Genomic DNA, 115,343 nt, shown 5'->3' on the forward strand with positions numbered 1-115,343 from the left:
CAACGTGATGGCCCGCCATCTTCAATGCTGCGATGATCTGGCGCGCCATCAGCCGGTCACCGGATGGGACCGGATGGGCAGGCGACTTCAAGGGAGCGTAAAAGGCGATTTTCATGATGTCGTCACACGGTTGACGATTAAGTGATGGCAGGAACCCGAATCGTGAAAGGATTGCCCGAATTCCGACCCGTTGCCTGACAATAAGATCCCTGCTTCAAAAAGCCGCATCCTCGACAGCATGCGGCGTTGCGGCTACTGCATAATTCCTTAAATCGGGATCGATTTGAGGATAAAATTATGCAGCAGGTTAAAAGTGCTACAGTGACCTTTGCGCGTCATATTTGACGCGCGGCGCTGTAGATCAATAGGCGATAACCGTTTTCGGATCAGTTGTGAACGGGCAATATACATTGGGTTTGATGACCATAGAGGCAAGAAAGCCAATCATAACCGATCGCCTTGTGCGAAAGCTGCGTCTCGGCTCGGGTCTGATCGTTTTTGCTTTCGTCATCATGCATTTGGCCAACCATTCCCTCGGCCTGATCTCGCTCGGCATGGCCGAACATGCGCAACATTGGTTCATGGTGGTTTGGCGCAATCCGGTCGGAACCGTGCTGCTCTATGGGGCGCTGATCCTGCATATCCTGCTCGTGTTGCGAATGCTCTACAAGCGCAGGACGCTCGTCATGCCCGCCGGCGAAGCTTTTCAGATCGTTACCGGTCTGCTGGTGCCCCTCCTGCTGATCGACCATATCGTTGCGACACGCATCGTTCATGAGGTCTACGGCTATCACGACACCTATAAGGCGGTCGTGCGCACCTTGTGGGTGACTTCGCCGTTCAATGGGATGCGCCAGTCGTTCGTTCTCCTGATCGTTTGGCTTCACGGATGCATCGGCGTTCATTTCTGGCTGCGTTACCGCCCCTGGTATATGGCGATCGCGCCCGTCATGCTGTCGCTTGCCATCGTCCTGCCGATTCTCGCTTTGCTCGGCTTTGCCGCAATGGGCAAGACGGTGGCGCATGAGGTCGCCCAAGAGGATGAGCGCGGCTATCCAGGCGGCTATTACAGCGATGTACGAAGCTTTGGCGAAACAGGCTCGGCGCCCGGCGGTAAGATGGCGGAAGACTTGTGGCCTTACCGCGCCGGATTCTATGGCGCCTTCAGTCTGTCGATCGCCGTTCTTTTTGCCTTCCGAGCGCATCGCAGACTGCGAGAACGGCAATATCAGGTCGCCATTCGTTATGCAGGCGGGGAAGTCGTGCACGCACCGCGCGGCTTTACCGTGCTTGAGGCAAGCCGTCTCGGCGGTATCCCCCATTATTCGGTCTGTGGAGGCAAGGGGCAATGCTCCACCTGCCGCGTGCAGATCATCGAGGGAGCCGAAAATCTGCCGTCGCCCGAGCCGCTGGAACAGAAAACCTTGAACCGTATCGGCGCCACGCCGGATGTCAGGCTTGCCTGCCAGCTGCGCCCGACCGGCAATGTCAGCGTGGTGCCATTGCTGACGCCGATGGCCGAGGCGACGATCCCGGTCTACACGCAGGCCGCAAGTCCCGGCCGCGAGCGCGAGATCGTTGTCTTCTTCTGCGATCTGCGCCATTTCACCTCGCTAACGGAATCGCGGCTACCCTTCGACATCGTTTTCCTGCTCAACCGCTATTTCGCCATCGTTGGCCGCATCATCGAAGAAAATGGTGGCCGGATGGATAAGTTCATCGGCGATGGCGCCATGGCGCTCTTCGGCCTTCGCGCAACCCCGAAGGAGGCCAATCGTCAGGCCCTGAAGGCGGCCGCCGCAATCATCCGGGAGATCGACAAGCTCAGTGCCGAGCTGGCTGATGACTTGGCTGCCCCGCTCGAAATCGCCATCGGCATCCACACCGGCCTCGCCGTCGTGGGATCGATGGGCTATGGCAGCGTCAAGAACGTGACGGCAATTGGCGATACCGTCAATGTTGCCAGCCGTCTGGAAAGCGTCGCCAAGGAATTCAACGCCGCGCTGGTCTTTTCGGAGCCGGTGGCGCAGCTTTCGGAAACCGATATCGCCGACACCGAAAGCCGCGAGATTGCCGTCAGAGGCCGGGGCGAGCCCTTGCGGGTCTATATCGTTTCGAAAGAGGCGAGCGCCCACTTTGCCTGATTTTCAGAGAGTGGCGGCGGCGTTGCCCTTGTCCGTTTGCAACGGAATGGCGCCGGTGTAGAGATGGCGCTCATGTTTGACGCCAAGATTCTCACAAGAAAATACTGGAAGCGAGCTTTTCGCCGCAAGCGGGACGCGATCGCCACGCGCCTGTTCGACACGAGGCTCGGCCGGGATATTCTTATCAGTGCCATAGGTCCCCGCGTGAAGACGATGAGGGTCGATTGCGGCGATCATGTCCTCAGTTTGTCGCCGGCCGACTACATCGGCCGCAAGGTTTTTCGCAAAGGGCATTTCGAGCGCGACCATGTCGATCGCCTGCTGAGCGTCCTGCGCGAGCACGGCCTGTTGCGCAAGGGATCGGCGCTCCTGGAACTCGGCGGCAATATCGGCACGCAGACCTGCTATTTTGCCCTCAGCGGTGCCTATCACCGCATTGTCAGCGTCGAGCCGGACCCGCGCAATTTTCGCCTGCTGGCAGTTAATATTGCTGATAATGGCCTGCAGGAAATGGTGAGTGCGGTCAATTGTGCCGCCGGCGATCGCGAGGGGCAGCTCGATTTCTATCTCAATCACAAGAACCATGGCAAAAGCAGCGTGCTGCGGCAAAGCGCGACCGACGAGAAGATCTCGGTGCCTGTCCGGCCGGTCGGCGATATTCTGCTGCAGGCAGGCGTCGATCCCGCCGATATCGGGCTGATCTGGATGGACATCGAGGGGTACGAGCCGGTTGCCTGCCGTTCGATGGGCGCATTGATGGCTCGAAAAGTGCCGCTCTACATGGAATTCACGCCGGCCTTCTACGGCAAGGATCAGACCAGAGACTTCGTTGCCGATCTTGCCCGGCACTATAGCGAATGTCTCGCCTTCTTCGAAAGCGGCGAGCGGATCATGAAGGTGGTCGAACTGCCGGTGGCGGGCGAACAGTTCGACGTCCTGTTTCTGCGCTGACCCTATCTGCGCCGATAGATGAAATAGCGCCCCCCCTTGACGCTCGAGGGCAGCGGCAGCGCCTCGAGATCCGGATGGTCGAGGGGAAGGCCGCTGACCGCAAGCCCCCCTTGGGCCAGCACGCCAGCCATGATTTCCGGCAGCCAGGTCAATGTTATCGCATCCTTGTCTTCATAGCCGGTGCCGATATCGGCATGGGCGAGCGAGGCGTTGGCGCCAATGAAAGTTCTCGCCGTGTCCTTGATCTCACCGAGAACAAGGTTTTCGGCCGACGGCATGGAAGGACCATAGGCATTGACCGTCCGGTCGAATGCGACGATGCGATGATCGGGGAAGAGTTCGCGCAGATGATCGAAGGTGCGGCCGTTGCCGAGGCCAAGTTCCAGCACCGGGCCGTCGAGCGTTTTCACCTCATCGGCAACGGCGTTGAGAATGTCGCGCTGCGCACTGAGGCGGCGAATGAAACTATCCAGGCGGCTCATCGTATTTGAAATATCCTTGACGTTCTATGCCTCTCCCGCCGTGGCCTAGCATGGCGGGCATCGCGGCGTCGACCACCTGCTGGCTTTTCGACGCATATGATGTAGGGATAGATTGTCGCGGCGCTCACAGAAGGGGGATATCATGGCCGAGCCGTCCAACGATGATTTCTTCCACAAGCTTTCGGGTTTCACCCGTTTCGAGGGAGTGACCGATAGCGCCAACTACCAGCCCCTGCCGGGTGACTGGTTGATTGCGATCGCCGACATCGTCAGCTCGACAAAGGCGATTGCCGCGGGTCATTACAAGTCGGTCAACATGGCCGGCGCCAGCGTGATTTCCGCCGTGCTGAACGCTTTGGATCGAGGTGATTATCCCTTCGCCTTCGGCGGGGATGGCGCATTGGTGGCAGTCCCGCCCTCCGGCGAGGAGCGGGCGCGGCAGGCGCTTTCAGCGGTGCGGGGCTGGGTGATGGAAGAGCTGCAGCTCGATCTCCGCACCGCCTTGGTGCCGATGACCGCCATCCGCGACGAGGGGTTCGACGTGCAGGTCGCGCGTTTCAACCCAAACGACCATGTTTCCTACGCCATGTTTTCGGGTGGTGGCACGAGCTGGGCAGAACGGCAGATGAAGGAAGGACGCTTCATCGTCGAAGCGCCGCCGGAAAAGGCGGTGCCCGATCTAACAGGGCTTTCCTGCCGCTGGAATCCGATAAAGGCGCAAAATGGCGAGATCATCTCCATCATCGCCATCCCCGGCGAGGCTGGAAACGGTCCGCAGTTTCAGCAATTGGTCGCCGATATCATCGCCATCTCTGCAGAGCAGAGCCGCGACAGCCATCCCGTACCGGTTGAAGGCCCGACGCCAGCATTGAGGTTCGATGGCGTCGATATCGAAGCCCGGGCTCTTGCCGCTCCGGCCAACCGCTGGTGGCGCAAGCTTCTTATCGACGCCCAGGTCATCCTGCTCTGGAGCCTCGACAAGTTCCGCGTGAGGGCGGCATTCTTCGATGCTAAGGCCTATCGGCGCGATCTCGCTGCGAATTCCGATTTTCGCAAGTTCGATGACGGTCTGAAAATGACCATCGATGTCGATGCCGAACATCTCGAACGTATCGAGGCACGCTTACGCCAGGCAGAGGCAGAAGGCGTGTGTCGCTTCGGTCTGCATCGGCAGGACAGTGCGCTGATGACCTGTTTCGTTCCGACGCCTCTCATGCGCGACCATATGCACTTCATCGATGGGGCGAGCGGGGGGTATGCTATGGCAGCCATGGCGTTGCGGGGAAAGCGGCCGCCCGTGCTGGCCGCAGGCGAATGATTTCATCCGCGGCGCGCAGGGCTGCGGTCGCAATTTTATCGATCCATTTGCTTTTTGCCCATTGTGTCAGCTGAATATGCGCCTTATCTCAATGAGAACAAAACGAGAGTCGTTGGTTGTGGCGGCTGTTCTTTTGCCGCATTTCATGTGCGGGGTGTGAGGAAATACAGTCGATATTTTGGGTGCCTGCACGATCCAAGGTGGCAATGGAACGTGTCGGTGCCGTCGCATGATGCTTCTTTCAGTCTTTGACGATGGGCTGGAAGTCCCGGATACGGATGCCGGCGAAATCGACGGTGCGCCATGGTCGGGGGAAGGCATCAAGCATTGCAGGATGGGCCGCGGGAATAATGTCAATCAATTCGGGTGTCTCTGATATTCTTATCGATAAAGTTGCGGAATGGCTGACGCAGGCCGCCCTAACGGGCGAGAACCTGGAAACCGTCGTTCGCGGTTTCTGCGAACGCATGGCGGCCACCGGGATGCCGCTCAAGCGCGTGCATCTGACCTTCTCCATGCTTCATCCGCTCTATGATGCGCTCGGCTTTACCTGGCGTCGGGGTGGCGGTCTGACGATCGAGGGCTACCGGCACGGGAACGAACAGCCGGAACGTTTCATGCGCAGCCCCTATTATTATCTTCTCTCCAACAATCTTCAGCACCTGCGTCGCCGGATCGACAGTGACGGCGCGGTCGAGTTTCCGATCTTCGAGGACCTGCGCAAGGAGAAGGTAACCGACTACATGGCCTTCGTGCAGACCTTCGGGGCCGGTTCGATGCAGGGCATGATGGGCTCCTGGTCCACCGACAACATCGGTGGTTTCAGCGAGGATATGATCGGCGCGTTGATGCGTATGCAGAACCATCTCGCCATGGCCGCCAAGATGGCGGTTCTCGGCAAGCTCGCCAACAATATGCTGACCACCTATCTCGGCGGCGATGCCGGGAAGCGCGTGCTGAACGGCCAAATCCGCCGTGGCGATGGAGAGACGATCCGAGCAGCGCTCGTCATGGGCGACATGCGGCAATCCACAGTTTTTGCCGAAAAGGAAGGGCGCCAAGCCTATATCGATACGCTGAACGAATTCTTCGATGCGATTGCTGCGCCTTTCAATCGCAATGGCGGCGAGATCTTGAGCTTTCTCGGCGACGGTTTTCTGGCGGTCTATCCGTGCGGCCGGCACAAGGACCCGTCCAAGGTCGCGTGCGAAGCCGCGCTGTCGGCTGTTTTCGAAGCGCAGCGTCGCGTTGCCGCGCTCAACAGCGATCGCCAGTCGCGTAATCTGAGCGAGGTGCGCTACGGGATCGGCCTGCATGTCGGCAACGTCATGTTCGGCAATGTCGGATTGAAGGACCGGCTGACCTTTTCGGCCTTTGGCGCAGCGGTCAATGAGGTCGAGAGGCTGCAGTCGCTGACCAAGAAATATTCGACGGAGGTCGTCGCGAGCCAGGCTTTCTCAAGTTACACCGATTGCGAATGGGGGACGCTGGGAGAAGAAAAGCTGCGCGGCGTGCGCCAGCGCTTCACAGTCGTCTCTCCGAAGGCCGCGGCAGCAGCCAGCAGCGCGCTGGAGATCTTTCAGGAGACGGCGGCCGACGGCCTCTCCGAGGCCGAACAGGTTATTCTCTTGCACAGGGATGCCAAGAAGTTCGAGGGCCGTCTTCAAGTCGAAAACCTCGCTCCGTGACGGCACATGCCTTACGCTTCAGCATAAGCCGATATATCACTGGAAAGGCGACAGTTTTTTTACAGTCTCCGCATTGCTTTGACCAGCTAGACACCCGTTATGGCCTACGTTAGTGTGCCGCATAAGGCCACAAAGGTCATGTGAGCGGGAAGTAATATGTATGGCGTCAGGGACTGATCTACTGCGTATCGAGAACCTCGACGTCTCGTTTTCCCTCTACGGGGATAGTCTGCGCGTCGTCAAAAATGCCGGTTTGAGGGTGCTTCCGGGCAAGGTTACGGCGCTCGTCGGCGAATCCGGCTCCGGCAAATCGATCATCAGCCAGTCGATCATGGGTATTCTTCCGGCGGCGGCGAAGGCGACCGGACGGATTCTCTTCACCGATCCGCTCGACGGCAAGACCACCGATATTCTCCAGCTGCCGCGTGACGGGGTCGCTATCCGCGCGCTGCGCGGCGCGCGCATGGCAAAGATCTTCCAGGAGCCGATGACCTCGCTGTCGCCGTTGCATACGGTCGGCAACCAGATCAGCGAAGCGCTGCGCATTCACAGCGCAGGTACCAGCAGAGCCGAGCAGCGTGAAAAGACGGAAGAGATGCTGCATCTCGTCGGCTTTCAGGACCCGGTTCGAACTTTCGACATGTATCCTTTCGAACTTTCCGGGGGCATGCGCCAGCGTGCAATGATCGCTATGGCGCTGATCTGCAACCCGGCGCTCCTGATTGCCGACGAGCCGACGACCGCGTTGGATGTCACCATTCAGGCGCAGATCCTCGGCCTGCTGCGCAATCTCCAGCAGACGTTCAACATGGCGATGCTGCTGATCACCCATGATCTCGGCGTTGTCGCGAATATGGCCGACGAAGTCGTGGTCATCTATCACGGCGAGATCATGGAAGCAGGCCCGGTCGAGACGATCTTTCGCCAGCCGCAGCATCGTTATCTGAAGGCGCTGATGTCGGCGGTGCCGCATTTCGATATGAAGCCGGGAGAGCGATTGAAGTCCCTGCGGGACGTTCCGGTCAATCTCGGCACCTTTTCCGGCAAGAAGAAGCTTATCGGCAGCGGTGTGCCGGCTGCGGGCGCCGCGCCCGATGTCCTGCTCAGCGTGCGCAATCTGACCAAGACCTATACGTCGAAGGCCGGCGGACTGTTTGGGCGGCGCGATGGCACGAAGTTCCGTGCGGTCGATGATGTCAGTTTCGACATTCGCCGCGGCGAATGTCTTGGCCTGGTCGGGGAAAGCGGCTGCGGCAAGACCACCGTCAGCAAGATACTGATGCGGGGTGTCAGTGCCGATAGCGGTTCCGTCAGCTTCGACGACGGCAGCGGCAAGATCGATGTGCTTGCCGTCAAGGGCGACGAGTTGATGGATCTGCGCACGAAGATTCAGATGGTTTTCCAGGATCCGGTCTCTTCGCTTTCTCCGCGCATGACCATCCGCAACATCCTCAGCGAACCCTTGGAAATCCATGGGCGTGGCGACAGCGACGAGCGCAAGGAGAAGGTCAAGGCGCTGATGCAGGCGATCGGGCTCGACAAGCACTATCTGAGCCGCTATCCGCACAGCTTTTCAGGTGGCCAGCGGCAGCGTATCGGAATTGCGCGCGCATTGGCGCTTGGACCAAAGCTTCTGATCCTCGATGAGCCCGTCTCGGCGCTCGATGTGTCGGTTCAGGCGCAGATCCTGAACCTTCTCAAGGATCTGCAGAAAGAGCTCGGTCTGACCTATCTGTTCATTTCGCATAATCTCGCAGTGGTGGATTACATGGCTGACCGCATAGCCGTCATGGCGCGAGGACGCATCGTCGAAATCGCTCCGCGGGAGGTCATTCTGCGCGCCCCCGTCCATCCGTATACGCGTTCTCTGCTCGCCGCCGTTCCGTTTCCCGATCTCGACCGACCGCTGGATTTTTCCGCCCTGAACAGCGAAGGCCCTGCAGCCCGGCAGAAATGGGGGCCGCAATTTTCGGACGGTGCCGACGGCGAGCTTACCTATGCGGATTTGGGCGGCGGACATTTCGTGCGCGTGCGTCGGGGTGTCGATGCCCAGGAGTTGCGCAAATGATCGGCCGGCGTACGTTCCTTGGCCTGATGGCTTCCGCAGTTTTGCCGCAGCCTCTTCTGGCGGCTGATGTCGACAATGAGCCGGAATACCTCGCCGATTGGCTGAGGGCCGGCCAGATGCCGCACCTCGCCAAACGCCTGCCGAAGTTCCCCCGTGTCATCAATGTCGCGGCCATGGGCCGCGTGGCGGGCCGTTACGGCGGCTCCGTGCGCACGCTCATCGGCAGCCAGAACGACATCCGCCTCATGACCATCTATGGCTATGCCCGCCTGGTTGGTTATGACAGCACGCTGACGCTTCAGCCGGATATTCTCGAATCCTTTTCCACCGTCAACGATATGGTGTTCACCTTCAAGCTGCGCGAGGGCCATAAATGGTCCGACGGAGAGCCGTTTACGGCCCATGACTTCCGCTATTGGTGGGAAGACGTTATCCTCAACAAGGAGCTAACGCCCGGCGGAGGTGCGTTGGAGCTGCGCCCGCATGGTAGCCTGCCGCGTTTCGAGTTGCTCGACGACCTGACGGTGCGCTATTCCTGGGATGATCCCAACCCGAATTTCTTGCCGATCCTGGCTGCCCCGCAGCCGCTCGTCATCGCCGGGCCGGCACATTATCTCAAGCAGTTCCATAAGAAATACCAGGACAACATTCGCCTTTCCTCGCTGATGAAGGAAAGCCGCGTGAAGAAATGGCAGGATCTGCATATCAAGATGGGCCGCTCCTACCGGCCTGAAAATCCCAAATTGCCAGTACTCGATCCATGGAAAAACACGACAGCGCCGCCGGCCGAGCAATTCGTATTCGAACGCAACCCCTATTTCCATCGCGTTGACGAGAACGGGCGGCAGCTGCCCTATATCGACCGCGTGATCCTGAACATCAGTTCTTCGGCGATCATCGCTGCCAAAACCGGCGCGGGGGAAAGCGATCTTCAAGCGACCGGCATAGACTTCAATGATTATACGTTCCTGAAGGAGGCGGAGAGGCGCGATCCGAGCAAGATCAAGGTCGATCTCTGGAAGGCGGCGCGCGGATCGCGCGTTGCCCTGTACCCCAATCTGAATAGCGCCGATGCAGTCTGGCGCGATCTCTTGCGCGATGTTCGGGTGCGCAGAGCGCTGTCGCTTGCGATCGATCGTCACGAGATCAACATGGCCGTGTTCTACGGTCTCGGCACGGCAAGCGCCAACACGGTGTTGCCCGACAGCCCGCTTTTCAAGCCTGAATATGCCTCCGCCTGGATCGAGCATGATCCGGATCAGGCCAACGCTCTATTGGATGCTGTCGGCCTGGACAAGCGGGATGAAGACGGTGTCCGTTTGCTGTCGGATGGTCGGCGAATGGAGATTACAGTTGAGACCCCTGGCGAAAGTACGCTCGATTCCGACGTGCTCGAGTTGGTGACCGATCACTGGCGCAAGATTGGCATCGCGCTTTTCATCCGCGTATCCCAACGTGATGTTTTCCGCAGTCGCGCCATGGGTGGCCGCATTTTGATGTCGTTATGGTACGGCCTCGATAATGGCGTGGCGACGGCCGACATGAATCCGGGCGAATTGGCGCCGACGACCAGCGACCAGATGCAATGGCCGCTTTGGGGCATGTATTATCTGTCGCGCCAGACGCAAGGGGTGGCTCCCGATGTGCCGGAAGCCGTCGAGCTGATCAAGCTGCTGGGCGAATGGGAAGAGGCAGCCTCCTCCTTCGAGCGTGCCGAAATCTGGCACAAGATGCTGAAGGTCTATACGGATCAAGTCTTCTCCATCGGTCTGGTCAACGCGACTTTGCAGCCGATCGCGCATTCGGCCAGCATGCAGAATGTACCGGAAAAGGCGTTGTACGGCTTCGACCCGACCTGCCTGCTCGGCGTGTACATGCCGGACACCTTCTGGATGAAGGAGGATCGCCGGAATGCTTAAATATATCCTCTGGCGCACCGCCGTGATGATCCCGACCCTGGTCATCATCTCCATGCTGGTTTTCACCATCATCCAGCTGCCGCCGGGAGACTTCTTCGACAGCCAGATCGCCGAACTGCGCGCTCAGGGAGACACCGCCAATCTCCAGGATATGGAGAATCTTCGCCACGAATACGGGCTCGACCAACCATTGCCGCTTCAATACCTGCATTGGGCCGGCGGCATGCTGCACGGCGATTTCGGCTATTCCTTCGAATATCAGCTGCCGGTATCCGATGTCGTCGGCGACCGGCTCTGGCTGACAATCCTCGTGTCGATGACAACAATCCTTTTGACTTGGCTGATCGCTTTTCCGATCGGCATCTATTCGGCAACCCATCAATATAGCTGGGGCGATTACGGCCTGACTTTCCTCGGTCTGCTCGGTATTGCCATTCCGAATTTCATGCTGGCACTGATCCTGATGTATTTCGCCAATGTCTGGTTCGGCGTGTCGATCGGGCATCTGATGGATCAAAAGTATCTTTCGCAACCGATGAGCTGGGAAAAGGCGCGTTCGATCCTGTCGCACCTTTGGATCCCGGTCATCATCGTCGGCACGGCCGGAACGGCCGGCATGATCCGCCGCCTCCGCGCCAATCTGCTCGACGAGATGCAGAAGCAATATGTCGTCACTGCGCGGGCTAAGGGGCTGCATCCCCTGAAGGCGCTGGTGAAATATCCGCTGCGCATGGCGCTGAACTTTTTCGTTGCCGATATCGGCTCCATCCTGCCGTCGATCATTTCGGGCGCCGAGATCACGGCAATCGTACTGTCGCTGGAGACGACCGGCCCGATGTTGATCCGCGCACTGCAGAGCCAGGACATGTATCTCGCCGGCTCGTTCTTGATGTTCCTCGCCTTCCTCAACGTTATCGGCGTGCTGATCTCGGACATCGCTCTTGGCTTTCTCGACCCCCGCATCCGCTTGCAAGGCAGGAGCACAAAGTGAGCGTATCCCTGCCAAAACCCGGCGCCCCCCTGGAGCATTATGTCTCGAGCGCGGATTTCGATCCGGATCAGTTCGAGGCCATGTCGGCCGGCCAGCAGCGCTATTACATGGCTTCGCAAAAGAAGCTGATGTGGTGGAAGTTCAAGAAGCACAAGCTTGCGCTTGCATCAGGCATTTTCCTGCTGCTGGCCTACGGCATGATCGTCATTGCCGAGTTCCTCGCCCCCTACGGGCTGCATACCCGCAACGTCGATTACATCCATTCGCCGCCGCAGGCGGTGCACTTCTTCAACAACGGGGAGTTTGTCGGACCGTTCGTGTACGGCCGCAAGATGACGCTCGATATTGATACGCTCCGCCGGGTCTATACCGATAATCCCTCGGATGTACAGCCGATCCGCTTCTTCTGTCGGGGCGACGCCTATCGCTTCTGGGGCCTGGTGGATTCGAACATCCATCTGGTCTGTCCTGCGGTCGGCGGACAAATGTACCTGCTTGGGACGGACCGTTTGGGCCGCGACGTGCTGTCGCGCATCATCTATGGCGCACGCATATCCCTGACCATCGGGCTGATCGGCATTGCGGTCAGCTTCGTGCTCGGCATCGTCATCGGCGGTCTGGCGGGCTATCACGGCGGCCTCTTCGATCTCCTCGTCCAGCGCGTGATCGAGGTGCTGCAATCGCTGCCGAGCCTGCCGTTGTGGATGGCGCTGGCGGCGATCATGCCCGTGAGCTGGAGCCCGATCATTGTCTATTTCGGCATCACCATCATTCTCGGCATTCTCGACTGGACCGGTCTTGCCCGCGCCGTGCGCTCGAAGCTTTTGTCCTTGCGCGAGGAGGATTATGTTCTCGCTGCGCAATTGATGGGTGCCAGCACACCTCGTATCATCGGCCGGCATCTCGTTCCTGGCTTCATGTCGCATCTCATTGCTTCGGCAACGATCTCCGTTCCGAGCATGATTCTCGGCGAAACCGCACTTAGCTTCCTTGGATTGGGGCTTCGCCCGCCAATCACGAGCTGGGGTATTTTGCTGACCGAGGCAAGGAGCGTCAGCGTCATCGCCTTCTATCCATGGCTCCTTTTTCCTATGATCCCGGTGATTTTGATCATTCTGGCGTTCAACTTTTTAGGAGACGGCTTGCGCGATGCCGCCGATCCCTACAAATAGCAGGGTGAACGGCGAAGACAGGATTGCAATTCGAGAAGCGGCCCGCGGATGTCCTTTGTCGACATACCGCGTATAACTTTCACCCCCAGAGGTTTTGCCTATGAAGCGGCGCTTAGAAGATGCTCGAATCCTCATGTATAGCCATGACACGTTCGGTCTCGGCCATCTGAGGCGGTGCAGAACGATTGCCCATGCGCTTGTTGAGGACTATCGCGGCCTGAACGTGCTGATCATATCCGGCGCAACGATCGCCGGGGCATTCGATTATCGCGCCCGTGTCGATTTCGTCAAAGTGCCGAGCGTCATCAAGCTGCGCGACGGTGAATACACGTCTATGGCGAGCCATGTCGCGCTGCAGGAAACGCTGAAGATGCGGCAATCGATCATTCGCCATACGGCCGAAACCTTCCAGCCCGACGTTTTCATTGTCGACAAGGAGCCGTTGGGGCTGAAAGGCGAGGTCGAGGAGACGCTTACCTATCTGAAGGCGCGGGGCACCACGCTTGTTCTCGGCATGCGCGATGTGATGGATGCGCCACACCTGCTGGAAGCCGAATGGAAGAAGAACAACGTCCTGCAGAAGATCGATCAATTCTACGATCGCGTCTGGGTCTATGGCCCACCGGATTTTCACGATCCGCTCGTCGGCCTCGATGTTCCCTCCGGCGTGCGCCGGAAGATGGAATTCGTCGGCTTCCTGCAGCGCAGCGTTTCCACGCTGGGCACGAAGTCGGAACATGTGCCTGACGAGGATTATATCCTGGTGACAACAGGCGGCGGCGGCGACGGCGCCGATCTCGTGAGCGACGTCATCGCCGCTTTCGAGGAGGACAGCTCTCTCACGCAGAAGACGTTGATCGTGCTTGGCCCCTATATGCCGGCTAAGGAGCGCAGCCAGCTTTTGGAGCGCGCCAGCAAGATCAACTGTCTGCAGGTCATCGAGTTCGACAACAAGATGGAAGAGCTGATTGCCGGTGCCAAGGCGGTCGTGGCTATGGGTGGTTACAATACCTATTGCGAAATTCTGTCCTTCGACAAGCCGGCGCTGATCATTCCGCGGACGCGGCCACGCGAGGAGCAGCTCATCCGCGCGCAGCGGGCAAGCGAGCTCGGCCTCGTCGACATGCTGCTGCCGGAAGAATCGGCCGACCCGAAGCAGCTTGCAGCTGCCTTGAAGCGCTTGCCGAACCGGGCGCCGCCCTCGGCGAGCAACAGCAATATGCGCCTCGAGGGGCTCGTGCACATCTCGCACACCATCGGCGAATGGTTCGATGACCGCGAGCGCTACACGCCGCTATCGATCGTTGCCGAGTAGATCACCGGAACCTGTCGATGCGGAAGAAAATACTGGTGGTCCTGAAAGGCTATCCCCGCCTGTCGGAAACCTTCATCGCGCAGGAGTTGCTCGGCCTGGAGAAGGCTGGCTTCGACCTGACGCTGATCTCGATGCGCAAACCCACTGATAAGAAGCGCCATCCTGTCCATGACGAGATCAAGGCGCGCGTCGTCTATCTGCCGGAATATCTGCACGACGAACCGCTGAGAGTGCTTCGCGCCTTCTTTGCCGGCATCGGCAAGCCTGGGTTCAAGCCGCTCCTGAAGCAGTTCTGGGCCGATCTCAAACGGGATATCACACCGAACCGAGTGCGGCGTTTTGGTCAGGCCTTGGTGCTGGCGCATGAATGGCCTGACGGCGGTGAATGGCTGCATGCGCACTTTATCCACACGCCGGCCTCGGTAACCTCCTATACCAGCATCATGACCGGTATCCCCTGGACGTGTTCGGCGCATGCCAAGGACATCTGGACGTCGCCCGACTGGGAGCTTTCGGAAAAACTCGGCCGCGCCCGCTGGACTGTGACCTGCACACGGACCGGTTTCGAGCATATGCGCGATCTGATCGGGGCGGGCGACAAGGTTTATCTGAGCTATCACGGTCTAGATCTCGATCGCTTTGATCCTTTCGCCGGCGAACATTCTGGCCGCGATGGCAGCGACGCTTCCGATCCCGCTTTCCTTCTCAGTGTCGGTCGGGCGGTCGAGAAGAAGGGATACGACGTGCTGCTGAAGGCGCTGGCGCTGCTTCCCGGCGACCTCAACTGGCGTTTCACTCATATCGGCGGCGGTGACGGTCTGACGAAATTGAAAGCCTTGGCCGATACGCTCGGGATTGCCGATCGCATCACCTGGAAGGGCGCGCTGGCACAGGAAGAGGTGCTCGCCCATTATCGTCAGGCCGATATCTTCGCGCTCGCCTGTCGAGTGGCCGCCGACGGCGATCGCGACGGGCTGCCGAACGTGCTCGTCGAGGCCTCGAGCCAGCGTCTTGTCTGCGTCTCCACTAATATTTCCGGCGTCCCCGAACTACTCGAAGATGGCACGAACGGTCTCGTTGTTCCCCCGGAGGACCCGCAGGCACTTGCCGTGGCGCTGGAATCCGCCATTCGCAACCCGGCGCAGCGCCACAGGCTGGGTGAGGCGGCCGAAAGGCGGGTGCGCGAGCATTTCGACTATCACGCCAGCATCCGGCAGCTGACCGGGCTGTTCGAGGCGCAATGGCAGAAAGAAGATCAATGGCGGAAATCCGCGTGACGGCCTCGCACAGCCAACCCTTGCGGGTCTTTTTCTACGTTCAGCATCTGCTCGGTATTGGCCATCTGGCGCGGGCCAGCCGCATCGCCAGCGCGCTGGCGAAAGACGGCTGCCAGGTGACGGTGGTCACTGGTGGCGTGCCGGTCAATGGATTTCCCGGCGCGGATGTCACCTCGGTGACGTTGCCGGCCGTGGTTGCCAGCAGTGCCGGTTTTTCCGGCCTCGCCGATCAGTCAGGCAACCCGGTCGGCGAAGAGTTTCTGTCCCGCCGGCGGGATTTTCTTCTCAAGGCCTTCCGGCAGGCTGCACCCGATGTTGTTGTTATCGAGGCTTTTCCCTTCGGCCGCAGGCAGATGCGTTTCGAGCTCCTGCCGCTGCTCGATGCCATTTCTGAAGCCGATCCGAAGCCGAGGCTCTACACCTCGGTGCGCGATATCTTGCAGCAGCAGAAGAAACCGGGGCGCGATGAAGAGACGGTCGGCCTCCTGCGCAATCATTTCGATGGCGTGCTCGTTCACGGCGATCCGCATTTCGTCCGGCTGGAGGAGACCTTTCCCTTGACCGAGGCAATCGCCGACAAGATCATCTATACAGGTCTTGTCGCACCCGCTTTGCCGCCGGAACCGGTCGAAACCTTCGACATCGTCGTTTCGGCCGGCGGTGGTGCTGTCGGGCGTGATCTCATCCGCGCCTCGTTGGAAGCGGCAAGCCGCGTGGCGAGAGATCGCCGCTGGCTCTTGATCGCCGGGCCGAACCTGCCGGAGCAGGATTACGCCGATCTCGCCATGGATGCGCCGGGCAATGTCGAGCTCGTTCGCTTCCGCAAGGATTTTCCCTCCCTTTTGCGTGGCGCCGAGCTTTCGATTTCGCAGGCCGGCTATAATACGGTCGGTGATCTTCTGGTGGCCGGCTGCCGCGCCATTCTGGTTCCTTTCACCGCCGGCGGCGAGACGGAGCAGTCCGTCAGGGCCGAACGGCTGGAGAGATTGGGGCTGGCCTTGGCTCTGCCGGAGGCAGGATTGACGACGGACATGCTGGTCGACGCCGTGAAGACGGCGCTATCGTGCCCCAAGCCAGGCAACCCGAATATAGATCTCGGCGGTGCCGCCAGAACATCTGCCATTCTGAGTGATAGCAGGTAGACACCTGCGCGGCTGATATTGGAGACATCCTGTCGTTTTATCTTCCTGGATTCCCGCAATCTTGTGATATAAATCGAAAAATCGATGAATCGGGAGGAGCGTGGACGAAGGACCGGGCGGCGTCCCTTTTCACATATGGGGCCACGTATCCGTAACGAAACCTTCCCGCATCTCTGCAACATTGGTGCCGGCATCACGCCGGTGCTGGGCGTTGAATTTGAAAGCCTGCAGTAAGCAATGGAAAAAAGCCTAGCACGCTACATTTGGTCGAACACCCGGCTGGAGCAGATCTGGATACTGCTCGTCGTCGCGGCCTCGATGATCCCGTACTTCCTGTCCTTCGACTTGCCGAAGCAGATCGTCAACGGGCCTATCCAGGGCAAGGGTTTCGAACATCCCGGCGACACGCAGACCTTCATGCACATCGCCTTCAATGTGCCGCTCATCGGCCATGTCGAAATTTTTCAGGGCGTGCAGCTGACGCGCATGTCGATGCTCGTTGCACTGAGCATGGTATTTCTGGCACTCGTCGTGCTCAACGGCCTCTTCAAGCTCTATATCAATACCTACAAGGGGCGGCTCGGCGAGCGCATGCTCCGTCGTATCCGATTCGAGCTGATCGACCGCGTGTTGCGGTTTCCTCCGTCCCATTTCAAGCGGGTCAAGCCCGCCGAAATCGCAACCATGATCAAGGATGAGGTGGAGCCGATGGGCGGCTTCACCGGCGATGCCTTCGTGCAGCCGGCGCTTCTCGGCGGCCAGGCGGTGACGGCGCTCGTCTTCATCATCATGCAGAATTTCTGGCTCGGCATGATCGCCGCGGCAATTGTCGCCGTACAGGCGATCGTCATTCCGCGCATGCGCAAGCGGCTTCTGGAACTCGGGCGCCAGCGGCAGCTGACGGCACGCGAGCTTTCCGGCCGTGTCGGCGAAATCGTCGATGGTATCGGCACCATCCATGCCAACGATACGACAAACCTGGAGCGCGCCGATATTGCGCACCGGCTCGGATTGATCTTCTCGATCCGCTACGATCTCTACCAGTGGAAGTTCCTGGTCAAATTCATCAATAACTTCCTCGCTCAGGTGACGCCGTTTCTGTTCTACCTGATCGGCGGTTTCTTGGCGTTACAGGGTCGCCTGGACATCGGTCAGCTCGTCGCCGTCATCAATGCCTATAAGGATCTGCCAGGGCCGCTGAAGGAGCTGATCGACTGGGATCAATCGCGTCAGGACGTTCAAGTAAAATACAATCAGGTGGTCGAACAGTTCAGCGTCGACCATCTGATCGATCCGAAAATCCAGGCGGTTTCGCCCGCACCCGCGGCCCGCATAACCCATTCTCTCGTCGCAACCAACGTCACCATCGTCGATGACAGCGGTGCGCGCGTGCTGGATCACGTTTCGGTTGAAATTCATCCCGGCGAAAGGGTGGCGATCGTTGGCGACAGCGGTGCGGGCGGCGAATATCTTGCAGAGGCATTCGGTCGCCTGACCTGGCCGGATAGCGGCCGCATCTCGATCGACGGCCACGATATTCTGGAACTACCGGAATCCCTCATCGGGCGACGCATCGCCTACGCCTCCTCCGAAACGTTCTTCTTTCACGGTACCTTGCGCAGCAATCTGCTCTATGGTCTCAAGCATGCGCCGCTCGCTGCCCCCGTCTACAGCGAGGATGAGGCGGCAAAGGTCAAATGGAGCATGGCCGAGGCACGTCGTGCGGCCAATCCGGAATTCGATCTCAATAGCGACTGGGTGGATTATGCCGCCGCCGGTGCAACGGGGCCGGATGATATCTATTCCGCAATCCGTCCGGTTCTCGATGCCGTCGCCATGTCGCAGGATATTTTCGACATGGCCTTGCGCTCGAATGTCGATGCGGCCACACACCAGGATCTGACGTCGCGCATCGTCGAACTGCGGCAGGCATTGCGGTCCCGGCTTGAGGAGGAAAAGCTCGAGGATCTCGTGGTTCCCTTCGAGTTCGATGCTTACAATCCGCAGGCGACGGTCGGTGAAAATCTGCTTTTCGGTACGTTGAAACGGCCGCAGATGACCAATCGCAAGCTGGCGGCTCATCCCTATTTCCGGCAGATATTCGCCGAAACCGGTCTGGTATCCGATTTGTACGATATGGGCCTGGAGATTGCCGAAAACGCGGTCGAACTCTTCACGGACCTGCCGCCGGACCATCCGTTCTTCCAGCAGCTGACCTTCATGACAGCGGAGGACATCCCGACCTATGAGGCGCTGCTGCAGAAGCTGAACGGCAAGGGCTATGAGGCGGCTACCGACGACGAGCGTGCGGCCATCATCCGCCTGAGCTTCTCCTATATCGAACCGCGTCACCGCTTCGGTCTCCTGACGCAGGTGCTCATGGAAAAGATCGTGCAGGCGCGCGCGAAGTTCTACGAGAATATTCCAGCCGATCTTGCCAAGGTCATCGAGCGCTACGATCCGGAGCGCTTCACTGCGTCGGCGACCCTGATGGACAACGTGCTGTTCGGTCGCATCGCGCATCAGCAGGCGAATGCGCCGGAGCGCATCCACCAGATCATGTATGATGTGTTCGGGCGTCTCGGCATGCATGACGGCGTTCTGTCGATCGGGCTGGATTTCGACGTCGGCTCGGGCGGCAAGCGCCTGACAAACGTGCAGCGCCAGAAACTCAATCTCGGTCGCGCCCTTTTGAAACGTGCCGATTACATCATCTGCAATCGCCCGCTGCCGGCGCTCGACCATCGTGTTCAGGATCAGATTGCCAGGGCCATTCTGGGCGAACTCCATAGCGGCGACTATGCGCCGGCGATCATCTGGGTTCTTTCCAATCCCAGTTTTGCCGAATTATTCGACCGTGTGCTGGTTTTCGATCACGGCAGTCTCGTTGAAAACGGCTCTACCACTGATCTTTTAGAGAAAAACGGTATGTTCAAAGAACTGTTATCGTAATATCCTATCTCGACAGTGGCGTCTGGGGCCGAACACTGGGGGTATTGAAGCTCATGCTTCTGAAGGATGAAGTTGAAATGCTGAAGCGGGTGCCGATTTTTTCGCGCATCGCACCCGCGAAATTGAAACTTTTGGCGTTCACGTCCGATCGTGTCAGCTACAATGCTGGCCAAACCCTGTTTCATCAGGGCGATCAAGGTGACGCGGCCTATGTTGTTCTTTCAGGGACTGCTGATATTCTAGTCGATAGCCCGGCCGGCGAGATCAAGGTTGCCGAAGTCGACGTCAATTCCATCGTTGGCGAGATTGCCATCCTCTGCGATGTCTCTCGTACAGCCACGGTGAAAGCGACTTCCAGGCTGGAGGCGCTGAAAATCAGCAAGGAACATTTCCTGAAGCTGCTCAGCGATTTCCCGGAAATGGCCGTCGAGATCATGCGCGTGCTGGCAGACCGCCTCAACCACACGACCTCGGAACTGACCGCCGTTCGCAGCCGCCTCGACCAGCCGCAGTCGATGTCCACCCATTGAGATTGAGGGGGCAGGTGAGCGGGCTTTTGAGAGCCGGGCGCCCCTTTGATATCGCTTATCCATTCGTACCGTAGAGTTGAACGCGAAACTGACTCCTTCAGTCTCGCGCTCGATAGCTGGCGTCTCAGATCAATCCACGTCGAGCAAGATTGCGCATCAGATGCGAGGCGCCGAACGTCCATGGCGCACATTCAGTCGACAGCAGCACGCGGTTGCGCAGCGCTCCGAGCTTGTCGTTCGAGATAGTAACGATGTCTCCGACCTTGTGGGTAAAGCCCTGACCGGGCGTGTCGCGATCCTCGACAGGGGCGAAAAGCGTTCCCATGAACAGCACGAAGCCATCGGGATACTGATGATGACGGCCGATGGTCTGGGAGACGAGATCTAGCGGATCACGGCTGATCTCCTTCATCGACGAGCGACCATGCAGCACATAGCCGTCCTCACCTTCGACCTTGAGGTCGAGATCGGCGTTGCGAACGTCATCGAGAGAGTAAGTCTCATCGAACAGGCGGATGAAAGGCCCGATCGAGCAGGAGGCGTTGTTGTCCTTGGCCTTGCCGAGAAGTAGGGCGGAACGGCCTTCGACATCGCGCAGGTTGACGTCGTTGCCGAGGGTGGCGCCCTTGACCCGGCCCTGGCTATCGACGGCAAGCACGATTTCCGGCTCGGGATTGTTCCATTTGGAGATCGGATGCAGGCCGACATCCGCACCTTGCCCGACGGAGGACATGACCTGCGACTTGGAAAAGACTTCCGCATCCGGCCCAATGCCGACTTCGAGATATTGCGACCAGACACCTTCCTCGATCAGCGCTGCCTTGACCTTGGCGGCCTCCGGCGAACCCGCCTTCAAGTTGCGCAGGCTGTCGCCGATTAGCGCCGTCACCTTGCCGCGGATCGCTTCGGCAAGGTCCGGATTGCCGGCTGCGCGCTCTTCGATGACGCGCTCCAGCATCGAGCGGGCAAAGGTCACGCCGCAGGCCTTGATCGCCTGCAGATCGATAGGGGCGAGAAGATGTACGGATGCGGCATCAGCCTTGGCAGTCAGCAAATCATCAAGCTTTGCGACGGCCTCGCCATTTTGCGCGCGCACGAAAGCGACCGGATCGTCCTTCTCCAGCAGGTCGCGCATGGTCGGCGCGTCCTTCGAGGTGATGTCATAGAGCGTACCATCGCGAAGGGTGACGAGGGCAGGACCTTCCACATCCGGGCGCCAGATGCGGCCCACAAAGGTTCCGGTGGTGAATGTATCTGAGCTCGCCATGTCGTTCGTCTCCTCCAAACTGCGTGTGTTTTCTAACCCAGGCGAATGTGCTTTGCCATCCGTTATCGGGGTAATATTCGCCTGCGTTTTGGATTTTCATTTTCTCCGGTGCGGTAAAAATGGAAGGCCCCGCGGCAGCACCGCGAGGCCTTTGAGCCGCAAGCCGGGAGAGTGGCTTCAGGCGGCCTGAACCTTGCGATCGCCGCGTGCCCATTCCGGCAGCCAGTCGCCATGGGCCGCCAGCAATTCGTCGACAAGGGACCATATCTGATCGAGATCGAGTTCTGCTGCCGTATGTGGGTCCATCATCGCGGCGTGATAGATGTGCTCGCGGTTCTCTGTCATCAGAGCCTTTACCGTCAGTTCCTGCACGTTGATGTTGGTGCGGATCAAGGCCGTCAGCTGTGGCGGCAGGTCGCCGACATAGGTCGGCTGGATGCCGGAGGCGTCGACCAGGCAGGCGACTTCGGCTGCGCAATTATAAGGCAGCGAGGTGATGCAGCCATTGTTGCGGACGTTGCCGTAGATGACAGAGGGTTCGCCGGTCCAGACCGAATTAATGATCGAAGAGGCATATTCCTTCGACTGCTTGACCTCGATCTTTTCCGCTGTGCGATATTCCTCGGCCTGGTTCTTCCAGCGCGCCACCTGCTCGATGCAGCGCTTCGGATATTCGTCGAGCGGAATACCGAATTTCTCGATCAGGTCCTCGCGGCCTTCCTTGATGAAGTAGGGCGTATACTCGGCGAAATGCTCGGAGCTTTCAGTGACGAAGTAGCCGAGCCGGGTCAACATCTCGTAGCGCACCTTGTTCGGGCAGCGCGGGTTCCAGCCGGGCTTCGGTGCGCGTCCTTCGCGATAGGCACGCACGAGATCCGGATAGAGATTGCGGTAGGAACCATCGGGCTGGCGGTGCTCGAATTCGAGATAGAAGGCCATGTGGTTGATGCCGGCGGAACGATAGCGGATCTCGTCATAGGGAATATCGAGATCGTGGGCCAGCTCCATCGCCGTGCCCTGCACGGAGTGGCAAAGGCCGACCTGCTTGATCGTTGGGTACTTCTCGCCGATCGCCCAGGTGTTGATCGCCATCGGGTTCACATATTGCAGCATGATCGCATTCGGGCAGACGGCGAGCATATCCTCGCAGATCTTCCACAGATGCGGAACCGTGCGCAGGCCGCGCATGATGCCGCCGACGCCGAGCGTGTCGGCGATCGTCTGGCGCAGGCCATATTTCTTCGGAACCTCGAAATCGGTGACCGTGCAGGGCTCGTAGCCGCCAATCTGGAAGGCGACGACGACGAAATGTGCGCCGTCAAGCGCCTTGCGCTGATCGGTAAAGGTCTCGACCGTGGCCGGAGCGCCAAGCGTCGAGGCGAGCTTGCGGGCAACGATGGCGCTTTCATCCAGCCGCTGCGGATTGATGTCCATCAGCGCGATCCTGGCTCCTGCCAGGGCCGGGCGCTGCAAGACGTCGCCGATGATATTCTTCATGAAGACGGTCGAACCGGCTCCGATAAATGTGATCTTGGGAGTGCCTGTCATGTCAAAATCTCCTGAATGCTATGAAGCCACCTCGAACGCCGCTCTGACAAGGCGTTCGGTGTAAGCCGTCTTGGGATGCGATAGGACTTCTTCGACCGGCCCTTCCTCCATGATCTTGCCGTGCTGCATGACAATCACACGATGGCAAAGGGCGCGGACGACCTTGAGGTCGTGGGAAATGAAGAGATAGCTCAGACCCCGTTCGTCCTGCAGCTTGCGCAGGAGGTCGATGATCTGGGCCTGGACGGAAAGGTCGAGGGCCGAAGTCGGCTCGTCGAGCAGAATGAATTCAGGCTCGAGCGCGATGGCGCGGGCAATCGCGATGCGCTGGCGCTGGCCGCCGGAAAACTCGTGCGGGAAGCGCGAGAGAATATTGGCCGGCATGCCGGCACTGACGAGCGCTTCCTTGACGCGGTCCAGCCGCTCAGCCTTGTTGGCGCCGAGATTGTTGACAATCAGCCCCTCGCAAATGATCTGGCCGATGGTCATGCGCGGATTGAGCGACGAGAAAGGATCCTGAAAGACGATCTGCATGCGCGAGCGCAAGGGGCGCATTTGAGCGCGCGACCGGCCGTGGATCGGCTGCCCGTCGAAGAAAATCTCGCCGCCATCGGTATCGATCAAGCGCAGCAGCGCCTGGCCGAAGGTGGTCTTGCCCGAGCCGGATTCACCGACAAGGCCGAGCGTTTCATGGCGGCGTAGCTCAAGATTCAGTCCGCCGACGGCGACGAGCTCGCGCATGTCGGGTTTGAAGAAGCTGCCGTGACGCAGCATGAAGGCTACCTTGACGGACTTGCCTTCGAGCACCGTGTCGCAATTCGGCGGCAGCGGCTTTGCATGCCCGCGCGGCTCCGACGTCAGGAGATGCCGCGTGTAGGGATGCTGCGGATTGGTAAAGAGTGCTTCGGTCGTATTGTGCTCGCGCATCTCGCCATGCTGCATCACATAGACATAGTCGGAGAACTGACGCACCACGGTCAGGTCGTGGGTGATCAGGATGACCGCCATGCCGAGCTGCTTTTGCAGGTCGCGTATCAGGTTCAGGATCTGCGCCTGCACGGTAACGTCGAGCGCCGTTGTCGGCTCGTCGGCGATCAGCACGTCTGGATCGTTCGCGAGCGCCATGGCGATCATCACGCGTTGCCGCTGTCCACCCGAGAGCTGGTGCGGATATTGTTTCAGCCGGGCTTCCGGCTCGGGGATCTGCACCTGCTTCAGAAGATCGAGCGCACGCTTTTCGGCATCGCGGCGGCTGACCTTGCGATGGACTCGTATCGCTTCGACGATCTGCATACCGATCGTGTAGATCGGATTGAGCGAGCTCATCGGCTCCTGGAAAATCATCGAGATGCGGTCGCCGCGCAGCTGCCGCCGTGCTTTCTCCGAAAATTTCAGCACGTTCTTTCCGTCGTAATGAACAGCGGCTTTGTCTGAAACCACCGCACGCTTGGTCAGGAGACCCATGACAGTGCGGGCCGTTACCGATTTTCCGGAGCCGGATTCGCCGACGATCGCGATGGTTTCTCCGCGATAAAGCTGGAAGGTGATGTCCTTGACGGCATCGACCATGCCGTCCTCGACCTTGAACTTGACGGCAATATTGCGGGCGTCGATGACGGGCGAGGTGGTCTTTTCGCCGGCATCGTGCCTGGTGTCGGGAGCATAGGGATTGACGAGTGCGGGAGCCATATCCGTTCTCCTCAATAGGGGTCGATTGCGTCGCGCAGGCCGTCGCCGAGCGCATTGAAGGCGAAGACGGTAACGAGAACGAAGGCGACGGGCGAGAGGATCCAGGGATAGGAGCCAATGACCGAATAGGTCGACGTATCCTGCAGCATCAGGCCCCATGAGATCAGCGGCGGCTTGACGGCAAAACCCAGGAAGCCGAGGAAGGATTCCAGCAGTACGACGCTCGGGATAGCAAGCGTCACCGCGACGATGACGTGGCTCATGACGTTCGGCAGGATGTGCTGCAGGATAATGCGCCAGTCGGTTGCTCCGACCGCCATCGCGGCGCGGACATACTCGATCCGCGCCAGCGCTAGCGTCTTGCCGCGAACCTCGCGGGACATCTGCGCCCAGCCGAGCGCCGACATCACGATAATGACGAAGGCGAGGAAGACGTTCGTAGGCGCAGTCACCGGGATCAGGGAGGTCAGCGCCAGATAGAGCGGCACTTGCGGGAAAGCCAGCACGACCTCGACGAAGCGCTGGATCCAGGCGTCCACCGTACCACCGAAATAACCGGAGATCATGCCGATCGTCGTGCCGACGATGGTGACGATGGAAACCACGGTCAAGGCGATCATCAGCGAGATGCGCGAGCCATAGATGGCGCGCGACAACACATCGCGTCCGAACTTGTCTGTGCCGAGGAAATGCACCGGACCGCCGTCGATCGCGCCGAAGAGATGGCGGTTGCCGGGGATCAGACCAAACAGATAGTAGGGATCACCCTTGACGAAGAAGCCAAGCAGGCGCGGGTGGTCATAGTCCGGCCCGACGATCGGCTGTAAGGTGACCGGGTCGAGATCCGTCGTCTCGGCAAGCGCATAGACGCGGGGCAGAAAGACGAAGTTGCCGTCCTTGTCATGGAAACTGATGACCTGCGGCGGCGCAAAGCCGGTATCGGTCGCCTTCGGATCGAGAGGCGCGACGAATTCGGCAAAGATCGCCATCAGTAGCAGCAGGATGACGAGAACGAGACCGCTCATGCCCGTCCAGGAGCGCTTCAGACGCCGCCAGACCAGTGCGATATAGCTTTCATTGCCGCTTTTGTGCTGGATCTTTTCTTCCGGCGATGGCGGGGAGTTGCTGAAGGCGAGCATCAGTGTATTCCTCCCTGTTGACGGACACGCGGATCGAGCAGCGCAAGCAGCATATCGGCGATGATATTGCCGATGATGAGGGTGGCCGAAAGCACCATCATGAAGGTTGCCGTCACATAGACGTCGCCGATCGCCATCGAGCCGACGATGGCCGGGCCGACGGTCGGCAACGTGAAGATGATGGCAGTCTCGATCTCGCCGGTCAGCATGTAAGGCAGGACAACCCCTTGATACATTACGAGTGGATGCAGCGCGTTCGGTACGGCATGACGCATGACGACGGCGGCTCCGGAAAGGCCTTTCGCCCGCGCGGTCTCCACATATTGAGCATTCAGCGTGTCGAGAAGATTGCCGCGCATGACGCGCATATTGTAGGCAAGGCCGCCGAAGGTCGCGATCGCAACGACAGGCCAGACATGCCTGACTAGATCGACGAACTTGGCCCAGGACCAGGGCGCGCCGCCATATTGCGGCGAGAAGAAGCTGCCGATCTCCGAGACGTTGAGCTGGAAGACGAGAAGGTAGACAATGATCAGCGCCATCAGGAAGCGCGGTACTGTCATGCCCAAAAAGGAAATGCCCGACAGGAGGCTGTCGATCCAGCTATATTGCCGTGTCGCTGCCCATATGCCGAAGCCGATGCCGAGAACGGATGCGAAGATGTGGCAGACCAGCGCAAGAGCCAGTGTCCGCGGCAGGCGCTCTCCAACGACATCGGCGACGGGCTTGTTGTAGAACATGCTGTAGCCGAAATCGCCCCTGGTGACGATACCGCCGATCCAGTTGACGTATTGAACGACCAGCGGCTTGTCGAGCCCATGTTCGCGGCGGTAAATTTGTGCTTGCTCATCGGCTTGCGCGAAGGATGCACCGCCCTGGTTCATCAATTGCGAGCGTATGTAATCAGCGTAGTCGCCGGGTGGTGCCTGAATGATCGCAAAGGTCACCACGCTCAGGATGAAGAGCACGGGAATGGCGGAAGCTATTCGCACGAGCAGGAATCGTAACATAGAACGGTTCGCTTCTCTTGATGCTGTCGGCGGTCTCGTCCCATCGGGATGATATACGCCAGCGGTTCAATTCTATCCCGGCGACAGCTGATCGCTGGATGTTTCAAGCCCCATGGCAACCGGCATCATACCGGCTGCCATGGGTATTTCATGCAACCTTACTTGATCGGACCGGCGCTGCCAGGAGCGCCCGGAAGCCCTTCTGGGAAGAGTTCGTACTTGCCCTGCTTGTCGGCTGCGACCCAAAGGCGCTCGCGGATGATCGAGTCCTCTGCCCAGTTGAACAGGAAGATCGGCGTACCCGCAGGAACGTTGGAGAAGCGCTTGTTGATGATCAGCGCACCAGGATACTCGGTCAGACCGATATTGTAGAGGTGTCCCGTCGAGATCTTCTGGAACTGCTTCATCAAAGCCACGCGTTCGTCGTTGTCCTTCGATGTCGTGAATTTGCTGACGACATCCACCATGTCCTTTTCGAAGGGCATGAGATCAACCGTACCATCCGCACCCGCACGATGGTTCCAGCTCGTGCGGGGACCGACAGGTGCGAGCTGCTCCGTATTCTGGACGACCGAGGCGAGCTCCGTAGTGTTACGCCGAACCATCCAATCGAAACGACCGCCATAATTGGCATCGTCACGCTTGGGTCCGTCGAGCGCATTGATGATGACGCGCAGCCCGAGCTTCTCCATCTGGCCAACGACGCCTTCGGCGAGGCTCTTGTCGGTGGTGTAGTCGTTGCTAACCAGCAGGGTGATCTCGACATCCTTGCCGCCGTTGACGCCCGCCGGGAAGTTTACGATGCCGTCGCCGTCGGTATCCTTCAGACCAGCCTTCGCAAGCTCGGCCTTAGCCGCAGCAAGATCGAACGGATAATAGACGGTGGAATTACGATCGTAGAAGCTGCTGCCGGAGGAAAGACCGCCCGGGTAGATCGCCGTGAACGGGCCCTTGACCAGTGACTCGCCGAGGGACTTGCGGTCCAGCGCCATCGTAACAGCCTTGCGGAAATCCTCATTGCGGTTCAGGTCGCGAACGGCCTGAGCACGGGGATCGGGACTGCCCCAGCCATTGGCGGAGAAATTCATCTGCAGGTTATAGCCGATGAGGCGAGGGCCGAAGGCAAGACGAGCCGGCGCATCGGGCTGTGCGGCGCGCTTCAGCGAAGCGACGAAATTTTCCGGTTGCTCCAGGTTTGAAATGTCACCAGAACCGGCAACAGCCTGGACGTCACGGTCCGCCCAGGTCGAGAGCTTGTAGTGCAGCTCATTGAGGTAGGGCAACTGATTACCCTTCTCGTCGACCTTCCAGTAGTAGGGATTGCGACGCAGGACGATGATATCATCCGGCCGGTATTCGACTGGAACCCAGGCACCCATGACCGGAATGTTCATATATTCCGGCGGGAAAGCATTCTTGAACTGATCGTAGGTGTTCTTGGAATATTTTGGGTGCTGCGGCTTCAGGATGTGCGACGGGCCTGGGCAGAAATTCGGATAGGCCATCGTATAGAGATATTGCTTCGGGAAGGCATCCTTGAACGTCCATTCGACGGTGTAATCGTCGATCTTCTTCAGCGTCGTTCCTTCGCCGAAAGCTTCCGGCGATGCGCCGCCGCCAAGCGGCGAGACGTTCGGGTCGATGACCTCGTCTTCCCAGTAGAACATGATGTCATCGGCATTGAAGGGCACGCCGTCGGACCATTTCGCGCCTTCGATCAGATGCATGGTGAGCTTATGGCCGTCGGACGACCATTCCCAGCCCTTGGCAAGGTTCGGTAGCGGTTCGGTATCCTTTGCTTCCACCTGGAACAGGGGAGCCGTGCGCGTCAGGCATTCCGAAAGGGCGATGTCGATGCCGCCCCAGCCTTGGGTTTGCCCGGCGCCGTAGTTCCAGCCTTCCGGCCTGCCGCCGATAACATGGCGCATGGTATCGCCGTAGACGCCGATGCCGTCGGGCATGTTGCCGGTCTTGAAGACGAGCGGCTCTTTCGGCAGGCGATCCTTGACGGGCGGCAGCTTGCCGGTCTTGACGAACTTGTCCGTGATCCAGGCGGGCTCGTGATATTCCGGCAGCGCCTTGAACTCCAGGATGGAGTTGCGCTCGACATATTTGATCTTGCCCTCAGCCGGGAAAACCGGCGGAACGGGCGGCACTGTCGGCTCGGCTGCATAGGCGCTGATGGCGATCGCGGATGTGGCAATCGTCAACGCGGCGAGAAGGCCGATCGGTCGAAAATGTCTCATCTTGTTCTCTCTCCCAATATCGCGAGCTTTCCGTTCGAGGCGTCGCGTTCCTCCCGTAAAACGGAAGACGGCCGGCTGCGGCGGGATATCACCCCTCTGCCGCCGCAGCCATTGTCTTCCGATCTGCTGTTCGTTAGCCGGCCTGCTTCAACGCGGCCTTTTCTGCCCGCAATTCCTCGATCGAGCGTACGTTGCGGCTTGCTGCACCCTTCCAGTCACGCGTCTTGACCTTCCCCTGCGACAGACGCTCCTTTGCGCCATCGACCGCATGGGCATATTGCGGCAGCCAGCGCGCTTCCGCGACGACCATTTCGTCGACCATCTGCCAAACCTCCTCCGGTGTGGCGACGGCACCGACCAGCGGATCATGCAGGACGGCAAGCTTCAAGAGGTCGATATCGCCGCTGATAGCCGCATGGACCGACATGCGCTGAACGTTGATCGAGGATATGCAGGTCGCTGCACATGCCTCCGGCAGAGTAATTCCCGCCACCATGTTGATGCCGAAGCGATCGACGAAGCCGGGTGACTCGATGATGGCATCGGCGGGCAGATTGGTGATGACGCCATTGTTCTTGACGTTGAAATGGCCACGATAGACGCGATTGGTTTCCAACGCCTCGAGAATATGGCTGGCATGCTCATTGGAGCGGCGTGCCGGGTCGATCGGTTGCGAGGCGCTATCGAGGATCTGCTGGAATTCCGTCTCGAACCAGTTGCGTGTCTCGGTGGAATGACGCAGATAGCCGCCGGTCTCGCCATGGATCCAGTCCGACATGTCGATCCACTTGTTGATCTCGTCGGGGCGCTTGCGATACCAGGGCAGGTATTCCGACAGGTGTCCGTTGCTCTCCGTCGAATAGACGCCGAAACGCTTGAGAACGTCGATACGCAGCTTTTCCTGCTTTGAATAGACCGGATGCGCCTCGAAGGCTGCGATCAGCTCATCCTTGCCGATCTTGCGACCGTTGAAGCGCAGATCGACGAACCAGGTCTGGTGGTTGATGCCCGAGCAGATATAATCGAGTTCGTTCTTGTCCTTCGCGCCGAGCACTTCGGCGATCTGTTCGGCTCCATGCTGGACGCCGTGGCAAAGGCCGATCGTGTCGACCTTGCCGTATTCGATCGCCGCCCAGGTGTTCATCGCCATCGGATTGGCATAGTTCAGGAACTTGGCGCCCGTCTCTGCGACTTCGCGGATATCCTTGCAGAAATCTAGAATGACCGGAATGTTGCGCTGGCCGTAGAGAATGCCGCCGGCGCAGATCGTATCGCCGACACATTGATCGATGCCGTATTTCAGCGGGATGCGGATATCTTCGGCATAGGCTTCGAGGCCGCCGACGCGCACGCAGCTGATGATATAGCGTGCGCCTGACAGTGCCGCGCGGCGATCCGTCGTGGCCGTGACACGTGTTGGCAGCTTGTTGGCTTCGACGATGCGATCGAGGATCGCCTTGATCATCGTCAGATTGTGCTCACTTACGTCGGTCAGCGCGAATTCGACGTCGCGGAATTCCGGCACGCAGAGAATGTCGGTGAATAGCTTTTTCGTGAAGCCTACGCTGCCGGCGCCGATAATAGCGATTTTGAAACTCATGATCCTCACCTTCAAGTCGATCGAATAAGCAGCGGCAGGGAAATCGACAGCATTTTGGTCCATGATCGCAGCGATTGCGACACTGGCCGAAATCGTGATTTTTCCTCCGATCGCCGTTCCTCGCCGGCGAGCATGCGCTGTTTTCTGGCGGGATTATGCCTATAATCACGGAGGCGAACAGAGAACTATTATGCTTTTGAGGGTAATTTTGTGCTGCAAGAATTGATCGATAACGGACAGGTCATGCGGACGGTTTCCCTGCCGCGTGGACGCCACCGATTGCACGCCATGCCGACCAGTGCGGGATATGAAATCCGCGACGACGAACCCTATGATTGGGATGGACGACGGCGCGGCCTCACACCGTTCACCGTCCTACAGCACACGATCAGCGGCACGGGTCGCCTGCGCTATGAAAGCCGTAATTATCGCGTCAATGCCGGTGATACGCTGCTCGTTCTCGTGCCGCATAATCATCGCTATTGGCTGGAGAAGGGGGAGCGCTGGGAATATTTCTGGATTTCCATGAACGGCGAGGAAGCGCTGCGCATCCATCGGCTGATCCTCACCGCAGCCGGTCCGGTGTTGAAGCTGCAGCAGGCGACCATCGATCATCTTGCCGATTGCAGCCTTCGGCTCGTCAAGGGCGCCACGACGCCGGCTTCGGCTTCGGCGATCGCCTATGAAGCGGCCATGGCGCTCTATGACGACGTCTTCGGCTCGCATGCCTTTGCTGCCGACCGCTCCGTCATGCAGATTGTCATCGACCACATCAATGCCAATCTCGACAAGCCGCTGCCGGTCGAAGAGCTTGCAAAGGTGGGCGGTCTCAGCCGCGCGCATTTTTCGCGCGTCTTCGCCGAGAGCGAAGGCGTGCCGCCGGCTGAATTCGTGCTGCAACAACGGATGCAGCGCGCGGCGAAGCTGCTGACGAAGGCTGCCTTCATTCCCGTCAAGGAAGTCGCGATCATGTCGGGCTTCGACGATGCCAATTATTTCTCCAAGGTATTTCGCCGCATCTACGGCATCAATCCGACGGAGTTTCGCACGACAGGCATGTATGCCGCCGTGCGCAGTCCGGTCGAGGAGACGAAGAACGCGCGGAGCCGATAGATCCATGATGGGTCGGCATCCTTGCTATCGCTTGTATGCCTTGAAAATCGAAATCCGCCAACTGGTCGCATTGCGCAACGGCGGCGGGCCTGTATAGATATCGCCCCGCGGCGTCCCGCCTGCCTCGCCGCGCGCCTGACTTCCCAGCAACATCTGTTCGTCATCCGATGCGACGGGCTTAATCGATAGGATTGAATATGCGTTCTGTTGTCGCCTTCAATGAATCCTGGACGTTTCATGAAGGGTTTTCGCCCGAGGATGCCGGTCGCCAGCAGGAAGGATGGAGTGTTACGCTGCCGCATACGGCCGTCGAACTGCCCTTCAATTATTTCGACGAGAAATCCTATCAACGCGCCTTCACCTATCAGAAGATCATCAACTGGGACGAGGCCTTCGCAGGCCGCGAGGTATCGCTGATCTTCGATGCGGCCATGGCCGATGCCGTCGTCTATCTGAACGGTGAGGAAATCGTCGCCCACAAGGATGGCTACACGCCGTTCGAGGCCCGGCTGACCGGCCGCCTGCGCAAGGGTGAGAATTTGATCACGGTCAAGATCGACGGCAGCGAGAATCCGCAGATCCCGCCTTTCGGCGGCCGGATCGATTATCTCACCTATGCCGGAATCTATCGCGATGTCTGGCTGAAGGTTGCCGTGCCCGTCTCCGTCGCCAATATCAAGGTCGAGACGACGGATGTCCTTTCCAACCGCAAATCCGCGACGGTGCGCTGCGACATCTCCAATCCGCAAAATCTTGCTTTTAAAGGTACGGTGACCGTTACTTTGCGATCTGCCGGCGGCGTAGCCATCGCTTCCGGCCAGGCTGACACCTCGGGTGAAAGCGTGATGCTCCGCTTCGCCGACCTTTCCGGCCTTTCGCTGTGGGAACTCGACAATCCCGTCCTCTATTCCGCCGACGTGGAGCTTGCGAGCGAGCACGGGATGGACCGTCTTGCCGCGACTTTCGGCTTCCGCACGGCGAACTTCACCGCGGAAGGTTTCCTGCTGAATGGCAAGAAGCTGAAGCTGCGCGGCCTCAACCGCCATCAGGCCTTCCCCTATGTGGGCTATGCCATGGGCCGTTCCGCCCAGGAGCGCGATGCCGAAATCATGAAGCGCACGCTGAAATGCAACATTGTGCGCACCTCGCATTATCCGCAGTCGAAATGGTTCCTCGATCACTGCGACCGCATCGGCCTGCTGGTTTTCGAGGAAATTCCCGGCTGGCAGCATATCGGCGATAAGGAATGGCAGCAGGAATCGATCCGCAATGTACGCCGGATGATTGAGCGCGACTGGAACCATCCGTCCATCGTCATCTGGGGCGTGCGTATCAACGAATCCCAGGATTCGCATGATTTCTACACAGAGACGAACCGGCTGGCGCGCGAGCTCGATCCGACGCGCCAGACCGGCGGCGTGCGTTACATCACCGAGAGCGAAATGCTCGAGGACGTCTATACGATGAATGATTTCATCCTCGGCAATGAGGAACTGCCCGGCGCCAACCGGCCGCGCACGCCGCTGAGGCCGCAGCAGGAAAATACCGGCCTTTCCAAGGATGTGCCCTATCTGATCACCGAATTCGGCGGCCATATGTATCCGACGAAAATCTATGATCAGGAGCAGCGCCAGGCCGAGCATGTGCGCCGGCATCTGGAAGTTCTGAATGCCGCCTATGGCGATCCATCGATCTCAGGCGCGATCGGCTGGTGCATGTTCGACTATAACACCCACAGCGATTTCGGCTCGGGCGATCGCATCTGCTATCACGGCGTCATGGACATGTTCCGCGAGCCTAAATTCGCCGCCTATGTCTATGCCAGCCAGTGCGAGCCCTCCGAAGAGGTCGTCATGAAGCCGGTCACGATCTGGGCACGCGGCGATCGCAATATCGGCGGCGCCCTGCCGTTGATCGTGCTCACCAATTGCGACGAGGTCGAGCTGCGCTACGGTTCTCTGACCAAGCGTCTCGGTCCGGACCGGGAAACGTTCCCGCATCTACCGCACCCGCCCGTCGTTTTCGATCACCGCTCCTTCACGCCGGACGAACTCGGCGTATGGGGCATGGAGTGGGAGGACGTGCATTTCACCGGCTATATCGGCGGCAAGCCGGCGGTGGAGCAACACATGGTCGCCAATCCGCTGCCAACCTCGCTGCAGGTAGAAGCCGATTCTGATACCCTGCGCGCAGGTGAGCGCGATACGGTGCGCGTTATCGTTCGCGCGCTCGATCAGGCTGGCTTGCGTCTTCCTTTCCTCAATGAAGCCATCAAGATCAAGGTTGAGGGTCCGGCGAAGGTCATCGGGCCGGAAACGGTGGCATTCCAGGGCGGGACCACGGGTTTCTGGCTGCAGGCAACCGGAGAAGCCGGTGCGATCAAGCTCGAAGTCTCATCTCCGCGCTTTGCCCGCCAAAGCGTGAGCTTTACCGCAAAATAACGCGCTGCCGGCTCTCTTCCGTCAGGCGGCAGAGCCGGCAATTTCGCCTGCGGCTTGCGGGATCGACTGCAACAGCGTCTGTCGCGCCGAGGCAAGGTGCAGGCGGCAGGCGGCATCGATCCTTTGCTGGTCGCGCGATTGCAGCGCTTCTATGTAGTCGAGATGCTCCGCCACGGCGCGGGCATTGCGCTCGCGGGCAAACGCCTTGTTCCACTGATAGTGATAGTGAAAAATGATGGCAATGACGTCGTAGAACTCGGTGATGAAGCGGTTCTTCGAGGCGCGATGGATGAGGAGATGGAATTTTTCGTCAAGGCGCGAGAAATCGCGGTAGTGCGCGTCGAAATCTTTAAGCAGTTCATGGTGTTCCTGCTCGATCGCCTTGAGATCCTCCCAGGCGTGATGATTGGCCGGCAGGCGGCCGAACTCGGCGGCGGAGTGCAGCTCGAACATTTCGCGCACGTCGGCAAGCTCGAGTGCGAATTCGCTGGTGAAGCCCTTGAGAATCCAGTGGCTGTTCGGCCGCTTCTCGATCAGGCCGAAGCGGCTGAAACGGATAAGGAATTCACGAACAACGGAGGTGCCCGTGCCGATTTCTCGCGCCAGTTCCAGCTCGTTAATCTGCATGCCCGGCTGGGCTTCGTCGGACATGATGCGCGTCATGAAGCTGCGCTCGATGATATTGTGCAGGGAATCGGTTTCTTCCTTGGGGAAGAAATCGGCCTGGGTCGGCAGGCGAAGCACTGTCTTCTGCCGCTTGTTCCACAGAATGATGCCAGCGTCGCTTAGACGCATGAGGATCGCTCGCGCCGTGCTGCGGCTGACGCCAAGTTCGGCTGCGATTTCAGGCTCGCTCGGCAGCTCGGTATCGAGCTTCAAGCGGGCCGCATAGCGATTATAGGCTTCCTTGAAGAGCGTGTTTTGCCTTGCCATTTCCCCCTCACGTCTCGTCGCCGCTCTTTGCCGGTGGCGCTGTCTGAACCATGTCCCGATGGCAGTCAATTGCAGGAGTTCTGTCGAAACCGCAGTTTCCGTCGTCTCCCGCGACGGTCCCCATGATTTCCTCGTTGACACCAAAATGTTTATTGTAGATAAAAAACAAAATCAATGGCGATGGATGTCGAGAGCCTCCGTTAACGCCACCGAAATTGAAATGGCGGCCATCACAAGGGAGAGGTGATGCAGACGAGAACAATCGGCAGGACGGGCCTTGAGGTCACAGAGATCAGCTTTGGCGCTGCGGCGCTGGGCGGCCTCTATCGCGCCTGCCCCCGCGACCAGGCGATGGCGACCCTGCAGGCAGCCTGGGACAGCGGTATCCGCTATTTCGACGTTGCGCCCTGGTATGGCTTCGGCCTCGGCGAGCGCCGCGTCGGCGATTTCCTGCGTGATCAACCAGAAGACAGCTATGTTTTGTCAACGAAAGTCGGCCGCCTCATGCGCCCGGTGCCGACCGACAGGGTGCCAAATTACGGCTATGTCGACCCCCTGCCTTTCGATGCCGATTATGACTATTCCTATGACGGGATCATGCGCTCGGTAGAGTTCAGCTATGCCCGTCTCGGCCTTAACCGCATCGATATTCTCTATGTCCACGATATCGGCGGCTATACCCACGGCAAAGCGCTCAACGAGCATTATCTCGGTCAGCTTCTAGGCTCCGGGCTGAAAGCTCTTGAGGAGCTGAAGTCGTCGGGCGCGATCAAGGCTTATGGTCTCGGGGTCAACGAGATACCGGTCTGCCTGGATGTAATGCATGCGGCCGATATCGATTGCATCCTGATTGCCGGCCGTTACACGCTGCTGGATCGTTCAGCCGTTGCCGAGCTGCTGCCGCTTTGTGAGAAGAAGGGAACATCGCTGGTCGTGGGCGGCGTCTTCAATTCCGGCATTCTGGCGACAGGCCCCGTGCCCGGCGCGCATTTCGACTACCTGCCGGCGACGCCGGATATTTTGGCCAAGGTCGGAGCGATGGAGGAGATTGCCCGCAAGCACGGTCTGCCGCTTGCCCAGCCGGCGCTTCAGTTCCCGCTGCGCAGTCCCAGCGTGGCCTCGGTTCTGATCGGTACGGCGAAGCCCGAAAGTCTTGTTCGCAATATGCAGCTGATGGAGCCAAGGCTTCCCGACCGCCTGTATGAGGAATTCGAAGGGTTGACTGTGGTCGCGCCTCCTTTGGGAGACGAGGCTGTGAGAGTCTAGTAAATTGAGAGCTATCGAGCCGGCCGGAGAGGCGGCTTCGTAGAGGAGGAAAGCCTGTTTTGGCGTCAGTGGCAGTTCCACCGAGCCAAGCGTGATGCCTCAGGGCGTTACGATACCGAGCCGTAAGCGTTCAACGGCGGGTGTGCAGGAAAATAGAGCGCTTTGAGAGGAGAAGCAGATGAAAATTGCCAAGTCACTTCTGTCCCGCCGCAGCTTTGCCGGCCTTGCCGGCGCTGCCGTCATCGCCATGGCGATGCCCATGCAGTCCTTCGCGGCCGACGTGACCATCCCGATCATCGTCAAGGATACGACATCCTTCTACTGGCAGATCGTTCTTGCCGGCGCCCGCCAGGCAGGCAAGGATCTCGGCGTGAAGGTGCCGGAGCTCGGTGCTCAATCGGAATCCGACATCAACGGCCAGATCAGCATTCTCGAAAACGCCGTCGCCGGCAAGCCGGCTGCGGTCGTCATTTCGCCGACCGAGTTCAAGGCGCTCGGCAAGCCTGTGGATGAAGCCGCCAAGTCCGTGCCGGTCGTCGGTATCGACTCTGCCGCCGATTCCAAATCCTTCATCTCGTTCCTGACCACCGACAACGTTCAGGGCGGACGTATTGCCGCTGACGGTCTTGCCGCCGCTGTCAAGGGAGTTACCGGCAAGGAAGAGGGTGAAATCGCCATCATCACCAGCCTTCCGGGTGTCGGCTCTCTCGACCAGCGTCGCCAGGGCTTCCTGGAAGAGGTCAAGAGCAAGTATCCGGGCCTCAAGGTCGTTGCCGATAAGTATGCGGACGGCCAGGCAACCACCGGCCTGAACATCATGACCGACCTGATCACTGCCAATCCGAAACTGGTCGGCGTCTTCGCCTCCAACCTGATCATGGCACAGGGTGTCGGCCAGGCGATCGCCGAAAACAAGCTCGGTGACAAGATCAAGGTCATCGGCTTCGACAGTGACGACAAGACCGTCGGCTTCCTGAAGTCGGGCGTTCTTGCCGGCCTGGTGGTGCAGGATCCCTACCGCATGGGTTACGATGGCATCAAGACGGCGCTTGCCGCTTCCAAGAAGGAAAAGGTTGCCGCCAACGTTGACACTGGCGCCAATCTCGTCACCAAGGCGAATATGAGCGATCCAAAGATCGACGCTCTGTTGAACCCGAAGGTCAAGTAAGTCTAAGGGCCGCGCCCGCGAAATCGGGCGCGGCTTTTTCGTCTGGTCGCTTTCCCAAGGTGGCCGCGCGGCGATGCGAGAGCGAGGAGACCCCATGACGAGCCTGGAAGAAATCAGCCATCGGCACGACGACACCGTCAAAACAGAAGCAAACCGCATTCGGGCCGGTTCGCCCATCCTTGAGCTTAAGGGCCTGCAGAAACGCTATGGTTTCGTCGAGGCGCTGAAGCCGGCAACGATAACGTTTCTCGCAGGAGAAATTCACGCGATTGTCGGTGAAAACGGTGCCGGCAAGTCGACGCTCATCAAGCTGCTGACCGGCGTCATTACGAGAACGGCGGGTGAGATTTTCTGGTGTGGTCACCCGGTTGCGCTCGCAACGCCAAACGAGGCGATCGCCCGCGGCATCAACGCGGTTCATCAGGAAGTGGTGCTCTGCCCGCACCTGACGGTCGCGGCCAATCTTTTTCTCGGCGATGAAGTCAATCGCTTTGGCCTGATGCGCAAGAAGCAGATGGTGACGATGGCGCAGACCGTGCTCGACGATCTCGGTTTCGGATTGCCAGCCGGCGAACTCTTGAGCTCGCTCACGATCGGCCAGCAGCAGCTGGTGGCAACGGCAAGAGCCGCGATGCGCGGTACGCAGTTTCTGATTTTCGACGAACCTACCGCCTATCTCACCCGTCAGGAATCGGCGCAGCTGTTCAAGCTGATCCGTCGGCTTCAGGGCGAGGGCGTAACGATCGTCTATATCAGCCATCGCATGGAAGAGGTGTTCGAGCTCGCTGACCGGGTCTCCGTCCTGCGCGACGGCACGCATGTCGGCACCCGCACGATCGCAGAAACCAACGATGACGAGCTGATCAAGCTGATGATCAATCGTTCCATCGATCAGATCTATCACAAGGAGGAAATCCCGATCGGCGATACCATCCTTGAGACCCGCGGCCTTTCCGGCCCCGGTTTCGAGAATGTTTCGCTGAGCGTCCGTGCCGGCGAGATCGTCGGCCTCTACGGGCTGATCGGAGCCGGCCGCAGCGAATTCGCCCTCGGTCTTTATGGACGCCAGCCGCTTTCTGCAGGCGAAATCTACTGGCAGGGGCGCAAGGTCGATATCCGCAACGAGCGCGATGCGATGGAGCTCGGCATCGCACTGGCGCCCGAAAGCCGGCGCGATCAGGGGCTTTGTCTCAACCTGCCGATCGGCCTCAACATCAATTTGCCCGTGTTCGGGCGGTTGAGCCATGGCCCGATCATCAATAACAAGAGCGAAGCGGCCAATGCAGACAAGCAGATCCGCGATCTCAGCATCAAGACGCCGAGCCGGCGGGTTCTGGTCTCCGCCATGTCCGGCGGCAACCAGCAGAAGGTCGTCATCGGCAAATGGCTGAGCCACGGCGCCAAGCTCTTCATCTTCGATGAGCCGACGGTCGGTGTCGATGTCGGAACCAAGGCCGAGATCTATCGTCTGTTTGCCAAGCTGCTTCGTGATGGCGCCGGCATCATCGTGATCTCGTCTTATCTGCCGGAAGTCTATGAACTGGCCGATCGCCTGCACGTCTTCCGTAGCGGCCAGCTGGTTGCCAGCCATGATTTCCACGCGGCAACGCATGAGGAAGTCCTTGGCGAAGCGATTGGCGTCTAAACGATAAACAAGTCTAAAGAGGGAGAAAAAAATGGCCGCGAATACGACAGAAGGCCCGACCGTAGCGCCGCGGCGCAAGATGAACATCCTCTTCAGCCTGACGCTGATCCTGCTGCTTCTGGCGCTCTGGATTGTTCTCGGATTCTGGACCGACAAGTTCTGGACGCCGCTCAACATAACCAATCTGATGCGTCAGGGCTCGATGACGGCCATTCTTGCGCTTGGCCAGACCTTTGTCATCATCACGGCGGGCATCGATCTTTCCGTCGGCGCGATCGTCGGCTTCTGTACCGTCATCATCGCCTGGCTGTTGCAGGCGGGTTTCCCGGTGTGGTCCGCCATCCTCATTACCTTGTTGTTCGGGGTACTGATCGGCGCATTTCATGGGTTCGGCATCGTGCGCATGGGTCTGCCGCCCTTTATCATCACGCTCGCAACATTGACCTCGCTTCGCGGCATAGGGCTGCTGATTACCAACGGCTCGACGATCAACATCGTCAATGACGATTTCAGCAATTTCGCAGTGTCCGATTTCCTGGGCATCCCGAGCCTGTTCTGGATGGTGATCCTGGTAGCGATTCCGGCTGTCATCTTCCTGCATCTGAGCCGCTGGGGCCGTTATCTCTTCGCCGTCGGCTCAAACCGCGAGGCGGCACGCCTGTCCGGCGTCAACGTCAACTGGATGATCTATCTCGCCTATATCCTGTCGGGAACCTGTGCCGCCTTCGTCGGCATTCTGCTTGCCTCGCGCATCGCCATCGGCAATGCCACCCAGGCCGACGGCTGGGAGCTGCAGGCGATCGCCTCCTCGGTGATCGGTGGCACCAGCCTGTTCGGCGCCGTCGGGACGGTCTACGGCCCTTTGATCGGCGCCTTCATCCTGGCGACCATCAACAATGGCGCCAACCTGCTGAACCTCAACTCCTTCTGGCAGCGCATCATCACGGGCGTCCTGATCATCGTCATCGTCTATTTCGATCAGCTGCGCCGCCGCCGCGCTTAGCGGTGTAATTGATACGCGATGCAGCCAAATCGGGCGGGCTACCCCGCCCGATTGCTGTTCGAAACAAGGGCCTCACGATCGGGTTGGACGATCGCCCAAAACGTGGCGCCGACCAGAGCCCATATAGTCCCGAATGCAAGTGGCATGCAGGGGCGATGGATGATGATCTCCAGCAGGTATGAGAGCGAAAAGCGCAGCCCCGTCAAGTCTCAGGCCGGCGAGGGCCGGGACCTCCGCCAGCTCAGGCCCTTCAGCAGATTGCGCAACGGCTTTTCGACGGCTTCATAGGCGACAACGCCGAGGAGCGTGCCGGAGATGACGCTGACGAAGGTAACGGCGTCTGACGGTATCTGTAGCGACGACAGCAGCTTGACGATCACCGAGATCGCGAGCGTATGCCAGAGATAGATCGAATAGGACGCGTTGCCGAGATAGGTAAGGGGAGGGACGGATGGCAGCTTGCCGCTGCGCTCAATGGAGACCGTGCCGAGGACCAGCGCGACCGCAAGCGGACCGCACGTCATCTCGTTGAAGTCGAGGCCAAGCAGCTCGATGGCGGCAAAACCGGCGATCGATACGATCACCAGCGCGAGGCCAACGCCAATGCCTGGAACATGTCCTTTCAACCAGAACCGGGCAAGCACTGCGCCTGCCACGAATTCCAGAATAATCGGTCTGACATAGGTGGCAAGCATCGGCGATTGCGGATGGATGAGAGCGCCGATCGCGACGAAAGCAGCAAAGATGCCGATCAAGCTGCCGAGCCGCAGGCGCTGCGGCAGGAGCAGGCAGGCCGCGAAGATCACATAGAAGAACATCTCGAAATTCAGCGTCCATCCCTGCACCAGCACAGGCCATATCTCGCCGCTGCTGGGCGACCTGACGGGAATGAACAACAGCGAACCGAATATATGGCTCGCCGTCAGCTTCATGTTCGGAAACAGTCCCACCACGGCGCCGGCAATCATGATGATGGTCACGATCCAGTAGGATGGCGCGATGCGCTGCAGCCGGTCGAGCACGAAACGCAGCGGCGTCACGGGACGGCGCTCGCTCATGGTCCACATGATGAAGCCGCTGATGACGAAGAAGACGTCGACGCCGGCGGCGCCGATGCGGAAATGGCCGCCGCTGCGCTCGGCGGCATGAAACAACACGACCGCAAGAGCAGCAAGAGCACGCAGATATTGGATGCCGTAAAGCGTCTTCATTGGCCCGTTCGCGGCTCCCAATTGACCGGCGGCGCGAATGGCATCTGCTCGCCCATGTGCGGGGGCGCCTTCGCAGGCATACGTGTTCGCATGGAAAGCTTTCCTGCCGTGAAATAAAACAGGAAGGAACCGACATGGTACGGATTTAGAATATCGATCTCCACGAAAGACCGGATCAGCAAAAGCGTCGCAATTCCCAGAAGCAGATAGGATTCGTCGTTTCTGACATCGCTCAGAAAGCGGCTGATATGGCCGATCACAGCCGTCAGCAGGATGGAGGCGAGCAGGCACACACCAATGAGCCCGGTCTCGACCATCGTCTCGATATAGGTGTTGTGGAAATGGAAGCCCGCGCGCGAGGCAATGTAAAATTCCTCCCACAGCCGCTCGGGCTCAGAAAAGCCCTGTACCCAGTACGCCTGGTAGCCGACGCCGAAGAGGAGATTCTGCTGCGCAGTCGCGATGCCCTGTTGCCAGAGATAAGTGCGCCCGGTGAGCGTGGAATCCTTGCCGAAGGCGCCGAGGACGAGATCGACCGCACCGAGGTAGACGCCCGCGACCGCAAGGATGACCCCGACCACGGCTACCGTCACAAACAGCCTTTTCCGCTGTTTGGGCGACAGATATAGGATAATACGCAGGCTCACGCACAAGAGCACGACCAACATCGTCGTCAGAACCGATGTTGCCGATGCCGAGGCATGCAGGCAATAGGCCGATAACAGGCCGGCAATTCCAGCACCGATCATCCAGATCCGCCGCTCGCCCAGAACAAAGACGGCAGCAAAGGCGAAATAGATGCCGAGCGAAGCATAGAAGCCGAGCTGGTTCTTGGAATCGAAGGCGCCGACGAAACTGTAAGTTCCGTCTATGGGATCATAGGCATAGTAGCCGAACAACATGGAATAGAGCAGCACGATGCCGGTGCCGACGATCGCGCCGCGTGTCAGCGTGCGGATATCGAGCGTGCGCATGGCGACCAGGGCGCAGAAGATATGCGTCATATACTGGATGGATGCCCGTGCCGTCGTCGGGGGGACGACCGACCAGAAGATCGACAGAAAGGTGAAGAAACCGAAGGCAAAAAGCCAGAGCTGCCTGTGATAGCTGCCAAGTACGTTCCGGTAGTCCATCATGACAAGCGGAAACCACAGCGCGTAGTAGAGCAGGATCGAGGGCTGACCGAAGCGGGAGGAGTAGGCAAAAACGAAGAAGGACAGGGTAACCGCCACCGTGCCGTAGGTGGCGTTGCTGCCCGGACGGATAAAGATCGATTTGGCTATCCGCATCGATTTTCCTATCGAATGGCAAGCCCGGTGCTGATCTTGATCAGATCGCCGGGCAATACCTGCGTGTTTTCCTGGGCCTGTATTTCCTTAGATTGCCCGTTGTCGTCACGAATGATGGTGTAGGAGATGCTCACCCCGGGGCCGCTTGGGTCGAGATTGCCGGCATCGGCCGATTGAGCGACGGCTTCCTGCATGAGGGACTGGCTGGTCGACAGTTTGAGCTGCAGCGTTTCCAGCTGCGTGTCGGTATCCTGCATGTCCCGGGCCAGCGAACTCTGCCAGTCGTTGCGCAAGGTAATCTCGTCCTGATTGGCCTTGTTGATATCCTGCTTGGCTTTCAGCGCGGCGGTTTCCGTATCGAGGAGAGTAGCTTCCAGATCGGAGGCGCGCTGTTCGGCGGAGATTCGGCGGGAGGCAAGCTCCAGCCCGCGCTCGGCCAGACTTTCGACCTTGTCGCGGTCGGCCTTGGCCAGATCAAGCTGACGGCTCTGCGTGTCGTTCTTCTTCGAAAGCGCCTCGACTTCGTTTTGCAGAAGCGTCTTCAGATCTTCCAGGGACTGCAGCTGCGTCGTCATGCGCTTGGCACGCGTATCCATCAGTGCCTTCTCGCTCGCGAGCAGATCCGCCATGTGCGGCAGCTGCTTGAGCTCGGTGGGGACGTCGATATCGTCCTTGCCGGCCAATTCGGCCATCAGGCGCGCTTTGCGCATCAACAGGCGGCTACGCTCCGCCATATAGACGACCGCGTCACCCTTGGCATTGATGAAATCGCGCGCAAAACGCTGTCCGGCATCGGCTCGGCGCATCCCGCCGCCGAGGCTTATAGCCTTGAGCACGGTCAGGTTGGGCGCGAACGGATATTCACCGGGATTCTGGACCTCTCCGGAAAGGTAGATCGGGCGGAACTGTGACATTTCGACCGAAGCCGAAGGACGATCACGCAGGCCGAATTGCTTCTGCAGGCCGAGACCGATAGCCTCGGCGATCTGATCCGTCGTCTTGCCGACGGCCGGCATATCCCCGATGAAGGGAACCGAGATCGAGCCCGAAGGGCCGACGGTGTAGTCGCCCGAAACCATCGACCAGTCGCGAATGGTGCCTTCGGCCGTCTGCCACTCGGCAACGCGCACATGCAGCTTGTCCATGACGCCTAGATGATATCCGGCAAGGTTTTCGGCTAGCGCCGGAGCGGCAGCTGCGCCAAGGCTGAGAGCAATGATAGCTGCGCAGCGCAGCGATGAATTGACACGTAGAAGCCTCGTCGAAGGCCGGAATTCAATCATGCAGGATCTTCCCTGTTACCGGTAGGCAATCCCGCAGGACGCGGGAAAACCGCAGGACGCATCCCGCGGTATCTGCCAGTCATCATCAATAGCTGCCGCGTGAAAGGCAGACTGCAGGAATGGTTTTGGCGATGATCACCATGTCGCTGCTGAGCGACCAGTTCTTCACATAATGCGTGTCGAAGGCGACGCGGCTTTCGTAGGAAACGTCGTTTCGGCCGCTCACCTGCCAAAGACCGGTCAAGCCCGGACGGGACTGCAGATAATAGATCGCCGCGGTCTCGTAGCGCTCGAGCTCGTCTTCCACCACCGGGCGTGGCCCGACGACGCTCATCTCGCCGCGGATGATGTTGATCAACTGCGGCAGCTCGTCAAGGCTGAGCTTGCGCAGGACAGAGCCAACTGTGGTGACGCGAGGATCATTCTGCAGCTTGCGCGTTGCACGCCACTCCTCCAACGCTTTCGGATTGGCCTGAAGGTAAGCATGCAGCACCTTGTCACCATTGACGACCATGGTGCGAAACTTCAGGCAACGGAAGGTCTTGCCATTATGGCCGATACGGCGGTGGCCGTAGAAGACGGGACCGGGGTCTGAAAGTTTTACCAGCAGCATCAGCAGCAGAAAGAGCGGGCTGATGAGAACCAAGGCGGTCAGAGCGGTAGAAACGTCAAAAATGCGTTTCAATACTCCACCAGTGGGCGGAAAGACGTCGCTTTCCGCAGCGCTGAAAAAAGCCGATGTGGCCGATCTCGTCGCAGATTTCATAGAGAAAACTCCATTCATGTTGACGATTGGTCGGAAATTCTCGGACGCGTAACTAGAGCCGCGATGGCCGGAGTGTAGGTTGGGATTGAGACTTTTTAAGCCAAATTTTTGTAGCGATATGGCATGGTGGTATAAATTTACCGCACCAATGGTGACTTGGTTTAGTTCAGTGAGCAGTAGTAGATAAATTGTACTGTATCATCTTGTGTATAATGACGCTCTTGACAGCTCTGTCGTCTCTTAGCCGACCCTTTCTAAGGATATTATAGGCATGAAACGCTAAGCTGTTCATTATCATTAGCTTCGCTAGCCTCTGCTCGGTTTCCTTTCAGCTTCAGGTCATCCAGTTTTCTTCTGTGGATATATTGCAGTGCAGCAATATTTTGCAGCGCACATACTGAAAGCAGATTCCTCAGGACTTTGTAATAAAAGTTGATTGAATGGACGAGAGCACCCTATCGGTTGGATGGCCCGGATGCTTCTTTCAGATTGTATTATTTCGATATGCCGCCATTTAATTGCAATGAGAAAGATGAACAAATTCAATTGTAATTATAATCGATGCGTAGTTTTAACAGGCTTGGCGCTAGGATCGTCTCAAATCGCAACGGATCTTGGTAACTTGGTTGAATCTCAATGAATCATAAAATATATTTAAGACTTAGGTCTGATAAGGGAGGAAAGACCTTGATCGCTTTTTATTTAACGTCCGAACGGGCGGGGTAAGATTATGTACGCGCCCCGCGTTTTCATCAGCATGCTAGGCACGCTGATCGTATTTGCCATCGCAACATATTTCCTGACGAACTCGCTTTCGACCGCGCTGATCGAAACGGCTATCTGTGCCGTCCTTCTGCAGATAGGTTATTTCCTGGGCGTGCTTTACCTCGTTTGGAAAGAGCGCAAAGCGCATGAGGCCCTGTTGAACGAAAATAAGGGCCCGGCATCGATACAGGAAGACAGCAAGGTCGCCGGTCTGTCCGCATCCAGTTTAAAGCGGTCCGAGCCCTTCAACCCCTGAACTTCGGGGAAACGATCAGATCTTTTGAAGCTCGGCGGTTGCCGGATCGTAGCCATGTCCTAAGTCTCCGTCTGAACCCTTGGAGGCCGATGTGACCGACCCTGCAGAAAAAAGCGTCTGCGTAATCATTGCCGCGAAGAATGCCAGCGAAACCATTGGGCTTGCCGTTGCCTCAGCTCTTCGGGAGGTCGAGGTCGCCGAAGTCGTCGTCATCGATGACGGTTCGACGGATGGAACGGCTATCGCCGCCGCCAAAGCCAATGACGGCAGCGGCCGACTGATTATCCGGGAATTCGAAAAGAACCGCGGCCCTGCCGCAGCACGCAATCACGCGATCGAGATATCCAAGGCGCCGTTGATCGGTATCCTCGATGCCGATGATTTTTTCTTTCCAGGTCGTTTCGCAGCGCTGCTTGCCGCTGACGACTGGGATTTCGTTGCCGACAACATCGCTTTCGTCAGTGCCGATACCGTGCCTGATGCGCATGCAAGGCTCGATCATTTCGACGCGAAACCGCGTTTTCTCGATCTTGCTGCTTTCGTCGAGGGCAATATTTCCAAGCGCGGCGTGCGTCGCGGCGAGATCGGCTTTCTGAAGCCCTTGATGCGGCGCTCCTTTCTGGATGCTCATGGTCTGCGCTACAACGAGGCGCTGCGTCTCGGCGAAGACTACGATCTGTATGTCCGTGCGCTGGCTCACCAGGCCCGCTATAAGATCATTCATAGCTGCGGTTATGGCGCGGTCGTGCGCAGCGATTCCCTGAGCGGCCGGCACAGGACCGAGGATTTGCGCCGCCTTTACGAGGCTGACCGGACCATTCTTGCCAAGGGCGGGCTTTCTTCAGCGGACGCAGCCGTGATCCGTCGTCACGAACAGCATATTCGCGATCGTTACGAGTTGCGGCATTTCCTCGATATCAAAGCACAGTCCGGGCTTTTGTCGGCGGCCGCCTATGCGCTGTCGCACCCCTTCGCCGTCCCCGCTATTGCCGGCGGCATTCTGGCGGATAAGACGGAGCGTTTCCGCAAGCGGAGCACCACCACCATTGCCCATCCCGGCGCAAACGGCCTGCGCTATCTGCTGCAGGCCGCTCCGGAATAGCGGTATTGCGGCTTAGAGATAATCGCGGCGCACGCCTTCGATTACGTTCAGGAGGCGCTCCTTACAGGCTGCCAGCGCGCTATCCTTGCTCAGCTGCGGCTTTGCCTTGCTCGCCTGCCACAGAGCCAGAGCGGAAGGTACGGCCAGCGCCTGCTTTGCCATGACGCGCAGCGTGGTCTGCTCGGGATCGGCAAGCATGACGTTTTCCCCATAGCGTTGCTTTTCGAGCTCGGCTGCCGCTTCCTTGTTGCGCTCGAAGCCGACACCCCAGAATTTGGCCCCTTTGGCGATCGCCTCGGCGCGGGTGGAAACGGGGATGTGCTTCGGCTGGTAGGTGACGCCGAGTGAGAGAGCCCAGTCGTTCCATTTGAAACTGTTGATGGAACGCGAGGAGCTGACCGCAATCCACGGAACACGGAAGGCATCGGCGAGGATGGCGCCATGCATCGATTCCGCCACGATCAACTCGGAGGCGGCAATCTCGCGGATGACGGCCTTCGCCTCGCCGCGCGGATCGAGATAGGAAAGACCGACGGTCTTGCAGATTTCAGGCCAGAGGCCTGCGGCAGCCGATTCCCAATGCGGAATGAAGGTGCGCTTGCCGTTTTTCGAAATGGCCTGGAATTCCGGCATTTCCGTCACCAGCACGGCAGGATCGACGATGCCCATTTCGGTGGGCAGACCAGCCTTTTGCGCCGTCAACGGCCCACGCACGCTGCGGACATCCCATTGCGAGGTATCGCGCATGTCCGGAAGAGAACCGTAGCCGAAACCACTGCCGATAACGAGCTTGTGCCCCTTGTCAGGCAGGATCTCCGTGTTGAGGACGGTTCCGACGCCGACCAGCAATGTTTCCTCTCGAACATCGCGAAGGCCGGGAAGTAGGAAATCCCAGAGCCAGAGATTGAGATCGTCACCGAAATTGCCATGGGTGGATTCCCAGTGGAACGGCTTCATGCAGGACTCCTTGCTGATCCAGACTATAGCGGGTCATGCCGTGGCTCTTCGATGCGGCATGTGCAGCCCATGCTGCACCGCAAAATCTAGGGCGCTAGTTTGCCCACGGCAAGCTGCATGGCGCTTTGTAAAATTCCAGGATCGCGCAAGGCCCATTTTGCCAGCAATCCAAATTGCGGCAGGCGCCGCCGCCGCACCTGCCGCGCCTGGCTCCAAAGCGCCTGCTGGCGGGCGCGGTTCTTATAGAGACGGATGGATTCGACATCCTGCGGCCGGCGCGAAAATCTCTGCTCCAGCGTGTTGAGCGCCGTCCATGTGTTGAATTGCTGGCGCAGGAATTGCGGGGAATCATTGTCGATGCTGTGAAATATGTTCACGCCTTCGCCGCGCAGCGCTCCGGCATTCTCGCAAAGCAGAACCCGCTTGGCGGCGAGAACGCAGTCGCAGAAAAACAGAACGTCCTCTGCCGCCAGTCGCAGGGACGGCTCGAAGCGGATCTTTTCGAAAAGCGGCCGCCCGATCACCATGCAGGACATGTGCAGGAAACTCCAATCCTGCAGCATGACACTGGCGATATTGGGGATTTCGACGACGGCCGGCCTATCCGACAAGCGCACTGTATCGGTCGATTTCCCAAGCTCGGCGATGCTGAAATGGTAATAGAACTCCTTGCCCCCATCGATGGAGTCCCAGTAGCAGTCGGCGTTGTAATGGGTCAGTGTTCCGAAGGCATTGCTAAGATGTTCGGGCGCCCATTCGTCATCGGAGTCCAAAAAGGCTACAAACCGGCTCTCGGCCGGCACGCTGTTAAGGCCGGTATTGCGCGCCCCGCCAGGACCGGCATTGGCCTGACGGATGACACGGATACGTTTTCTTTCCTCGCTGCTCAGCGATTGTAGCTCGCTTTCCGCCGAAAGCGGCGATTGATCGTCGACGACGATGATATCGAAATCCTGAAATGTCTGCCGGGAGATCGATTTCAAAGCGCGCTGCAGAACGCCGGCTTGCTTCTGATAGAACGGAATAACAATCGTGATAGACGCCATTTTCCCGCCTTTACGGTTTTAGTTCAAGGGCTTGCGGTTCATGTCTTAGGGCATGATTGTTGGCTTTTCCAACGACATTCGCCGCAATTTTCCGGCAGATAAGCCATAGCGGAAGTCGTTGTGACGCCAACAGGTAGCGTCCAATCGATGTCGAGCAATGATGAGAGGCGAGATTTTCTGAAACTTTCATCCCAGCGCGCCAGCGGTCAAGGCTATCCGCCGATGAGCTATTATAACACATGGCGCGTCAGGATCGTACGCTAATGCAGCCATTGGCAGAGCGATATGAATCGGTTTTCTCATTCTGATTGAAGCTTTGTCGCATTTTGGTCACGCTTTGCATGCCAATTCATGCTGCGTTGCAAAAAATCTTCACCTTCAGCGGAAATTATGGAAGGGTCGGGAACGTTCGATCGGAGCGCAAAGCGAGACCTCGGGTGAGCGGCTAAGTGCCTTTCGTAACTGCGTTTTCTTGCATATAAATCGATTTTTCACCCCTTTACGCAGGACAAAACCATGTTTTCTGTGCGAGGCGACATATCGTTTTTTGCTCATTTTTGCTGCGCTGCCATATTCCCTTTCCGAAGAGTGCCCTAGGTTATCCTTGCGAGTTCTGCTGTGTTGGAAATGGCTGCGAGGGGGGATGCAGCCCGAAGAAGAGGTGACAGACATCGTGAATGTGACTGCCAACGTGTCTTCGCGGATAAACCCCATGCGTAGCATATTGCTCCCGGGCACAGTTTCTGTCCCCATATCATTCGAGCCCCATACCTGGCCGTTCAACCGCGCCTATGGTTTTTTCGATTGTTTGCGGGGATTGCTGCGCGACACTTTGTTCCCTGTAGGTGTGCCCTGCGTAAGCAAGAGTGATACCATGACGACATCGAAAAACTGCATGTACAGACTTGGTCTTGTTTCAATCGCTCTCATGAGCGCCTTCCTGATGCCGCAGGCCGCATCCGCGCAGGATGATCAGCCGACGGGCGGTTCCTTCGTCGACAATTTCGAGCATCTGGACACCAGTCGTTGGTATATTTCCGACGGCTGGAACAACGGGCCACATCAGAATTGCACTTGGTCGCGCAAGCAGGTGGGCATCAAGGATGGAACGCTGCAACTGCAGTTCGTCCAGTCCAAGATCGGTGAACGTAATTATGCCTGCGGCGAAATCCAGACGACGAAACGCTATGGCTACGGCACCTATGAAGCGCGCTACCGCACCGCTACTGGGCCTGGTCTGAACTCTGCCTTCTTCACCTATATAGGCCCGACTGACAAGAAGCCGCATGACGAGATCGATTTCGAGGTGCTCGGCAAGAATTCCGGTCAGGTTCAGGTCAATCAGTATATTTCCGCCAAGGGCGGCAACGAAAAGTTGGCGCCGGTTCCAGGCGGTGCCGACAAGGGTTTCAACGATTATGCCTTTGTCTGGGAAAAGGATCGCCTGCGCTACTATGTGAACGGCAAGCTCGTCCAGGAGGTTACCGATCCTTCAAAAATACCGACGAACCCGCAGAAGATCTTCTTCAGCCTCTGGGGCACCGATACGCTCAGTGGCTGGATGGGCAAGTTCGCCTATAGCGGCGAGCCGGCGACCATGGAGATCAGGCGCGTCGCCTTCACCGCTCCGGGAGAGAAGTGCCTCTTTCCGGAATCGATCACCTGCAAGCTCGATTGAACACGGCTGGCCGCACCATCGCGCGCGGCCAGTGGCAACGCCACCATGCAACACCAACCACACCAAGTGCCTGGCTTCGGCCGAGCGCAAAAGCGGAAATTTTGATGCTGCATATACTGTACTTCGTACATGATCTTGCCGATCCGGCTGTGCGCAGGCGGGTGCTGATGCTGCAGGCTGGCGGGGCGCTCGTAACGCTTGCGGGTTTCCGGCGCGATGACAATGCGCTGGCTGCCATTAGCGGCGTCGAGCCGATCGAACTCGGCAAGACGCGGGATGCCCAGTTCGCACAGCGGATCGCGGCAGTGGCCAGATCGGCGGCGAGACTGCGCAGCGCGCTGCGCTCCGTCGCAAGACCGGACATCATCATCGGCCGCAATCTCGAAATGCTGGTGCTCGCCAACCGCGCCAAATCCGTCTTCGGCGGCGATGTGCCTATTGTCTACGAATGTCTCGATATTCATAGGCTGCTGTTGCGCGATGATGTGGTGGGCAGTGCGCTTCGCAGTGCCGAGCGTCATTTCGGCTCGCAGGCATCATTGCTGGTGACCAGTTCGCCCGCCTTCATCGAGCGCTATTTCCGTCCGCGCTCCGGGCTGCAACTCCCGGTCATGCTGCTTGAAAACAAGGTGCTGGCGCTCGAGCCCGCGGCGCGCGTCATCGCATCGGCCGCAAGGCCACCGGTTGCGGGCAAGCCTTGGAAGATTGGCTGGTTCGGCGCTCTTCGCTGCCGCAAATCCTTGGCGCTGCTCGACCAATTCTCGCGCCGGATGGAAGGCCGTTTCGAGATCGTTCTGCGCGGCCGTCCGGCCTATTCCGAATTCGACGACTTCGACCGCACCGTCCGCGATGCACCCTTCATACATTTTGCCGGCGCCTACAAGAACCCTGAGGATCTCGCTGCGATTTACGGCGAGGTCCAGTTTTCCTGGGCGATCGACTTTTTCGAAGAGGGATTGAACTCCAGCTGGCTGCTGCCGAACCGCCTCTACGAAGGCGGTCTTTACGGTGCCGTGCCGATCTCGATCAAGGATACGGAGACGGCAAGATTTCTTGCCAGCCGAAAGATCGGGCTCACGCTTGACCGGGCAGATGCCGAACATCTGACGGCGCTTTTGGGTGAGATGGACGTAAAGCGCTATCTCGCCGCTTTCGAGGCCGTGGCATCCCAGGAGCATAAGCAATGGATGATGGATCGCGCCGACTGTCAGCTGCTGGTGCAGCGGCTGGCATCGCTGACGCGCGCCAATGAGCAGATGGCCGAGATACAGGCCCTCCCACAACTGCATCGCAATAGAGGTGGATTGCAATGACGACCGGAAGTTCAGGGGATATGCGTTGCGTAATCGTTGTTCCTTGCCTCAACGAGGAAAAGCATATCGAGCCGCTGATCGACAAGCTCGGGCGGGCTCTCGACGAACTCGATGCGAAGATCGTGGTGGCTGATGGCGGCAGCACCGATCGCACGCGCGAGATCGTGAGCCATATAGCCGAGAGAGATCCGCGCGTTCTTCTGCTCGACAATCCGAAGCGGCTGCAAAGCGCGGCGATCAATCTTGCCATCGAGACTTTCGGTGACGATCACGAGTATTTCATCCGCATCGACGCCCATGGCGACTATCCGGATGATTACTGCCAGACACTGGTTCAGGAGGCTGGCGCGACCGGTGCCGATTCAGTTGTCGTCGCCATGCGCACCATGGGCTTCAGTGCCTTCCAGAAGGCGACGGCCGTCGCCCAGAATTCCAAGCTCGGCAATGGCGGCTCCAAACATCGAGAAGGCGCCAAGGGCCATTGGGCCGAGCATGGGCATCATGCGCTCATGCGCGTTGCCGCCTTCCGTGCCGTTGGCGGCTATGACGAAAGCTTCAGCCATAACGAGGATGCGGAGCTGGATTATCGGCTGAACAAGGCTGGGTATCGTATCTGGCTGACCGACAAGACGGCGATGACTTATTTTCCGCGCGCCAGCATTCCGACGCTCTTCAGGCAATATCTGGGGTATGGCCGTGGCCGCGCGCGCAATATACTCAAGCATCGCAGCATGCCGAGCCTGCGCCAGATGCTGCCGCTTGCGGTCGTGCCGATCTTCATCGGCGCTTTCCTTGCTGTCCTCAACTGGATCGCGGTTATCCCGGTCGGCCTCTGGGCCGTCGCCTGCATCGCCTATGGCTTCTGGATCGCTCTCGGACATAAGAACCCCTATGGGCCGCTGGCGGCCGTTTCCGCGATGGTCATGCATTTCGCCTGGTCGATGGGGTTTTGGATGGAAGTCCTGAGCTTCCGCAATCGCAGGGTGGCGTCATGACACAGGCTCATCGGCGCCCGATAAAGATCGACATTGCGGTCTGCACCTATAGGCGGCCCGAACTCGATCAGACGCTGCTGTCGCTTGCCGTCCTGAGTATCCCCACAGGCGCCGTCGTCCGGATCATCGTTGCCGACAACGATGTGACCCCGAGTGCCCGGGACCGCGTAGACGCCATGCGCTCGGCCGTTCCGTTCGAGATTGTCTATGTCCATTGCCCCGCATCGAACATCTCGATTGCCCGCAATGCCTGCCTGGATCATGCAAGCGGCGATTTTCTCGCCTTCATTGATGACGACGAGACCGCTTCGGAAGACTGGCTGAGCGAATTGCTCATCATGGCCGACACGACCGGCGCCGACGCCGTTCTTGGCCCCGTTCAGGCCGTCTACGGGAATATAGCTCCGGGGTGGATGCGGCGCGGTGATTTTCATTCGACTTTGCCTGTCTGGGTCGCCGGGGAAATCCTGACCGGTTACACCTGCAATGTATTGCTGCGCCGCGGCGCACCCTCGCTTGCTGGCCGGCGCTTCAATATCGCGCTCGGACGCAGCGGCGGCGAGGACACCGAATTCTTCGCTCATATGCATAAGGCCGGCGGCAGGATCGCCTATGCGGCGGATGCGCTGGTCTACGAACCCGTCCCGGAAGGGAGGGCGACCGTCTCCTGGCTCTCGAAGCGCCGGTATCGCATGGGCCAGACCCATGGCCGCATGCTGTTGGAGACCGCAGGCGGCCTCGGGCGCTGGCGCGCGATTGCACTGGCGGCCTCGAAATCCGCTTATTGCTTCGTTACCGCAGCGCTGCTCTTTGCATCGCCCATCAAGCGGCATCGCTATGGCCTGCGCGGCATCATGCATGCCGGCGTGGTCAGTGGCCTCTTCGGAGTCCGCGAAATCGAACAATACGGAAATCTGGAGAAGGCACCGCAATGACGGATTTCATCCCCGATGTCAGCTTCGTCATTGCTGCCTATAACGCCGAGGAAACGCTCGAGCGCGCCATCGACAGCGCGCTGGCGCAAGGTGCCGTCAGTATGGAAGTGATCGTGGTCGACGATTGCTCGACGGACAATACGCGTGAGATTGCCGGCAACCATCCCGATCCGCGTGTACGACTCGTTGCCATGGCCCGCAATGGTGGTCCGGGCGCTGCCCGCAATGCCGGGCTCGATGCGGCCCGGGGCCGCTGGGTGGCCGTGCTCGATTCCGATGATGCCCTACGTCCGGATCGGATGGCCCGCCTGATCGCCAGAGCGGAAAAAGCCGAGGCACAGATCGTGGTCGACAATCTCGACGTGATCCGTGAGGACGTCGGCACGATACTGCCGATGTTTCCCGAGCCGATGCTCGCGCGCATGCCGATACTGACGTTGGCTAAGTTCATCGCCTCGAACATGATTTTCCAGTCGGAGCACAATTTCGGCTATATGAAGCCGGTCTTCGAGCGTGCCTTCATCGAGAAACATCGCCTGCGCTTCGAGGAGACCCTGCGGATCGGCGAGGATTATATTTTCCTCGCTTCGGCTCTCGCTCGCGGCGGCGTCTGCGTCGTCGAGCCGAGCGTCGGTTATCTCTACTACATCCGCGATGGGTCGATCTCGCGTGTTCTCCGGCAGGACCATGTCGAGGCCATGCTTGCTGCCGACGCCAAGTTCTTCGCCGAACATCACTTCGGCGCCGCTGCCCTTGCCGCACAACGGCGGCGCACGCGCAATCTGAAGGAAGTCATCGCCTTTCTTAAATTGGTCGACAGCATCAAGCAGCGCGAACTGCAGGAGATGCTCAAGATCGCATGCCTCAACCCGCGGGCCGTACGTCATCTCAGCATGCCGGTCTTTGCCCGTTTTCGCCGGTTGGCCGCGTCGCTGCGGAGCAGCCGCCAGCCGACGCCCTCTCAACTTTCCTCCCCTCTGCCCAATATGGGCGCAGGCCCTCACTCTAACAAAGGATAGAGCCATGGACCCCAAACGTCGTGTGAGAAAAGCAGTGATCCCGGTTGCCGGCAACGGAACGCGCTTCCTGCCCGCCACCAAGGCGATGCCGAAGGAAATGCTGACGATCGTCGATCGTCCCGTCGTTCAATACGCCGTTGATGAAGCCATCGAGGCCGGTATCGAGCACATCGTCTTCGTCACCAGCCGCAACAAGTCGGCGATCGAAGATCATTTCGATGATACGCCGGAGCTGATCTCCTCGCTGCAGCGGGCCGGCAAGAGCCAGCAGGTCAGCGAGTTGGAGCGTCTTCTGCCGCGTCCGGGCTCGGTAAGCTTCACCCGGCAGCAGGCGCCGCTTGGCCTCGGCCACGCCGTCTGGTGTGCTCGCGACCTGATCGGCGACGAGCCCTTTGCGCTGCTTTTGCCCGATATGCTCTGCTACGGTATGCGTGGCTGCATGGCCGGCCTGATGGATCTCTATAACGAGACCGGCGGTAACATCGTCGCCGTCGAAGAATGCGCCCCGGAAGAGACGTCGAAATACGGCATTATCGGCAAGGGCGAGTCCGTGCGCCATGGCTTCGCCGTGACCAAAATGGTCGAGAAGCCTCATCCGTCCGAGGCGCCTTCAAACTTTTACCTCAATGGCCGTTATATTCTGCAGCCCGAAATCTTCGATATTCTGGCCCGCCAGGAGCGCGGTGCCGGTAACGAGATCCAGCTGACCGACGGCATGTTGCGCCTGTCCGAGACGCAATACTTCCATGCCCAGGTCTATAATGGGCGTACGTTCGATTGCGGGTCGAAGCACGGCTTCATCGAAGCGAACGTTGCCTTCGCGCTCGCTCGCGCCGATATCGGCGGTTTGGTCTATGACTCGATCCGCAACCTGGTCGTCTCGCACGAAGCGCAGATGACCGCCGCTTAAGCCTGTCACATTGTGGCCTGCGGCCGGGAACGCCGCAGGCCATGGCAATTGTTCATTCGGGCTTCTCCGACAAGGTGGTCGCCATGCATCAGAAGAACTTCACTTTCCACAGCGCTCTCCCGCAAGCGGAGTCGCAGGATAGCTTTATCGATCTCGATCGGCTGATGGCCGTCGTGGTCCGGCGCATCCGCACCATCATTTTCGCCATGGCCGCCTTTGTCATCCTGGCCGTCGTCTATTTGTTGACGGCCACTGCGAGCTATACCTCGATGACGCAGATATTGCTCGACGAAAGCATGACGAAATATGCCGAGGATCAGCCGCCGGCAGCAAGCAGCCAGCAGGCGGACATGGAGATTGCCAGTGCGGTCGAAATCCTCAAATCAAATGAGATGGCGCTGCGCGTGGTCGATACTGCCGGCCTTGCGGACAATAACACATTGCTCAACCCGCCCGCGTCTCCGGCGGCGTTGCTCAAATCCGGCGTCGGCCTGATCGTCAGCGTCTTCACGCCCGGCCGGCCGCCGATGACGCCTGAGCAGCAGCGCGAGGCCCAGCGTCAGAAGGTTGCTGCCGTTCTTCAGGACAATCTGAAGGTCGAGCGCGTCACACGAAGCTCGGTCGTTGCCGTCTCCTTCAGCTCGACGGACAAGCTTCTCGCCGCCAAGATCACGCGCGCCTATGCCGACGCTTATCTTACCGACCAGCTGAACGCCAATTTCGACGCGACGGAACGTGCCTCCGTCTGGTTGCAGGAACGCCTGAACGATCTGCGCCAGCGCGCGCAGGAGGCTTCGCTCGAAGTCGAGAAATACAAGGCCGACAATGGTCTGACCTCGACCGGCGGCGAGCTGATGTCGGAACAGCAGATTTCCGACCTGAACAAGCAGTTGATCATCGCGCAAGCCGATACGGCCAGCGCATCCGCCCGCTACAATCAGTATAAGTCGATCGTCGACCAAGGCCCTGACAACGCCGTCAAGAACGCGACCATCTCGTCGAGCTCCACCGACAACTCGGTGCTGCAGGATTTGAAAACACGCTATCTCGCTGTCGAAAAGCGCGAACAGGATGTCACGCAGAATTTTGGCGCAGATCACCCGCAAGCCGTCGCGCTCAAGGCCGAGCGGAAGGACATTACCCGGCAGATCTATCAGGTTCTTCAGCAGCTGACTGCCAGCTACAAGAACGAGCTTGATGTCGCACAGTCGCGGGCGGAATCGCTGCGCGAAAGCATCGACAAGGTCGTCGGCAAGAATTCCGAGGCTAACAAGTCGTTGGTTCACCTGAATGAGCTGAACCAGAAGGCATCAGCGCTGAAGACACTTTACGAATCCTATCTCGGCCGGTTTGAGCAGGCGACGCAACAGCGCTCGTTCCCCATCGCCAAGGCCCGCGTCATATCACTCGCCGGCGTGCCGACTGCGCCGTCCAGTCCGAAGAAGACGCTCGTCATGGCGCTGTCGATCATTCTCGGACTAATGGTCGGCTGCGGTGTCGCGGCATTCCAGGAGTTCCGCGATCGCTTCTTCCGCGTCGAAGCCGATGTGCGGGCTGCTCTCGGATTGAAGTTCCTCGGCTATCTGCCTCTGCTCGGCCAGCAGGGCAAGAACAAGAAGAAGTTACGCAGGGTCGGTGCAAGGCCGGAGCCGGCAACGGCGGAAGAGGGGGAAAACGGCGTTGCTTTCGAGCGCATGATGCGCATATCCGTCGAAGCGCCGCGCTCGATCTTTGCCGAGACCCTGAGAAACGCGAAACTCGCAAGCGACGTGATGCTGCAGGGCCGCGCCGACCGCGTCATCGGCGTCATCTCAGCACTCCCCGGTGAGGGCAAGTCGACGACGGCAGCCAATTTCGCGGCGTTGCTTGCCAGCAGCGGCAAACGTACGCTGTTGATCGACGCCGACTTGCGCAATCCGGGCCTCAGCCGGACGCTGAAGTCGCAGCCGCATGCCGGCCTGATCGAAGCCGTGCTTGGCGAAGTGCCTTGGACGAATGCCGTGAAGGTTGACCCGCGCACTAAACTTGCGATCCTGCCGGTCGTGGTGCGCGATCAATTGCTGCACACCAGCGAGCTTCTATCCTCTCAGGGCATGCAGCATCTGATGGAGAATGCGCGCAAGATGTTCGACTATATCATCGTCGACCTTGCTCCGCTCGGTCCCGTCATCGACGCGAAGGCTTTTGCGCCGCAGGTGGATGCCTTCCTGCTGGTGACCGAATGGGGTGCGACCCCGACCAATCTGGTGCGCCATGTCCTGGAACAGGAGCCGCAGATCAACTCGCGCATTCTGGGCGTTATCCTCAACAAGACCGATATGTCAGAACTGCCGCGCTACAGCGATTTCGGCGGAACGGAGCGTTACCGGCAGAAATATGTAAGCTACTACACCGAGGCGCAGCCGCGTGCCGAGGTGGACGCTTAGAGCAACTCCGGGAAAAGTGCGCAGCGGTTTTCCGTCCGGAATTGCGAGACAGCAAAGAGATAGAGCGGTTCGGAGATTCCGTGAAAAACCGAACCGCTCTATCTCGTCTGTGTCTTGCCGGCCCTGAGCCGGGTTCTCGCCAGGGTATGTTCTCGCCAGATCGTGAATATGCCTGCCGCAACGACGATGAGCGCGCCCACAATCATGGGCGCGCTCAATTTTTCCCCGAAGATGGTGACGCCGATAAGGGCGGAGAAGACGAGCTGTAGATAGGTCAGGGGCTGAATCACCACCGCGTCGAGCATATCGTAGGCGCGGATGAGGAAATAATGGCTCGAAACGCCTGTCAGGCAGAGAATGCCCATGAAGACCCAGTCATGCGGCGCAAGCGGCGTCCAGAAGAACGGCCCGATGCAGGTCATGGCGACGGCACCCACCACACCCGTATAGAAAAAGCTGGTCATCGCGCCATCCTCGCGGCTGACATAACGCGTCAGCACAACATAGAGCGAAAATAGCAGCGCACCGAAAAGCGGCACCAGGAAGCGCGCATCGAAGACACCGCTCTCCGGCTTCAGGATCAGCAGCACGCCGACGAAGCCAAAGCAAATTGCCAGCCACCGCCGCCAGCCGACCTTCTCGCCGAGGATCGGTATGGAGAGCAGGGCCACCATCAACGGTCCGGATGAAAAGATCGCCTGCGTATGGGCAAGGCCGACGATCACGAAGGACGAGATTGCGACGACGATCTGTGCGGCAAGCAGCAGGCCGCGGGCAATCTGCAGGATAGGCTGCTTGGTCCGGGCGTTGCGGCGCAATCCGCCTGGCGCGCGCGAGGCCATCGCGACGGCGAAGAGCATAAAGGCCCAATAGCGGATCATCGCCACCAGAAGCGGCGGGTAGGCACTGACAAGGTGCTTGGAAATGCCGTCCTGTATGGCGAATATGCTGATTGCCAACAGCGTGAAGATGTAACCGGTACTATTGGATTTCATGATTATCGAAGGAAGAGAATGTGCAAGGCCCCGGAGACGCCGGGTCCGGCGCCTCGATTCACATTAGGCTATTCCTTGACCCAATCATAGACTTCCGGCTTACCTTCGGTTCAACCGGAAAGCCGTTAATCAGCCTTTCCTGCGATCTGCGACGAAAGCGGTGAAGCCTTCGAGGAAAGCCGAGAGATTGTGCTTCACCTTCTCGTCGACGATCGCCCCGTCTGCATCGAAGACGCTGCCGGCGCGCGACACCATCAACCGGCCGCCAAACCATGCTTCGGCACCGAGCGTACGCAAGACCGCCAGCCAGGCATTCTGGCTGAGAATGGTGCCGAAATTGCCCGGCGACGCGCCTAGAACCGCGATCGGTTTGCCGCCGAAGACCTGCGCGATGTCAGTGGAGGGGCGACTCATCCAGTCGATGGCGTTCTTGAAGACGCCAGGAAGCGAATTGTTGTATTCCGGCGTAAACAGGATCAGCCCGTCGGCCGAGATGGCCAGATCCTTAAGCTCCCGCACCTTTTCCGGAATGCCGTCTGCGGCTTCGAGATCGGCGTCATAGAGCGGCACGCCATGGATGGTGCGCGCGATCAGTTCGACACCGCTTGGTGCCAGTTCGACGGCGGCATGGAGCAGAGCCGTGTTGAAGGAGCCTTTGCGCAGGCTGCCCGATATGCCGAGTATTTTCATTGCTTCCTCCATTTGCCGTGAGGGGAAGACATTTATGCTTCGGCCTGCTGCGTCAAGGCCTGACGGCGATATTATGCGGCAAGCAGCGACTTCAGCTTGACGGAGCTTGCCGCCAGAGCGGCGTGATCCGGATGTGCACGGGCGGCGATCAGCATTTCGGCAAGACGGATGTCGCGCGCGATGGCATTGCCGCGCCCGATGCCGCTGGCGGCAAGCACTCTTCCGTCCGCGCCGAGATGGAAGAGAATGAATGCCCCGTCATCGAGGTCGCGCCGCACATGAGTGACCGCTTCATCCGCCAGCCCTGCGATCTGCAGCGTAAAATCATATTGATCGGACCAGAACCATGGGACGGCGGATATTTCCGCACGTTCGCCCAGCATGTTGGCGGCGGCCAGATTGGCCTGCTCCTGCGCATTGCGCCAGGATTCGAGGCGAACGCGTCTTCCGCCATAAAGTGACAGCGGAAACGAGCAGCAATCGCCTGCCGCAAAGATATCCGCATGGGAGCTCTCCAGCCGCTCGTTGACGGCAATACCATTGTCGATCGCGAGTCCCGCTTTTGCGGCCAGCGCGACATTCGGCAGCGCCCCGATGCCGACGAGCAACAGGTCCGCGGAGATGACTTCGCCGCTCGCCAGACGAACGACCACCTTATCGGTTTCTTCCTGCAAGGCTTCGATGGTCTGGTCGCAACGAATATCCACGCCTTCCTGGCAATGGCGTTCGGTAATCGCTTCAGCGATCTCTTCGGGCACGCCGCGCTTCAGGACGCGCGGCAGGCCTTCGATGACGGTGACGTCGGCACCGCGGATACGCGCCGTTGCCGCCAGCTCAAGGCCGATGAAACCGCCACCGATGATGGCAATGTGCCGTCCGGGATGAAGGGCTGCATGCAAAGCCACCGCATCGGCGTGGGTGCGCAGCACGCGGATGCGCTGCGATGTGCTGTCAACGCCTGGAAACCCTCGCGCCGCGGCTCCGGTTGCAAGCAGAAGCTTGTCATACGCGAGAGTCTGCCTATCCGAGAGCCTGAGGGTCTTCGTCGCGGGATCGAGTGCGATCACGGTCGTCTTGAGCTTCAGATCGATCGATTGCTCCCCATAGCGCTCCAATGTGGCGATGAATTTCGGCTCTCGCGTTTGATCCGCGCTGCCTTTTGACAGTGGCGGCCGTTCGTAAGGCGCCAGCGGCTCGGCGCCGATGAGGGTGATCCCACCCTCAAATCCCTTTTCGCGAAGTGCGAAGGCGGCGCGGGCGCCACATTCTCCGGCTCCGATAATGACGAAATGAGCCACGCTTGCCTCCTCAGAGCCCGATGAAGACGGTGCCGTTTTCAACCTTAACCGGATAGGTCTGCAAGTTGACGCAGACCGGCGCGCCCTTGGCTTCGCCAGTGCGGTAGTCGAAGCGGCCATTATGCTTCGGACATTCGATGATGTTGTCCATGACCAGCCCGTCGGCGAGATGGATCTTCTCATGGGTGCACAGGCCGTCAGTCGCGAAATAATCATCCTCAGGGCTGCGATAGACCGCGAAGGTCCGCCCATCATGGTCGAAGCGAATGACATCTTCTTCATCGATCGCATCAGCGGCGCAAACTTCGATCCAATTGCTCATCGTTTCCTCCCTTTTTATGTCCGATTTATTGAGCGGCGGCGGCCGGCAACTCGCCGTGAAATTCCTCGCGGTAAGGCCGCGCCGTCGGCGGCAGCTCGCGCTTCAAGAAATAATCCTCGTTGCGCAATTGCCGCAGGAATGCCGGAATCATCTCGCGATAGCCGGACCAGATGGACGGATTCGGCGCCGGCAGATCATGCTTGATCATCGCATGCAGCTTCGGCAGGGCGTGGTAGGGCACCATCGGGAACATGTGATGTTCGACATGGTAGTTCATGTTCCAATAGATGAAGCGGCTGATCGGATTCATCATGACGGTGCGGCTGTTCAGCCGGTGGTCGACGACATTGTCGGCAAGGCCGCCATGCTGCAGCAGGCCGGTCAGAACATGATGCCAGGCGCCGTAGAGCCGGGGAAGGCCGACCAACATCAGCGGTAGGATCGAGCCCATGGCGATCGCGCTCGCAATGGTGGCGATATAAATGGCCAGCCAGATGCGGGCGATGCGAATGGCCTTCGGCTGCTCCATCTCGGGAATGAAGGTTTTTTCTGCCGCACTGACGACGCCGGCCGCATTGCGCAGCATGTCGGCGATCGCATGCCAGACATCGAGGATGCCGAAAAAATTGAGGACGAGGCGGAAGAGGTCCGGCGGCCGCATGACGGCGATCTCCGGATCGCGGCCGACAATGACGGTATCGGTGTGGTGGCGTGCATGGCTCCAGCGCCAGGTGACCGGATTGCGCATGATCATGAAGCACGCGATCTGATAGACCGCGTCGTTCATCCAGCGTGTCTTGAACGCCGTGCCATGGCCGCATTCATGCCAGCGGCTGTCGGAGGCCGAACCGTAGAGCACACCATAGGCCAGGAAGAAGGGGACACAGATCCAGGAGCCCCAGAAGTAGACACCAAGTGCTGCGAAGACCACCATGCTGCCAAGCCAGATAATGGTGTCGCGGATCGCCGGCGCATCCGAACGCTGCATCAGCGCCTTCATGTCCTTGCGCGGCACATCTGTATGATACCATTCGGCTGCCGCCAGCCCCGTTTCCACCGCCAGCCTGCCGCTTGCGCCGAGCAGATCGTAATCACGCTTGATTATCGTCGTCATTCCTGCCTCCCGCGATGTGCAACAGCGCACCGCCCTCGATGCCCAAAACGATAGATCGACTTTTCGCTTGCCTCAATGCATGAATGATGGAATCTATCAAAACATGTCAAACTCTGACGTCATGAATGATGACATATCTCAGGAGTAGCCATGCGTCGCCCCACCATAGCGGACCTTGCCAAGGCGTCCGGCGTCAGCGTCGCGACGATCGATCGCGTGCTGAATGGGCGCCATCGCGTACGGGAAGAAACGGCACGCCGCGTCTATGAGGCGGCGCAGGAAATCGGCTATCATGCCGTGGGCCTTCTGCGTCAGCGTGTCTTCGAGGACTTGCCACAATATCGATTGGGCTTCGTCCTGCAGAAGCCGGTTCAGGCTTTCTACCAGGCATTTGCCAGGGAGATTGCGGCGGCAGCGCAGGCAGTCACGACAGCGCGCATCAACGCGCAGATCGATTTCGTCGCAGCCTCGACCCCGACGGCGATCGTCGAGAAGCTGAAGACGGTGGCATCACGCAGTCAGGCCGTCGCGCTCGTCGCACCGGATTATCCGGCGGTCACCGCCGCAATCGAGGAGTTGAAGGAAAAAGGCATTCCGGTCTTTTCCCTCCTGTCCGATTTTTCCACCACCGCACGCCAGGGCTATATCGGTGTCGATAACCGCAAGGTCGGACGCACGGCTGCCTGGATCATCGCACGCTCCGCACGGCGTCCGGGAAAGGTCGCCTGTTTTGTCGGCAGCCACCGCTTCCTCGGCCATGAGCTGCGCGAAATCGGCTTTCGCTCCTATTTCCGCGAAAATGCGCCGGAATTCGAGGTGCTGGATACGCTCATCAATCTCGACACGCCCGAGATTACCCATGAGGCGACGCTCGATCTCCTGCAGAAGCATCCCGATCTCATCGGTTTCTACGTCTGCGGCGGCGGCATGGAGGGCGCGATTTCCGCCATACGCGAGGAGCGTTTATCCGGCAAGCTGATCGCCGTCGTCAACGAGTTGACGCCGGAATCGAGGGCAGCGCTTGCCGACGATGTCGTAGCCATGGCGATCGGCACGCCGCTGCCGGCGCTTTGCAAGGAACTGATAAATCTGATGATCAAGTCCGTCGAGAGCGATGAGGCTGCCGTTCCCGGCCAAAGCTTCCTGCCCTTTGAAATTTTCGTCTCGGAAAACATCTGACAAGGGTGATGTAATTCTATCATTATCTCAAGAATTCTATCAGGAATGATGGCCGATGCCGATGGAAGAAGGACAGGAATGTCGCTAGTTCTTCGCAAAGCAGGCGCAGCGGATCTGGAATGTCTCTTGCTGCCCGACGCCTTGAGGAGGAGTGCCCATCATGAGTTCCATTCGTTTCGCGCTCAATCATATGTGTGCGCCGTCATTGAGGCTCGAATCGTTCTTTGCCGCCGCAAAAGAGCTCGGCATCGATAGCGTCGAGATCCGCAATGACCTTGCCGGGAACGCGATCCTGGATGGTACGCCGGCAGCGGCCGTCAAGGAGCTAGCGGCGCGGCATGGGCTGACGATCATTTCGATCAACGCTCTGCAGCATTTCAATGAGTGGAACGACGAGCGTGCCCGGGAAGCGACGGCGCTGATCGATTACGCGCGCGATTGCGGCGCCAGGGCGCTCGTCCTCGTTCCGGTCAACGACGGCAGCGGCCGCGAGCCGGAGGCGCGGCATGCCAATCTCCGCAAGGCGCTGTCAGCCCTGAAGCCGATGCTGGAAGCGGCCGGCATCATCGGCCTGGTAGAGCCGCTCGGTTTCGAGATCTGCTCGCTGCGCCTAAAGAGCGAGGCGGCCGCCGCAATCGAGGAACTCGGTGCGAGATCCACCTTCCTTCTCGTGCACGATACATTCCATCACCATCTCGCTGGTGAGGCGGCAACCTTCCCCGAACTGACGGGTCTCGTGCATATTTCCGGCGTCAGCGATCCCGATGTTTCCGTTGGGGACATGCGCGATCCGCATCGTGTTCTTGTCGATGCGAGGGATCGTCTCGATAATGTCGGTCAGCTCCGAGCGCTGCTCTCTGCTGGCTATGCCGGCCCGGTGTCTTTCGAACCTTTTGCCCCGGCGGTGCATGCCCTGAAGGAACCGGTTGTGGCTCTCAAGGAAAGCATGGCTTATATCACCGATCGGCTCTGACCGAGTAGTCCGCGGGGGAGCCTGCCTGCCCGCTCAATCGTGGGAATGCGTGTCGGAGTGCTTCGCGCCGTCGTCCGATGGGATGATGTGCAGGTTTCCGAAGCGCACGCCGCGCTGCGTCACCACGCTGTCGGCAAATGCCCTGATGTCATCCGTCTTGCCCTTCAGCACGGAGACTTCGAGGCAATCGTGCCCATCGATGTGAACATGAAGTGTCGAGATCGAAAGATCATGGTGATCGTGCTGCGCTGTCGTCAGGCGGCGCGACAAATCGCGGGTTTCATGTTCATAGACATAGGCGAGGGCGGCGTAGCATCTGGCTTCGCCATCCACGGTCGGCTGCGCGCGCGTAACAGCGTCGCGAACGAGATCGCGCAAGGTTTCCGAACGGCTGGCATAACCGCGCTGTGCGCTGATCTGGTCAATCGTCTCCAGAAGATCGTCGTCGATGGTAATGGTAATTCGCTGCATATCCCGATCCTCTTTTGCCCCGTGGCTTGCCGCGATCGACTAGAGGAAATTTCGAGCGGATTTGCAACGGTGCCGCGCTATTGCCGGCCGCGAAAACGGCGCTGATAGGTTGGGTCGTAGAGCGAGCTTTCGCGGAAATCGCTGGCGCCAAGTGACGGACCGACGAAGATCAGGGCCGTGCGTTCTATTGGATCGGCGGCCACTTTCGCTTCGATCGTCGCAAGCGTGCCCCGAATGATCCGCTCGTCGGGCCAGGATGCCTTGACGACGATCGCAACCGGGCAGTCCGCGCCGTATAGCGGCGCCAGATCCTCGACGAGCTCTTTGAGCGCGTGGATTGCCAGATGGATCGCGAGCGTGGCGCCGGTCGCGCCAAATTTTTCTAGCGTCTCGTTGTTCGGCATGGGCGAGGCACGGCCTGAAACACGAGTCAGGACGAGACTTTGAGCGATAGCCGGGATGGTCAGCTCGCGGCCGAGCGCGGAAGCTGCAGCCGCAAAGGCCGGGACGCCGGGGGTCAGCGTATAGTCGATGCCATGCTGTTCTAGCCTGCGGATCTGTTCGGCGACCGCGCTCCAGACCGAGAGGTCGCCGGAATGCAGACGCGCAACATCCTCGCCTGCTTCGGCTGCTTTCAGATATTCCGCCTCGATCTCGTCGAGCGACATCGGCGCCGTGTCGATGATGCGGGCGCCGGGCGGGCAATATTGCAGCAGTTCCGGCGAAACGATCGAGCCGGCATAGAGGCAGACCGGGCATTTGCCGATCAGGTCCCGGCCGCGCACCGTGATCAGGTCGGCGGCTCCTGGGCCTGCGCCAATGAAATGCACTGTCATCGCTCTACCTCATTCATCATTATGGCTTGGTCCACGACCATTGCGTTACCGGCATGGCCGGCCGCCAGCCGGTCATGCGTCCGACAGGTGCGGCGCGCGCAATGTCGATGCGGATCAGCGAGCCGCCCCGGCGCGTGTGCTCGGCCAGCAGAAGCGCTTCCATTTCCGTCGTGACGGCATTGGCGACCAGCCTACCACCGCTTTTCAGTTGGCCGATTGCAGCTTCCAGCACGCCGACGTCGCTGCCGCCGCCGCCAATGAAGATTGCATCGGGCGCAGCGAGGTCAGAAAGAGCAGCCGGCGCCTCGCCTTCGACAATCACTAGGCCAGGTACGCCGAAATTGCCGGCATTACGGCGGATACGCGCCGTACGCTCGGGCGACGCTTCGATGGCAATGGCGCGCAGCGAGGGATCGGCCAGCATCCATTCGATGCCGATCGAACCGGAGCCGGCGCCGATATCCCAGAGCAGTTCGCCATGGCGCGGGGCGAGCGCCGATAGCGTCATCGCGCGAATCTCCCGCTTGGTGATCTGGCCGTCATGTTCGAAAAGCTCGTCGGGAAGACCCGCGCTCAGCGGTAAAATACGCGCGTCGGCTTCCGCCTTGACCTCGACTGCGCAGATGTTCAGATCGTTGATGCCGGATAGGGAAAAATCGGCCGCACTCTGGCGAGAGGTCTTTTCATGCGGGCCGCCCAGCGCTTCCAGAACCGTAAGCTCAGATGGGCCGAAGCCGGAGCTTTGCAGCAGGGCCGCCAATTCGGCAGGACCTTTGCCGTCGGACGTCAGCACCAGGATTTTGCGGCCAGCATGCAGATGCGGACGGATGAGATCGATCGGCCGTCCGTGCAGCGACAGAACCGTCGTCTCCTGCAGGGGCCAGCCGAGGCGCGATGCGGCGAGGCTGAAGGAGGAGGGCGCCGGGATAACAATCATTTCAGCGGCCGGAATGCTCCGCGAAAGTGTCGCGCCGACGCCGTAGAAAAAGGGATCACCTGACGCGAGAACCACCGTCGGCTTGCCGCGCCTGGCAAGCACCGCCTCGACGGATTTTTCGAATGGCGAAAGCCATGCTTGCGTTTCGCCTGATATCAGCGAGCTCATCAACTCGATATGGCGCGTCCCGCCGAAGACGACCGGCGATGAGGCGATCAGCCGCTTGGCTTCGTCGCCGAGACCGGCTGGACCGTCTTCGCCGATGCCGATAAGAGTGAGCCAGCGTTGAATTGAAGGTGTCTCAGCCATGGGCAAGGCCCGTATTCTGATCCTCGGCGGCACGACGGAGGCCCGAGCGCTGGCGGCAGCTCTTGCCTCGCGAGCCGATATCGAGGTCGTCCTGTCGCTTGCCGGCCGAACCGCCGATCCCGCCCCGCAGCCCGTTCCGGTGCGCAGCGGCGGTTTCGGCGGCGCAGAGGGGCTTGCCCGCTATGTCAGTGACGAAGAGATCGACCTGTTGATCGATGCCACGCATCCCTTCGCAGCCCGCATCTCGGCCAATGCCGCAGCCGCGGCTGCTGAATGCCATGTGTCCGCTTTCGCGCTGCGCCGTCCGGCGTGGGTGCCGGTCGAAGGCGATGATTGGCTTTCCGTGCACAGCGTCTCGCAGGCTATCGCCGCCCTCGGCGATGCGCCCCTGCGCGTTTTCCTCGCGACCGGCCGGCAGGAGGCGCATCAGGCGAACGCCGCGCCGCAGCACCATTATTGGGTCCGCAGCGTCGATCCCGTCGAACCGCCGCTGGCGGTTCCGTATGTCAATTACATCCATGGTCGCGGTCCGTTCCGGTTGGCCGACGAACTCGACATGCTGCGACAGCATCAGATCGAGGTCGTCGTCGCCAAAAACAGCGGCGGTGACGCGACCTATGGGAAGATCGAGGCCGCAAGGCAGCTTGACATCAAGGTGATCATGGTCGAGCGCGCTGAGGCCGCCGGTCTGCCGGTGGTCGAAACGGTAGACGCTGCGCTCGGTAGGATCGATCATTTCGCCTCTTCCCTGATGAAACGCGGCGTATAGACCAAATCTGGACGGCCTTCGCGGGCGATGATGCGCGTTTCGGCCGAGCCGATGATAACGCAGGTCGCCATATCTGCCTGCGAGGTCTCGGCATTCGCGAGCCCAGCGATCGTCATCCGCTCGTCTGGACGACCGGCGGCCCGGCCGAAGACGACAGGTGTTTCACCGGGCAGTATGGCGCGCAGGATTTCGAAGGCCTTGCCGAGTTGCCAGGGGCGAGCCTTGCTGATCGGATTGTAGAGCGCGATCACGAAGCCCGCTTCGGCGACGGCGCGGAGACGACTCTCGATCAGCGGCCAGGGCTTCAGATTGTCCGAAAGCGAGATCGCACAGAAATCATGTCCGAGCGGCGCGCCGATGCGGGCCGCAACGGCAAGCATGGCCGTGATACCCGGCACGACGATAAGGTCTACCGTCCGCCATTCAACCGGGCCGTGATCGATCGCCTCGCAAACGGCGGCCGCCATGGCAAAAACACCGGGATCGCCGCCGGAGACGACGCAGACATTGATGCCGGCTGAGGCCCGCTGCAGCGCCACCTTGGCGCGATCCAATTCCTCGCGATTGTCCGATGCCTGACGGATCTGGTCGTCGCGCAGCGTCAGGCGGTCGAGATAAGGACCGTAACCGTAAAATTCATGAGCGTCCGCGACCGCAGCCAGCGCCTCCGGCGTCGTCTGCTCAGGATTGCCGGGGCCGGTCCCAATCACATAAAGACGCCCGCTCATGGCCTGCTTTCCCAACCAGGAACCAGCACAAGGGAGAAATAGGGCGCCTCGGCATCGTCGCGGCTGGCAAGCGGCGTCATGGCGCCGTTGGCCATCGTGCCGCGCTCGACGTAAATCGCTTCCCCCAGCCGGCCCGCGGCATCGAGCGCGCGGCGGATTTTTGGCAGGTTGCGGCCGACTTTCATGATGACGGCGGCCTGCGTATCGCCCAGGCGGCGGGTAAGCTCAGCCTCTGCCATCGTTCCCGGCAGCACGGAGAGAACGTCGTCTCCCTGCACCATCGGTAATCCCGCGAGCGACCAGCAGCCGGACATGGCCGTCACACCCGGAATGACCTCTGTGGGGAAGCGATCGGCAAGGCGCACATGCAGGTGCATGTAGGAACCGTAAAACAGCGGATCGCCTTCGCTGAGCACGGCAACCGTCTTGCCTTCCCGCAGATGCGCCGCCACCATCTCGGCCGAAGCGTCGTAGAAAGCGGTGATCTGAGTGAGATATTCCGGCGCGTCCTTGTCGATCTCGGTCGTGACCGGATAGTAGAGCGGCAGCAGCTTTACGCCTGTTCTCAGAAACTCGCTGACGATGGCCTTGCCGTTGCCGCCTCTGCCCTGCTTGGCGAAATAGGCGACGACATCGGCGCGCTCAAGAGCCTTGACGGCCTTGACCGTCAGCAGTTCGGGATCGCCGGGGCCGGTGCCGACGCCGATCAGGCTTCCATTGGACGGCGCGCTCATAGGCCAGGCCTCGCGAGAGCGTTGATCGCGGCTGCCGTCATCGCACTGCCGCCAAGCCGGCCGCGCACGATGGCAAAAGGAACGCCGTAGGAGTTCTCGGCAAGCGCATCCTTCGATTCTGCCGCGCCGACAAAGCCGACGGGCATGCCGATAATGGCGGCAGGCTTCGGAGCGCCGTCACGCAGCATTTCCAGAAGGTGGAAGAGGGCGGTCGGTGCATTGCCGACGGCAACGACGGAGCCGGCAAGTCGGTCGGTCCAAAGATGCATAGCGGCAGCCGAGCGTGTATTGCCGATCGACTTTGCGATCTCAGTCGTGCGAGGATCCTGCAAGGTGCAGATGACATCGTTGGCGGCCGGCAGGCGTGCGCGGGTGACACCGCGGGCGACCATCTCCGCGTCGCAGAAAATCGGTGCGCCGGCAGAGAGCGCCTTGCGGGCGGATGCGACGAAATCGGGGGAGAAGAGAAAATGCTCTGCTGCTTCCACCAATCCGCAGGCATGGATCATGCGGACTGCGACATCGGCCTCGGCTTCGGGAAAACGCTGGAGATCGGCTTCGCTGCGGATGATCGCGAAGGAGCGTTCATAGATCGCATCCCCCTCGCGGATATAGTCATAGTCAGGCATTTCTATCCCTGTCGTAAAGCCGTCGCTATTGCGTCCCGGCCGAGCCGTTTAAGACACTGCTGTGCCGATTCGCCAGCAGCCTTGTTGTTCCGTACCAGTTTCCCGAGCGCAGTCAGCGCCGATTTCAGGTCTTCCTTGTGGATGTAAGCCACGGGCTCTGATGATGATGACCCATTTACGACAATAGCATAGCCCGTTGCAGCACCGACGATGGTCAGCATTGCCGGAGACGGATGGGCGCAGCCTTTGGCGCAGCCGGATAGGTGCACTTGGAGCGAGCCGTCAAGCAGGTCGGGGCCTAAGTTGATGAGATCTGCGGCCGCCTGCCTCGTTGAATAATGCGCAGAGGCACATGCGCCGGCGCCGGAGCATGGGATTGCATAATTGGCCGGATCGTCAGCGCGCGTCTGGAAGCCGCAATCAACTGCGGCGGCGAGAATGTCTTCAATGCGATCGCGAGGAGGCCCGAGCATCAGCAGGCTGTGTTCCGGCCCCGTCCGAATTTCATGCACCCCCGCGACCTCGGCTACTTCGAGAAAGCGGATGAGATCTCGGGCGTGGATCCGACCGAAGGCCGGTCGCAGGCCGAAGGCCGAATGCTGCTTGCCGAGCGGGATGAGGCCGACAGGAGAGGCCGGGGTCGCGCTTTTGACGGGTGAGAAACGGGGAGCGGCCGGAAGTTGCGCTTGCAAAGAGGCAATGTCCAGATCGCGGCCGCGAGCGCGAGGACCGATTGCGGTCAATGCTTTGACGAGAGTGATGACGCCAGGAATCGCTTGTTCGTCGGTCAAGTTGGCAAGCGGCGTGGCCGTCGCCTGTGTTCCGGCAATCGCAAGCCACCACAGTTGCCTGCCATCAGCGGTATTGATGGCCTTCAAACGAATATCCGCCGAAATTTCATCGAGGATCACCCGGCCGCCGCCGTCGACGATGATGGCGAGCTTGGCGGCGAGCGCTGGCTTGGGATGTAGGGAATCGATGGCGTTTCGTAGCCGTTGAGCGAGCCCACGCGCATCGGCGATCTCCGACGGATCGACATCGCTGAGTGGCGGGACTTCGATCGCAACGCCGCTGTCCGGGACGATGCCGGCGCGGTCGATATCGGCGGCCAGTCCCGGCATGCTTTGCGGCGTCATACCGCGCAGCTGAAAATTGCCCCGCGCAGTGATCTCGATCAGACCGTTGCCATGCTTTTCTGTAGCCTCGGCCAAGGCGCGAAGTTGCGCAACCGTGAGGCCTGGCGTCAATGGCCGCAGGCGCACGAGCAGCCCGTCACCCGTCTGCATCGGCGCGTTCAAGGAGGGGCAGGCACCGCGAACCATGGAGGGCAGGGGCGACGCAATGTCATCCTCGGCGGCTCCCCCCTGAGGGATGCACGCCTGGTCCTCCATTGTCTGCGTGTCGGCCGCAACCATAAAACTGCCCTTCATAAGGGACATTTCCTTGCACAAACCGGATCGGCGGGCAAACGATTTGGTATTCGGCGCTTATTCGAGATCGTCGAAATCCTGCCCCTTGCGCATGAGGTAGATATCCATGATCCATCCGTGCCTGGCGCGGGCTTCGGCGCGGGTCGCGAGAATGCGCTCGGAAACGTCAGCCAGCCTGCCGGCAATCGTGATCTCATCCCGAGTGCCGAGATAGGCGCCCCAATAGATATAGGCATCGGGATCATCGATCTTGCTGAAGGCCTGCTCGCCGTCGAGCATGACGACGGCCGTTTCGGCAGTGCCCGGAAAGCTCTCGGCCAGCCGCCGACCGGTGGTGATCTGCACCGGCTTGCCGACGAGGTTAAGTGGGATGCGATGGCTTGCCGTCAGCGCCTGGATGCTGGTGATGCCGGGAACAACGCTGTAGTCGAGAGCGATCTTACCGCGAGCGACGACACGCTCGAGAATGCGCAATGTGCTGTCGTAAAGGCCCGGATCGCCCCAGACGAGAAAGGCAGCACTCTCTCTTTCCGTCAGATGTTCCAGAAACAACCGCTCATAAGTCGCGGAAATTGCGTCATGCCATTCGTCGACGCTCTGCACATAGCTGCGGTCCGCCATCTGGCGCGAGGGCACGTCATAACCAACGAAACGCGTGGCCGGATTGGTGACATAGCGCTGGCAGATGTCGCGCCTGACATCGGCGAGTTCCGTCTTGGCCGCGCCCTTGCTGGGAATGAGGATGACATCGGCTGCGTTCAGTGCGTTGATCGCCTGCACGGTCAGATGCTCCGGATTTCCCGTGCCGATACCGACGATGTAAATATGCCGCATATGCCTGCCCTCGCTCTTGGTGCAATTCCAGGAAAAGTGCGCAGCGGTTTTCCGTCCGGAATTGCAAGGAAACAAAGAGATAGAGCGGCTCAGAGATTCCGTGAAAGGCTGAGCCGCTCTGGCGCTGTTTGCCGGAAGCGTCCGGTCATTTCAAGAGGAGCTTCAAGCCGATTGCCGCTCAAAGGTCCAGCGGTTGGCGATATAGCTGCGCGGCGAGGTGCCGAGCATGCGGCGGAACATGGTGGTGAATGCCGCCACGCTTTCGTAGCCTGCTTCGAGTGCGACATTGGTAACGGGTTGGCCCTCGGCAAGCTGCGGCAGGCAGGCGAAAACGCTCGCTTGTTGTCTCCATGTGGTGAAGCTGATGCCGGTTTCCTTGCGGAACTGCCGTGTGAACGTCCGGCGGCTCACAGAAAGCTTCTCCGCCCAATCGTCCAATCTGGCGTTGGGCGATGGAGTGGACAGATAGTCGCGGCAGAGCGCGGCCATCCGACGGTCGGACGGGAAGGGGAGACCGAGGGGCCGTTCCGGCAGCGTCGCGATCTCTTCGACGAGAAGCGACAGGACCAGCCTTGCCTTTCGATGACTGAGGGGCGCTTCCCGCAGCCGAATGGCCTCCAATAGCAGGCTGCGGGCGAGGTCCGTCACTTCGACGACGCGCGGGGCCTCATCCTTCGGCGGCTGGCTGCGCGGCGTCACGTAGACGGATTTCATACTGACATCGCTCAGGATTTCGATCGAATGTTCCAGCCCAACGGGGATGAAAAGGGCATGGCCGGGCGGCACCATCCAGCGGCCGCGCGCTGTCATGATCAGGGCGACGCCGGCGAAGATGCACAGCAGCTGCGTGCGGCGGTGGCGGTGCCACGGAACGGTATAGCCCTGCGGCGGCTCGGCACTATGGACAAGGATATCCGCGAGCGAATCCTCCATCCAGCGCATGTTCTGCACATGATCGTCGGCGAGGGTTGCCAGCAACTGTTTCGAAAGCTTTTCCATTTTGGCCCAATCGAGAAACTATTGGACCAGAACACGAAAGAAGGACACACGCAAGCCGTGCTAAAGGCGGATCAAGTCATATGCCTGGCAAATCTGCCGGCACAGGAAGGATTACCCCGATGGTTGCGGAAGTCTTGGGCACGCAGGCCCGATATCAGAAGACGACGATGTCGGTCGTCATGGCCGTCAGCACGTGTCATATGCTGAACGATACGATGCAGTCGCTTTTGACATCGCTCTACCCGATGTTCAGAGAGAATTACGCGCTTGATTTCGTGCAGATCGGCCTGCTGACGATGATGTTCCAGATCACCGCATCGCTGCTGCAGCCGGTGGTCGGTATCGTCACTGACAAATGGCCGATGCCCTATTCGCTGCCGGTCGGCATGGTCAGCACCTTTGCAGGACTGCTGCTGCTTGGCTATGCCGGCAGTTTCGGCGTGCTCCTGATCGCTGCAAGCCTGATCGGCTTCGGTTCGGCCGTCTTCCATCCGGAGGCATCGCGCGTCGCCCGGCTGGCGTCGGGCGGGCGCCATGGCCTGGCGCAATCGCTGTTCCAGCTCGGCGGCAACGCCGGTTCGGCGATCGGGCCGCTGATCGCCGCTTTCTTCGTCCTGCAACACGGCCAGAAGAGCGTCGCCTGGCTTTCGGTGCTCGCGGTGATCGGGTTCATCGTTCTGAGCTGGGTCGGCAATTGGTTCATCAATCATCGCCGCCAGCAGTCCGCCCGTCCAGCACCGAGCCGCGCCTTGCCGATCGCACGCAGCAAGGCGATGTGGGCGCTTGCCATTCTGATCCTGTTGACGGCGACGAAGAATGTCTACATGGCCAGCATATCCAGCTATTTCACCTTCTACGTCATCGACAAGTTCCATCTCGATGTCCGCGACGCGCAGCTGATGCTGTTCCTCTTCCTCGGCTCCGTTGCCGTCGGCACGATCATGGGCGGTCCGGTGGGCGATCGCTTCGGCGCGCGTTTCGTGATCTGGTTCTCGATTCTCGGCGTCATCCCGTTTGCGCTTTTGATGCCCTATGCGAACCTGTTCTGGACCTGCGTCCTGACTGTCGTCATCGGCCTCGTCCTGGCCTCTGCCTTCCCGGCGATCGTGGTCTTTGCTCAGGAGCTGATCCCCGGCCGCGTCGGGCTGATCGGCGGCATCTTCTTCGGCTTCGCCTTCGGCGCGGGTGGATTGGGGGCTGCGGCTCTCGGAGATTTTGCCGACACGCATGGCATTCCCTTCGTCTACACGCTCTGCTCGTATCTGCCCTTGCTCGGCCTGTTCACGATCTTCCTGCCGCGAATCCCACGGCATTGATCGAGATCGGCGGGCAATTGGCCCGCCACCATTCTTAAGCGCTCGCGTTGAGACCTCTTTGTCAGGCGTAGCGGCTGACGGCGAGGTCCGTCGCGTCGATATCAGGCTTGCGGCCGCTGACGAGATCGCTGATGACTCGCGCCGAGCCGGAACTCATGGTCCATCCGAGCGTGCCGTGGCCGGTATTGAGAAATAGTCCCTTGATTTTCGTCGGTCCGATGACCGGCGTGCCATCCGGCGTCATCGGCCGCAGGCCCGACCAGAAGGAAGCCTTGGCAACATCGCCCCCGGGGAAGAGGTCGGTGACGGAATGCTCGAGAGTCTGGCGCCGGGCAAGGCCGAGATCGTTGGTATAGCCGGATATCTCTGCCATGCCGCCGACGCGGATGCGATCGCCGAGGCGGGTAATGGCGATCTTGTAGGTTTCGTCCATGACGGTCGATTCCGGCGCGCGCGACGCATCGGTGATCGGGATCGTCAGCGAATAGCCCTTGACGGGATAGACGGAGAGGCTGATGCCGAGCGGCTTCAGCAAAAGCGGCGAATAGCTGCCGAGCGCGACAACGATCGCATCGGCGTTCAAGCGCCCACGGTCGGTCATGACGGCGCGCGCCTGCTCCCCCTGAACGTCGAGGCCCTTGATCGTCGTGCCGTACTGGAACTTTACGCCGAGCTCGATTGCCTTCGCCGCAAGCGCATTGGTGAATTTGAAGCAGTCGCCGGTTTCGTCCTTCGGCGTCAGCAGGCCACCGACGATCTTGCCGCGGACATGCCGGAGCGCCGGTTCAACGCTGACGCAGCCGTCGGGATCGAGCACTTTATAGGGGATGCCATCGGCTGCCAGGGCCTTGACGTCCTTGGCGGATGCATCGAGCTGCGCTTGCGTGCGGAAGAGCTGCAGCGTGCCCTGCATGCGTTCGTCATAGGCAATGCCCGTTTCTTCGCGAAGCTGAGCGAGCGAAATGCGGCTGTAATCGGCCAGGCGCAGCATGCGGCTCTTGTTGACCGCATAGCGTTCCGAGGTGCAGTTCGACAGCATCTTGACGAGCCATGAAAGCATGGCGCCATCGACCTTCGGGCGCAGGATGAGTGGCGCGTGGTGCATGAACAGCCACTTGATCGCCTTCATGGGGATGCCGGGTGCCGCCCAGGGCGAGCAGTAGCCGAAAGAGACTTCCCCAGCATTGGCGAAGCTAGTTTCCAACGCTGGCCCCTGCTGGCGGTCGATGACCGTGACTTCGTGGCCCGCCTTGGCTAGCTGATAGGCTGACGTCACGCCGATGATGCCGGCACCCAGAACGACGACTTTCATGATGTCCTCAGAGACTTGAGAGATGGGGAGGTCAGCGATATTGACGGTGGAAGCGATGGCCGAGACTGGTCAGGATTTCATAGGAAATCAAGCCGGCATCGCGCGCAAGATCATCCACGGTCTGATGATCTCCAAGAACTTCCACCATGCTGCCGAAAGAGAGTGCACCCTCGGGCAAGGCGCTGATATCGATTGTCGTGCTGTCCATCGAGACGCGGCCGACGATCGGCAGGCGAACGCCGTTGTAATAGACCGCGCCGCGATCGCTGAGGCTGCGCGGCAGGCCATCGGCATAGCCGGCGGCGATCGTCGCGAGCCGGGTCCGGCCTTTCGTCACATGCACGCCGCCATAGCCGACCCGCGCGCCCTCCGGAACGGTTCGCGTCTGTACGACTGCGACATCGAGCCGAACGACGGCTTCCATGGGGTTGGCAACGCCACCGGTCGGAGCGCCGCCATAAAGGGCAATCCCCGGGCGCGCCAGTACGCCATGGAAATCTCCGCCAAGAAAGATGCCGCCTGAGTTTGCGAACGAAACATCGTACTGCGGAAACTCCGTTGCGACGCGACGCATTTCGGCAAGCTGATCGGCGTTCTGTCCGCTGCTCGCCTCGTCCGCAGAGGCGAGGTGACTCATGATGAAGAGAATGTCGATGTCGTCGGGCGCCTGCAGGTGAGTTGCGACGGCGCTTCTGTCTTCCGGCGGTATGCCAAGCCGCGACATGCCGGTATCGAATTGCAGAACCGCCGGGAGCCTGCGCTGAAGAGAGCGTGCCGTCTGCGACCATTGCTGCAACTGATCGAGCGAATTGATGACAGGCACTATGCCGCCATCGGCGCAGGTAGCCTCGTTACCGGGCAACAGGCCGTTCAGTACAAAAATCGTCGCATCGCTAGGGAGTTGCGGGCGCAGCCGCAGTGCCTCGATGAAATGGGCGACGAAGAAATGCCGGCACCCGCGCCCGTAGAGCACTTTCGAGACTTGATTGGCACCGAGTCCATAGGAATCGGCCTTGACGACGGCAGCTGTTTTTGCTGGCGCGACGATGGCGGATAGTTTGTCGTAGTTCCGGCACAGCGCGGCCAGATCGATCGTCAGATAACCACATGCTCCACTATTCATCGCCAATTTTGGCGTCCGAGAATCCACAATGCCGCCGTCCATGTCCGCCCTCGCTTCTTTCAAAGCAGATTATTGAAAGGATCGTGAAATTGTCCGCCAAACAGTGATTGATTATTGTGTAATTGCACAGATATTGAAATGACCTGCGATTTTTTGAAAGAATCCACATGGCCGCTCTCGACGCCATCGACCGCAATATTCTCCGGCTGCTTCGACTTGATGCTCGTGTCAGCAATGCGAAGCTGGCAAGCGAAGTGGGACTATCGCCATCGGCCTGCCTGCGGCGCATCAAATTGATGGAACAGGCGGGCGTGATCCGAGGCTACACTGCGCTGGTGGACACGTCGCAGGCGGAGGCATCGATCGCCGTCATCATCAACATCACGCTCGAGCGGCAAACGGAGGAGCATCTCGATCGTTTCGAGGCGGCGGTGCGCAAACATCCCGAGATCAAGGAATGCTTTTTGATGACGGGCGGCTCCGACTATCTGCTGCGTGTCGAAGTCGCCAATCCCGGCGACTTCGAACGTATCCATAAGGATATCCTGTCGACCATGCCGGGAGTGCTGCGAATCCATTCGAGCTTCTCGATCCGCAACGTGCTTGCGACGCGGCCGAAGGGGCTGCGTTGAGCCGATGTCGGCTCGGCGCAGGAAGAACCTTATTCCGCCGTTCCGCGATCCTGATCCCAGCCGATGCCGGCTGCAGCATCCACTTCGCAGATCAAGCCGCTCGGTTCGTAGCTGATTTGGACCTTGCCGTTCAATTCTGCCGCCAGCAGACTTTCTATCAAGCGGGAGCCGAAACCCCTCCGGGTCGGAGGTGTTACGGTTGGTCCTCCCGCTTCCTGCCACCGCAACTTGAGGCGTTCGGCCCCGCCGCTTTCCAGCGACCAAGTAATGGCAATGCGTCCATCAGGCACCGAAAGCGCGCCATACTTGGCCGCATTCGTCGCAAGTTCATGCAGGGCGAGCGAGATGGAAACAACAGCCCGCGGCGCAAGCTTGATGGCAGGGCCGGAGATTTCGAACCGGTCCTTCGGATAGGGCGACAATGCCTGGGCTATGATTTCAGTCAATTCGGCCTGCTCCCATTTGCCATGGATCAGCAAATCGTGAGCACGCGCCATTGAGGAGAGCCTTGCCTCGAAGGTCTCGACGGATGTCTTGTCGACGTCATCTCTTCCCAATGTCTGGCGTGCAATGGCCATGACGGTTGCGAGCACATTCTTGACACGATGATTGAGTTCGCCCACCAGCACCGTCTGCAGGCGCTCGGCCTCCTTCTTAGCGCTGATGTCATGAGCAGTCTTCGAAGCCCCCACGATCCTGCCATAGACGTCATAGATCGGCGAAACGCTGAGGAGCACATCGACAAGCTCGCCGTTCTTGTTGCGTCGTTTGGTTTCGTAAGGCTCTACCTTTTGGCCCGAACGGATCCGCGCCAGAATCGCCGGCTCTTCGTCACTGCGGTCCTCCGGAACGAGCATCATCACGGACTGACCGATGGCCTCTTCCGCCGATTGTCCATAAAGCCTTTCCGCACCGCTATTCCAGCTCGTGATGATCATATTGAGATCGATGCTGAGGATGGCATCGTCCGATGAGGCGACAATAGCCGCCAGCTGCCGCTCCACTTCCTGTGCACGCTTGCGTTCACTGATATCGGTGACGATCGCGGCGGCCCGCTGGATGCGTCCCGAACTGTCTTTCAAGCCGGAAATGGAGTTTGCAACCCAGACGAGGCTACCATCCTTGCGAACATAGCGCTTTTCAATCTCGAAGCTTTCTCCCGTCGCCATCATCGTTTCGAACAGGCGGATAGTCTCGTGCAAATCGTCTGCATAGGTGATGTCATAGGTCCGCATGCCGAGAAGCTCGTTCTCGGAGTAGCCCACAATTTCGCAGAAACGCTCATTCACCCGGACGAAACGGCCATCAAGTTCGCACTGGGCAAACCCTGTCGTCGATTGCGAGATAACGGCGCGAAACAGCTCTTCACTTTCACGCAGCGCCTGCTCCGTGCGAACCCGTTCCGTCGTTTCGTTGACGATGCAGAAGACACCGAGCGCCCGGCCGTCCGCATCACGGACGGGCGAATACGAAATGTCGAAATAAACCGTTTCGGGATATCCGTAGCGCTCGATGTAGAAGGGCCGGTCCTTGGCGACGACTGCCACGCCATCGTGAAGGACGGAGCGAAGAAGCGGTTCGAGGTCGCTCCAGAGCTCGGCCCAATTTTCTCGCGCAGGCCGGCCGAGTGCGCGAGGATGCTTGTCGCCTATCGTCGTTGCATAGGCGTCGTTGTAAAGTGCAATAAAGTCGTCGCCCCAGAACATAACGATCTGAGCTTGGGCGGGGAGCATGATATCGACGGCAGCTTTAAGGCATGCGGGCCATTCCGACCTAGGCCCAAGACCAGTGGCTGCCCAATCGAAGCCGGAGATAAGGTCAGCCATTTCGTTCGTTTGTCTAGCCAGTTCGGGCACGATGTTCAGAATGCATCCTCTCGTTAGCGACTGCAGTTCCCAAGAATTGCCGGGTCTACCCGATGCTTGCTAATTCATAGCATATTCTCCCTCAAAAAGTGCAGGGAGAAAACTGCTAATTTCGATGTATTTTAAGTGAGATAAGTGAATGTCCGCTACGAATATCTGGGGTATTTAAAGGGAGCGCCATAAGCTCTCGTCTTGGCGGGGCGTCAATTGACACTCGCTTCGAGTTGGCTACCAGAAATTCGGGAGCGCACGCGTTTCGGCACATTTTTTCGCGAGCCAGGACGCACGGCTTGCTGGGGATATGTGGGGGTTATCAGAGCACACACGGTTACGGCCAGCCAGCCGCTCCAAGGCGAAGTCGCTTGCCAGCTGTTCCGCCACCTCTAAGCGCAGTCAATGGCGGGAGCGGATTGTATTGATCTGATGTCCCGGGATGAGCTTCCCTTTCAGTGCGGGAGATCAGATCATTTTCGCGCTCTTTCTTTGAGTTGCCTCAGGCCGCCCGTAGCAGCATGCCGAAGAGGTCGCGCGGATCGTCTGGATCGGCGATGATATCGAGCTTCTGGAAATAGTCCGTGCCGGCCAGCTTTTCGCGGACATAGCGCAGAGCGGAAAAATCCTCGATCGCGAAGCCGACGCTGTCGAAGAGCGTGATCTGCCCGTCGCTGCTACGGCCCGGTGCCCGGCCGCTGACGACCTGCCAGAGTTCGGTGACCGGATAGTCCGCGCCCATCTGCTGGATTTCGCCTTCGATGCGTGTCTGCGGCGGATATTCGACGAAGGTGTCGGAGCGCAGCAGGATGTCGCGGTGGAGCTCCGTCTTGCCCGGGCAATCGCCACCAATGGCGTTGATGTGGACGCCGGCGCCGACCATATTGTCTGTCAGAATGGTCGCGAATTGCTTGTCGGCCGTGCACGTCGTGATGATATCGGCGGCTTCGATGGCAGCCTGAGCCGAGGTGCAGGGCACCAGACGCAGGCCTGTTCTGGCGAGATTGCGGACGGTCTTTTCGGTTGCTCTCGGATCAATGTCGTAGAGGCGGACTTCCTCGATGCCGAGGACCGCCTTCATCGCCAGCGCCTGGAATTCCGCCTGTGCGCCATTGCCGATCAGGGTGAGGCGGCGCGAATTGGCCGGCGCCAGATGTTTGGCCGCCATCGCCGAGGTGGCCGCCGTGCGCAGCGCCGTCAGCAGCGTCATTTCCGTCAGAAGCACCGGATATCCGGTCGAGACTTCTGCAAGCAGGCCGAAGGCGGTCACCGTCTGCAGTCCCTGCGCCATGTTCTTCGGATGGCCGTTGACATATTTGAAGCTGTAGACGGCGCCATCCGAGGTGGGCATCAACTCGATGACGCCGTCATGCGAATGGGAAGCGACGCGGGGCGTCTTGTCGAAGAGGTCCCAGCGGCGGAAATCCGCTTCGATAGCGTCCGTGAGTTCGATGAGCACGGTTTCGATGCCGATGTGATGGACGAGCCGCATCATGTTCTCGACGCTGACGAAGGGAATGAAAGCTCTTTCCGATGGGAGCGGTGCGGACATTCTCGTATCCTCGATAAAAATCATTTCCCTAGGGTATCAAGCGGATCGATTGACTGAAATCGCAAAACTGTGTCAGTTCTGGTATGAGTTTATACAAATTGCCCAAGATTTTTGACAGATTATACAAGATCAGGATCTGCGATGACGCTTGCCAAGTATATTCCCGATGATCTCGACCGGCGTATCATCGCTCATCTGCGTGCCGACGGGCGGGCTTCGCTCTCCAAACTGTCTGATGTTCTGGGCGTCGCGCGCGGCACGGTGCAGAACAGGCTGGATCGACTGATAGAAACCGGCACGCTGCTCGGCTTCACCGTAAGGGTCCGGGAAGACTATGAGGAGCAGACCGTGCATGCCGTCATGATGATCGAAGTCGTGGGGAAATCGACGACACAGGTCATCCGCAAGCTGCGAGGGCTTCCCGAAATCTATTCGCTGCATACAACGAACGGCAATTGGGATCTCGTCGCCAATATCCGCGCGACAAGCCTGTCGGACTTCGACCGGGTCTTGCGCGAAGTGCGGATGATCGACGGCGTCGCAAACAGCGAGACTAGCCTATTGCTGAGCAGTCTATGATAGCTCGCGTTCAAAGCCACTGATCGCGGGGAACGGTCTAGGTGGGCTCATTTGTGGAGTGCTTATTCCAGGCATCGTAACTTGCCCGGCTCCATCGAGACTTAGCGAACCTCGTACACCCTTCAGCGCTATTTCAGAGCCCGCGAATGTCTATGTTCCATATACAACTAACGCTCGGATGGTTTGCCGCTTTGGCTCTCCAGCCGATAGCGATGTCCCGGATAAACCAGCCGCGCCGTGGACACGATGCCGCGCGCCGACCATGTGCGCCTCCAGATCGTCAGGCAGGGTTCGGTCTTCAGGATCGTCAGCAGCTTGCACTCCCAGGCTTGCGGCATGACGGCTTCGACGACATGTTCCGAGCCGCTGAGTGGGGCAACGGCCGAAAGGTAGGCATTCGGTGTCATGTCGGTAAAATCCTGCTGCAGGTAATCGGGCGCGGCGTCCGGATGGACATGCCGGTCCTCGATCTGTACCGGCACGCCGTTCTCGCTATGCACGATCAGCGAATGAAAAGCCGGCGATCCGATGTCGAGTTCCAGCGCATCGGCTACGTCGGGCGAGGCAGCCTCCTGGGCTAGTACGATTACGCTTGCTTGATGGGAATGACCGCGTTCGGCGATCTCCTCGGCGATGTTGCGGACCTCGAAGAGGGCGGAGGCTCCCTTGCGCTCGGCGACGAAGGAGCCGACGCCCTGGATGCGGACGAGCTCGCCTTCATTGGCTAGTTCTCGCAGCGCACGATTGGCCGTCATCTTGCTGACGCCAAGCTCGACCACCAATTCGTTTTCGGAGGGAACGCGATATTTCGGCGGCCACTCACCGCTATGAATGCGATCGAGTATCATCTGCTTGACGCCGGCATAGAGAGGTGCGGTATCATTTTCCGCCAGTTCGCGTTTCATCTCGCCGGAACGCTTCATTGCCTATTCCCTTTGCACCGCGTGAATCTGCCTCGAAAACAACTTTCCTACTTGCATATCATAAATTATCTCATATGGTACCCTATACAACCTCGCAATCAATCCTAAAAATTAATTGGGAAAGCGGGCAAGCCGGCGAAGATCGGTAGGAAGTGCTGCAAAGCCTGTTTCAACCTCAGAGGAGCTCAACACAATGAAATTCAGTGCATTTCTCTTGTCAGGCGTCGTAGCTGCCGCCGCTTTCGCCGCGCCTGCATTCGCCAAGGACTGGAAGACGGCAACGATCACCCTGGAAGGTGCCTACGCGCCGTGGAACATGACGAACGCCGACGGCACGCTCGGCGGGTTCGAGCCGGAGCTTGCCAAGGTTCTGTGCGAACGAGCCAAGATCGATTGCAAGCTCGTTGCTTCCGACTGGGACGGCATGATCCCGGCGCTGAACGCCGGCAAGTTCGACGTCATCATGGATGCTCTGTCGATCACCGACGAGCGCAAGCAGGTCATCGGCTTCACCATTCCTTACGCCGCGACGCCCGCTGCTTTTGCGACCGCCAAGGACAGCCCGCTTGCCAATGCCGCCGGCACCGGCACCACGATCAAGATGACCCCCGGCCAGACCGGCGTCAAAGAAATCGACGTGTTGAAGGAAGCCTTCAAGGGCAAGACGATCGGCATCCAGGCTGCAACCGTCTATGCCAAGTTCGTCTATGACAATTTCGGTTCGATCGCCACGATCCGCGAATACAAGACCGGGGCGGACCGCGATCTCGATCTGCAGAACGGCCGTATCGATCTCGGCTTCGATGACGCCGTCTACTTCGCGAACGCCTTCGCCAGCGCCAATGATTCGCTCGCCTTCACCGGCCCGGAAATCGCCGGCTCCATCTGGGGTGAGGGCGAAGGCCTCGGCATCCGCCAAGCCGATACTGATCTGCGCGACAAGTTCAATGAGGCGATCAAGTCCGCGCTTGCCGACGGTACCATCAAGACCCTGTCGATGAAGTGGTTCAAGGTCGACGTCAGCCCGAATTGATGAGCGCGGCCTTGGGTCGTTTTCATCGGTCTCCGGCTTTGCGGCCGGAGACCATATGATATCCTGACGCCTGAAACTGCCACGGACGGGGATTGGATCTATGGCAAGCTTGCAATTGCTGGGCTTCGGCTCGAACGGATGGGGCGCGCTGCTGCTTGTTGCCGCCTTGATGACGCTTGCCGTCACGGCAACCGCCTTGGCCATCGGCGCCGTTCTGGGCGCGGTCATAGCCTTCGCGAAACTCTCCGGAAGCCTGGTGCTGAAGACGCTCGGCAATATCTACACGACAGTCTTTCGCGGCGTTCCTGAGCTTCTGATCATCTATCTGATCTATTTCGGCGGCTCGTCGGCGGTAACGTCGATCGGCAAATGGCTGGGCTATGAAGGCTTTCTCGGTCTGCCGTCCTTTGCCGCGGGTGCTCTTGCCGTCGGCATCATTTCCGGCGCCTATCAGGCCGAGGTGTTCCGCGGCGCCTATCTTGCCATTTCCAAGGGCGAGCTTGAGGCCGCGTCTGCCATAGGCATGCATCGCGGCCTGCGCCTGCGCCGCATCATCATTCCGCAAGTCTTCCGCTTTGCCATTCCCGGGCTCGGCAATGTCTGGCAGCTCAGCCTCAAGGATTCCGCTTTGATTTCGGTGACCGGCCTTGCGGAGCTGATGCGCACCAGCCAGGTTGCAGCCGGCTCTACCCGTCAATATTTCCTCTTCTTCATCGCCGGCGGCATTCTCTATCTGGTCCTGACCAGTCTGTCGGACCGCATCTTCAACAAGGCCGAACGTCACGCCAATCGCAGCATGCCGGCTGCGACGATTGGCCAGGCTTGAGGAGGACGGCATGGATTTCGTTTTTCTTTCGAGCACGATGGTCACGCTGCTGAAGGCGGTGCCGATGACGCTGCTGCTCTTCTCCCTGTCGATCCTCTGTGGCGGCCTTCTCGCTCTCGTCATCGTTGCCATGCGCGTCAGCGGCAATCCGATCCTCTCCGGGTTCGCCAAGGGCTACATTTTCGTGTTTCGCGGCTCGCCGCTGTTGATCCAGATGTTCCTGGTCTTCTATGGCTTGGCGCAATTCTCCATCATCCGCTATTCGTTCCTCTGGCCGTTCCTGCGCGAGCCCGTCGTTTGCGCGATCCTGTCGCTGGCGCTTTGCACTGCCGGCTATTCGGCCGAGATCTTTCGCGGCGGCATCCGCGCCGTTTCGCCGAAGGAGATCGAAGCCGCGCGTTCGATCGGCATGTCCGGCTTGCTGCTCGTGCGCCGTATCATAGCGCCGATCGCCTTTAGGCATGCGCTGCCGGCCTATTCGACCGAGATCGTGCTGATGATGAAGTCGACGGCGCTCGCAAGCCTCGTCACGGTCTGGGAGGTCACGGGCGTTGCCCAGCGGCTGATTTCGCAGACCTATCGCACGATGGAAGTCTTCATCTGTGCCGCGATCATCTACCTCGTGCTGAATTTCATCATTCTGCAGGCCATGGCCCTGCTGGAATATTCTCTATCCCGCCATCGCCGCGCGATACCGCCGGCGCTGAAGGCCTAAAGCTTACTGGAGCAGGCAAATCATGCCAGGTGTCACCCGACTTTCCGTCCGCAACATCCGCAAGAGCTTCGGTACTCATGAAGTCTTGCGCGGCATTTCCCTCGATGCTCAGGATGGCGATGTGATTTCGCTGCTCGGCGCTTCCGGCTCGGGCAAATCGACTTTCCTTCGCTGCATCAACCTCCTCGAAATCGCCACGGATGGCGAGATCTGGGTGGATGGCGAGCAGATCCGCATGATCCATAAGAATGGCAAGAGCTACCCAGCAAGCCATAAGCAGGTGGATCATATTCGCTCCGAACTCGGCATGGTCTTCCAGAGCTTCAATCTCTGGTCCCACATGACGATCCTGCAGAATGTCATCGAAGGGCCAGTGCATGTCCTGAAGCGCTCACGCTCGGAATGCATTGCCGAGGCCGAAGCGCTTCTGGAGAAGGTCGGCATTGCCGACAAGCGTCATGCCTATCCCGCGCATCTCTCCGGCGGCCAGCAGCAGCGCGCGGCAATTGCCCGTGCGTTGGCCATGAAGCCGAAGGTTATGCTGTTCGACGAGCCGACCTCGGCGCTTGATCCGGAACTCGTCGGCGAAGTGCTGCGCGTCATGCGCGCCCTTGCCGAGGAAGGCATGACCATGCTGGTCGTCACCCACGAGATGAGCTTCGCCCGCAATGTCTCCAACCGCGTCGTCTTCATGAAGGAAGGGCTTGTCGAAAGCACCGGCACGCCGGATGAGATGTTCGGCGGCGGCGCCTCGCCGGCCTTTCGCCAGTTCATCGGTCATTTCGGAAACGGACAATGACCGTTACGATCGATAGGCCGCTATCCTGGCGCGACATCGCCCGCGTCGGCGGCGGTGAACCCTTGTCTCTTTCCGATGCTGCCTGGGAGCGCGTTGCTCAGGCAAGCCGCATCGTCGAGCGTATCGTGGAAACGGGCGTGCGCGCCTATGGCGTCAATACCGGCGTCGGCGCGCTTTCCGATACGGTTGTTGATCGCGATTCACAGAGCCGGCTGTCGCGCAATATCATTCTCAGCCACGCCTGCGGTGTCGGTCCGCTTTTGCCGGCGCGCGAGGTGCGCTCGATTATTGCGGCGCAGATCGCCAATTTCGCCCATGGCTATTCCGGTGTGCGGCCCGAGATCATCAGGCATCTGGCCGCGTTTCTCGAACATAACTGCATTCCGGAAGTCCCGTCTAAAGGCTCAGCCGGCTATCTCACGCACAATGCCCATACCGCGCTCGTCCTGATCGGCGAGGGCAGGGCTGTCGTGAAAGGCAAGTCGATGAGCGGTGCCGAGGCGCTCGCGGCGATTGGCCTGCCTCCCCTGGTGCTCGGCGCCAAGGAGGGCTTGAGCCTCGTCAACGGCACGGCCTGCGCCACGGGATTGTCGGCGCTTGCCGTCTCCCGTGCCGAGCACCTGCTCGATTGGGCCGATGCCATCGCCGCGCTGACCTTGGAAGCCGTTGGCTGCCAGATGGCGGCTTTTGATGAGAAGGTACTGGCGCTGCGCCCATCGACTGGCATCGCCAAGGTCGGGCGCAGCTTGCGCAGTCGCCTGCATGGCAGCGGTCTCGTTGCGGCTGCCCTCGGCCGGCGGACGCAGGATGCGCTGAGCCTGAGGTCGGTCCCCCACGCCCATGGCGCGGCCTGGGATGTCTTCGAACAGACGGCCGATATCGTCGATCAGGAACTCGCTTCGGTCACGGATAATCCGGCTGTTTCAGGCACGCCGGAGCAGCCGGTTGTCTCTTCCGAGGCGCATGCTGTGGCGCCCGCTCTTGGGCAGGCAGCCGATAGTCTGGCAATCGCGGTAGCACAGATCGCCGCGATGAGCGAACGCCGGACGGATCGCCTTGTCAATCCGCTGGTCAGCGGCCTGCCGCCGTTTCTTGCAAGCGACGCCGGCAGCCATTCCGGTTTCATGATCGCGCAATACACGGCAGCGGCGCTGAGCAACGACAACCGGCGGCTCGCCGCACCGGCATCGCTCGACGGCGGCCTGACCTCCGGCCTTCAGGAAGATTTCCTGGCCCATCCGACCGCGGCGGCCAACAAGCTGCTCGCGATCCTCGACAATGCCGAATATATCCTGGCCATCGAGCTGATGGCGGCGGCGCAGGCACATGATTTCCTCGTTTCGAAGGGTGCCAGAGCGCCAGGAACGGAGCGCATCCACGCAGCTGTCCGTTCATGCGTGCCCGTTTATGGCGACGATCGTCCCTTGAATGCGGATATGGAAGCCTTGCGGGCCATGATCGCCAAGACCGCGCCGCCTGCGGAAAACCAAACTGGAGCATGAAATGACTGCGGAATTCGACCTTGCCGTCGTCGGCCTCGGCGCGATGGGAAGTGCAGCCTTGTCTTTCGCAGCGGCGCGCGGTGCAAAGGCGATCGGGATCGAGGCGCATTTCCCCGCTCATTCCCTCAGCTCCTCGCATGGCGATAGCCGCCTGATCCGCCTCGGCTATTTCGAAGATCCGTCCTATGTTCCCTTGCTGAAGCGTGCCTATCAAAACTGGCGCTCGCTGGAGGCAAGGCTGCGGGCCGAAATCCTGACGGTGACAGGTGTCCTGCAGATCGGCACGCCCGACAGCAAGATCGTCAGCGGCACGCGCGCTTCCTGCGACATGCACGACCTGCCGAATGAGATACTCGATCGCGACGCCATGAAACGCCGCTTTCCGGCTTTCGCGCTGGACGACGGGGAGGTCGGCCTGCTCGATCCTCAGGGCGGCTATGTCAGGCCTGAAACAGCGATCATGGGCTATTTGAAGCTTGCAGCCGAAGACGGTGCCGTCCTGCATTTCGGCGAGCGCGTCATCGCGATCGAGCCAGACGATACGGGCGTGACCGTCGTTTCCTCAACTGGGCGATATCGCGCCCGCAAGGTGATCGTCGCAACCGGCGCGTGGATTGCCGAGCTTGTGCCGCAGCTGAAGGCGCATGCCCAGCCTATCCGGCAGGTGGTTGCCTGGTATCAGCCGAGGGATGGCTTCGTTGCCGAACCGCAACGCATGCCATGCTTCCTGCGCGATGAAGGAGCGGAAGGTTCCTATTTCGGCTTCCCGGCCATCGGGGTCGATGGTGTGAAGATCGGCCGCCATGCGCATTTCCGTGAGCCGATTGACCCGACCCTTCCCAATCCGCCGGTGAATGATACCGACACCGATCTGCTCGACAATTTTGCTCGCAAGCGGCTACCGAATGCAGCCTCATTTCGCGGGCGGGCGACCACCTGCCGCTATACCATGCTGCCGAGCGAGGATTTTCTCATCGATAGGGTGCCCGGACAGCCGAATGTGGTGGTCTCGTCGGCCTGTTCCGGCCATGGCTTCAAGTTTACGAGCGTGATCGGCGAAATCCTTGCGGATTTGGCGCTGGAAGGCGGAAGCGCGTTTCCGACCGCCTTGTTTTCCTTCGAGAAGCATTTTGGCGGTCTGGGAATATAGCCACCAATCTCGCGCGCAATTCAACCGATCGTCATGCGTCGCAGCACGTCCGATCGGAAATAGAAATGTTGGACGAGTGCGCCGAGGACGTGAAGGACGACGACGATCCAGAGCAGGGACTTGATTGGTCCGCCATGAACGAATGCCGCCGTATCGATCCCCAGATAGTAGGCTGCGATACCCGACAGCGGCATTGCAAAGATCAGCACATAGAGCAGGACATGTGTCAGCTGCGCGAGGTAGTGCAGGAAGGCAGGCTGGCCATCCGGCGTCGCGGGGACGTCGGACGAAAATCTGACTGCAAGGCGCAGGACGGCGAGCAACAGGACAGCAATGCCGGCATAGGCGTGAATATTGGCGCTGGAGATGTCGGCTGGCGTCGGCACCTGGCCATGACGAATAAGGCGCCGCCATGCATTCATCCCATCCGGAAACAAGAGATTGAAGAAGATCAGCAGCGCCATGAGCCAATGAAGGACGCGTTGCGGAACGGAATAGGCGGATCTTGCAGACATCGTGCCTCCTTAGATTGGAATTATTCTAAAGGTAGGACATGATTCTAACGGGAACCTGAACGTGCCTCCCGCAATGAAATTTCATTACCTGTTCATATAAAGCTAGGGTTCGATCTCTTTTATTGCCTCTAGGCTCGGGCATCGAAGCCAGCCGCTGCGATCCCGCATAAGGATAGGCGGCGGCCCCTCGTTCATGAAGCCGCCGCTCGGATTGCCTTACTTGCCGGCGTCCTTGGCCGCCTTCTCGATCACGGCGGCCACCTTTTCCGGCTGCGAGGCGAAGACGACATGACTTGCCTTGATTTCGGTCACGTCGCTGCCGGCGCGCTTTGCCATGTCGCGCTCGAGCTCGGGATTGATGGAACGGTCATTGGTTGCGACGATGGCCCAGCTCTTCTTCGTTTTCCATGCCGGGTCGCCAACCTTGGTGGTGAAAGCCGCCTTCGACGCGAAGACCTGCGATTTCGCCAGGAAGCTGGCTTCATCCTTCGGCAGGTCGGCTGCAAAGTCGGCGGCGAATGTCGCGGGATCGAGATAAAGATATTGGCCGTCTTTGGTTTCGCGGATGTTCATGCTGCCTGCAGGCTTCGAGCTCGCAAGGCTGATCAGGCTTTCGCCCTTGTCCGGCTGAAATGCGGCGACATAGACGAGGCCCGCGACATCCGGGCGATTGCCCGCTTCGGTGATGACCATGCCGCCATAGCTGTGACCGACGAGCAGGCTCGGGCCGTTCTGAAGGTCGAGCACGCGATTGGTGGCGGCGACATCGTCGGCAAGCGAGGTGATGGGTTCCTGCACGACCGTGACGTTAAAGCCGTCCTTTTCAAGGATGTCGGCGGTCTTGCGCCACCCCGAGCCATCGGCCAGCGCGCCGTGGACGATGACGATATTCTTAATCTCGGCTGCCTGCACCGCAAAGGCGAAAGTGCTTGCGGCAAGCCCGAGCGCGGCGATGGAAAGAAAACGGATCTTCATGATGTAACTCCTGTGTGTTGAGGTTCATGCTTGGGGTAAAGGGGAAGTTTCAGCCGAAGGTGAAGGCGTAGGCCTGCACCCCGGGATCGAGGAAACGGATCTCGAAGTTGTGTGCGGTGACGTCACCGGACTGGCGGACGAGTTGGTAGAGCTTGGTGGCAGTCACGGTGCCGTTGCCGTCGGCATCGATATCGGAACCGTGGTCAGCGCCGGGCGCCTTTCCGTCCACGGTCACCTGGAAACGGATCGGTTTTCCGTCCGCCGAGGGACCAAGGACGAGATGCAGGTCGCGGGCGCTGAAGCGATAGCTGATGCCGCCGCCTGCCTTGTTGAGCGTCGCCTGCTCGGACCCGACTGTCCAGATGCCGGCCAGTCCCCATTGGTTGAGGCCGGGATTGGCAACGGAATAGTCGGCGGCGGTGTCGGCCTTAAGGCCTTCAGGGGAGACGAAACCTGTTGCCTGGTTGTAGCCGACATAGGTTTCGCCGGAGCGGATATGGCCAAGGTCGGGGCTTGCTTCCGCGCCCTTCGCATCCGGAACGACCGGGCCGTTTTGGGCCATATTGCTGCCTGCTTCGCGAAGAAGGTCCTGGATTGCCTGTTCCGTTTGGCGATAATTGCCTTCGCCGAAGTGCTGGTAGCGGACCTGCCCCTTGGCATCGATCAGGTAATGGGCCGGCCAGTAATTGTTCTCGAAGGCGCGCCAGATGCGATAGTCGTTGTCGATTGCGACCGGATAGCCGATCTTAAAGTCGGCGATCGCCTTCTTGACGTTGTCTACGTTCTTTTCGAAGGCGAATTCCGGAGCGTGGACGCCGATCACGACGAGACCCTGATCCTTATACTTTTCCGCCCAGGCACGAACATAGGGGATGGTGCGGATGCAGTTGATGCAGGAATAGGTCCAGAAGTCGACGAGGACGACCTTGCCGCGAAGTCCGGCCGTCGTCAGTGGCTCAGAGTTCAGCCATGTGACGGCGCCGTCGAGCGAGGGGGCGGGGCCTTCGATCGGAAGATCGCTGTGGAATGGACGTGCCGCGTCTGTGGCAATCTTCATGGCACTGTTGCTGGCAACCTCGGTCTCCGGGGCTGAGGTCTTGGGGTGCAGCTTCTCGAGCAAAGCCTGTTCGAAGGAGCCGGTGCTTGCATAGGAGAGGCGGGCGAGCAGGCCGGTATCGAGGCCGAGCGCGATGGCGGCAACGCCGGCCAGAACAGCCGCGCCTGCGACCTGGCGAATGCGTTCGCTGACGCCGAGGGACTGCTTCATGCGGGCAAAAATCTTGCCGCCGGCAAAGAGAGCAATAGCAAGCGAGGTCGCGGCACCGGCGCCATAGGCAAGCAGCAGGAAGGTCGTCTGCAGATTGGCGCCCTTCAAGGCCGCGCCTGTCAGGACCAGCCCGAGGATCGGGCCGGCGCACGGCGCCCAGAGCAGTCCAGTCGCAATGCCGAGTACGAAGGAGCTTCGGACGCTCGACGTAGCGCGTTGAGCGTCGGCGGCGTTCAGCAGGTTGTTGCCGAGATTGACGGCTGGCCGCGAAAGCGCTGTCGCTATGCGGGGTGAAATCAGGCTCAGGCCGAAGAGGCCGAGCAGCACGATTGCCGCGAGGCGACCATATTCATTCGCACGGATCGCCCAGGCGCCGCCGACCGCGGCAAGGGTCGCGACAACTGCAAAGGTGAGCGCCATGCCAGCCAGCATGGGCAGCGTGCTTCGGACGAAGGGCTGTCCGGCGCGGGCAAAGACGAAGGGGAGGATGGGCAGGATGCACGGACTGAGGATCGTCAGCGCACCGCCGAGATAGGCAATGATGAGAAGCGTCATCGTCTTGTTCCTTTAAAAACGATCGGCTAGCCGCGAACGGCGACGTGCCGTGCTGAGCAGTGACGCTATCTGTCGGCAGCGACGTATCTCGAATGTGTCTGAGTGGATGGGAGAATGTACCGAAACGTCAACGTTCCCCGTTTCGATACATTGCGATACAAACTGGCCGATTTGGGTGCGATTTCGCATGTGGCGCAGCTGCTTGCCTCTGCGGTCGGAGAAAGGGGCCTGGATTGTATCAGACTGTATCTGTGCGGCCTGAAGCTACACAGATATTCAAAAGGCTGCTGCCTGCGACACATCGGAGATACATGTGGCTGGCTTTCTTGGGCTCACGATCCAATCTACAGGAGAGACAGATGTCCGAGGAAATCAACCACACCCGCCGCCGTTTTTTTGGCATGGCGGCCATCGCCGTTGCCGCCGCTGAATTCGGTCTGCCTGCAATCGCCGGTGCGCAGGAAACAAAGGCTTCCACATTGACCCTCCCCGTCGTTAAGGCCGGCACCCACACCTCTTTCGACGCGCTGAAGCAGATCAAAGCCGGTGTGCTCAATGTCGGTTACGCCGAAGCCGGTCCGGCCAACGGCCCCGTCGTGCTGCTGTTGCACGGCTGGCCCTATGACATTTACAGCTTCGTCGATGTCGCGCCGCTTTTGGCAGATGCCGGCTATCGCGTCATCATTCCCTATCTTCGCGGCTACGGAACCACTCGTTTCCTTTCGAAGGACACGCCGCGCAACGGTCAGCAGGCAGCACTTGCCGTCGATATGATTGCGCTTCTTGATGCGCTGAAGATCGAAAAGGTCGTCGTTGCCGGTTACGACTGGGGTGGCCGCACCGCCGATATCATGGCGGCTCTCTGGCCGGAACGCTGCAAGGCGCTGGTTTCGGTCAGCGGCTATCTCATCGGCAGCCAGGAGGTCAACCGCAAGCCGCTGCCGCCAAAGGCAGAGCTCGCCTGGTGGTACCAGTTCTATTTCGCCACCGAGCGCGGCCGTCTCGGCTACCAGGAAAATCGGCACGATTTCGCAAAGCTGATCTGGCAAACCGCCTCGCCGCGATGGGCCTTTGATGACACCACTTTCGATCGGTCGGCTGCCGCGTTCGACAATCCCGACCATGTCGATATCGTCATCCACAATTACCGCTGGCGTCTCGGTCTCGTCGAAGGCGAGGCGAAGTTCGATGCTTATGAAAAGAAGCTCGCCGTCGGCCCGGTGATTTCGATCCCGACCATCACCATGGAAGGTGACGCCAACGGCGCGCCGCATCCGGAACCCGCGGCCTATCGCGGCAAGTTCTCGGGCAAGTATGAGCATCGCACGATCACCGGTGGCATCGGCCACAATCTTCCCCAGGAAGCACCGCAAGCCTTCGCCCAGGCTGTGATAGATGTTGATCGTTTCTAGTTCGGCGGTAGCGTGCGGGAGGGCGCCGGCGTAAGCTGTCGCCCTTAGCCGTTGGCGCCACAAGGGATGAATATTCGTAGCTTGATGCTTACGATGATGAGTGGGAAATCAAGATGGATCATGTCGACCATATTCTGATCGTTGATGACGATCGGGAAATCCGGGAGCTGGTGTCGAGCTACCTGAAGAAGAATGGGCTAAGAGCGACGACGGCTGCCGATGGCCGCCAGATGCGCAGTTTCCTTGAGGCCAATTCGGTCGATCTGATCGTGCTCGACGTGATGATGCCGGGCGACGACGGGCTGGTGCTGTGTCGCGAGCTTCGCGCCGGAAAGCACAAGGCGACGCCTATCCTCATGCTGACGGCGCGCAGCGACGAGATGGACCGCATTCTCGGCCTCGAAATGGGCGCGGACGATTACCTGGCCAAGCCTTTCGCCGCCCGCGAGCTGCTTGCCCGCATCAAGGCGGTTCTGCGCCGCACCCGTATGCTGCCGCCCAATCTGCAGATCAGCGAGGCCGGCCAATTGCTGGTCTTTGGGGACTGGCGGCTCGACACGGTCGGGCGTCATCTGCTGGACAAGGACGGCACGGAGATCACACTCAGCGGCGCGGAATACCGCCTGCTGCGCGTCTTCATCGATCACCCGCAGCGGGTGCTCAATCGTGATCAGCTTCTGAATCTGACACAAGGCCGCGATGCCGATCTCTTCGATCGTTCCATCGACCTGCTTGTCAGCCGTCTCCGCCAGCGACTGGGGGATGACGCGCGAGAGCCGATGTATATCAAGACGGTGCGCAGCGAAGGTTATGTCTTCTCCGTGCCGGTGGAAATTGCGGAGCTTCGTCCATGACTGTGATCGACCTTTCAGGTCGCCCGTCATGGTGGCCTAGCACCCTGCGTGCACGCATTTCGCTGATCCTCCTGGCGGGGCTTGCGATCGCTTACGGCCTGTCTTTCAGCGTGCTCTATATCGAGCGCTACATGTCGGCAAAGGCGGTCATGCTCGGCACGCTGGAAAACGACGTCGCGACCTCGATCGCGGTGCTCGACCGGTTGCCGGCCGATGAGAGAGCGAATTTCGTCGATTGGCTCAGCCGCGGCAATTACAACTTCGAATTAGGCAATGGCCTGCCCGGCGTGCCCGATACCTCCGCCCATGGCGCGGAGATCGCCGCCAAGATAGAGGATGCAGTCGGTCATCGGTTTCCGATCCACATGGAAGCAATACCGGGACCCATCTCGCGGCTGCAGGCACATCTCAATCTGAGCGATGGCAGCCCGCTGACGATCGATGTTACGCCAAAGGGTGTCATGCCGATCGCGGCCTGGCTACCTTATGTCTTCGTTGTCCAGATGCTGTTGATCGTCCTTTGTACCTGGTTTGCCGTCCGACAGGCCACGCGTCCGCTCGCCGAGCTTGCCGCCGCGGCCGATGCGCTCGATCCCAACAAGAAGAGCCCGGCCTTGAGCGACCGAGGGCCGAGCGAAGTGGCGCATGCTGCAAGAGCCTTCAATGCCATGCGGGATCGAATTGCGCATTATCTCGAAGAGCGCGTGCAGATCCTTGCGGCGATCTCCCACGACCTGCAGACGCCGATCACCCGCATGCGCCTGCGCGCCGATATCGCTGATGATTCGCCGGAAAAAACCAAGTTGCTGCAGGACCTCGGCGAGATTGAGCGTTTGGTTCAGGACGGGATCGCCTATGCTCGCAGCGCCCATGGCAACGGCGAGAAAAGCGCGCGCATCGACCTTGCATCCTTTATCGAGAGCATCAGCTACGACTATCAGGACACCGGCAAATCCGTCGAGATTCTTGGGCTCATCCAGGGGACGGCAACGACGAAGCCGCATGCGCTTCGCCGCATTCTCACCAACTTCATCGACAATGCCCTGAAATTCGCCGATGCCGCGGAAATCGCCGTGGAGCGCCGGAATACCGGACAAATTGCGATCACCGTCCTCGATCGCGGTCCCGGCATTCCGCAAGACCAGATAGAGGCGGCCATGCAGCCCTTCTTCCGGCTGGAGCAATCGCGCAACCGCAACACCGGCGGCACCGGGCTTGGGCTTGCGATTGCCCAGCAGCTCGCCCAGACGCTCGGCGGCTCCGTCAGGCTCTATAACCGCGAAGGCGGTGGCCTGGCGGCAGAAGTCGTTATTTCTTGATCACCCTACCGGCGCTTGTTCTTCAGGATGGAAGAGGACGATGAAAATGGCAAGGTCGAGCAGAAAGAAAAGCTACCCGGAACGGTGGATGACATGGTGAGAGCTCTGAAGGGAGGAGAGTGGGTTATCATTTTAAGGCAATTTTTCGAGGCACTCCGCTCAGTCTGGCCAAAGCCGAAAAAGGATGATCATTAGCGTCGAACGGAATGTTCAGTTTTCTGGCCGCTAGTATTTAGCCCCTACTTCGATTTTCAGGATCTTTGTAAGCATTTGTATCCGGCCCGTTAAGGCCTACGTTTTGTAACACTTCCGGCTTTTCCGGAAACATGCCGGATACGTCGATCCATCAAAAACAACTCCGTCAACAGACGTTGCCCCGCGCCACAACATAGCGGGCAACGCAACAAAGGAGTGTTCCATGACCAAGATCGACAAGGTTCTCTACACCGCCAAGACCCACACCATCGGTGGCCGTGACGGCTCGGCCCGCAGCGATGACAATCAGCTGGATGTCAAGCTTTCGCCTCCCGGCAGTGCCCATGCCGGCACCAATCCCGAACAGCTCTTTGCAGCCGGCTGGTCAGCTTGCTTCATCGGCGCCATGGGCCTCGCTGCTGGCAAGCGCAAGATCAAGCTGCCGGCCGATCTTGCAGTCGATGCCGAAGTGGACCTGGGCATGACCGAAGGCGCTTACTTCCTGCAGGCACGGCTCACCGTCAGCATGCCCGGCATTGAGCCGGAGCTCGCCCGCACGCTGGTCGAAGAAGCCCACCAGACCTGCCCTTATTCGAAGGCCACTCGCGGCAACATCAATGTCGAGCTGAAGCTCGCCTGAGAATCACCCAAGCGTCGATCTAGCGCGCCGCTCCGGAAGGTGCGGCGCGTCGAATCGTTAATTTTTGTCACGTTGGACATCGAGCAAGGCAGCCTCTGCTTTGCGCATGGAGGATCCTATGCGTCCCATCATTCTTCTCCTTGCAGGAGCTGCGATTTTCGCCGCTCCATGCGTCTACGACCCCAGCTCCAACGAGCCTTCGGCACTCGCGAGCATCGCTGTTTTATGGGGCGGTTCGGGCTCGAATGGAGCCTCGCGTTAACCACTTGTTAACCATATGAGCGGTACACAGGATCAACGATTTATTCACATAGATGACCAAAGTGCTAACAGACGCTCGTTCGATCCGTATCAAGGGCCGCTCCTTTCTTGCGGTCATGCTTTCGCCGGATCTTCCGCTGGACCAGTGGTTGATCAGGCTTGACGACCTCGCAGCCCGTTCGGCCGGCTTCTTTCTGGGGCGGCCGGTCGTGCTCGATATCACCGACCTGCCGATCGACAAGGCGCAGCTCAAGGAGCTGATTGCTGAGCTTTCGGCCCGCAATGTCAGCATCATGGGTATCGAGGGCGGTCGCCCGTCGATCGCCGGCCCCGGCATGCCGCCGATCCTGAAGGGTGGGCGCCCGGCTGCTGATTTCGAGGTTTCCGAGGCCGAGCCGGTCGTGGAGCGCCGCAACAGCGAGCCCAAGGCGCCGCCGCCGGAAGTCCGGCCGGTCACGCAGTCGCTGATCATCCGCGAGCCGGTGCGTTCGGGGCAGTCGGTGATCTTTCCAGAAGGCGATGTCACGGTCATCGGTTCCGTGGCGTCCGGCGCGGAAGTCATCGCGGGTGGATCGGTCCACATCTACGGCGCCCTGCGCGGCCGCGCCATGGCGGGCTCGATCGGCAACGCCTCGGCGCGAATCTTCTGCCGAAAGCTCGAGGCCGAGCTTTTGGCGATCGATGGCATTTACAAGATGGCCGAAGACATATCACCCGGCCTCAGGGGACAAGCCGTCCAGCTCTGGCTGGATGGTGAAACGATCATGGCCGAAAAACTAATCTGAGCCGAAGCCGGCCAAAACAGGAGAGCAAGATGGGCAAGGTAATCGTCGTCACATCAGGCAAGGGCGGAGTTGGAAAGACGACTTCGACGGCCGCATTGGGGGCGGCTCTGGCACAGAGAAACGAAAAGGTCGTCGTCGTCGATTTCGATGTCGGTCTGCGCAATCTCGATCTGGTCATGGGGGCGGAACGCCGCGTGGTCTATGACCTCGTCAACGTCATTCATGGCGACGCCAAGCTGCCGCAGGCGCTGATCCGCGATAAGCGGCTGGAGACGCTCTTCCTCCTGCCGGCCTCGCAGACCCGCGACAAGGACAATCTGACGCCCGAAGGTGTCGAGCGCGTCATCAACGAGCTCAAGAACTATTTCGATTGGGTCATCTGCGACAGCCCGGCCGGTATCGAGCGCGGCGCCACCCTTGCCATGCGCCATGCCGACGTCGCCGTCGTCGTCACCAATCCGGAAGTTTCGTCGGTGCGCGATTCCGACCGCATCATCGGCCTGCTGGACTCCAAGACGCTGAAGGCCGAGCGCGGCGAGCGCATGGAAAAGCATCTGTTGCTGACCCGTTTCGACGCCGGCCGCGCCGAACGCGGCGACATGCTGAAGGTCGACGACGTGCTGGAGATCCTCTCCATTCCGCTGCTCGGCATCATTCCGGAAAGCACTGATGTCCTGCGCGCCTCCAACCTCGGCTCGCCGGTCACGCTTGCCGATGCGCGCTGTGCACCGTCGCTTGCCTATTTCGACGCCGCACGCCGCCTTGCCGGCGAGCAGGTGCCGATCACCATCCCCGGCGAAAAGCGGGGTATCTTCGGCAAAATCTTCGCAAGGAGGGCCGCATGAGCATTTTCGGACTGTTCCGCAAGCAGAGATCTGCACCGATGGCGCGTGAGCGTCTGCAGATCCTTCTTGCCCACGAACGCGCCTCCGTAGGCTCGGATCTCGTATCCGTGCTGAGAGAGGAAATCCTCGCCGTCATCGCCAAGCATGTGCAGGTCGATCGTGACAAGGTGCAGGTGAAGATGGATCGCGACAAGGATGTCTCCATGCTGGAGATCGACGTGGAGATCCCGCGTGATGCGACCTTGAAGGCGGCCTGACGAGGGATCAACGCCCGTCAAATGTGCGAATTCTGTCACATGGAACTCTCGTGTGGCAGAATAGCAAAAATTTTCGCAGCCGGCTCTTGCAAAGGGTGCGATTCGCGATTATCTGCGGATCATCACCTGTATCGATGGCCTGTCGCGCTGACATTTCTGTGTCGAGCCGGCGTTCGCTGTCCGGGTTAAAAAGCAAGGGCGCTCCCCAGAAATGGGTAGAGTGCCCTTTGCTTTTTGTCGTGCTCGCGGCGCTTTTCTTGTTCCATGCGATGTGCCAGTTTGCGGCGACGATACGGGGAGGCGGCTGGCTTGGGCGGATTGAATCATCGAAGGAACGCGGTCTTGAGATGGCTGCTCGCCGGCATCCTGGCTGCGGCCTGCGCCGGCTCCGCTCGCGCGGCGGACGGGACGATCTTTCTGACATTCGATGATGGGCCCTTGCCTGGAACGAAGAACATTCTTTCCGTGCTGAGCCAGGAAAATGTCCCCGCCGCCATGTTCATGGTCGGCCAGCATGTCGAAACCATGCCCGCAGGGCGCGATCTCCTGGCGGAGGCCAAGGCCATGCCGCTGGTAACCGTCGGCAATCACAGCTACAGCCACGCCAATAATCGCTACAGACGATACTATTCCAACACCCAGGCCGTTGTCGCCGACATGCTTCATGCCAATGAAGTGCTTGGTCTGACGCCGATCGTCAATGCGCGATTGCCGGGCAGGGACGTCTTCCGGCTTCCGACCGTATCGAGGGAGGATCTTTCCATCAACGTTGCCCAATGGGAGCGCGAATGGCTGGATTACGAGCTCGTCGCCGAAGCGGGATTCTATCTCTACGGCTGGGATTTCGAGTGGGTGCACAGCGACGACGGCAAGCCGGTTCAATCGGTGGACCATCTCGTCAATGAGATCGATCATCTTTTCCAGTACGGTCGTTTCACGCAGCGGGGCAAGATGATCCTGCTCATGCATGACGAGATGTTTCAGGACCAGTTCAACGGCCGCGAAAATCTGCAGTCGCTGATCCGCAAGCTGCGGGATCGTGGCTACGCTTTCGGCGACATCAGGAATTATGCGCCTTCGAAACTGTAAAAGCGCAGACTAGCCTTGTCGTGCCGTCGCTCCGGCTGCGACCGTCAGGATGAAGTCGTCGAGTTCCTGTTCCAGGCTTTCGATCGGCAGACCGACGAAACGCCCCTCCAGGCTGATGCTGACGACGCCATGCACGGCACCGAACAGGGTTCTCGCGCGGATGGCGCGCGCCGTCTCCGACATGTTCGGCTGCAACTCCGCGAGCGGCTCGGCAACAACGCCCATCAGGAACATATGCTCTTCCAGGTGCCATTCGGGGCTGGGGCGGTCATCCGGAGGCCGATGGTCGAAGAGCGCCTTCCATAGATTGCGATGGGTGACTGCAAAGCGCAGATAACCGCGTGCGAGATTGCGAAGCCGGTCGGCCGGCGTATGGTCCCGAACCTCTGTCAGCGCCAGCGATGCCTCAAGCGCCTTCAGCGTTGCCGAATTGACGTGAATGACGAGGTCGTCGAGATCGGCAAAGACAGTGTAAAGACCTCCGAGAGCGCAGCCTACATCCTGGGTGACATCGCGCGCCCTCAGGTTTGAGAGCCCGTCGGCAGCGATGCGATTGCGCGCCGCCTCGATCAGCCGCTGCTTCAGATCCTCGCGCTTTTCCAGGGTTTTTCTCGCCATTAACTATTCCAATTCGATTTTTTGAACGCTGTTCAAAATTATTCTTGAACAGCGTTCATGGTTCTGGCATACATCGTTTCATGAACATCGTTCATAAACGGGAGACGACAAATGTTCAATTCAATTCTGACGCTCATTCGCGGTCGGGCCTATGATGCGGAACAGGCGTTCATCGATCGCAATGCGGTACCCTTGCTGGCGCAGCAGATCCGCGAGGCGGCCAGCGCCATCCAGTCGGCACGGCGGGCCGTGGCAATTGCCGTCGCGCAGAATGAGCAGGAAAAGAACCGGCACGCAGCGATCATCGGCCGCATTGCGGACCTGGAAACGCGCGCCGTTGCCGCCCTCCAGAAGGGAAGCGACGAACTTGCGCGGGAGGCGGCCGAGGCGATCGCCCAGCTCGAAGCCGAGCGGGATGCTTCCGAGAAGGCGCAGGCGCAATTCACTCAGACGATCGGCAAACTCAAGGCAACCGTTCGCACATCGGAAGCACGGCTGCAGGAATTGCAGCGCGGCGAGCGCCTGGCGCGGGCTACCGAGCAGACACAGAAGCTCAATGCCGCCTGCGACGACAATTGCGGCCTGGCGACGCTCGACGACGCCGAGGAGACGCTCGCCCGTCTTCAAGCCTACCAGAGCCGCTGCGAGATCGCAGCCTCGGCCATGAAGGAAATGGATGCCGCGAGCCGGCAGACCCATATCATCGAAAAACTCGCCAATGCCGGCTGCGGCGCACCGCTCGGCCCTTCCGCCGACGACGTGCTTGCCCGCCTGCGCCAACGCTTGAATTCAGCAGCCTGAAACGAAGACACCAAACAAATCAGATAATTGAGAGGATACGATCATGAATGACAGCTTCCAGAAACATTCCCAGGCTTGGGTCAGCTTCTCCTACATTTCTTTTGCCGCCGCCGCTTTCATGCTCCTCGTCGGCCTTTACATGATGCCGATCGATCTCTGGGGCAAAGGCTATCTCGCCATGGGCATTCTGATGCTGGTGCAGACGGCGGTCAACGTCACCAAGACCGTTCGTGACAACAGCGAGGCTGACAAGCTGATCCGCAAGGTAGAAGATGCCCGTACGGAAAAGCTTCTGGTTAAGTTCAATCGTGACGGTCAGGACTAATCTTTATTAACGACGCCATAGAGTTGTATCCGCGCTCAACCTTTGCGTAACAACTCTGTGGCGTCCTGTTGGCCGAATGAGGGATACGCCATGCAAACGCACCTGATGAGATCGAGGAAGTTCGCGCCGCTGTTCTGGACGCAATTCCTGACTGCCTTCAACGATAACTTCTTAAAGCAGACTCTGGTTTTCGTTATTCTCGCGCAGATGGCGACGGAGGGCGCGGCGCTGGTCACACTTGCCGGCGGCATCTTCATCGTGCCGTTCCTGCTCCTGTCGGCGATTGCCGGTGAGCTTGCCGACAAATACGACAAGGCCAGAATGGCGGAGCTTTTGAAGCGCTGCGAACTCCTGGTGGCGGCGATCTCGGTCGTCGGCATCGCCTTCTCCTCGATCTGGATCCTGATGCTCGCCCTCTTCGGCTTCGGCGTCATTTCCTCGCTCTTCGGGCCGATCAAATACGGCATCCTGCCCGATCATCTGGCAAACCGGGATCTCCCCAAGGCCAATGCCTGGATCGAGGGCGGCACCTTCATCGCCATTCTCACCGGCACGATGGTCGCGGCCGTCGCCTTCCGCGAGGGCGAGAATGTCTGGATCTTCGGGCCGATGATGATGGGGCTTTCGATCCTCTGCTGGTTTGCCGCCCGCATGATTCCTGCGACCGGCTCCAAGGCACCCGATCTCGTCGTCGACACCAATGTCATGCGCTCCAGCTACAGGCTGGTCAACGAGCTTCGCACCGATGGCCGCATCTGGCGGGCGTCGCTGATGAACTGCTGGTTCTGGTTCGTGGGCGCCTTCATCATGTCGATGCTGCCGGTCATGGTCACGGACATTCTCGGCGGCTCGGAAATCGTGGTTCCAGCTTATCTTGCGATCTTCGCCATATCGGTTGCCATCGGCTCGGCCATTGCCGGATGGATGGCTGCCGGCCGCATCGTGCTTTTGCCGGCGCCCATCGGCATGCTGATCGTCGCTCTCTTCGGCCTCGATCTCGGCTGGAACCTCTGGGGTCTGCAATCAGCCAGCCATGCCGAAACCATTCTTGCCTTCTTTGCCGGACCGAAAACGATCCGTGTCGCCATCGATCTGGCCGGCATGGCGATCGGCGGTGCTTTCTTGGCCGTTCCGACCTTCTCGGCCATGCAGAGCTGGGCGAATGAGGATCGCCGCGCCCGCGTCATTGGCGCATCGAATGTGCTTTCCGCGCTCTTTATCGCTGTGGGCTTGGCGCTTGTCGCCGTGCTTCAAGCCGTGGGTCTGTCGATCCCGGTCATCATTCTCAGCATCTCAGTGCTCAATATCGCGATTGCCTGGTTGATGCTGAAAATGCTGCCGACCAACGCCTTCCGCGATCTAATCTCCATCATCTTCCGCGCCTTCATGCGGCTTGAAGTGGAAGGTCTGGAAAACATACGCAAGGCAGGCCCCGCGCCGATCATCGCGCTCAACCATGTGAGCCTGCTGGACGGCGCACTCGCGCTTGCCATCACCGAGGAAGAGCCTGTCTTCGCCATCGACTATGCCTTCGCGAGGAAATGGTGGATGCGGCCGCTTTTGAAGATGTGCAAGTTCCTGCCGCTCGACCCGACCAAGCCGATGGCAACGCGCTCGCTGATCAAGGTCATTCAGGACGGCAGCCCGGTCGGCATCTTCCCCGAGGGGCGCCTGACCGTCACCGGCACGCTGATGAAGGTCTATGACGGTGCTGCCATGGTCGCCGACAAGACCGGCACGATGATCGTTCCCGTCCGCATCGACGGACTGGAAAAGAGCTACGCCTCCTACCTGACGTCGAGCCACGTTCGCCGCCGTCTCTTCCCCAAGGTCAAGGTGACGATCCTCGAGCCGGTCAAGCTCGATGTTCCCGCCGAGCTCAAGGGCAGAAAGCGCCGTATCGCCGCCGGCGCTGCGCTCTACCAGATCATGTCGACGCTGATGTTCCGCACCGCCGACACCAACAATACAGTCCTCGGCCGCGTCATTGACAGCGCCCATGAATATGGCGGCAAGAAGCTCGCCGTCGAGGACCCGATCGCCGGCAAGCTCTCCTATGCCAAGCTCCTGACAGGTGCCGCGGTGCTGGGCGCGAAGTTCAAGAAGATGTTCCCGAACGAGAAGACGCTCGGCGTGATGCTGCCGAACGCCAACGGTACGGCTGCAACCGTGCTCGGTGTCATGTCGGCGGGCAAGGTTCCGGCCATGCTGAACTTCACGGCGGGTGCTGCGAATATCCTCTCCGCCTGCCGGGCGGCGGAGGTCAAGCATGTGCTCTGCTCGCGCGCTTTCATCACGCAGGCCAAACTCGGCCCGGTGGTCGAGGAGCTCGAAAAGCATGTGGCCTTCGTCTGGCTGGATGAACTGCGCACGCAGATCACCTTCTTCGACAAGATCGTCGGCCTCATGCGCAAGTATCGGCCGTTGGTGAGGCGCAATGCCGACGATCCGGCCGTCATCCTCTTCACCTCCGGTTCGGAAGGGGCGCCGAAGGGCGTGGTGCTGACGCACCGTAATGTCCTCTCGAATGCCGCCCAGGCCGCCTCGCGCATCGACTTCCACCCCGGCGACAAGGTGTTTAACGTCCTGCCGATGTTCCACTCCTTCGGCCTGACGGCAGGCACGATCCTACCGCTGGTCTCGGGCGTGCCGGTGTTTTTCTATCCCTCGCCACTGCACTATCGCATCGTGCCGGAGCTGATCTACGTCTCAAACGCCACCATCGTCTTCGGCACGGATACATTCCTGAACGGCTACGCCCGCACCGCTCATCCCTATGACCTGAGATCGATCCGCTACATCTTCTCGGGTGCCGAGCCGGTGAAGGCATCGACCCGCGAGGTCTATATGGAGAAATTCGGCCTGCGCATCCTGGAAGGCTATGGCGTCACCGAAGCCTCCCCGGTGATCTCGCTGAACACGCCGATGTACAACCGCACCGGAACGGTCGGCAAGATCATGCCGGGCATGGAATGGAAGCTCGAGCCGGTTCCCGGCATCGATGAGGGCGGCCGCCTTCTCATCCGTGGCGCCAACGTCATGGCCGGCTACCTGCGCGCCGGTAATCCCGGCGTTCTCGAACCGCTACCGGAGGGTTGGCACGATACCGGCGACATCGTCACCATCGACGAAGACGGTTTCATCAAGATCCGCGGCCGCGCCAAGCGCTTCGCCAAGATCGGCGGCGAGATGATCTCGCTTGCTGCTGTAGAAACACTTGCGGCACGGCTCTGGCCGAGTGCCCTCAGCGTTGTCTCGTCCGTACCCGATGCCAAGAAGGGCGAGCGCCTCGTGCTCCTGACCGATGCGCCGGGTGCGACTAGAAGCGATTTCCTGGCCTTCGCCAAATCGAAGGGCGCCACAGAAATGATGGTTCCCGCCGAAGTGACCGTCGGCAAGGTACCAGTCCTCGGTTCCGGCAAGGTCGATTTTGTCACCGCGCGTGCGATGGCTTTGGAAGCTCAAGCGCAGTCAGAGGCAGCGTAGGCTCACATCTCGAAATAGTGGAGCGGCCGATGGTTTCAGCCTTCGGCCGCCTGTTCGCTGTTGCCGCCAGTTTATGGCCGAGTGCGCCATCTCCGTTCAGGCGGCAACGGGAAGGATGATCTGAAACGTCGTCCCGTCCCCGCTGCTGTCAAGCAACTCGATAGTGCCTCCGTGGGAAGCGAGCATGGCTCTGACGATGCCGAGCCCCATGCCCGTGCCGCCATCGTCCCGGCGCGTCGAGAAGAAGGGTTCGAAAATGCGCTCCCGATTGCCATCGGCAATGCCGCGACCATTGTCGCGAATTTGGATCGATATCCCCCGCCCTTCGCCGCTTGCCTTGATTGCAAGGTCTGTCGCGCCGTTCTGAACGGCATTTTCCGCCAGATTGGCGAAAATAATGCCGGCTGCCTCGCTGGGCAAAGCCAGCGTCTCGTCGGCGCTGCCTTCATAGATGGTCGTCAATTGGCGAAATTGCATCTCCAACTGGGCAATGATATCGCGAAGGCTGCTGGAGCCCTGTTGGGATGGAAGCTCGGCCTTTGCCAGCTCCCGCAGTCGCGACAATAGCCGATCCAGCCGTTCGGTGTCGGCGATGATGTTTGTAAGGAAGCGGTTGCGTTGCTCCGGGCTCATCGGGTTTCTATCGTCATCGTCACGCAGCAGCTCTGCCGCTCCCCTGATCGAGGTGAGGGGCGATTTCAGCTCATGGGAAACATGGGTGGCGAAGGAGCGGACGTAATCGGAATGGTCGACCAACTTGCCGGCGAGATCGAGAAAGCTCTGCGAAAGCGTTGCGACCTCGCGCGTGCCGTAGATCTCGAGCGGCCGGATCGCGGAGCGTCCGCCGCGGGCGATCTCCTCGGTCCGGGCAATCAGGGCATTGATCGGCGTAGTCAGCGTGCGCGTCAGCACGTAGGCGACGATGAGGGTAAGGATCAGAACGGCGGCGAGGGTGGCGATCTCCGCCGGCGCCATTGCGCCGGAGGCGGCGCGCACGACGCGAAACCAGATGATCGTGAGCATCGGCAGCATCATCACGGTCAGAAGCACCGCGTAGACGATGAGGGCGAGCGGCGGCCGCCATTTCGACTTCACCCGCGGCGTACGCATCAAGCCTTTCCTTCTGTAGCCGATGTCAGTTTAAAGCCGACGCCGTGCACCGTGGCGATGATGCCCTTGCCGCCAACGGCCGAAAGCTTGGCACGGAGATTGCGGATATGGCTGTCTATAGTGCGGTCGGCGACCTGCATGTCAGCGCCATAGGCCGCTTCCATCAGTTGATCGCGGCTGAAGACGATCTCGGGGCGCGAGAGCAGCGTCTCGAGGATCGAGAATTCGAGCGCCGTCAAGGCGAGCGGCACATCGGCGAAACTGGCGGTGCGGCTACCGCGATTGAGCCGCAGAGATCCCGCGGATACGGAGCCATTGGCCGCATCCGGCTCCGAGCCATGGCCGCTTCGCTTCAAGATGGTGCGGACCCGGGCAACCAGCTCGCGCGGACTGAAGGGTTTGGTGACATAATCGTCGCCGCCGATCTCCAGACCCAGAATCCTGTCGATTTCTTCGTCGCGCGCCGACAGGAAGAGGATCGGAAGGTTCGATGCCTTGCGAATGCGGCGGCAGACTTCCAGCCCATCCATGTCGGGCATGCCAACATCGAGGACGATCAGATCGAGACCGCCTTTGTGAAAGGCCATCATGGCCTCTGTGCCGTTGCGCGCGGTCGTCGTCTTCATGCCGGCGCGGTCGAGCGCGAAGCAGATCACGTCGCGAATATTCGGTTCGTCGTCGGCGACGAGGATGCGCGGTGCCATGTAGTGCCTGTTCTGGTTATTCTGCTCTTTGTCTTCGTTTCGGCCTCATCTGACAAGGGTCGCATCATTTTTGAGGTAAGCACCGAGACGAGCATCGCGATAGGTCCAGCTTCGCCAAGCGTGCAAGCGTCTGACATACTGCCATAATAGTGCTTCGCGCACCTTGCGAGCATTCACGTCGGCAGGCAGCGATGCCAGATAGGTGTCGAGTGCCGGAATGGCGGCAGGGCCAAGCGTCGAGAGATAATCGAGATCGAGAACGACGCCTTCGCCCGATATCTCGCGGCTATGGGCAACGTTGAAGCGGGCGATGAAGGCGGGAATGTCGGCGAATGCGGCGGCATAGAGTATGAGAACCAGCATTGCGGAGCTTAAGGCGATCAGCCACTCGTTGGAGCGACGAAGCAGGATGCGCAGGAGGATGAGGAAGAGGCCGGCTGCGACCAAGCCCATCCAGATGCCGGCCGCAACGCGCAGCTCCGTCAGCGAATAGACTTCGACATAGAGATCGAGCCGCAGAATGGAGGAAAGGCAGAGCAGGATATTCTGCGCGATCCAGAGAAGTACCAGGCCGCGAAGCAGGGGACTTCTGTCGCCCGGTCCGCCACGCCGCATGGCGGCAAGCACGAAGATGGCAGCGAGGATTGCGGTGAGTATTAACGGATAGGCGCCGCGATGGGCGTATTCGGCATGACTCATGCCATCGGGCAGGCTGGCGCCGCCCCAGAGATAGGCGAGATCGAGTAGTGTCTGCACGGCAAACAGCGCGTTGAAGACCAGAAGCGAGCGCAGCAATGCGGCATGGCCGAACAGTCCATCTTCAATCCTGGTGGTGATCGCTGCGCCCCCTTCGCGATGGTGACGGCGGCGCTTCAGGCGTGGATGAAGCAACACCGATAAAAGGGCTGCAACGACGAGCCAGAAACCGATGCGCCACATGCTCAGAAGTTGCAGCAGGAAAGTGAGGTCGATGCTGCGCAGCGTCTTGTCGATCAGCGGATTGGCCATAGCGAAAAGAGCAAGAAAGCCGGCGGCAAACGCGAGCGGCATGATCCAGCCGCGCAGATGATGTCGAACACCGTCTGGCGCTGGCTTCTGCAGCCGCCGCAGCCAGCGATAGCTCGCCTGGCGGAAGGGCCGCACCGGCAGATCCAGCAGGAAACGGAGCAGCGCCGATGGTAAGCGCGTCGATTGCCGCGGGAGCAATCCGCCGACACCCAGCGATATCAAGCAAAGCCCAAGCAGGCTAGTGCTGATGCCCATCCAGGATGCGGTCTCGACAAGTGGCGCTGACGCAACGAGGCAAAGGATCACAAAGGCTGCAATCTTTGGAATCGATTGCCTTCTTCTGGAGGAAATCATCAGACCGGCGGCGACGGCATTGGCGAAGAGAAAGAGATTAACACCCGGCGCCTCGTCGAAGAGAAGAATGTCGGCCAGGGCGATAAGGGAAATGAATGTGAGGAGTTTGCGATAGGGACTGCTTGTGGCGTTTGCGGGAAGGGCAAGCGTATCGGATAGGCTCATCGGTATCGGCTCCGTGAGGGATGTTCGGCCAAGGCGAAGGGTATGATCCTGGCTTCCTGAACCGGCGGATCGGCTGGCGGCTGACGATCGTCCTCCAGCCACCAACCTTCCTTGAGAAGACTGCGTGGCAGGCGGGCGGGTGGAATTGCGATTGTCTCGGGCGTGTTGTTCATGGCGCGACGATGGCGTCCGCCTTTGCAGAATTTGTGCAGAAGCTAAGGAGCTCTTCAGGAAAATTGGGCAAGTCGGAACGTTCAGATCATCGCGCTTGTATGAGATCTGAAAAGAGTTGCCGCCGACGAGGCCATGCTGGGCGAGGCAAATTTAGCGTTGCGTGAAATATGTCTCAAAATGGGGCAGTCACTTGTGGAGTTTAATCTTGTGTTTCCCAGCTTCCAGTCCGCCTATGGATTGCCGGTGTGAAAATCGATTTCTTGACCCGGCTGTCGTACTCACCCCTGACGACAGCCGGGAATCTCGGAAGCGGCGTTCAGCCGCGACCGGGATTCTCGTCAGAAAAAGGAAGGCACCACATTTGCGATGAGACGCAAACAGACCTGAAGATGGGGCAGGGCTGATCGAAAGACCGGCCAATATGGATGCCAAATTGCTGCATCGTCGCCTTGCCGCATGCGCGCTTTGATTGTAGCTTTCCCTGACGGTCGTTGAGCGAAGGGTGGAGATTGCATGGTCATCACGCAGGGCAATTCATCCTCGTCACTTGATCGCGAAACCTTGCAGGCCATGGGTTTTGATCCCGAGCTCCGCCGCAAGTTTGAAGCCGGCATCGAATCCGGCTTGCTGCGCGATCTGCATGTCGTGCTTGCCGCTCGTTCCGGGCGTGTATGCCTGGAATATTACGCCATCGGCTCCGACGAAAATTGGGGAGATCCGCTCGGGGATGTCGCCTTCGACGCGGATACGCTGCACGATCTTCGTTCGGTCACCAAGAGCATTGCCGGCCTTCTTTATGGCATTGCACTCGATAGAGGATTGGTGCCGCCGCCGAATGCATCGCTTTATGAGCAGTTCCCGGAATACGGCGATCTCGCCCAAGATCCTGCGCGCGCCAAGATCGCCATTGCCCACGCGCTGACGATGACGCTGGGGATGGAGTGGGACGAAGATCGTCCCTATACCGATCCGCTGAACAGCGAAATTGCGATGGAGAATGCGCCGGACCGATATCGTTTCGTCCTGGAACGTCCGGTGATCGCAGAGCCGGGAACACGCTGGATTTATTCCGGCGGCAGCGTCGCGCTTGTGGGTGCTATCATCGAGCGCGGCACGGGCAAGCGCTTGCCCGATTTCGCGCGAGAGGTTCTTTTTGAGCCGCTGGGGATTGCCAAATTCCATTGGAACGCCGGGCGTGACGGTGTGGCGTCGCCGGCATCCGGGTTGCGCCTGACTGCCCCCGATTTGCTGAAGATCGGCACGCTTTTCCTCCAGAAGGGCGTGTGGAATGGCCAAAGGATCGTCTCGGAAGAGTGGATCGTGCAATCCCTCGCGCCGGCAATTTCGACGGGAGACGGTTTGAGCTATGGCAGATTGTGGTTCTCAGGCCATGCGCCGGTGCCGGCGTTTGACAATCCGCGGCCATGGTATGCCGGCTTCGGCAATGGCGGGCAAAGGCTCTGGCTGATGCCCGATGCGGGTATCGCCGCTGTCATCTATTCCGGCAAGTATAATTCCTGGGATGCCTGGATTACGCCCACCCGCGTCTGGCGCGAGATCATCCTTGCCAATCTGCTGAAAGCATGAAGATGGCGCCTTCAAAAGCCGAGTTTCCCACACTTGTCACCGAGCGACTGCGGCTGCGCGAAGCGAGCATGGGTGATCGCGACGATTTCCATGCGCTGATTTCAATTCCGGAGGTCACACGGTTCTCGAATTGGGTTGATGCGCCGAAAATGGCGCAGATCGAGCGCTCTTTGCGATGGATGATCAAAATCTTTCCCAAGGGAACGGGTTGCTCATGGATCATCGAGGATCGGGTTTCCGGCAAATTGCTCGGAGCCATTCGCTTCAACAGCTTCGATAAACATGCCAGATGCGCAGAACTGGGCTATGAACTGCATCCCTCCGCCTGGGGCAAGGGGCTGATGAGCGAAGCCGCGCGTGCCATCGTCCGATGCGGCTTCGACGATTTTTCGCTCAATCGCATCGAAGCCTGGACGCTGCCGGGAAACGCCGCATCCGACCGGGTTCTGGAAAAAGCGGGCTTTCAATATGAGGGCACGCTGCGCCAGAAGGCGCGGTTCAAAGAAGCCTTCCACGATTTCCGCATGTTCGGCTGCTTGGCTGGCGACCGGCAGAGCTAGCCTTAGTCGGTCTCCTGGCCGGTTCGTCAGTCGGTCTTGCATTATCAATCAATCCGCCTCAGCCAGCCTCGATAATGAACGACGGGGCCGATGAACGATAGGGTAATCGGTACATCGAAGTGGAAGCGGCCGTCCTCCGGCCATTCATGAGCGACGCTTTGGGGCGCAAGAAAGAGCGGTAGCGGAATGCGCAAGAACGACCAGTGTCGCATCTCCATGCTGAGTCCGTTGCCACGGATGGGAAGATCGAATGCAAAGCGGAAGGGGCCGAAGCGTTCGACGAGGTGGCCATTCTCTTCGCTCAAATGGCTGCGGAAGCGCCGGCCGGAAAAATCCCGCGTCCATTCTTCGATGCCGTTGTTTTCCTCGAAGGAGACATGCAGCGCGTGCTTTCCGGCTGTGGGAAAGCCGAATATTTTCGCGACCAGCCGGGCAAGAGGAGAACGCCCGCGGGTGACGACTGCCTCTCCTTTGGCGCCGCCATCGCCGAAGACATGGTGCATCGCACGTACCGGCTCGGAAAGATGCGCGAAAGCAGGACCCATGACACGCTGATAGAGCGGCGTATAGGGTGCTTCCGTCATTTCCTCGGTGATTGCCAGATCGCGAAACAAGGTCCGAAAATCCTCAAGCGACAGAAGCCCGCCGGCGTGACGGGCGCCGGGTGGAAGACGGCCGTCGCGCAAGGCCCGCGCCAGCAACTGCGCCGGAAGCGTGGGAATTTCCACGCCGTCGCCATTTTCGGCAATCAGGGTCCAGCGGCGAGCCTTCATGGCGCCTTGCTCAATGCCCTTGATCTCGATCGTCATAGCCGAGCGCGCCGTGCCAAGTCTTGCTGTCAGGCGTTGCAGCGGCAGCAGAAAGCGACTGATCTTCTTGAGCGATGTCAACCAGCCCCAGGCAACCGGCCAGGACAGCAGCCAGAGTGCCAAAGTCTGAAAGGCGAATTCCGGCCCCGCCCGGAAGATGACACTGGGCCGCTCGGCAAAGCTTTCGACCAGCAGATCGTGATCCGGCACGTCGGCCAGCGCCACCAACCGATGCAGGGGGCGGCGGCTGGCAATGGCATAGGTTTCGCGCTTCAGCATGTGCCAGCCCATCGCATCTTGCCAGCGCCGGCCGCGCCAGAGCCGCACCGGCCTGCCGACATAACTCAGGATTGCCGATGCGACCGAGGCGCCGGCGGTCGCCCGATTGGAGGCACTGATCGACATTTCTATCGAACGAACTTCCTCCATGTCCTTGGCAAGGTCCGCGACCACGGCACCGGAGAGCGCCGGCACGCTCGACGCGCCCGAGATGACGGTTACGCCGGCAGCCTTTGCCCGTTCATCGAGGCATCTGATCGCGCCGACGAAATCGCGCGCGTCGGCAAGATCGATGTAGTGGATACCGGCCTCCACGCAGGCTCGCGGAACTCTGTCATCACTTTGCTGGAAGGGACCTGCCGCATCGATTAACAGAAAGGGCCTGTGCTCGCCGAGTATCGCAGAGATATCGCCATTTCGATCGGCTTGCAGACCAATCGCATGGGGCAATCGAGCGGCGAGCGCTTTCGCGGCTTCGAGATTGCGTCCGGCGACCAGAACCTCGAAGCCGTCGCTGGCAAGGCGCCTCGACAGCCGCGCGCCGAATCCGCCATAGCCGCCGAGAACGAGGATTCTTTTCAAAGGATGCGGCTCGCCTGCTCGGGTGTCGGAAGCCAGCATGTCTCCCGTTTGCCGAAGATGCGGTAGCGATTGCGCGCAAGCCAGAGGTAGATCGGATCGCGCAGCATGCGGGGTATGATGCGCAGCACGGAAATCGCCTTCCAGGGCCAGCCGAGGCCGGCATAAATGGCCAGCACCGCGTCGCTGTCGCGCAATACCTTTGCGCCGTCGACGATGATGAGGCTGTCGGGATCGGCGGGATCCATGCCGCAGCGGCGATAGAGCGCGATGCCGGTTTCATTCTGCATGGAGGCAAGACGGAAACGACCAAGATGGTCATGACGAAGCACGAACTGGGCGTTGGCGGTACACAGGACGCACATGGCGTCGAAGACGATGATCGGCCCGTGATAGTCGCTGATGGTGCTTTTGTTCATGCTGGCGGCGTCTTTTTCCGTAAACCGGTCTCGCCACAGCTTTGACCAGTTGCATCGCCGCCGTCAATTGCACGTTTCTGTGGGCTGCCATGTCAAACCGGCACGACCGTGAGGTTTATATCACAGGGCTAGGCTGCGGAAGGATCGAAAAAAGCAGGCCGATCGATCTGTCGGTTGGCATGCGGCCCGATCTGCTAGACCGGGCCGCGCGCATCACGGAAGAGTAGCTTAGCGATAACGCCAGCCACCATGCCACCACTCGCGATGCACCCAATAGCGGTGCCCATCCCAATAGCCACGGCCAGGATAGAAGATGCCATAGGCCGGAACCGCCGGCACGACGACCACAGGCCGTCCATTCGGGCGGCAATAACCGTACGGCCCGCGATGCCAGCCGATACCGCACCCGTCACGAGCCTCAGCCGGTGAAATGGCGGCAAGGCAGGCGATTGCGGCGAAAGTCAGCAAAATGATCTTTTTCATGATGTCCTCATTCGTCCTTGAAGAGCTTCAAGCTGTTATCCCTTCAGCGCTTAAACGGCGGCGAGCGGCAAATCCGTCGCTACATAGCGATGATTTTGCATTCGGATGCGAAAGGCTGGTGGCTTCGGCGGCGCCGAAGTGGACAGGCGATGCAGGAGAGCTGCACCCGCTGCGGGATCAGGATCGAATTTCAAAGGCTCGGGATGCAAGGCGAGCCTGAGCCGGGCACGATTTTGCCGCAGGCAGGGTTTTCTTGCCGATGAAGGGCATGCGCCGGATCAAAGCGCGCAGAACGGCGAGAATTGCCTTGTATTGTTCCCCAGGACACAAGCGGCCATTCGCATCATAGGCGAAGAGGAGGCGCCGTCGCGCGAATGCGTGCGCCAGCCCCAAGGCAAAAGCCACGCCGACACCCCATCCCATCAGCGTGTCGCTTGCCCAATGCGCGCCGACCCATTGGCGCGACAGGCAGATCAGGACGCCGACTGGTATGAAGAGGGGGCGAAGGCGGGGGAAGACCAGCGCCAGCGACATCGCCATGGCGCCGGCCGTTGCCGAGTGTCCGGAAGGAAAGGAGGCGAAGTCGGCCTGAAAGGCAAAGGGTCGGAAAGAGAAGGCGCCGTTCGTATCCAGGAGTTCCGGCCTGGCGCGACCGATGATGTTCTTGGCGAGCGAATCGACAAGGCCGCCGCCGGCGACCGCAAGGAAGACGAAGGCAGCCGCAGTCGCGATGAGATCAGCCCCCGTTCGCATGGATTTCCGCAGTTTGTGCGCAGGCGCGAGGATCGCAAAAATCAGCAGCGCTCCGCTGAATGAGAGCACCAGAAGCCCGGTGCCGAGGCTGCTGATCCACCTCGCCGTCCCTCGCAACTGCGCGGGAAAAGACTTCATCCAGATGCCCAAGGGATAATCGGCCGTCCACATGACGAGCAATGACAGCGCGAGGAAAATGGCGATGATGACGATCGGGCGCTCGAGAAAAGCACGATTTGCAGGGGGCTTGATGGTCGGTGTGTTGAAGAAGCAGCGAAGGCCGCCGGCCATTCGTCTGCGACCGGTGTCGGCGGAACGCCCCAGCATTTCTTTTATGGCCTCTCGGCCTCGCTGCCATGCCTGCATAAAGCCGACTTTCCATTACTGTCGAGACAGCCGCTCGTGGAGCTGGGCTCACCAATCGCCTTCCGCTCCGTTTCCCTTGGAAAAAGCTGCTACAACAACACGCTGACAGCCGCCTGAAAGGTTGCGCTTGGCGGGTCAGATCTCGATTGTGTGGGCAGCAAACCAAAATCACGGCGTCGACCAGGCGGCTTCGATTGTTGGATTGTGCAGTCATGAGCTGAAGGGACGGCGGTGCCGAAAAAGACTGTGCCGTCGACAAGGTAGCCGCTGATTCCGCTATCCGGGACGAAAGTCGCCGGGAGGATTGCTTCAATGGCCATTTTTAGCGACAATTGGGTTAGCGTTCGGTGGGAGGAGCCAAATGCACGACTATTCCGCACATGCGGATCAGGTTTACGCGTCGGCGCAATCGGCGGCGGCGAGTTCTTCGGTTGTTGCATCCTGGCGACGGTGCATGGTCATGCACCGCCTCGCGCCGGAGGAGAAGCGTCTGCCGATGCGCTTGACCAGTCAGGAATTTCAAACGGCACTGGAGCGATCGGAACGGTTGGTTGCCGAAGCTGCCAATGAGTTGGATCGCCTGTTTCTCGCGGTGGGCAAGGCCGGCTGTTGCCTGCTTCTGACCGACCGCAACGGTATCGCGCTGGAACGCCGCGGCGCCGTCGGTGACGATAAGGAGTTCCACGATCTCGGCCTGTGGCCTGGTTCCGTCTGGACAGAAGCGAGTATCGGCACCAATGGCATCGGAACCGCGCTTGCCGACGAGCGGGCCGTCGCGATCTTTCGCGATCAGCACTTCTTTAGCTCCAATATCAATCTCAGCTGCACCACGGCGCCGATCCGCGATCATCGCGGCCAGCTTGCCGGGGCGCTCGACATTTCCAGCTGCCGCGACGATGTGAGCGACGGGACACTGGCGATCCTGTCGCAGACCGTGCGCGACGCGGCAGTGCGCATCGAGCTCAATCTTTTCCGCAGCGCCTTTGCCGGTGCCCGCTTCGTCATGGTGCCGACGGATATCGCATCCACTTCGGCACTGCTGGCGGTCGACCGCAACGACCTTGTGCTCGGTGCGACCCGCGCGGCCCGCCTTGCATTGAAGCTCGACGATCATCGCATTGCCGTGGGCATTCCGGCCTCCGATGTTCTTCGCGAGCAGCAAGGGGCCGCGGGCGAGGATCTGATTGAGGCAGAGCGCGCGGCGCTGCTCAGGGCTCTTTCGCGTGCCAATGGCAATGTCTCTCAGGCGGCCGCGGCACTC

At 59.7% G+C, this 115,343-nt stretch carries 100 protein-coding genes (2 of these 100 cut by a window edge); 54 read left to right on the plus strand and 46 right to left on the minus strand.

Annotation, left to right across the window (positions count from 1 at the left end; all coding sequences use genetic code 11):
* Window positions 1-115, minus strand: partial view of a glycosyltransferase family 4 protein gene (locus tag FHT85_RS06300; RefSeq protein WP_112410349.1) — the 5' portion only. Its footprint begins 983 nt before the window's first position; 115 of the gene's 1,098 nt are visible here — the first part of the coding sequence; it begins with the start codon at window positions 113-115; its stop codon lies beyond the left edge, outside the window.
* A gap of 304 nt (window positions 116-419) precedes the next feature.
* On the opposite strand from FHT85_RS06300, the gene FHT85_RS06305 reads away from it, so the two are divergent.
* Together FHT85_RS06305 and FHT85_RS06310 are read left to right on the plus strand one after the other, a co-directional pair.
* Complete coding sequence (locus FHT85_RS06305; RefSeq protein ID WP_112410350.1) at window positions 420-2,144, plus strand: adenylate/guanylate cyclase domain-containing protein; 1,725 nt, start codon at window positions 420-422, stop codon at window positions 2,142-2,144.
* A 72-nt stretch (window positions 2,145-2,216) separates the two neighbouring features.
* Window positions 2,217-3,095, plus strand: a complete 879-nt coding sequence (locus tag FHT85_RS06310) for an FkbM family methyltransferase (protein ID WP_112410452.1) — start codon at window positions 2,217-2,219, stop codon at window positions 3,093-3,095.
* A gap of 2 nt (window positions 3,096-3,097) precedes the next feature.
* Here FHT85_RS06310 and FHT85_RS06315 read toward each other — a convergent pair whose 3' ends face one another.
* Window positions 3,098-3,577 carry a class I SAM-dependent methyltransferase gene (locus tag FHT85_RS06315; RefSeq protein WP_112410351.1) on the minus strand — a complete coding sequence of 160 codons (480 nt, stop codon included), beginning with the start codon at window positions 3,575-3,577 and terminating at the stop codon, window positions 3,098-3,100.
* A gap of 142 nt (window positions 3,578-3,719) precedes the next feature.
* Between FHT85_RS06315 and FHT85_RS06320 the strand changes: the two genes are divergently transcribed.
* From FHT85_RS06320 to FHT85_RS06370, 11 genes are all read left to right on the plus strand, one after another.
* Complete coding sequence (locus tag FHT85_RS06320) at window positions 3,720-4,895, plus strand: DUF3095 domain-containing protein (RefSeq protein ID WP_112410352.1); 1,176 nt, start codon at window positions 3,720-3,722, stop codon at window positions 4,893-4,895.
* 350 nt (window positions 4,896-5,245) lie between these two features.
* Window positions 5,246-6,583, plus strand: coding sequence for an adenylate/guanylate cyclase domain-containing protein (locus FHT85_RS06325; protein ID WP_112410353.1), 1,338 nt, complete (start codon window positions 5,246-5,248; stop codon window positions 6,581-6,583).
* Window positions 6,584-6,743: 160 nt separating this feature from the next.
* Window positions 6,744-8,651, plus strand: coding sequence for an ABC transporter ATP-binding protein (locus FHT85_RS06330; RefSeq protein WP_112410354.1), 1,908 nt, complete (start codon window positions 6,744-6,746; stop codon window positions 8,649-8,651).
* On the plus strand, window positions 8,648-10,570 hold the full coding sequence (locus tag FHT85_RS06335; RefSeq protein ID WP_112335848.1) for an ABC transporter substrate-binding protein: 1,923 nt from the start codon (window positions 8,648-8,650) through the stop codon (window positions 10,568-10,570). The genes FHT85_RS06330 and FHT85_RS06335 overlap by 4 nt, the downstream gene beginning before the upstream one ends.
* Window positions 10,563-11,561: an ABC transporter permease gene (locus tag FHT85_RS06340; protein WP_015343453.1), complete on the plus strand. Its 999-nt coding sequence runs from the start codon at window positions 10,563-10,565 to the stop codon at window positions 11,559-11,561. Before FHT85_RS06335 ends, FHT85_RS06340 begins: the two co-directional genes overlap by 8 nt.
* Entirely contained in the window at window positions 11,558-12,733 is a 1,176-nt protein-coding gene (locus FHT85_RS06345) for an ABC transporter permease (RefSeq protein WP_112410355.1), read from the plus strand. The genes FHT85_RS06340 and FHT85_RS06345 overlap by 4 nt, the downstream gene beginning before the upstream one ends.
* Before the next feature lie 100 nt (window positions 12,734-12,833).
* Window positions 12,834-14,048: a glycosyltransferase family protein gene (locus FHT85_RS06350; protein WP_112335846.1), complete on the plus strand. Its 1,215-nt coding sequence runs from the start codon at window positions 12,834-12,836 to the stop codon at window positions 14,046-14,048.
* A gap of 11 nt (window positions 14,049-14,059) precedes the next feature.
* Window positions 14,060-15,325, plus strand: a complete 1,266-nt coding sequence (locus FHT85_RS06355) for a glycosyltransferase family 4 protein (protein WP_183774039.1) — start codon at window positions 14,060-14,062, stop codon at window positions 15,323-15,325.
* Window positions 15,307-16,467, plus strand: coding sequence for a glycosyltransferase family protein (locus FHT85_RS06360; RefSeq protein ID WP_112410356.1), 1,161 nt, complete (start codon window positions 15,307-15,309; stop codon window positions 16,465-16,467). Before FHT85_RS06355 ends, FHT85_RS06360 begins: the two co-directional genes overlap by 19 nt.
* A 237-nt stretch (window positions 16,468-16,704) precedes the next feature.
* Window positions 16,705-19,419 carry an ABC transporter ATP-binding protein gene (locus FHT85_RS06365; protein ID WP_112335843.1) on the plus strand — a complete coding sequence of 905 codons (2,715 nt, stop codon included), beginning with the start codon at window positions 16,705-16,707 and terminating at the stop codon, window positions 19,417-19,419.
* Window positions 19,420-19,472: 53 nt separating this feature from the next.
* On the plus strand, window positions 19,473-19,949 hold the full coding sequence (locus FHT85_RS06370; protein WP_112335842.1) for a cyclic nucleotide-binding domain-containing protein: 477 nt from the start codon (window positions 19,473-19,475) through the stop codon (window positions 19,947-19,949).
* Between the two features lie 124 nt (window positions 19,950-20,073).
* Here FHT85_RS06370 and FHT85_RS06375 read toward each other — a convergent pair whose 3' ends face one another.
* The 7 genes from FHT85_RS06375 to FHT85_RS06405 form a co-directional block, all read right to left on the minus strand.
* Window positions 20,074-21,216 (minus strand): fumarylacetoacetate hydrolase family protein, encoded by a 1,143-nt coding sequence (locus tag FHT85_RS06375; RefSeq protein ID WP_112410357.1) that lies wholly within the window; start codon window positions 21,214-21,216, stop codon window positions 20,074-20,076.
* A 177-nt stretch (window positions 21,217-21,393) separates the two neighbouring features.
* Complete coding sequence (locus FHT85_RS06380) at window positions 21,394-22,764, minus strand: alpha-glucosidase/alpha-galactosidase (protein ID WP_112335840.1); 1,371 nt, start codon at window positions 22,762-22,764, stop codon at window positions 21,394-21,396.
* A gap of 18 nt (window positions 22,765-22,782) precedes the next feature.
* Complete coding sequence (locus FHT85_RS06385; RefSeq protein ID WP_112410358.1) at window positions 22,783-24,453, minus strand: ABC transporter ATP-binding protein; 1,671 nt, start codon at window positions 24,451-24,453, stop codon at window positions 22,783-22,785.
* 11 nt (window positions 24,454-24,464) lie between these two features.
* Window positions 24,465-25,592: an ABC transporter permease gene (locus FHT85_RS06390; RefSeq protein ID WP_112410359.1), complete on the minus strand. Its 1,128-nt coding sequence runs from the start codon at window positions 25,590-25,592 to the stop codon at window positions 24,465-24,467.
* The gene (locus FHT85_RS06395) at window positions 25,592-26,602 is read right to left on the minus strand and encodes an ABC transporter permease (protein WP_112410360.1); all 1,011 of its coding nucleotides are present in this window, start codon (window positions 26,600-26,602) and stop codon (window positions 25,592-25,594) included. Before FHT85_RS06395 ends, FHT85_RS06390 begins: the two co-directional genes overlap by 1 nt.
* 158 nt (window positions 26,603-26,760) lie before the next feature.
* Entirely contained in the window at window positions 26,761-28,848 is a 2,088-nt protein-coding gene (locus FHT85_RS06400) for an ABC transporter substrate-binding protein (protein WP_112410361.1), read from the minus strand.
* A 133-nt stretch (window positions 28,849-28,981) separates the two neighbouring features.
* Window positions 28,982-30,448 (minus strand): alpha-glucosidase/alpha-galactosidase, encoded by a 1,467-nt coding sequence (locus FHT85_RS06405; protein ID WP_112336110.1) that lies wholly within the window; start codon window positions 30,446-30,448, stop codon window positions 28,982-28,984.
* 210 nt (window positions 30,449-30,658) lie between these two features.
* On the opposite strand from FHT85_RS06405, the gene FHT85_RS06410 reads away from it, so the two are divergent.
* Both FHT85_RS06410 and FHT85_RS06415 read left to right on the plus strand, forming a co-directional pair.
* A complete protein-coding gene (locus FHT85_RS06410; RefSeq protein WP_112335835.1) occupies window positions 30,659-31,561 on the plus strand; it encodes a helix-turn-helix transcriptional regulator in 903 nt (300 codons plus the stop codon).
* 197 nt (window positions 31,562-31,758) lie between these two features.
* Window positions 31,759-34,002, plus strand: coding sequence for a glycoside hydrolase family 2 protein (locus FHT85_RS06415; RefSeq protein ID WP_112410362.1), 2,244 nt, complete (start codon window positions 31,759-31,761; stop codon window positions 34,000-34,002).
* 21 nt (window positions 34,003-34,023) lie between these two features.
* Here the strand turns inward: FHT85_RS06415 and FHT85_RS06420 are convergent, their stop codons facing one another.
* Window positions 34,024-34,935 (minus strand): GntR family transcriptional regulator, encoded by a 912-nt coding sequence (locus tag FHT85_RS06420; protein WP_112399597.1) that lies wholly within the window; start codon window positions 34,933-34,935, stop codon window positions 34,024-34,026.
* A 246-nt stretch (window positions 34,936-35,181) separates the two neighbouring features.
* Here FHT85_RS06420 and FHT85_RS06425 point away from each other — a divergent pair, with 246 nt between their 5' ends.
* The 4 genes from FHT85_RS06425 (at window position 35,182) to FHT85_RS06440 (ending at window position 40,017) form a co-directional block, all read left to right on the plus strand.
* A complete protein-coding gene (locus FHT85_RS06425) occupies window positions 35,182-36,201 on the plus strand; it encodes an aldo/keto reductase (RefSeq protein WP_112410363.1) in 1,020 nt (339 codons plus the stop codon).
* Between the two features lie 178 nt (window positions 36,202-36,379).
* Complete coding sequence (locus FHT85_RS06430) at window positions 36,380-37,369, plus strand: ABC transporter substrate-binding protein (protein ID WP_112335830.1); 990 nt, start codon at window positions 36,380-36,382, stop codon at window positions 37,367-37,369.
* Between the two features lie 94 nt (window positions 37,370-37,463).
* A complete protein-coding gene (locus FHT85_RS06435; RefSeq protein ID WP_112410364.1) occupies window positions 37,464-39,014 on the plus strand; it encodes a sugar ABC transporter ATP-binding protein in 1,551 nt (516 codons plus the stop codon).
* A gap of 31 nt (window positions 39,015-39,045) precedes the next feature.
* Window positions 39,046-40,017 (plus strand): ABC transporter permease, encoded by a 972-nt coding sequence (locus tag FHT85_RS06440; RefSeq protein WP_112335828.1) that lies wholly within the window; start codon window positions 39,046-39,048, stop codon window positions 40,015-40,017.
* A 209-nt stretch (window positions 40,018-40,226) separates the two neighbouring features.
* Here FHT85_RS06440 and FHT85_RS06445 read toward each other — a convergent pair whose 3' ends face one another.
* From FHT85_RS06445 to FHT85_RS06460, 4 genes are all read right to left on the minus strand, one after another.
* Window positions 40,227-41,228 (minus strand): acyltransferase family protein, encoded by a 1,002-nt coding sequence (locus tag FHT85_RS06445; protein ID WP_112410365.1) that lies wholly within the window; start codon window positions 41,226-41,228, stop codon window positions 40,227-40,229.
* Window positions 41,225-42,517 carry an O-antigen ligase family protein gene (locus FHT85_RS06450; RefSeq protein WP_112410366.1) on the minus strand — a complete coding sequence of 431 codons (1,293 nt, stop codon included), beginning with the start codon at window positions 42,515-42,517 and terminating at the stop codon, window positions 41,225-41,227. Before FHT85_RS06450 ends, FHT85_RS06445 begins: the two co-directional genes overlap by 4 nt.
* Before the next feature lie 8 nt (window positions 42,518-42,525).
* A complete protein-coding gene (locus tag FHT85_RS06455; RefSeq protein ID WP_112335825.1) occupies window positions 42,526-43,800 on the minus strand; it encodes a polysaccharide biosynthesis/export family protein in 1,275 nt (424 codons plus the stop codon).
* 85 nt (window positions 43,801-43,885) lie between these two features.
* The gene (locus FHT85_RS06460; RefSeq protein ID WP_112410367.1) at window positions 43,886-44,566 is read right to left on the minus strand and encodes a sugar transferase; all 681 of its coding nucleotides are present in this window, start codon (window positions 44,564-44,566) and stop codon (window positions 43,886-43,888) included.
* 730 nt (window positions 44,567-45,296) lie between these two features.
* On the opposite strand from FHT85_RS06460, the gene FHT85_RS06465 reads away from it, so the two are divergent.
* The gene (locus FHT85_RS06465; protein ID WP_112410368.1) at window positions 45,297-45,587 is read left to right on the plus strand and encodes an exopolysaccharide production repressor protein; all 291 of its coding nucleotides are present in this window, start codon (window positions 45,297-45,299) and stop codon (window positions 45,585-45,587) included.
* A gap of 91 nt (window positions 45,588-45,678) precedes the next feature.
* Window positions 45,679-46,689, plus strand: coding sequence for a glycosyltransferase family 2 protein (locus tag FHT85_RS06470; protein ID WP_112410369.1), 1,011 nt, complete (start codon window positions 45,679-45,681; stop codon window positions 46,687-46,689).
* A gap of 12 nt (window positions 46,690-46,701) precedes the next feature.
* Here the strand turns inward: FHT85_RS06470 and FHT85_RS06475 are convergent, their stop codons facing one another.
* Both FHT85_RS06475 and FHT85_RS06480 read right to left on the minus strand, forming a co-directional pair.
* On the minus strand, window positions 46,702-47,646 hold the full coding sequence (locus tag FHT85_RS06475; protein ID WP_112410370.1) for a polysaccharide pyruvyl transferase family protein: 945 nt from the start codon (window positions 47,644-47,646) through the stop codon (window positions 46,702-46,704).
* An 86-nt stretch (window positions 47,647-47,732) separates the two neighbouring features.
* On the minus strand, window positions 47,733-48,692 hold the full coding sequence (locus tag FHT85_RS06480) for a glycosyltransferase family 2 protein (RefSeq protein WP_112399590.1): 960 nt from the start codon (window positions 48,690-48,692) through the stop codon (window positions 47,733-47,735).
* A gap of 874 nt (window positions 48,693-49,566) precedes the next feature.
* On the opposite strand from FHT85_RS06480, the gene FHT85_RS06485 reads away from it, so the two are divergent.
* The 7 genes from FHT85_RS06485 to FHT85_RS06515 all read left to right on the plus strand — a co-directional run bounded on the left by FHT85_RS06485 (window position 49,567) and on the right by FHT85_RS06515 (window position 57,968).
* Entirely contained in the window at window positions 49,567-50,370 is an 804-nt protein-coding gene (locus FHT85_RS06485; RefSeq protein WP_112410371.1) for a glycoside hydrolase family 16 protein, read from the plus strand.
* A gap of 104 nt (window positions 50,371-50,474) precedes the next feature.
* A complete protein-coding gene (locus tag FHT85_RS06490; RefSeq protein WP_112410372.1) occupies window positions 50,475-51,683 on the plus strand; it encodes a glycosyl transferase family 1 in 1,209 nt (402 codons plus the stop codon).
* Window positions 51,684-51,703: 20 nt separating this feature from the next.
* A complete protein-coding gene (locus tag FHT85_RS06495) occupies window positions 51,704-52,678 on the plus strand; it encodes a glycosyltransferase family 2 protein (RefSeq protein ID WP_281412927.1) in 975 nt (324 codons plus the stop codon).
* Window positions 52,675-53,613, plus strand: a complete 939-nt coding sequence (locus FHT85_RS06500; RefSeq protein ID WP_112410374.1) for a glycosyltransferase — start codon at window positions 52,675-52,677, stop codon at window positions 53,611-53,613. Before FHT85_RS06495 ends, FHT85_RS06500 begins: the two co-directional genes overlap by 4 nt.
* Entirely contained in the window at window positions 53,610-54,632 is a 1,023-nt protein-coding gene (locus tag FHT85_RS06505; protein WP_112335815.1) for a glycosyltransferase family 2 protein, read from the plus strand. The genes FHT85_RS06500 and FHT85_RS06505 overlap by 4 nt, the downstream gene beginning before the upstream one ends.
* Window positions 54,633-54,636: 4 nt before the next feature.
* Window positions 54,637-55,542 (plus strand): UTP--glucose-1-phosphate uridylyltransferase GalU, encoded by a 906-nt coding sequence (galU, locus tag FHT85_RS06510; RefSeq protein ID WP_015343418.1) that lies wholly within the window; start codon window positions 54,637-54,639, stop codon window positions 55,540-55,542.
* Between the two features lie 83 nt (window positions 55,543-55,625).
* Window positions 55,626-57,968 carry a polysaccharide biosynthesis tyrosine autokinase gene (locus FHT85_RS06515; RefSeq protein WP_112410453.1) on the plus strand — a complete coding sequence of 781 codons (2,343 nt, stop codon included), beginning with the start codon at window positions 55,626-55,628 and terminating at the stop codon, window positions 57,966-57,968.
* Between the two features lie 98 nt (window positions 57,969-58,066).
* On the opposite strand, the gene FHT85_RS06520 is transcribed toward FHT85_RS06515, so the two are convergent.
* The 5 genes from FHT85_RS06520 to FHT85_RS06540 all read right to left on the minus strand — a co-directional run bounded on the left by FHT85_RS06520 (window position 58,067) and on the right by FHT85_RS06540 (window position 62,387).
* Entirely contained in the window at window positions 58,067-58,963 is an 897-nt protein-coding gene (locus FHT85_RS06520) for a DMT family transporter (RefSeq protein ID WP_112335814.1), read from the minus strand.
* 129 nt (window positions 58,964-59,092) lie between these two features.
* Window positions 59,093-59,653: an NADPH-dependent FMN reductase gene (locus FHT85_RS06525; protein ID WP_112335813.1), complete on the minus strand. Its 561-nt coding sequence runs from the start codon at window positions 59,651-59,653 to the stop codon at window positions 59,093-59,095.
* Window positions 59,654-59,724: 71 nt separating this feature from the next.
* On the minus strand, window positions 59,725-60,951 hold the full coding sequence (locus FHT85_RS06530; RefSeq protein ID WP_112335812.1) for an NAD(P)/FAD-dependent oxidoreductase: 1,227 nt from the start codon (window positions 60,949-60,951) through the stop codon (window positions 59,725-59,727).
* Between the two features lie 10 nt (window positions 60,952-60,961).
* Window positions 60,962-61,273, minus strand: coding sequence for a MocE family 2Fe-2S type ferredoxin (locus FHT85_RS06535; protein WP_075855758.1), 312 nt, complete (start codon window positions 61,271-61,273; stop codon window positions 60,962-60,964).
* A 25-nt stretch (window positions 61,274-61,298) separates the two neighbouring features.
* Window positions 61,299-62,387, minus strand: coding sequence for a fatty acid desaturase family protein (locus FHT85_RS06540; protein ID WP_112335811.1), 1,089 nt, complete (start codon window positions 62,385-62,387; stop codon window positions 61,299-61,301).
* Window positions 62,388-62,537: 150 nt separating this feature from the next.
* Here FHT85_RS06540 and FHT85_RS06545 point away from each other — a divergent pair, with 150 nt between their 5' ends.
* Window positions 62,538-63,566 (plus strand): LacI family DNA-binding transcriptional regulator, encoded by a 1,029-nt coding sequence (locus FHT85_RS06545; protein ID WP_112410375.1) that lies wholly within the window; start codon window positions 62,538-62,540, stop codon window positions 63,564-63,566.
* A 160-nt stretch (window positions 63,567-63,726) separates the two neighbouring features.
* Window positions 63,727-64,539 (plus strand): TIM barrel protein, encoded by an 813-nt coding sequence (locus FHT85_RS06550; RefSeq protein ID WP_112410376.1) that lies wholly within the window; start codon window positions 63,727-63,729, stop codon window positions 64,537-64,539.
* A 33-nt stretch (window positions 64,540-64,572) separates the two neighbouring features.
* Here the strand turns inward: FHT85_RS06550 and nikR are convergent, their stop codons facing one another.
* The 3 genes from nikR to cbiE all read right to left on the minus strand — a co-directional run bounded on the left by nikR (window position 64,573) and on the right by cbiE (window position 67,092).
* A complete protein-coding gene (nikR, locus tag FHT85_RS06555; protein WP_112335808.1) occupies window positions 64,573-65,010 on the minus strand; it encodes a nickel-responsive transcriptional regulator NikR in 438 nt (145 codons plus the stop codon).
* Window positions 65,011-65,087: 77 nt separating this feature from the next.
* Window positions 65,088-65,846: a precorrin-4 C(11)-methyltransferase gene (gene cobM, locus FHT85_RS06560; RefSeq protein WP_112410377.1), complete on the minus strand. Its 759-nt coding sequence runs from the start codon at window positions 65,844-65,846 to the stop codon at window positions 65,088-65,090.
* Between the two features lie 19 nt (window positions 65,847-65,865).
* A complete protein-coding gene (gene cbiE / locus FHT85_RS06565; RefSeq protein ID WP_112410378.1) occupies window positions 65,866-67,092 on the minus strand; it encodes a precorrin-6y C5,15-methyltransferase (decarboxylating) subunit CbiE in 1,227 nt (408 codons plus the stop codon).
* On the opposite strand from cbiE, the gene FHT85_RS06570 reads away from it, so the two are divergent.
* Window positions 67,091-67,861, plus strand: coding sequence for a cobalt-precorrin-6A reductase (locus tag FHT85_RS06570; RefSeq protein WP_112410379.1), 771 nt, complete (start codon window positions 67,091-67,093; stop codon window positions 67,859-67,861). The genes cbiE and FHT85_RS06570 overlap by 2 nt on opposite strands.
* On the opposite strand, the gene FHT85_RS06575 is transcribed toward FHT85_RS06570, so the two are convergent.
* The 6 genes from FHT85_RS06575 to FHT85_RS06600 form a co-directional block, all read right to left on the minus strand.
* Window positions 67,825-68,589 (minus strand): precorrin-3B C(17)-methyltransferase, encoded by a 765-nt coding sequence (locus FHT85_RS06575; protein WP_112399574.1) that lies wholly within the window; start codon window positions 68,587-68,589, stop codon window positions 67,825-67,827. The genes FHT85_RS06570 and FHT85_RS06575 overlap by 37 nt on opposite strands.
* Window positions 68,586-69,323: a precorrin-2 C(20)-methyltransferase gene (locus FHT85_RS06580; protein ID WP_112399573.1), complete on the minus strand. Its 738-nt coding sequence runs from the start codon at window positions 69,321-69,323 to the stop codon at window positions 68,586-68,588. Before FHT85_RS06580 ends, FHT85_RS06575 begins: the two co-directional genes overlap by 4 nt.
* Entirely contained in the window at window positions 69,320-69,952 is a 633-nt protein-coding gene (locus FHT85_RS06585; protein ID WP_112399572.1) for a precorrin-8X methylmutase, read from the minus strand. The genes FHT85_RS06580 and FHT85_RS06585 overlap by 4 nt, the downstream gene beginning before the upstream one ends.
* 2 nt (window positions 69,953-69,954) lie before the next feature.
* On the minus strand, window positions 69,955-71,382 hold the full coding sequence (gene cobG / locus FHT85_RS06590) for a precorrin-3B synthase (protein ID WP_112410380.1): 1,428 nt from the start codon (window positions 71,380-71,382) through the stop codon (window positions 69,955-69,957).
* Between the two features lie 57 nt (window positions 71,383-71,439).
* Window positions 71,440-72,216 carry a precorrin-6A synthase (deacetylating) gene (cobF, locus tag FHT85_RS06595; RefSeq protein ID WP_112399570.1) on the minus strand — a complete coding sequence of 259 codons (777 nt, stop codon included), beginning with the start codon at window positions 72,214-72,216 and terminating at the stop codon, window positions 71,440-71,442.
* A gap of 162 nt (window positions 72,217-72,378) precedes the next feature.
* Window positions 72,379-73,215: an AraC family transcriptional regulator gene (locus tag FHT85_RS06600; RefSeq protein WP_112410381.1), complete on the minus strand. Its 837-nt coding sequence runs from the start codon at window positions 73,213-73,215 to the stop codon at window positions 72,379-72,381.
* 119 nt (window positions 73,216-73,334) lie between these two features.
* Here FHT85_RS06600 and FHT85_RS06605 point away from each other — a divergent pair, with 119 nt between their 5' ends.
* Window positions 73,335-74,531, plus strand: a complete 1,197-nt coding sequence (locus FHT85_RS06605) for an MFS transporter (protein ID WP_112399568.1) — start codon at window positions 73,335-73,337, stop codon at window positions 74,529-74,531.
* A 61-nt stretch (window positions 74,532-74,592) separates the two neighbouring features.
* Here the strand turns inward: FHT85_RS06605 and FHT85_RS06610 are convergent, their stop codons facing one another.
* Window positions 74,593-75,843, minus strand: a complete 1,251-nt coding sequence (locus FHT85_RS06610) for a D-amino acid dehydrogenase (protein WP_112410382.1) — start codon at window positions 75,841-75,843, stop codon at window positions 74,593-74,595.
* A 31-nt stretch (window positions 75,844-75,874) separates the two neighbouring features.
* Entirely contained in the window at window positions 75,875-77,008 is a 1,134-nt protein-coding gene (gene alr / locus FHT85_RS06615) for an alanine racemase (protein ID WP_112410383.1), read from the minus strand.
* Between the two features lie 125 nt (window positions 77,009-77,133).
* Here alr and FHT85_RS06620 point away from each other — a divergent pair, with 125 nt between their 5' ends.
* A complete protein-coding gene (locus FHT85_RS06620; protein ID WP_015343397.1) occupies window positions 77,134-77,598 on the plus strand; it encodes an Lrp/AsnC family transcriptional regulator in 465 nt (154 codons plus the stop codon).
* A gap of 29 nt (window positions 77,599-77,627) precedes the next feature.
* Here the strand turns inward: FHT85_RS06620 and FHT85_RS06625 are convergent, their stop codons facing one another.
* Entirely contained in the window at window positions 77,628-79,424 is a 1,797-nt protein-coding gene (locus tag FHT85_RS06625; protein ID WP_112410384.1) for a PAS domain-containing sensor histidine kinase, read from the minus strand.
* A gap of 532 nt (window positions 79,425-79,956) precedes the next feature.
* Window positions 79,957-81,006 (minus strand): ornithine cyclodeaminase, encoded by a 1,050-nt coding sequence (locus FHT85_RS06630; protein ID WP_112399564.1) that lies wholly within the window; start codon window positions 81,004-81,006, stop codon window positions 79,957-79,959.
* 141 nt (window positions 81,007-81,147) lie between these two features.
* Here FHT85_RS06630 and FHT85_RS06635 point away from each other — a divergent pair, with 141 nt between their 5' ends.
* Window positions 81,148-81,585 carry an Lrp/AsnC family transcriptional regulator gene (locus FHT85_RS06635; RefSeq protein ID WP_015343394.1) on the plus strand — a complete coding sequence of 146 codons (438 nt, stop codon included), beginning with the start codon at window positions 81,148-81,150 and terminating at the stop codon, window positions 81,583-81,585.
* Between the two features lie 167 nt (window positions 81,586-81,752).
* Here FHT85_RS06635 and hutC read toward each other — a convergent pair whose 3' ends face one another.
* Entirely contained in the window at window positions 81,753-82,508 is a 756-nt protein-coding gene (gene hutC, locus FHT85_RS06640; protein ID WP_112399563.1) for a histidine utilization repressor, read from the minus strand.
* Window positions 82,509-82,701: 193 nt separating this feature from the next.
* Between hutC and FHT85_RS06645 the strand changes: the two genes are divergently transcribed.
* The 6 genes from FHT85_RS06645 to solA all read left to right on the plus strand — a co-directional run bounded on the left by FHT85_RS06645 (window position 82,702) and on the right by solA (window position 88,533).
* Window positions 82,702-83,541: a transporter substrate-binding domain-containing protein gene (locus tag FHT85_RS06645; RefSeq protein WP_112410385.1), complete on the plus strand. Its 840-nt coding sequence runs from the start codon at window positions 82,702-82,704 to the stop codon at window positions 83,539-83,541.
* A gap of 100 nt (window positions 83,542-83,641) precedes the next feature.
* A complete protein-coding gene (locus FHT85_RS06650; protein ID WP_041678241.1) occupies window positions 83,642-84,367 on the plus strand; it encodes an ABC transporter permease in 726 nt (241 codons plus the stop codon).
* A gap of 10 nt (window positions 84,368-84,377) precedes the next feature.
* The gene (locus FHT85_RS06655) at window positions 84,378-85,082 is read left to right on the plus strand and encodes an ABC transporter permease (RefSeq protein WP_112399561.1); all 705 of its coding nucleotides are present in this window, start codon (window positions 84,378-84,380) and stop codon (window positions 85,080-85,082) included.
* Window positions 85,083-85,104: 22 nt separating this feature from the next.
* Window positions 85,105-85,881: an ABC transporter ATP-binding protein gene (locus FHT85_RS06660; RefSeq protein ID WP_015343389.1), complete on the plus strand. Its 777-nt coding sequence runs from the start codon at window positions 85,105-85,107 to the stop codon at window positions 85,879-85,881.
* A complete protein-coding gene (hutH, locus tag FHT85_RS06665; RefSeq protein ID WP_112410386.1) occupies window positions 85,878-87,383 on the plus strand; it encodes a histidine ammonia-lyase in 1,506 nt (501 codons plus the stop codon). The genes FHT85_RS06660 and hutH overlap by 4 nt, the downstream gene beginning before the upstream one ends.
* Before the next feature lies 1 nt (window position 87,384).
* Window positions 87,385-88,533, plus strand: coding sequence for an N-methyl-L-tryptophan oxidase (gene solA, locus FHT85_RS06670; RefSeq protein WP_112410387.1), 1,149 nt, complete (start codon window positions 87,385-87,387; stop codon window positions 88,531-88,533).
* 20 nt (window positions 88,534-88,553) lie between these two features.
* Here solA and FHT85_RS06675 read toward each other — a convergent pair whose 3' ends face one another.
* The 3 genes from FHT85_RS06675 to FHT85_RS06685 all read right to left on the minus strand — a co-directional run bounded on the left by FHT85_RS06675 (window position 88,554) and on the right by FHT85_RS06685 (window position 91,845).
* Window positions 88,554-89,048, minus strand: a complete 495-nt coding sequence (locus tag FHT85_RS06675) for a cytochrome b (RefSeq protein ID WP_112335788.1) — start codon at window positions 89,046-89,048, stop codon at window positions 88,554-88,556.
* Window positions 89,049-89,264: 216 nt separating this feature from the next.
* Complete coding sequence (locus FHT85_RS06680) at window positions 89,265-90,023, minus strand: alpha/beta fold hydrolase (RefSeq protein WP_112335787.1); 759 nt, start codon at window positions 90,021-90,023, stop codon at window positions 89,265-89,267.
* Between the two features lie 49 nt (window positions 90,024-90,072).
* Window positions 90,073-91,845: a cytochrome c biogenesis protein DipZ gene (locus FHT85_RS06685; protein WP_112410388.1), complete on the minus strand. Its 1,773-nt coding sequence runs from the start codon at window positions 91,843-91,845 to the stop codon at window positions 90,073-90,075.
* A 359-nt stretch (window positions 91,846-92,204) separates the two neighbouring features.
* Here FHT85_RS06685 and FHT85_RS06690 point away from each other — a divergent pair, with 359 nt between their 5' ends.
* The 8 genes from FHT85_RS06690 (at window position 92,205) to FHT85_RS06725 (ending at window position 99,502) form a co-directional block, all read left to right on the plus strand.
* Window positions 92,205-93,257, plus strand: coding sequence for an alpha/beta fold hydrolase (locus tag FHT85_RS06690; protein ID WP_112335785.1), 1,053 nt, complete (start codon window positions 92,205-92,207; stop codon window positions 93,255-93,257).
* Between the two features lie 113 nt (window positions 93,258-93,370).
* Window positions 93,371-94,111: a response regulator gene (locus FHT85_RS06695; protein ID WP_095437036.1), complete on the plus strand. Its 741-nt coding sequence runs from the start codon at window positions 93,371-93,373 to the stop codon at window positions 94,109-94,111.
* Complete coding sequence (locus FHT85_RS06700; protein ID WP_112410389.1) at window positions 94,108-95,430, plus strand: sensor histidine kinase; 1,323 nt, start codon at window positions 94,108-94,110, stop codon at window positions 95,428-95,430. The genes FHT85_RS06695 and FHT85_RS06700 overlap by 4 nt, the downstream gene beginning before the upstream one ends.
* Window positions 95,431-95,848: 418 nt before the next feature.
* Window positions 95,849-96,265: an organic hydroperoxide resistance protein gene (locus FHT85_RS06705; RefSeq protein WP_112410391.1), complete on the plus strand. Its 417-nt coding sequence runs from the start codon at window positions 95,849-95,851 to the stop codon at window positions 96,263-96,265.
* A 314-nt stretch (window positions 96,266-96,579) separates the two neighbouring features.
* Window positions 96,580-97,311: a septum site-determining protein MinC gene (gene minC, locus FHT85_RS06710; protein WP_112335782.1), complete on the plus strand. Its 732-nt coding sequence runs from the start codon at window positions 96,580-96,582 to the stop codon at window positions 97,309-97,311.
* 29 nt (window positions 97,312-97,340) lie between these two features.
* The gene (gene minD, locus FHT85_RS06715; RefSeq protein ID WP_095437032.1) at window positions 97,341-98,156 is read left to right on the plus strand and encodes a septum site-determining protein MinD; all 816 of its coding nucleotides are present in this window, start codon (window positions 97,341-97,343) and stop codon (window positions 98,154-98,156) included.
* Window positions 98,153-98,413, plus strand: coding sequence for a cell division topological specificity factor MinE (gene minE, locus FHT85_RS06720; protein ID WP_015343376.1), 261 nt, complete (start codon window positions 98,153-98,155; stop codon window positions 98,411-98,413). The genes minD and minE overlap by 4 nt, the downstream gene beginning before the upstream one ends.
* Before the next feature lie 342 nt (window positions 98,414-98,755).
* Window positions 98,756-99,502 (plus strand): polysaccharide deacetylase family protein, encoded by a 747-nt coding sequence (locus FHT85_RS06725; protein ID WP_246779895.1) that lies wholly within the window; start codon window positions 98,756-98,758, stop codon window positions 99,500-99,502.
* 9 nt (window positions 99,503-99,511) lie between these two features.
* Here FHT85_RS06725 and FHT85_RS06730 read toward each other — a convergent pair whose 3' ends face one another.
* Window positions 99,512-100,120: a TetR/AcrR family transcriptional regulator gene (locus FHT85_RS06730; RefSeq protein ID WP_112410393.1), complete on the minus strand. Its 609-nt coding sequence runs from the start codon at window positions 100,118-100,120 to the stop codon at window positions 99,512-99,514.
* A gap of 111 nt (window positions 100,121-100,231) precedes the next feature.
* Here FHT85_RS06730 and FHT85_RS06735 point away from each other — a divergent pair, with 111 nt between their 5' ends.
* The 3 genes from FHT85_RS06735 to FHT85_RS06745 all read left to right on the plus strand — a co-directional run bounded on the left by FHT85_RS06735 (window position 100,232) and on the right by FHT85_RS06745 (window position 104,732).
* Window positions 100,232-100,921: a PspA/IM30 family protein gene (locus FHT85_RS06735; RefSeq protein ID WP_112410394.1), complete on the plus strand. Its 690-nt coding sequence runs from the start codon at window positions 100,232-100,234 to the stop codon at window positions 100,919-100,921.
* 43 nt (window positions 100,922-100,964) lie between these two features.
* Window positions 100,965-101,246: a YiaA/YiaB family inner membrane protein gene (locus tag FHT85_RS06740; RefSeq protein ID WP_112335778.1), complete on the plus strand. Its 282-nt coding sequence runs from the start codon at window positions 100,965-100,967 to the stop codon at window positions 101,244-101,246.
* A 90-nt stretch (window positions 101,247-101,336) separates the two neighbouring features.
* Window positions 101,337-104,732, plus strand: coding sequence for an acyl-[ACP]--phospholipid O-acyltransferase (locus tag FHT85_RS06745; protein WP_112410395.1), 3,396 nt, complete (start codon window positions 101,337-101,339; stop codon window positions 104,730-104,732).
* 96 nt (window positions 104,733-104,828) lie between these two features.
* On the opposite strand, the gene FHT85_RS06750 is transcribed toward FHT85_RS06745, so the two are convergent.
* The 3 genes from FHT85_RS06750 to FHT85_RS06760 are packed head-to-tail and all read right to left on the minus strand — an operon-like array spanning window position 104,829 to window position 108,073.
* Entirely contained in the window at window positions 104,829-105,842 is a 1,014-nt protein-coding gene (locus FHT85_RS06750; RefSeq protein WP_112410396.1) for a sensor histidine kinase, read from the minus strand.
* Entirely contained in the window at window positions 105,842-106,546 is a 705-nt protein-coding gene (locus tag FHT85_RS06755) for a response regulator (RefSeq protein WP_112410397.1), read from the minus strand. The genes FHT85_RS06750 and FHT85_RS06755 overlap by 1 nt, the downstream gene beginning before the upstream one ends.
* Before the next feature lie 45 nt (window positions 106,547-106,591).
* Window positions 106,592-108,073, minus strand: a complete 1,482-nt coding sequence (locus FHT85_RS06760; RefSeq protein ID WP_112410398.1) for a DUF4173 domain-containing protein — start codon at window positions 108,071-108,073, stop codon at window positions 106,592-106,594.
* 687 nt (window positions 108,074-108,760) lie between these two features.
* Here FHT85_RS06760 and FHT85_RS06765 point away from each other — a divergent pair.
* Together FHT85_RS06765 and FHT85_RS06770 are read left to right on the plus strand one after the other, a co-directional pair.
* Entirely contained in the window at window positions 108,761-109,834 is a 1,074-nt protein-coding gene (locus tag FHT85_RS06765) for a serine hydrolase domain-containing protein (protein ID WP_112410399.1), read from the plus strand.
* Between the two features lie 2 nt (window positions 109,835-109,836).
* Window positions 109,837-110,394: a GNAT family N-acetyltransferase gene (locus FHT85_RS06770; protein ID WP_112410400.1), complete on the plus strand. Its 558-nt coding sequence runs from the start codon at window positions 109,837-109,839 to the stop codon at window positions 110,392-110,394.
* 44 nt (window positions 110,395-110,438) lie between these two features.
* On the opposite strand, the gene FHT85_RS06775 is transcribed toward FHT85_RS06770, so the two are convergent.
* From FHT85_RS06775 to FHT85_RS06790, 4 genes are all read right to left on the minus strand, one after another.
* Window positions 110,439-112,064 (minus strand): SDR family oxidoreductase, encoded by a 1,626-nt coding sequence (locus tag FHT85_RS06775; RefSeq protein ID WP_246779896.1) that lies wholly within the window; start codon window positions 112,062-112,064, stop codon window positions 110,439-110,441.
* Entirely contained in the window at window positions 112,061-112,480 is a 420-nt protein-coding gene (locus FHT85_RS06780) for a thiol-disulfide oxidoreductase DCC family protein (RefSeq protein ID WP_112410402.1), read from the minus strand. Before FHT85_RS06780 ends, FHT85_RS06775 begins: the two co-directional genes overlap by 4 nt.
* 228 nt (window positions 112,481-112,708) lie before the next feature.
* Window positions 112,709-112,963: a GCG_CRPN prefix-to-repeats domain-containing protein gene (locus tag FHT85_RS06785; protein WP_112335769.1), complete on the minus strand. Its 255-nt coding sequence runs from the start codon at window positions 112,961-112,963 to the stop codon at window positions 112,709-112,711.
* 177 nt (window positions 112,964-113,140) lie between these two features.
* Window positions 113,141-114,043, minus strand: coding sequence for a phosphatase PAP2 family protein (locus FHT85_RS06790; RefSeq protein WP_246779897.1), 903 nt, complete (start codon window positions 114,041-114,043; stop codon window positions 113,141-113,143).
* Window positions 114,044-114,443: 400 nt separating this feature from the next.
* Here FHT85_RS06790 and FHT85_RS06795 point away from each other — a divergent pair, with 400 nt between their 5' ends.
* Window positions 114,444-115,343: the 5' portion of a GAF domain-containing protein gene (locus tag FHT85_RS06795; RefSeq protein WP_112410403.1), read on the plus strand. Its footprint extends 54 nt past the window's final position; 900 of the gene's 954 nt are visible here — the first part of the coding sequence; its start codon is at window positions 114,444-114,446; its stop codon lies off the right edge, out of view.

The organism is Rhizobium sp. BK312, assembly GCF_014193605.1.
Lineage (GTDB): Bacteria > Pseudomonadota > Alphaproteobacteria > Rhizobiales > Rhizobiaceae > Rhizobium.

Coding starts and splice junctions, on each gene's coding strand:
- FHT85_RS06450 (WP_112410366.1), bottom strand. CDS start 42,517: ATGCGGATAGCCAAATCGATCTTTATCCGTCCGGGCAGCAACGCCACC.
- FHT85_RS06325 (WP_112410353.1), top strand. CDS start 5,246: ATGTCAATCAATTCGGGTGTCTCTGATATTCTTATCGATAAAGTTGCG.
- FHT85_RS06320 (WP_112410352.1), top strand. CDS start 3,720: ATGGCCGAGCCGTCCAACGATGATTTCTTCCACAAGCTTTCGGGTTTC.
- FHT85_RS06745 (WP_112410395.1), top strand. CDS start 101,337: ATGCAAACGCACCTGATGAGATCGAGGAAGTTCGCGCCGCTGTTCTGG.
- FHT85_RS06570 (WP_112410379.1), top strand. CDS start 67,091: ATGGGCAAGGCCCGTATTCTGATCCTCGGCGGCACGACGGAGGCCCGA.
- galU (WP_015343418.1), top strand. CDS start 54,637: ATGGACCCCAAACGTCGTGTGAGAAAAGCAGTGATCCCGGTTGCCGGC.
- FHT85_RS06755 (WP_112410397.1), bottom strand. CDS start 106,546: ATGGCACCGCGCATCCTCGTCGCCGACGACGAACCGAATATTCGCGAC.
- FHT85_RS06785 (WP_112335769.1), bottom strand. CDS start 112,963: ATGAAAAAGATCATTTTGCTGACTTTCGCCGCAATCGCCTGCCTTGCC.
- FHT85_RS06415 (WP_112410362.1), top strand. CDS start 31,759: ATGCGTTCTGTTGTCGCCTTCAATGAATCCTGGACGTTTCATGAAGGG.
- FHT85_RS06400 (WP_112410361.1), bottom strand. CDS start 28,848: ATGAGACATTTTCGACCGATCGGCCTTCTCGCCGCGTTGACGATTGCC.
- FHT85_RS06495 (WP_281412927.1), top strand. CDS start 51,704: ATGCGTTGCGTAATCGTTGTTCCTTGCCTCAACGAGGAAAAGCATATC.
- minC (WP_112335782.1), top strand. CDS start 96,580: ATGACCAAAGTGCTAACAGACGCTCGTTCGATCCGTATCAAGGGCCGC.
- FHT85_RS06330 (WP_112410354.1), top strand. CDS start 6,744: ATGGCGTCAGGGACTGATCTACTGCGTATCGAGAACCTCGACGTCTCG.
- FHT85_RS06750 (WP_112410396.1), bottom strand. CDS start 105,842: ATGCGTACGCCGCGGGTGAAGTCGAAATGGCGGCCGCCGCTCGCCCTC.
- FHT85_RS06370 (WP_112335842.1), top strand. CDS start 19,473: ATGCTTCTGAAGGATGAAGTTGAAATGCTGAAGCGGGTGCCGATTTTT.
- FHT85_RS06620 (WP_015343397.1), top strand. CDS start 77,134: ATGGCCGCTCTCGACGCCATCGACCGCAATATTCTCCGGCTGCTTCGA.
- FHT85_RS06390 (WP_112410359.1), bottom strand. CDS start 25,592: ATGCTCGCCTTCAGCAACTCCCCGCCATCGCCGGAAGAAAAGATCCAG.
- FHT85_RS06540 (WP_112335811.1), bottom strand. CDS start 62,387: ATGACGACGATAATCAAGCGTGATTACGATCTGCTCGGCGCAAGCGGC.
- FHT85_RS06690 (WP_112335785.1), top strand. CDS start 92,205: ATGTCCGAGGAAATCAACCACACCCGCCGCCGTTTTTTTGGCATGGCG.
- FHT85_RS06385 (WP_112410358.1), bottom strand. CDS start 24,453: ATGGCTCCCGCACTCGTCAATCCCTATGCTCCCGACACCAGGCACGAT.
- FHT85_RS06435 (WP_112410364.1), top strand. CDS start 37,464: ATGACGAGCCTGGAAGAAATCAGCCATCGGCACGACGACACCGTCAAA.
- FHT85_RS06780 (WP_112410402.1), bottom strand. CDS start 112,480: ATGAACAAAAGCACCATCAGCGACTATCACGGGCCGATCATCGTCTTC.
- cbiE (WP_112410378.1), bottom strand. CDS start 67,092: ATGGCTGAGACACCTTCAATTCAACGCTGGCTCACTCTTATCGGCATC.
- FHT85_RS06420 (WP_112399597.1), bottom strand. CDS start 34,935: ATGGCAAGGCAAAACACGCTCTTCAAGGAAGCCTATAATCGCTATGCG.
- alr (WP_112410383.1), bottom strand. CDS start 77,008: ATGGACGGCGGCATTGTGGATTCTCGGACGCCAAAATTGGCGATGAAT.
- FHT85_RS06695 (WP_095437036.1), top strand. CDS start 93,371: ATGGATCATGTCGACCATATTCTGATCGTTGATGACGATCGGGAAATC.
- minD (WP_095437032.1), top strand. CDS start 97,341: ATGGGCAAGGTAATCGTCGTCACATCAGGCAAGGGCGGAGTTGGAAAG.
- nikR (WP_112335808.1), bottom strand. CDS start 65,010: ATGCAGCGAATTACCATTACCATCGACGACGATCTTCTGGAGACGATT.
- FHT85_RS06405 (WP_112336110.1), bottom strand. CDS start 30,448: ATGAGTTTCAAAATCGCTATTATCGGCGCCGGCAGCGTAGGCTTCACG.
- FHT85_RS06365 (WP_112335843.1), top strand. CDS start 16,705: ATGGAAAAAAGCCTAGCACGCTACATTTGGTCGAACACCCGGCTGGAG.
- FHT85_RS06610 (WP_112410382.1), bottom strand. CDS start 75,843: ATGAAAGTCGTCGTTCTGGGTGCCGGCATCATCGGCGTGACGTCAGCC.
- FHT85_RS06600 (WP_112410381.1), bottom strand. CDS start 73,215: ATGGAAAAGCTTTCGAAACAGTTGCTGGCAACCCTCGCCGACGATCAT.
- FHT85_RS06335 (WP_112335848.1), top strand. CDS start 8,648: ATGATCGGCCGGCGTACGTTCCTTGGCCTGATGGCTTCCGCAGTTTTG.
- FHT85_RS06735 (WP_112410394.1), top strand. CDS start 100,232: ATGTTCAATTCAATTCTGACGCTCATTCGCGGTCGGGCCTATGATGCG.
- minE (WP_015343376.1), top strand. CDS start 98,153: ATGAGCATTTTCGGACTGTTCCGCAAGCAGAGATCTGCACCGATGGCG.
- FHT85_RS06550 (WP_112410376.1), top strand. CDS start 63,727: ATGAGTTCCATTCGTTTCGCGCTCAATCATATGTGTGCGCCGTCATTG.
- FHT85_RS06475 (WP_112410370.1), bottom strand. CDS start 47,646: ATGAAGCCGTTCCACTGGGAATCCACCCATGGCAATTTCGGTGACGAT.
- cobG (WP_112410380.1), bottom strand. CDS start 71,382: ATGAAGGGCAGTTTTATGGTTGCGGCCGACACGCAGACAATGGAGGAC.
- FHT85_RS06515 (WP_112410453.1), top strand. CDS start 55,626: ATGCATCAGAAGAACTTCACTTTCCACAGCGCTCTCCCGCAAGCGGAG.
- FHT85_RS06430 (WP_112335830.1), top strand. CDS start 36,380: ATGAAAATTGCCAAGTCACTTCTGTCCCGCCGCAGCTTTGCCGGCCTT.
- cobF (WP_112399570.1), bottom strand. CDS start 72,216: ATGCGGCATATTTACATCGTCGGTATCGGCACGGGAAATCCGGAGCAT.
- FHT85_RS06350 (WP_112335846.1), top strand. CDS start 12,834: ATGAAGCGGCGCTTAGAAGATGCTCGAATCCTCATGTATAGCCATGAC.
- FHT85_RS06660 (WP_015343389.1), top strand. CDS start 85,105: ATGCCAGGTGTCACCCGACTTTCCGTCCGCAACATCCGCAAGAGCTTC.
- FHT85_RS06395 (WP_112410360.1), bottom strand. CDS start 26,602: ATGTTACGATTCCTGCTCGTGCGAATAGCTTCCGCCATTCCCGTGCTC.
- FHT85_RS06305 (WP_112410350.1), top strand. CDS start 420: ATGACCATAGAGGCAAGAAAGCCAATCATAACCGATCGCCTTGTGCGA.
- FHT85_RS06490 (WP_112410372.1), top strand. CDS start 50,475: ATGCTGCATATACTGTACTTCGTACATGATCTTGCCGATCCGGCTGTG.
- hutC (WP_112399563.1), bottom strand. CDS start 82,508: ATGAAGCGTTCCGGCGAGATGAAACGCGAACTGGCGGAAAATGATACC.
- FHT85_RS06680 (WP_112335787.1), bottom strand. CDS start 90,023: ATGAAGATCCGTTTTCTTTCCATCGCCGCGCTCGGGCTTGCCGCAAGC.
- FHT85_RS06790 (WP_246779897.1), bottom strand. CDS start 114,043: ATGCTGGGGCGTTCCGCCGACACCGGTCGCAGACGAATGGCCGGCGGC.
- FHT85_RS06545 (WP_112410375.1), top strand. CDS start 62,538: ATGCGTCGCCCCACCATAGCGGACCTTGCCAAGGCGTCCGGCGTCAGC.
- FHT85_RS06730 (WP_112410393.1), bottom strand. CDS start 100,120: ATGGCGAGAAAAACCCTGGAAAAGCGCGAGGATCTGAAGCAGCGGCTG.
- FHT85_RS06445 (WP_112410365.1), bottom strand. CDS start 41,228: ATGAAGACGCTTTACGGCATCCAATATCTGCGTGCTCTTGCTGCTCTT.
- FHT85_RS06485 (WP_112410371.1), top strand. CDS start 49,567: ATGACGACATCGAAAAACTGCATGTACAGACTTGGTCTTGTTTCAATC.
- FHT85_RS06340 (WP_015343453.1), top strand. CDS start 10,563: ATGCTTAAATATATCCTCTGGCGCACCGCCGTGATGATCCCGACCCTG.
- FHT85_RS06770 (WP_112410400.1), top strand. CDS start 109,837: ATGGCGCCTTCAAAAGCCGAGTTTCCCACACTTGTCACCGAGCGACTG.
- FHT85_RS06375 (WP_112410357.1), bottom strand. CDS start 21,216: ATGGCGAGCTCAGATACATTCACCACCGGAACCTTTGTGGGCCGCATC.
- FHT85_RS06740 (WP_112335778.1), top strand. CDS start 100,965: ATGAATGACAGCTTCCAGAAACATTCCCAGGCTTGGGTCAGCTTCTCC.
- FHT85_RS06585 (WP_112399572.1), bottom strand. CDS start 69,952: ATGCCTGACTATGACTATATCCGCGAGGGGGATGCGATCTATGAACGC.
- FHT85_RS06315 (WP_112410351.1), bottom strand. CDS start 3,577: ATGAGCCGCCTGGATAGTTTCATTCGCCGCCTCAGTGCGCAGCGCGAC.
- FHT85_RS06685 (WP_112410388.1), bottom strand. CDS start 91,845: ATGACGCTTCTCATCATTGCCTATCTCGGCGGTGCGCTGACGATCCTC.
- FHT85_RS06480 (WP_112399590.1), bottom strand. CDS start 48,692: ATGGCGTCTATCACGATTGTTATTCCGTTCTATCAGAAGCAAGCCGGC.
- FHT85_RS06655 (WP_112399561.1), top strand. CDS start 84,378: ATGGATTTCGTTTTTCTTTCGAGCACGATGGTCACGCTGCTGAAGGCG.
- FHT85_RS06455 (WP_112335825.1), bottom strand. CDS start 43,800: ATGATTGAATTCCGGCCTTCGACGAGGCTTCTACGTGTCAATTCATCG.
- FHT85_RS06575 (WP_112399574.1), bottom strand. CDS start 68,589: ATGAGCGGGCGTCTTTATGTGATTGGGACCGGCCCCGGCAATCCTGAG.
- solA (WP_112410387.1), top strand. CDS start 87,385: ATGACTGCGGAATTCGACCTTGCCGTCGTCGGCCTCGGCGCGATGGGA.
- FHT85_RS06765 (WP_112410399.1), top strand. CDS start 108,761: ATGGTCATCACGCAGGGCAATTCATCCTCGTCACTTGATCGCGAAACC.
- FHT85_RS06520 (WP_112335814.1), bottom strand. CDS start 58,963: ATGAAATCCAATAGTACCGGTTACATCTTCACGCTGTTGGCAATCAGC.
- FHT85_RS06465 (WP_112410368.1), top strand. CDS start 45,297: ATGTACGCGCCCCGCGTTTTCATCAGCATGCTAGGCACGCTGATCGTA.
- FHT85_RS06525 (WP_112335813.1), bottom strand. CDS start 59,653: ATGAAAATACTCGGCATATCGGGCAGCCTGCGCAAAGGCTCCTTCAAC.
- FHT85_RS06425 (WP_112410363.1), top strand. CDS start 35,182: ATGCAGACGAGAACAATCGGCAGGACGGGCCTTGAGGTCACAGAGATC.
- FHT85_RS06760 (WP_112410398.1), bottom strand. CDS start 108,073: ATGAGCCTATCCGATACGCTTGCCCTTCCCGCAAACGCCACAAGCAGT.
- FHT85_RS06440 (WP_112335828.1), top strand. CDS start 39,046: ATGGCCGCGAATACGACAGAAGGCCCGACCGTAGCGCCGCGGCGCAAG.
- FHT85_RS06650 (WP_041678241.1), top strand. CDS start 83,642: ATGGCAAGCTTGCAATTGCTGGGCTTCGGCTCGAACGGATGGGGCGCG.
- FHT85_RS06675 (WP_112335788.1), bottom strand. CDS start 89,048: ATGTCTGCAAGATCCGCCTATTCCGTTCCGCAACGCGTCCTTCATTGG.
- FHT85_RS06535 (WP_075855758.1), bottom strand. CDS start 61,273: ATGAGCAATTGGATCGAAGTTTGCGCCGCTGATGCGATCGATGAAGAA.
- FHT85_RS06460 (WP_112410367.1), bottom strand. CDS start 44,566: ATGAAATCTGCGACGAGATCGGCCACATCGGCTTTTTTCAGCGCTGCG.
- FHT85_RS06505 (WP_112335815.1), top strand. CDS start 53,610: ATGACGGATTTCATCCCCGATGTCAGCTTCGTCATTGCTGCCTATAAC.
- FHT85_RS06700 (WP_112410389.1), top strand. CDS start 94,108: ATGACTGTGATCGACCTTTCAGGTCGCCCGTCATGGTGGCCTAGCACC.
- FHT85_RS06705 (WP_112410391.1), top strand. CDS start 95,849: ATGACCAAGATCGACAAGGTTCTCTACACCGCCAAGACCCACACCATC.
- FHT85_RS06625 (WP_112410384.1), bottom strand. CDS start 79,424: ATGGCTGACCTTATCTCCGGCTTCGATTGGGCAGCCACTGGTCTTGGG.
- FHT85_RS06380 (WP_112335840.1), bottom strand. CDS start 22,764: ATGACAGGCACTCCCAAGATCACATTTATCGGAGCCGGTTCGACCGTC.
- FHT85_RS06605 (WP_112399568.1), top strand. CDS start 73,335: ATGGTTGCGGAAGTCTTGGGCACGCAGGCCCGATATCAGAAGACGACG.
- FHT85_RS06635 (WP_015343394.1), top strand. CDS start 81,148: ATGACGCTTGCCAAGTATATTCCCGATGATCTCGACCGGCGTATCATC.
- FHT85_RS06500 (WP_112410374.1), top strand. CDS start 52,675: ATGACACAGGCTCATCGGCGCCCGATAAAGATCGACATTGCGGTCTGC.
- FHT85_RS06310 (WP_112410452.1), top strand. CDS start 2,217: ATGTTTGACGCCAAGATTCTCACAAGAAAATACTGGAAGCGAGCTTTT.
- FHT85_RS06645 (WP_112410385.1), top strand. CDS start 82,702: ATGAAATTCAGTGCATTTCTCTTGTCAGGCGTCGTAGCTGCCGCCGCT.
- FHT85_RS06360 (WP_112410356.1), top strand. CDS start 15,307: ATGGCGGAAATCCGCGTGACGGCCTCGCACAGCCAACCCTTGCGGGTC.
- cobM (WP_112410377.1), bottom strand. CDS start 65,846: ATGACAGTGCATTTCATTGGCGCAGGCCCAGGAGCCGCCGACCTGATC.
- FHT85_RS06580 (WP_112399573.1), bottom strand. CDS start 69,323: ATGAGCGCGCCGTCCAATGGAAGCCTGATCGGCGTCGGCACCGGCCCC.
- FHT85_RS06630 (WP_112399564.1), bottom strand. CDS start 81,006: ATGTCCGCACCGCTCCCATCGGAAAGAGCTTTCATTCCCTTCGTCAGC.
- hutH (WP_112410386.1), top strand. CDS start 85,878: ATGACCGTTACGATCGATAGGCCGCTATCCTGGCGCGACATCGCCCGC.